Raw genomic sequence first — 115,343 nt, forward strand, 5'->3', positions numbered from 1 at the left:
AATTTCGCAAATGGGAGGTGAAATTGATTCTAAATAAACAAGCTTTTATTATTGCTTTTCTTACTAATAAAACTAAATTTTAAAGGATTGTTTTTGCGCAATAAAGAAGTATTTTTTGGTGTATATTCGTAACCAGTAAAAATGCAAAAATAAGGAGCACTATTTTGTGCCGTTTTTCAAAATAGTACAAAATAAAAATTAACAAAATTTAAGCGTCAGATTGTGAAAGAATATCAGGTAAATTCGATAGGGCAAAACGAGCAGATTTCTATTGAAAAATTAGGTTCATTTTTTACAGAAAAAGCAAATGGCCTAACCGATTTTTGTTCTCCATGGCATGATGATTCAATTTCGAAAATTGAATTCAGGGCACTTTATAACCAGGAGAATTTCTATTTTAATTTTAAGGTTTTTGATAGCGACATTTATCTTGATCGAAAAGATGACAGTTTTGATAGCATCGGAAACTCAGACAGGGTAGAACTGTTTTTTAGAACCAATGAAAGCCTTAATCCCTATTACTGTTTAGAAATTGATACATCCGGACGAATCATGGATTTTAAAGCCTATCCGGACAAAGATTTTGATTTTAGCTGGAAATGGCCCAAAAAGGATATAGAAGTAAAAACGTCAAAAGATGAAATTTCCTTTACAGTCTCAGGCAGAATTAGTATTCAGTCCCTAAAAGATTTAAATCTAATTCAAAACAATACAATTGAGGCCGGTGTTTACAGGGCAAAATTTTCTCTGGTTGAAAACCTGCAATACGAACCAACCTGGATTTCGTGGGTAGACCCAAATACAGAAACGCCTAATTTTCATATAGCATCTTCGTTTGGAAGATTTGTTTTTAACCCAACGATTTAGACTGGTTTTTCGACGGGTTTAATTTGAGAAGTTTAAAAATAATCTGTGTTGATCTGTTTAATCCGTTCCACCCGTGGTCAAATCATTACGATACATAAAACGAAGCATTCTCCACATTAATAATATCAATAGGCAGCAAGATCGTTTCCGGAATATCTTTGCGGAATATAAAGTGTTCTGCCAAAGTGCTTACGCCCAAGTATGCTTGTCTTTTTTGATTTTGATGGATTAAAAAATGAACCAGTCCCTGATTAAGGAAGTTTACATTTTTCTCGACTAAATCGTAACCAATAAGGGCAATTTTTTTATCTTTTAAAGGAGCTAAAAGGGAGGCAATCTGATATGCCTTAGATGTTGTGATAAAAATTCCTTTTAAGTTTGGGTTTTCATCTATAAAAGCAGAAAACTTAGTTTCAACATTCGGATGCTTTAATTTTAAAGTGGTTAAAGAAAAACCGGCAATCTTTTTTTCTTCAAAATAATTCCTGAATCCTTTTTCTTTTTCCTGCATGTGAAGGGCATTTTTAAGGCTTTCATCAATATGGATAATCGCGATCTGGCCTTCAGTTAAAATCAGGTTCATTAAACTGGCTGCAACCCGGCCGCTTTTATACAAATCCTGTCCCACGAAACCTTTAATAGATTCGCCTTCAATCTGATTATTAAAAGTATTCACTATAATACCCAATTCATCATATTGTTTGACAATTTCTAAAGTTTCTTTATGAAACAAAGGAGCAATTAAAACAGCGTCTGGTGATTGGCTGATAATGGTTTCATGCGTATTTAAAAATGATTTGGTACTTTCAGGATTAAAATAGTGCGTTTCAATGACTACGCTATAGGCTTTGAATTCGGTCATTGCTTCCTGAATTCCGTTGACACAGGGAAGCCAGTAGGGGTCAATTTTAGGATCAGGCAGTAAAACACAAATGCGATACACTTTTGTGTTTTTTAAATTTCGGGCAATTAAGTTAGGTTCATAATTGATAACGTTCAGGACTTCGTTTATTTTATCGAGTGCTGTTGGAGATACTTTTCCTCTGTTATGCAAAACCCGGTCAACAGTTCCTTTAGAAACTCCCGCCATTTTTGCTATATCCTTAATTGTGTACTTTTTATCCATATGGGCAAATATAGAAACTTTGATTTAATTATTTAAAAATGGTGCAGGAATTATTTAGTGTGCTCGAGAACATTTAATTAGTGTGTTCGAGCACATTTTTGGTTTTTTTCTTGGTTTATAAAAATATAATATATAGTTTCGTAGAATCAAAACCCAAAAAATAAATTAAATTCTTAACCAATTTACATTGTAATATGTTGTTTTGCAGTGTTTTATTATAAAATTTTCAAGTGAGAAAAATTACTTCATTAGCCCCGGGCCGGACATGTCTCTTTGGAGATCATCAGGATTATTTAGGATTGCCGGTTATTGCCTGTGCCATTGATCGGGATATAAAACTAACGGCAGAACAAAATGACACCAAAACTTTTGTTCTGAATATGGTCGATATTAATGAGATTCGTACCATTCCTATCAATGCTACTTTTGAAACTTTAGAACCCCGTGATTATTTTGCTTCGTCATTGCGGGTACTGCGCAGATACGGCTGTGTACCAAAAGTGGGGTATACCATTACCATTACAGGAAATATTCCAATTAATTCAGGAACATCGAGTTCATCTGCTCTATTAATGGCATGGATTCGTTTTTTGATTGCTGCCTTTGGAGTAGATCATGAAGTAACGTCTGAATTTATTTCGAAAATTGGTTATGAATCTGAAGTTCTGGAACACGGAGAGCCAGGCGGAATGATGGATCATTTTAGTATTGGAGTGGGGAATATTGTATACATCAATACCAAACAGCCTTTTACATACGAAATTATCGGAACAGGGTTAAAAGGACTGATTACCGGAGTTTCAGGAGTTCCAAAAGAAACCATTGGTTTGATCGGTGAAATAAAAGGCAATGCTTTGATGTCTATAGGCATTGTGAAACAAAATTTCCCTGATTTTGATCTCAATACATCAGAAATCGAAGACATAGATAAGTATAGAAATTGTTTGCCGGATCGATTGATTCCGTTTTTTGAAGCCGCTTTAAAAAATTACCATTACACCAAGGAAGCTTTAAAAGAATTTGAAAAGCCGGTTTTAGATCTTAAAAAAATTGGAGCATTAATGAACCAGCATCATGAAGTGTTACGCGATTTATTAAAAATCACAGTTCCAAGAATTGATAATATGATCAATGCAGCCCTAAAAGCAGGAGCTTACGGAGCTAAGATTGTAGGTTCCGGAGGTGGCGGAAGCATAGTTGTGATCGCCGATCCTGCAAAAGAAGATCAGGTTATAGCCGCTATTTTAAAAGCAGGTGCCCTGGAAGCTTATGCCGTAAATGTAGATCCGGGCGTGAGAATTATTGAAAACATTGAAATTTAAAAAGCAAAACATGCACAACAATTTAATCATTTTGGCAGGCGGAGCATCATCCCGCATGAAAAAAGAAGCCGTTACAGCTAATTTATCACCGGAAGAAATAACACAGGCAAACGAAAGAAGCAAAGGTTTAATTGGCGTTGGCTCGAGCGGAAGACCTTTATTGGATTACCTTTTATTGAATGCCCAAAAAGCAGGATATAAAAATATTTACATTATTATTGGAGAACAAGGCGGACTGTTTAAAGAATTTTACGGAAACCAAAATACAAACAATAATTTTCACGGACTGAATATCTCCTTTGCAATACAGTATATTCCGGACGGAAGAGTAAAACCTTTTGGTACTGCTGATGCTTTATTTCAGGCAGTTGAACAATTTCCGGAATTAAATTCGCAGCAATACTCTGTTTGCAATAGCGATAATCTATATTCGGCTGCAGCATTGTTGGCATTGAGAGCAACCAATAGTCCAAATGCTTTTATCGCTTATGATCGTGACGCCTTAGAATTTCCTTCAGAAAGGATTTCTCGTTTTGCAATTGCCAAATTAGATCAAAACAATCAATTGCTGGATATTCTGGAAAAACCGTCGCCGGAAGTTTTAGCAGATTACAAAGATGTAGAAGGCAAAATAAGAGTGAGTATGAATGCATTTAAGTTTAACGGAAGTACTTTATACACGCATCTTAAAAATTGTCCTGTTCATCCGGAGAGAGAGGAAAAAGAATTGCCCACAGTACTTTTAAACTCCGTAAAAGAACATCCAAATACGACATTAGGAATTCCATTTTCAGAGCACGTTCCGGATTTAACTGCCAAAGAAGATATCGCTGATGTAAAGCGCTATTTACAACAATATTACCCGGTTTTAGACTGGAATGAATAAGAAAAATTAACAAAAAATTGATATCTAATTTACGGATAAGTACAACTTATTAGACTACTTTTGTTTTAAAATTGCAAAAAAAATGCATTTAATTGTGTTTTAATTGCAATATATTTGCAGAAAAAGTTGATGTTATTTTAGATAGAGAAAATAACGAATCTATTAACCATCAACCAAAAGTATTATGTCAAACATTGAAAGTGCATTACATATAGAGAAAAGGAGTACCATTATTCCGATGATAATCTTAACTGCATTATTTTTTATTCTGGGTTTTGTAACCTGGCTTAACGGACCGCTAATCCCATTTTTTCAATTAGCGTGTGAGTTAACTTCTTCTCAGGCTTATTTTGTGACTTTTGCTTTTTATATTGCCTATTTTGTCATGGCAGTTCCGTCATCCTGGGTAATTGAAAAAGTAGGATATAAAAATGGCATTTCGTTAGGATTACTGATCATTGCCGCAGGTGCTTTTATGTTTTATCCGGCTGCCGAAAGCCGAACTTTTTTGTTGTTTTTAATTGCTTTGTTTGTAATGGGAACCGGCTTGGCAATTTTGCAGACAGCATCAAATCCTTATGTAGTGGTTATTGGTCCAAGAGAAAGTGCTGCCGCCAGAATCAGTGTTTTGGGAATCGCCAATAAACTGGCAGGATTTGTGGCCCCGCTTATCTTAACAGCTTTAGTGTTGTCTAATATGCAGGAGTTTACCGCAGATAAAATTGCACTGTTAGATTCGGTTTCAAAATCAAATGCCTTAAATACCCTTGCATTACAATTACAAAGACCTTACCTTTATATGGGATTGATTATAATGGTTTTGGCACTGCTGGTAAAGCTGTCTCCACTCCCTGAAATTGATCTGGACGAAGACGGAAATGTATCGCATTTAAGTATTTTTAAACAAGTCAGAAATGCTTTCAGACGTCCTCAATTGGTGTTAGGAGTAATCACCTTAATGCTGTATCTGGCAGCCGAAGTTTTAGCAGGGGATTCTATTGGAGCTTTCGGAAAGGAATTGGGAGTATATGGAACAGAAGGAAATTTTTATTTAAAACTGACTTCTTTCACCATGTCGGCAATGGTGGTGGGGTATATTTTAGGAATTACATTGATTCCAAAATACCTTTCGCAGGTAACGGCTTTAAAAGCATCCGGAATTTTAGGCTTAATCCTGGTAGTAGTCATTGTATTGATTTCGCCAAAAATAATGGTTCAGTTGCCCGGAATTCCAAATTTGCCGGTTGTGATACTTTTAGTAGCATTACTAGGATTGGCAAATGCATTGTGCTGGCCGGCAATCTGGCCAATGGCACTCGAAGATTTAGGAGGATATACTAAAATAGGAAGTGCAATTTTAATCATGGGAATCATAGGAGGAGCAATTTTTCCTTTGTTTTATGGTTTGATTACAGAAAATATAAACGCATCAAATATCGCAAACGGAACGGTTGAAACTTCAAAAAGCGGAAATCAGATTGCCTATTTAATGTTGTTGCCATCTTATGTTATGATTCTTTTTTATGCTATAAAAGGTCATAAATACCGAAGTTGGAAAATTGAAGAGAGGAATTAAAAAAAACGATATCATGTTAAAAAGTAAAATAGACAAAGCGACAGGTTTTGAGAAACGATTCGAAAACATCAATACGGTTGTTTTCGAAAATTCCGGCGATGCTTCAAAAGCGGTAGCGCAGGAAATTGCAGCTTTAATTCAATCCAGGCAAAAAGAAAACAAACCCTGTATTTTAGGTTTGGCAACAGGTTCTTCTCCAAAAGGATTATATGCTGAACTGGTTCGTTTGCACAAAGAAGAAGGCCTGAGTTTTAAAAACGTAATCAGTTTTAATTTGGATGAATACTATCCAATGGAACCCAATTCGATCAACAGTTATGTTCGTTTTATGAAAGAATTGTTGTTTGATCATGTGGATATTTTACCTGAAAACGCTCATGTACCGGACGGACTTTTAACCAAGGAACAAATCGCAGATTATTGCCATAATTACGAAGCTAAAATCGAAGCTTTAGGCGGAATCGATTTGCAAATCCTGGGAATTGGGGGTAACGGACATATAGGTTTTAATGAATCCGGATCACTGCAAAATTCAAAAACACGCTTAGTCGCTTTAGATCATATTACAAGAGTTGCGGCAAGTAAAGATTTCTTTGGATTAAGCAATACGCCAAGAACAGCCATTACCCTTGGAGTTAAAAAAATAATGGAAGCCAAACAGGTTATTTTGATGGCCTGGGGTGAAGGAAAAGCAAATATTGTAAGCAAATCGGTTGAGGGTGAAGTGACCAACAGAATTCCTGCTTCATTTTTACAAGAGCACGATAATGCGGTTTTTGTTTTAGATAAAGAAGCTTCTTCAAAACTGACCAGAATTAATAAACCGTGGCTGGTAGAGAAAATTATCTGGACAGATAAATTAATCAGAAAAGCGGTTTTAGGATTGGCACTGGATCTTAAAAAACCAATTTTGATGCTTACTGATGCCGATTATATCGAAAACGGAATGAGCGATTTACTGGCAGATTCCGGTCCGGCTTACGACATTAACATTAAAATATTCAATAAATTACAAAATACCATTACAGGCTGGCCAGGCGGAAAACCAAATGCAGATGATACCAATCGTCCGGAAAGAGCAGAGCCTGCAAAAAAACGGGTTTTAATTTTCAGTCCGCACCCAGATGATGATATTATCAGTATGGGAGGAACTTTCATGCGTTTGCAGGAGCAGGGACATGAAGTTCACGTGGCATACCAAACCTCTGGAAATATTGCCGTTGCCGATGATGAAGCATTGCGTTTTGCAAGATTTGTAATTGACTACAATGAAAAATTCGGAATCAAAAGTGCTGAAGCAGATAACATTTACCAAAAAGCACAGACCTTTTTAGAGAACAAAAAGAACAGCGAAATTGATATTCCTGAAGTTCGTTATATCAAAGGGTTAATCAGAAAAGGCGAGGCAAGGGCAACGAGTCATTTTGTTGGATTAACCGATGATCAGATTCATTTTATGGAATTACCATTTTATGAAACCGGAACAATCGAGAAAAAACCAATCGGACAAGAAGATATTCAATTGACAGTGGATTTAATCGAGAAAATTAAACCACATCAAATCTATGCTGCAGGAGATTTAGCTGATCCGCACGGAACGCATAAGGTGTGCCTGGATGCTATTTTTGAAGCAGTTAAAGCCTTAAAACCAAAATCATTTATGGATGATTGCTGGTTATGGCTGTACCGCGGAGCATGGCAGGAATGGGGAATTGACGAAGTAGAAATGGCCGTGCCTATGAGCCCTGATCAGGTATTGGCAAAACGCCACGGAATTTTCAAACACCAATCACAAAAAGACGGCGTTGTTTTTCAGGGAACAGACGCCAGAGAGTTTTGGCAAAGAGCCGAAGACCGAAATGCCGAAACAGCTGATTTATACCAGCAATTAGGTTTAGCAACTTATGCGGCGATGGAAGCTTTTGTGAGATGGCATTACTAAGTTGATCAGGTGCTGAGTAGCTGCCTTTCTAAGTTTTAATATTCGCCACGAATTCACGAATTAATTTAAATATAATTCGTGGATTCGTGGCGAAAATCATTTAAATTTTTAATCTGTGATAAAAGAATAAAAATAAATAATAGCTTTGTACCAATTAGAAGCAAGAAAAAAGAATGAGTCTGTATTCTTTGATCTTGCTTCTTTTTTCTTTAAAAAAAAATGGAACCAGATAAAAAACTTCTCATAAAATTAGCCCATACCAAAATGCCTTTCGGAAAATACGAAGGCCGATTTTTAATTGATCTTCCTGAATATTATGTAGTTTGGTATCATAACAAAGGATTTCCAAATGGTGAACTGGGGCAGCAATTAGCACTCGTCTACGAACTAAAACTAAATGGATTGGAAGAGTTGATTCGAAACATCAAAAAACAGTATCCGAAGCCTTTAAATAATCAAATCAAATAGGGTATGAAAGAAGAATTACGGTCTTCAAATAAAGGAGAAGGAATGAGTATTGCAGCTTTAGTGCTGGGAATAGTATCTTTTATAGCTGCTTTTATCCCTTGTTTTGATGTATTTGCGTTAATTGGCGGGATTCTTGCCATAATTTTTGGCACCATTGGATTGTCTCAGGCAAAGAAGGCAAAAGCCCCAACGACATTACCACAAATAGGTTTGATCTTAGGTATTGCTGCTTTATTAGTAGCAACGATGATGTTGTTCATCTTTCTGGATATTCTCAAATCATTGGTAAGATAAAATTGAGGATCATAACGATCAAGTTTTGCGTTAATTCATTCTAAGAACCGGAAGAATTAAACATTAAAAAAATAAGATCAAAAACCTTTGAAATAATTAAGATTAGGAAATAGATAAAAAAATTACAACGATCAAATTCAGGCGAAAATATCAGTATTGCAGTATTTGATTTGTCTAAAGCAAAAACACAGATGCTCAAACTATGTTGCCTAAAATAAGTTTGGTTTTAGGAATTGTCGCTTTGTTACTTTCAATTATTCTATCAGTAGTTTTTGGTCTTATTCTAGGAGCGCTATCGTTTTGGAATTAATGAAATTTATTTAATGATTTTTTTGATGGTTGAATCATAATGGTTTCGATAATATAAAAATCAAAAATCCGCGTTTTTGAAATAACAAGAATTCCCTTTTTAATTTATTTGTTAATAACTTTAACATATTCTTTCATCTTCACGTAAGTGTTTTTATATTTTTGTAAAAATTAACACTAAAAGACTTTATGGAAAACGATTTACACACCACACCCAATGCAGGTCAGGGAATGGGTATTGCAGCTTTAGTATTAGGAATAGTAGCTGCTATAGCGGCTTTTATACCTTGCTTCGGTTTAATTGCAATACTTTTTGGAGTTCTTGCAATTATTTTTGGAGCAATAGCTTTGTCTCAGGCAAAAAAAGGAAATGCTTCTACTACAATGCCAAAAGCAGGTTTGATTTTAGGAATCGTTGCAACGGCATTTGTTATTATTTGGATGTTAGTTATTGTAGGTACTATTGGATCAGCAGTGGCAACTCATACAGATGAAATCAAAAAAGCGATAGACTCTGCAAATGTAGAATCAGCAAAAGCACAGGATTCTTCAAAAACTGCGGTTGAAATAGAAACAGATACTATTACGGTTGAAGAAACAAAAAAATAAATCTCTTTTGTGGAAATAAAAACTTCTGACGAAATTGATTCTTATAAAAAGGTAAACATGATTTTTATGGCAATAATCATGTTTATCTTTTTTTATAGCTATATAATGCCTTATTTAAATTTTGGTTTTCGTTCGTCCTGTGAAGGAATGCCATTAAGTTATTGCAAAAGCCGCGGTCTGACCAGAGCGTTTTCTCAAATACTAAGATTCAATTTTGAGCAGGCAACTACTCTTAATCCCTATAGTATAAAAATCTTTTTATTTTTTCTGATTCAATTGATAGCCCGTTTTACTGTCAATAAAATAGTTCGTTTATCTAATTTAAAAACAGTAGTGACTTTAGATATATGCTGTAGTGTATTACTCTTTGTTTTTTCATTTTACAATTTAGTAATAATATGAAAATTTGAAACTTAATAAACAGATTGTTTAAAAAAAAGACTAATTAAAAGTTAAAATTATCGATTACGAAATGATGTAATCATTCTATTTAAAAATTTGCAAATTATCTCATAATCTAATTGACAAATTATCTAATTAAATTTGTACTTTTGCCAAGTTTTTTACACAACTACAATACAAACAACAACAGAATGAATCAAACAAAATATATTTTTGTTACAGGCGGTGTGACTTCTTCATTAGGAAAAGGAATTATCGCGGCATCTTTAGCAAAATTGTTACAAGGAAGAGGATATCGTACAACTATTCAAAAATTTGATCCGTATATAAATGTGGATCCGGGTACGCTGAATCCGTATGAGCATGGAGAGTGTTATGTAACAGATGATGGTGCTGAAACAGATTTAGATTTAGGTCACTATGAGCGTTTCTTAAACGTTCCTACTTCTCAGGCCAATAACGTTACTACAGGAAGAGTATATCTTTCGGTTATTGAAAAAGAAAGAAGAGGGGAGTTTTTAGGAAAAACGGTTCAGGTTGTTCCTCATATTACAAACGAAATCAAAGACAGAATGCAATTGCTGGGAAAATCCGGCGATTATGATATTGTAATTACTGAAATTGGCGGAACCGTTGGAGATATTGAGTCGTTACCTTATATAGAGTCTGTTCGTCAGTTGGTTTGGGAATTGGGTGAAAACAACGGAATCGTTATTCATTTAACGTTGGTTCCTTATTTGGCCGCTGCGGGAGAGTTAAAAACAAAACCTACGCAACACTCTGTAAAAACATTGATGGAAAGTGGTATTAAAGCGGATATCCTGGTTTGTAGAACAGAGCATGAATTGTCTCAGGAACTACGTCAAAAACTGGCTTTGTTTTGTAATGTTAAGAAAGAAGCCGTAATTCAGTCAATCGATGCTTCAACAATATACGAAGTGCCAAATTTAATGCTTGAAGAAGGATTAGATGTTGTGGCTTTGAAAAAATTAGATTTGCCTAAAAAAGCCGCTCCGGATTTAAAAACATGGAACACTTTTTTACGCAGATTAAAAAACCCAAAACATACCGTAAACATTGGTTTGATTGGGAAATATGTAGAAATGCAGGATTGTTACAAGTCTATCTTAGAGGCGTTTATTCATGCAGGTGCTGCAAATGAAACAAAAGTGAATGTAATTTCTATTCACTCGGAACACATTAATATTGACAATGTCGAAGAGAAATTAGGTACTCTTGACGGAGTTTTGGTTGCTCCGGGATTTGGAGAAAGAGGTATTGAAGGAAAAATCGAGGCAGTTCGTTTTGCACGTGAAAATAATATTCCGTTTTTCGGAATTTGTCTGGGAATGCAAATGTCAGTGATTGAATATTCCAGAAATATTTTAGGTTATGCCGATGCGAATTCTACTGAGATGAATGATAAAACCAAACATCCGGTTGTGAATTTAATGGAAGAACAAAAAACAGTTACAGATAAAGGTGGAACAATGCGTCTTGGAGCTTGGAAATGTGATATTAAGCCAAACACTTTAGCGTATAAAATTTACGGACAAAAGACCATTTCAGAGCGTCACCGTCACCGTTATGAGTACAACAATAAATATGCTGATGAACTGCAAAAAGCAGGTTTAAAAGCTTCAGGAGTAAATCCGGATACAGGTTTGGTAGAAATTGTAGAATTAGAAAATCATCCATTTTTCATTGGAGTTCAATACCACCCTGAATACAAAAGTACAGTAGCAAACCCACATCCAATTTTCGTCAACTTTGTGGCTGCTGCAGTTAATACGCATAAAAAATAATAATTAATTCTAAAAGGATGTAACTTTTGAGTCAAACCCATTACTAATATCCTTAATGAATAACTTTTTTTAAATAAATAATGGAAGAAAAAAAATTTGATCTTAATTCAATCATTGGTTTTGTATTGATATTTGGAATTTTGATTTGGATTATGTACCAAAATCAACCTTCTGATAAAGAAATTGCTGCTGAAAAAGCCAAGAAAGAATTAGTTGCCAGACAAGAAGCGCAAGCGAAAGCTGATAAAACTAAAACAGCTGTTTTACCGGTTGCTGCAACAACTCCGGGAGATACAGTTCAGTTAGCACAATTACAAAAAACATTAGGCGGTTTTGCTTATTCAGCTACACTTCCAAGTGCAAAAGAAGGTTTTACAACTATTGAAAACGAAAAGATAAAACTAAAAATCGCTAATAAAGGTGGTTATATAGTGGAAGCTACCCTGAAAGAATTTGAAAAATTTAAAAAAGGTTCAGGACAATTGGTTGAATTGATCAAAGACAATAATTCTCATTTAAACATTCAGTTGCAAACTACGGATAACAGAACTTTAAACTCTAAAGATTTGTTTTTTGAGCCTACATTGACTAAAAATGGTGCAGACCAAATCTTGACAATGCGTTTAAAGGCAGGAGCTAATGAGTTTTTAGAATACAAATATGTGGTAAAAGCAAACGACTATTTAGTTGGTTTTGACATTCGTTCTCAAGGATTAAACAAAGTATTAAATTCTTCTAAACCATTAGATTTAGTTTGGGATTTGAAAACATACAGAAACGAAAAAAGTGTTTCTTACGAAAATCGTTATGCTCAGGTTGAATATGAATATGGAGATGAAAAGTATAGTTCTGTAAGTGCTAACGGATCAGGACTAAAAGAAGAAGCTCCCGAAAAGGTGAGTTATATAGCTTTTAAACAACACTTTTTTACAACTATTTTATCTACTGATAAAGCATTTGATAAATCTAAATTAGAATCTACGAATTTAGTTACTGATGAAGCAATTGATACTGTATACACAAAGCAATTTAAAGCAACAGTTCCTTTAGCTTTTACAAATGGTGAAGTTGATTATAAAATGAGCTGGTATTTTGGGCCATCAGATTATAAAATCTTAAAATCATACGATAAAAACTTCGAAAAAATTATTCCGTTAGGATGGGGAATTTTCGGATGGATCAACAAATGGATTTTTATCCCATTATTCGGATTTTTAGCTTCATTTATTCCTTACGGAATTGCGATTATTATCTTTACCATTATCATCAAATTGGCCATGTCGCCAATTACTTATAAGTCATTCCTGTCTCAGGCTAAAATGAAAGTTTTACGTCCGGAGATTACAGAGTTGGGAGAAAAATTCAAAAAAGACCCAATGAAGAAACAACAGGAAACAATGAAACTGTACAACAAAGCAGGAGTAAACCCAATGGCAGGATGTATCCCGGCATTGATTCAGCTTCCGTTCATGTATGCATCGTTCCAGTTCTTCCCGTCAGCTTTTGAGTTAAGACAAAAAAGTTTCCTTTGGGCAGACGATTTATCATCATTTGATGCCGTTGTAAAATTACCATTCCACATTCCGTTATACGGAGATCATATCAGTTTGTTCCCAATTCTGGCAGCAGTTGCAATTTTCTTCTATATGAAAATGACTTCCGGAGATCAGCAAATGGCAGCTCCTCAGCAAGAAGGTATGCCGGATATGGCAAAGATGATGAAAATCATGATTTATGTTTCGCCATTAATGATGTTGATTTTCTTCAATAGTTATGGTGCCGGTTTGAGTTTGTATAACTTTATTTCGAACTTAATTACAATTGGAATTATGTTTGTAATTAAAAATTATATTGTAGATACAGATAAAATTCACGCTCAGATTCAGGAGAATAAATTAAAAGAGCCTAAAAAACAAAGCAAGTTTCAACAACGTCTTCAGGAAGTAATGGAGCAACAGGAAGCAGCTAAAAAGCAAGACAAAAAGAAATAACATTCAATAAAAAAATCTCGATTCATCGGGATTTTTTTATACCTGTAATATACTTTATAAGAGCCATTTTCGTTTAATCTTAAAATTGAATTATAATGATTTATAAAAAAATAATAATCGGATTACTTTTTTTAAATGCTGTTTTGGTATCAGCGCAGGATTTTAATAAAACAGACGCAGACGGAAAAAAAGACGGGGTATGGAAAGGAACTTATGAAGTTTCGAAACGTCCACGCTACGAAGGAACTTTTAATCACGGCAAAGAAACCGGCGTGTTTAAATTTTTTGATGATACTAAAAAAGGGGATGTAATAGCAACTCGCGATTTTACGGCCAATGATGGAAGTTCATATACCATTTTTTACGATCAGAATAAAAATAAAGTAAGTGAAGGAAAAGAAATTGGAAAATCCCGTGAAGGTGAGTGGAAGTATTACCACAAAGCGTCAAAAGTTGTAATGACGCTTGAAAACTATAAAAACGGCAAATTGCAAGGAGTAAGAACCGTCTATTATCCAAATGCTAAAATTGCAGAAGAAATGACTTATGTAAATGGTTTAAAAGAAGGAGTCTATAAAAAATACGGCCAAAACGGAACTCTTTTAGAGCAGACGACTTATAAAAATAACGAATACAATGGCGATGCTGTTTTTTATGATGCGGATGGAGTTGTAGCATCAAAAGGAAAATTTGTTAACGGAAAGAAAGCCAATATGTGGCAGTTTTACCTAAAAGGCAAATTAACCAAAGAAGTCAATATGAGCGACCCAAAAAGCAGTTACCAGGTTGACTCAAAACCTAAAATGAATTAGATTTTTTAGTCATAATCCGGGTAGTGGTGAGCAGGATTTCACAGATTATGGTTTGGAAACCATTATGGGAGGAAAAATACTAAAAATTAGTAAAATTTGTGTCAAACTATTTTTTACATTTGATTTGGTAATATTTGGATCAAATGAATTTAAACGAACTTGTCGGAAGGTTTTTGTTGTTGTTTTTCTCAATTTTGGTTTTGTATTTTTTCTCTAACAGAAAAGATAATGAAACCATAAATCCGTTGATGGTTATTGTTGGACTCTGTACTTTTTCGCTTTGTTACTTATTTACAAAGATTGAAATTGGCATTGGAATTGGGTTTGGTTTATTTGCTATTTTTTCTATTCTACGATTCAGGACGCAATCTTTTACTGTAAATGCGATTATTTTTCTGTTTGCAACCATAACACTTTCGATTTTAGACATTATGTATCCGTACGAAAAGATCGAAGTGTTACTGTTTTTTCAAATGATTATTATCGGATTTTATATAATAGCTTCTGTTATTGTTAATAAAAAAGCTTCTAAATATCTGAATAGTATTGATGTTAAAATTGGCTTATACGAAGGTTTTTCTCTAGATCATCAAAGCATTAGAAAATCTATTCAGCAGAAAATAAATATTGAAGATTTTGATTTTAAAATTATACTGATAAACTCAGTTTCAAATGAAATTGATTTATTGGTTTTCTATTGACTAATCGTTAAAAGGCCTGACCTGTTTGATGTATAACTCTCTATTTTCTCCCACAATTTTAAATTCAATATCAACAGGATGAAAGCGGTTTTTTTTCCAGTAGCGATACATTTTTGCTTCAATTCTTTGACTGACCGTAAAAAGCCTGCTCATTTCTTTTAGGCTCAATAAGGGCTCATTATTATTCAAATTCGAATTTGAAGTATAATCAACATCAAAATCCTTATCATCTTTTCCGAGATTAAAATGATAGGCGATAAATTGCTCGCAAATTTCTCCTTTTTGAGGTTTTACAACTGAATTTTCTCCTTTTTGAATGTTTACGGTAATTCCAGGAAAGTTTTTTCTGAAGATGTTTTTTGTAATAATAACACCGTTTGCCAATTCATCAGGAAAAGAACGATGTACTAAAACGCCCATTGCAATACTTTGCTGATCAATACCAAAGAGTGCTCTTTCATTGTAAGAAGCTTCATTCCAAACGCTGGCCCAGACTTGCTTAATTGCTTTTTCAAATATTTTTATACTGTCTCCTAAAATCCCCGTTTTTGAATCGTACAATCCTGCTCCATTAAAATCATCTAAGTCTTCAGCATTCGTTGAAGATCTGAACCTGAAATTTTTGAAAGGTGCATTTTTAAAAGTTTCGTTTAAAATGGCTATTAAGTGAGAATCAACAGGTTCTTTTTTAATGGCATCCCTTATTTTCTTTAATTGGTGATGGATCCAAATTGTAGAATCTTTACTTTGATAAGCTAAAAGTTCAGTAATTAGAGGAGCAATAGACTTTTGCTGAATGTGTTTTGTATAATAGTAAAATGGAATTGCATGCGCATCCTCGGGAGTTTTAAATGGAATTTCTTTTGAAATAGCGATCAAATACGCCATATTCTGAGCTTTAGATCCAATGTAATTGACTCCATTCTTCGGAATTTTAGCTAAATCAATTAAATTGGTAATGCTATTATCAACGATTAGGCTTTTCTTCTTTGAAATAGATTTTGTTATGATCTTTTTAGTAGTTTCTTTGATGGAAAAAGTGTCCGTTTCAATCTTTAATTCTACTTTTTTAGAGAGTAATCTTTTTATATTAGGGTCTTTAAAAACTGTTGTGTATGCCATAATTCGTATTTTTCGGTTTTTCCCTAAAAGAACCAAATGGCTTAATGGTGTCTGGAGTTCATTGACAATAATTCCTCTTACATTTGGTAAAATATCAGGAGTTCCGTCAATAATTATAATTTCATTCGGATTTGGTTTTATGCTTTCGAGATCCTTTAACTGATATTGTTTCAGGATTCCAATTGTACTTCCGGCAACAACTCCCTGATATTTGAGTTCATTAAATATATAATCTGATTTAACACACGGAATTCTAAATTTATTCTGTTGGTACCATTCCATTTTTTCAGGATTGTTTAGGTAAAAATTCAAACGTTTCCCAATAAAAGCAGATTCTGAAATTAGTTTGTAAAATTGCTCAATTTGAGAAATGGGCATATAATCTGAGGCTGCTAATTCAAAAAACCATTTTTCTGTTCCCTTAATGTGGTTTAGATTTCCCAATAAATAATCTCTGTCTTTTATAGTATTGCTGTAATTCTCATTATTAAAAACTTCAATCCCTTTATCATAACCTAAATAATTAGTGACAAAATCATAATGTAATGGAATCAATGTGCTGTTGAAATAATACATTTTTTGTCTTTTCAAATCGTAAATGATTTTTACCGATTCAATATTTGAAAACTTGTCTGATAAAGGTTTGCCTTTGAATGCCTTATATGCTTCATAATTAGATAGTGAAGAGCTGAAACTTTGTGAACTTAAAGAGGTTATAATAAAGAAAAAAACAAAACCGTAAAGAATTTTTTGCATGACATTTTTATTGAAGATTAAAAGTAATTAAATAAACAATAAGTTTTATCTACCACAGTATTATATAAACTAATCAAAACTACCTAAATAATCTATAATTTGAGTTATCTTTGCACCCTTGTAAAAATATAAACGATTTAGAATGAAACGTGTAGTTGTTGGACTTTCCGGTGGAGTAGATTCGAGTGTTGCGGCTTATTTATTGCAACAACAAGGATACGAAGTTATTGGCCTTTTTATGAAAAACTGGCATGATGATTCGGTTACTATTTCTAATGAATGTCCGTGGTTAGAGGATAGTAATGATGCTTTATTGGTAGCTGAAAAACTTGGCATACCGTTTCAGACTGTTGATTTAAGCGAAGAATACAAAGAAAAAATCGTGGACTATATGTTCAATGAATATGAAAAAGGGAGAACTCCAAATCCTGATGTACTTTGTAACCGCGAAATCAAATTTGATGTTTTCATGAAAATTGCTTTAAGTCTTGGTGCCGATTTTGTGGCAACAGGTCATTATTGTCAAAAAAGTGAAATTGAAGTAGACGGAAAAACGGTTTATCAATTGATCGCAGGGGCTGATAATAACAAAGATCAGTCATATTTTCTATGCCAATTATCACAAGAACAATTATCAAAATCGTTATTTCCAATAGGAGCCTTAACCAAACCGGAAGTGCGTGAAATCGCTGCTGAAATGGATTTGGTAACAGCCGAAAAGAAAGATTCGCAGGGATTGTGTTTTATTGGAAAAGTTCGTTTACCGGAATTTTTGCAACAAAAACTACAGCCCAAAGACGGTAAAATTGTTCAGATCGATAAAAATGACCCGGTTTACACTATCGAAAAACCGGCTGGTTTATCATTCGAAGAGGAATTAAAATTAGAATCAAAAAAACGTCCCTATCTTCCAACAATGGGAAAAGTAGTTGGAAAACATCAAGGTGCACATTATTTCACAGTAGGGCAACGAAAAGGATTGAATGTAGGCGGAACAAAAGATCCGTTATTTATCATTGCTACAGACGTTGAAACCAATACCATTTATACGGGTTTAACAAGTCAGCATCCGGGTTTATTTAAAAAAGCTTTGTTTATTGAAAAGTCTGAGGTACACTGGATTCGTACTGATTTAACTCTAAAAGTGGGTGAAACGATGGAGGTAATAGCGAGAATTCGTTACCGTCAGCCTTTGCAAAAAGCAATTTTACACCAATTTGAAGACGGAATGTATGTTCAGTTTGAAGAAGCACAATCAGCCATTACTGAAGGTCAGTTTGTAGCCTGGTATTTCGATAATGAATTAGTTGGTTCGGGAGTAATTTCTTAGCTTTATACTTTTTTACAGAGGTTTTGCCTTTTAAAAAAGTAGACTATGAAGTACTATTTTACATTTGTTTTATTCGTTTTCTCTTTTGCGGCGTTTTCGCAGGAAGATGCGTGGGTTTATTTTAAAGATAAGCCAAATGCACAGCTTTATTTTGATACTCCTTCAAAAATGCTTTCGGCACGTGCTTTAGAGCGCAGGACCAATCAAAATATACCTGTAGATCTTACAGATGTTCCTGTAGAAGAAACCTACCTAAGTCAGATAAAGTTAAGTACAGGAATTACCGTAATGGCACAATCAAAGTGGCTCAATGCACTCCATATTCGCGGAACTCAGGCTAATATCCTATTGTTAAAATCCTTTTCATTTGTAGATAAAGTGGTTTTTGCCAATAAAATTTTAAACACTACTTCTAAAAAAGTCGGAGAGAATCAAATTTCCCAAACGCAAAATAAGCTAAAAACGACGGTTGATTATGCCTATGGAACTTCGGCTACTCAGATTCAAATGCTTAATGGGCAGGTTTTACATCAACAAAATAAAACCGGATCGGGTAAAATAATTGCTGTTTTAGATGCCGGCTTTCCAGGTGTAAATACAGCCCAGCCTTTTAAAAGGCTGATGGATAATAATCAGATTTTGGGCGGTTATGATTTTGTTAATAGAAGTGAAGATTTCTTTACAGGTGATGACCACGGAACCATGGTGCTTTCGACCATGGGGGGCTATAAAGAAAATGCTTTGGTAGGTACTGCTCCTGACGCTTCATATTATTTGTTTATCACGGAATATGATCCTACTGAAAATCCTGTCGAAGAATCTTACTGGGTTGAAGCAGCCGAAAAAGCAGATGCTTTAGGTGTAGATATCATTACAACTTCTTTGGGGTATTTTAAGTTTGATAATCCGAATTATTCTCATAGTTATAGTGATATGAATGGCGTTACGAATTTTATTTCCCGTGGTGCCGAAATTGCTTTTAGTAAAGGAATTATTGTAGTAGCATCAGCAGGAAATGAAGGAAGTACTTCTGAACCTCATATTGGCGGACCAGCTGATGCGGTTTCGGTCATTACGGTTGGAGCAGTTACGGCTTCAAAAAACAAATCAGGCTTTAGTTCTGTAGGACCAAGTTTTGACGGAAGAATAAAACCTGATGTTATGGCTTTGGGGAGTTCTGCTGTAGTTTCAGATACTGCCGGAAATATCGTCACTATAAATGGTACATCATTTTCATGTCCTGTTATGGCAGGAATGATTGCTTGTTTATGGCAGGCTTTTCCATCAAAGACAAACAAAGAAATTAAGGAAATGGTGCTTCGGTCTTCAGATCGATATAGTACTCCGGATAATAATTATGGTTATGGAATTCCAAATTTCGGATCGACTTTAGGAGTAGAAACTTTTGATTCCTCATCTTCACTTTTTTCAGTATTCCCTAATCCGGCTCAGACAACCGTTTCGTTTTTGTTCGAAAATAATACTGCGGCAGTCTCTGTTTATTCTGTTTTAGGACAAAAAGTAATAGAGAAACAAATTACAAATCAAAACCCGGTTCTTTCTGTTGAAAATCTAAAAAGCGGACTTTATTTTTATACTTTTGATTCTGATGATTTGCACAAAACAGGAAAGATAATCAAACAATAACAGTATTTTTTAATGAATAAAATTACCCGTCTTTTTAATATAAAATATCCAATTATTCAGGGAGGAATGATTTGGAACAGTGGTTATAAACTGGCCTCGGCAGTAAGTAATGCCGGAGGTTTAGGTTTAATTGGTGCAGGCTCAATGTATCCCGAAGTTTTGCGTGAACACATTCAGAAATGTAAAAAAGCAACCCACAAGCCGTTTGGGGTTAATATTCCGATGCTGTATCCCAATATCGAGGAGATCATGAATATTGTGATCGAAGAAGGCGTGAAGATCGTTTTTACATCAGCAGGAAATCCAAAAACCTGGACTTCTTTTTTAAAAGAAAAAGGAATTACAGTTGTGCATGTTGTGAGTAGTAGTGTTTTTGCGTTAAAAGCGCAAGAAGCCGGAGTAGATGCCATTGTTGCCGAAGGTTTTGAGGCAGGCGGACATAACGGTCGTGATGAAACCACTACCTTGACGCTGATTCCGATGGTAAAAGAGAAAATTCAAATCCCCATTATTGCGGCTGGTGGGATAGCAACCGGAAGAGGCATGCTTGCTGCTATGATCTTAGGGGCAGATGGTGTTCAGGTTGGAAGCCGTTTTGCAGCATCGACAGAATCTTCGTCGCATACTAATTTTAAGGAAACAATAGTTAAGATTAAAGAAGGTGATACCCAATTGACATTGAAAGAACTAGCTCCAGTACGTCTGATTAAAAATAAGTTTTATAATGATGTTCAGGAATTATATCAAAAATGCCCGTCTAAAGAAGATTTAGTGCAGCTTTTAGGAAGAGCAAGAGCCAAAAAAGGAATGTTTGAGGGGGATCTTGAAGAAGGCGAACTCGAAATTGGACAAATCGCCGGACTAATTCATGAAATATTGCCAGCGGAACAAATTGTTCAGGAAATGATTAGGGAATTCGGGATTGCTTGCCAGGAAAAGGCTAAATTTGAGTTTTAATTACCTGCTAGAAATATACTATGAATTTTATACGCACTTTTATACTATTGCTTTTTTTGGGACTAGGTTTGCAGCAAACTTATAGTCAGTCTTATCAATTTAAAACTTCTGGTTTTAGTGTTTTAGAAAAAAACGAAAGAGGAAAATGGGGGCAATGGTCCAATCTTGATTTGGTTAATCTGTCAGTAATTCTGGATACTAATAAACACAGAATTGTTGTATATTCTCAGGAAATTCAGCTTTTTAGTATTATGGATTATATCGAACGCGAAGAAAATGATACTGATATTGTATATTCTTTTATGTGCAAAGACAATGATGGCCGCGAATGTAAGCTTTCAATTATTACCCGTAAAAAGCAGGATTACCGTAAACAGCTTTATATTAATTACGACGATCATATTATTGTTTATAATATTTTTAGTGTGTAAACGAACAAACCTAACAGGTTTTTAAAACCTGTTAGGTTTGTTATATATAAAAAACTTAGCATCTCAGAAGTTTAGCAACTTTTAAGAATCAATATCTTTAATAAACTCATCATATTCTAAATAGAACATTTCCAGGGCATGCATTTTTTCGTTGAAGAAATCAAAAATAGCATCCCAATTGTTGCGGTTGCTAAAACCTACACCTTCTTTTTCGGTCCAGATACGACTGATTGTTTTTCCGCTTTCAAGCGTGTAGTTTTGTTCGAAAACCAGGTCTTTAATAAATTCTTCTTCGAGAATGTTTTTTAAAGCTACAATTTTTTCAAAATAAGCATTTCGTTTATCATCGCTTCTTTGTTCGATATCAATTAGAACCTGTGCTTTTTTATTGTCTACAAAAAACTTAAAAGAGAAATCTTTTATTTTGGTATCATAAAGCACCCATTTGCGTGGATATTTTTCGGCGAAAGCCACCCAAAATTCTCTTTTTAATTTCTGTGATTCTTCTCTGCTGTACATTTTTATGGGCTTTGGTTTTAGAAAACTTGTAGAACCGCGTTTTCTGGACTATATTTATATTTTATTTGAAGTTACAAAAATAAACTTTGATTATGGATTTTCAAGATTTTTTACAATATGTTCCTAATTTAATTCCGGTTGCACTACCGGCAGTTTCGGCGCACATAAAAATGGCACCAAAGGAACGGATCGAAGCCTTGAAAAATCCCGATTTAAAAATAGAAAACGCCAGAATTGCGGCCGTAATGATGCTGCTTTATCCAAAAAATGAACAAACTCATTTGGTCTTAATTGTTCGGAATGCTTATAATGGGGTTCATTCGTCGCAAATTGCTTTTCCCGGAGGAAAATATGAAAGTACAGATGCAGATTATAAAGAAACAGCCCTAAGAGAAACACATGAAGAAGTAGGAGTGAGTCCGGAGAAAATAAAAGTAATAAAGGGGTTTACCCCAATGTATATTCCGCCAAGCAATTTTTTAGTACATCCGTTTTTAGGAATTTCAAATGAAGAACTTTTGTTTTATCCGGATATTAGAGAAGTTGCTGATATTATAGAGTTGCCGCTTTCTGTATTTTTAAATGATGAAATTATTATCGATGCCACATTATCAACTTCTTATGGTAATAATATTTTAGTTCCGGCATTTAATATTCAAAATCATATTGTTTGGGGAGCGACAGCTATGATTTTAAGTGAATTAAGAGATGTTTTGAAAATAACTTTTGAAGGGAATTTGTAGAAACTGAGAATTAACAATTTGATATTCATTAGAATAACAATTTCTTTCTGAAATTGTTTATTAGTATTGCTCAAAGAATAATTTTTGTATGTTTGCGTCCTAACAAAAAAATACAACAGACAGCTATGGGATTGTTTAAGCGAAATCCTTTTGGACATATATTATTCATCAAGAAATGGTTAATCCGAATTTTGGGAGCCATGACCCACCGAAGATACAGAGGGTTTAATGATTTACAGATTGAAGGATCTGAAATTATTAAAGCGCTTCCAGATACAAATGTTTTGTTTATATCCAATCACCAGACTTATTTTGCTGATGTTGTGGCTATGTTTCATGTGTTTAACGCAAGTTTAAGCGGACGTGAGGATAACATTAAGAATATTGGCTATTTGTGGCAGCCCAAAATGAATTTATATTATGTTGCTGCCAAAGAAACCATGCAAGCTGGCTTACTACCCAGAATTTTAGCCTATGTTGGCGCTATTACTGTCGAGAGAACCTGGCGTGCAAAAGGTGTTGATGTTACGGAAAAAAGAGAAGTAAACCCAAATGATACAGAAAACATCAGAATTGCTCTTGAAGATGGCTGGGTAATTACATTTCCGCAAGGAACAACAAAGTCATTTAAACCTGTTCGTAAAGGAACTGCACATATCATCAAGCAACACAAACCCATTGTAATTCCTATTGTAATTGACGGCTTCCGTCGTTCGTTTGATAAAAAAGGATTGCGAATGAAGAAAAAAGGAATTTTACAATCTTTCATCATCAAAGAACCACTTGATATTGATTATGAAAATGATACAATTGATGAAATCGTTGAAAAAGTAGAATACGCAATCGAACAACATCCATCATTTTTAAAAGTTATTCCGGCCGAAGAAATCAAAGTACAGGAAGAACTGAACCAATTAAGAAGATGGGATTACTAGTAATTTAAGATTAATAAACGTTTCAGGTTTCAGGTTTTAAAAAACGTACTAATGTTGCTCAGTCAGGATAGTGATTGGGACAGTACCTTTTAAAAAGCCTTTGAACCTTTGTTTCTCTGTACCTTATATTTAAAAATCGATTTTCTTTAACTCTTTATAGTTTACATATAACCTGCGTAAAAGTGTTCCGTAAAGCAATCTGTAAATACACCAAAAGATACCCAATAAGCCTAATATAATCAGAATTAAAATTCCGACAGTAAAAAATACTGCTTTACCGTCTGCGGCTAATTTATCTCTTAAAAAGTCCATATCAGGATTGTAAACAAAAGCGATGAAATAACTAAAGATCGAGATAATCACAATCATTCCCAAATTATACCACACATAATACTGAACCGTTTTTCGGGTTTTTAAAATGGCACTCATCAGCGTTTTTGTTGCAACGGTTGTTGAAATTGTTTTGTAGTTTTTATAAAAACTGATCACAAAAAATAGCACGACGATATAATTGAAATACGTTAAAATATCGAGGGCCAGTACGATTTCAGGATGATTCATTTTTCGTAACAAGTCATCAGTATTGATAAATAAGTTTGAAAAAGTCCAAAATGAAAATTCCAAAATACTGATAATCAAAATCCATTTTACGATAGACGATGATTTTTTATGAATCATTTTGTAGATTTCATTTTCAGAAATTTGTTGAAAAGAAGCCGAGTTCTTTTTCCAGTCTTTTTTTAATAAATCCAGTTCTTTCATAATAATTTTTAAGGATTTAATATTTTTTTAAGTTTCCCTTTAATTCTGTTCATTTTCACACGTGCATTCACTTCGCTGATCCCTAAGGTTTCTGCTATTTCCTGATAATCTTTGTCTTCTAAATACATAAAAACTAATGCTTTTTCAATGTCATTAAGCTGATAAACGGCTTTGTACATCAATTTAATCTGTTCTTCCTCTTCATAATTATAATCCACATCTTTTACAAAATGCTGGTGGCTTTCGTATTCTACAGTAGATACGGTACGTTTTGTTTTTCGGTATAAGGTAATGGCGGTATTCAAAGCAACGCGATACGTCCAGGTCGAAAATTTACTGTCGCCCCTAAATTTAGGATAAGCTTTCCAGAGCTGAATGGTAATCTCCTGAAACAAGTCTTTGTGAGCATCTTCGCCGGCAGTATACAATCGACAAATCTTGTGGATTATATTCTGATTTGCCTGCAATTGCGCAACAAATGACTGTTCTAGATTTTCGCTCATATTTTATTAGTAGTATTGCAACCGATTTTGTTACAGTTTTAAAATTAAAAAAAAACAGGATCAATCAAAAAGACAATTCAACTTTTTTTTAACTGTCCCAACCTTTTATCAAAAATAATACTCTATAAATATAAAGTACCAAATATGAAAAAACTATTACTATTTCTTTTTATATCAACTGTTGGTTTTTCGCAAACTATTTATAGAGGTAATGTAAGCGATGACACAGGGCCTATTCCCGGTGCTACTATATGTGTTATAAATACCGTACGATGTACAACGTCTGATTTTGACGGGAATTATTCCATCGAAGTTAAAAAAGGCGAACAATTAAAAATCTCCTTTCTGGGAATGAAATCTAAAATTATTAAAATTGGCAATGGCAATTTGCTGGTCAATGATGGCAGGGTTAATCCGATTATAAGTAGTGATTATACGGATAAATTAAAAAAACCGGAAGATCCGGTCATTGAAGGTATACCCTCAGGTGATTATGAGTTTGATATAAGAGAGAATATACCAAATAGCAGTCTAATGAAAATAGTCAGGGAAAAGGATGGTTTTTATCATTTAAAATACGAGAGTCAATATCATAAAATTTCGTTTGAAGTCAATCAGGATTTTACCTTTTCGACACCAATGCGCTTGCCAAAATATCAAAATTCCTATTCGCAGGGCCGAAGCTTAAATGGCAACCAGACCTACCAATCTCCGGAAACCGGCGAAATTTTTAGCTGGGGACCAAACATTAATTCTTTAGAATATTCTGCCAATCCTTCTGAATATTATCCGCAAGGCAATATTGTAAATAAAGGATCAGGTAACGGAAAGGAATTACAGCTGTTCAATCCAAATCATTTTTATCAAAATACTCAGGATAACAAATTATCCTTTATTACTCAGATTGAAAGTCCAAAAGGGAATTTTCTTAAAATTAATTTCGGCTATAAAACAGGAAATATTGTAATTCCAACAAGTCGCAATAATGAAATTACAACTTCCTTAAAATATTTCAGGCAAGTATCTGCAAACGGTAAAATTGATGCACTTTTATCCTATAATGATTTTGAAAATAATCTTTCCAATGCAAATTTTGGTGTAAATAAAATAATTTTTGCCAATGTTATAACTCCTGTTCACTTTGATAATCATTTTGCTTCGACATTATCAGGCGGCCTGCAGCGAAGTTATTCCGTTAAGGAGAATAATCCTTACTATTTAATTCAGCATAATTTAGATAAGAATAAAAGCAAAACGATTTCTTTTAATTTGAATCATATTTATTCGAATGACGGGAACTTGAATACGGTTAATACCAATTTTCAATCATCAGATATTAGAAATGAAAGTGGACAAAATTATTATTTCGCCGGTATCAATACACCTAATTTCGATAAAAGAACAGAAGGGTTTAAAAGCATTTCAGTTTCAGATGTTTTCAGGCACACATTTGGTTATCTGAAATTTATAGAGTCGAAAATAGATTTTAGGTTTCAGGAAAGAAATTTAGAACGTAATTATTTTAAGGGCTATACCCCGCAGAATGATATTACACAATATGGTTTGTTCCAGAATAAAATGGATGTGTTACAAAAAAGATTTGAAGTTTTTTACCATTTAAATGGTTCCTTCGTGTTTCAAAATCTGTTTAATACCTATAGTGAGGTTGTTCTAAAAGCAAATTCAAATTTAAATTATTCTTCAACAGTTCAGGGGGATTTTCTTTTAAATTATTTTGCTTCCGCAGAGATTAGAAGAATTTTTGATGAACAAATTTCCTTAACCATAAGTCACGGCCTTACACAAGTAGAACCGTCTTTACAAAATAATAATTTGAATTTTAATTCATTGCCCTATCAGGTAAGCCAGTTTGCATCACTTAAAAATACTTTAGAACTCCTTACACCAAATAATGCAATTGCGACAAAAGAAGATATTACAGATCTTTCACTGGCCTATAGATTCCATTATTACTGGAATGTTAATCTGAATTACTATTATAAAAACGTTCAGAATTTATATGCACCGGTTTTTAGCCTGAATGCTGTTAATTGGTCTCCGGATGTCAACTATAAACAAAATGGGGTAGAACTTGAAATTGAAAAAATGAATTACTCCAGCAATTATTTTAGTTATGGTTTCAATCTGAATTTCACGTATTATAAAAATGAAGTAACAAGTCTTAATAACAACCAAAGCAGCATTTCCTTTGCCGGTTTCGCAGATGTCAACAAAAATTATATGACAGGGCAGCCCCTTGGCGTCATTGTTGGAAAAGGATATTTGAGAGATAACAATCAGAATGTCGTGATCGGTAATGATGGTTTTCCGATGATAGATTCACAGCCCAAAATATTAGGAGATCCAAATCCGGATTTTGTAGTTGGTTTTTTTAATTCCTTCCGTTATAAAAATTTTACGCTGAATCTTTCTTTCGACTGGAGTCAGGGAGGGAAAATCTGGAACGGAACCCAACAAACTTTAAATTATTATGGCAAATCAGAACTGACCGGAGATCAGCGAAATGTTACGAATTATGTGTTCAATGGTGTAACCCAATCAGGTTTGATAAATACTAAAGCGGTTTCTTTTTATGATGCGAACCTTCCGGTGGAGCAAAATCGTTGGATACGATACGGAGTTGGCGGAATTACAGAAGATGCTATTGAAGATGCTTCTTATTTTAGACTAAACAGCATTAATTTAGGGTATTCAAGTCAATATGGGGCTTTTAATAAAAAGTTAAGTTTTACCATTTCTGTTTTTATGAACAATGCTTTTATTATAGCCAAAAGCAAATCGGCATTTAGCAATAATTCAATGTTTAATTCAACAGATACCAGCGGATTAGATTATTTCAATTCCCCCATGATGAAAAGCTTCGGTTCTTCCTTAACCATTAAATTTTAAGACGATGAAAAATATACTATGCCTTTTGTTTTTAATGCTGTTCAAGACCGGAATAGCTCAAAACACCGAAGCCGATTGGAATACGGTTTATCAAAAGTCTTATACTGAGAAAGCGTATTTACAATTGAATAATGTGCTTTATGCACCTGGTGAAACGGTTTATTTTAAAGCATTTGTTACAGAAAGTGATAATAGTCCCACAACATTAAGTGACTATTTGTATGTAGATTTATTTCAGGGTGCTAAAAAGGCAGACACTCAAAGTTATCTTGTCCAAAACGGAAATGCAGTTGGTTCTTATAAAATTCCCGAAAATAGCGTTTCAGGTATCTATACTATAAAAGCATATACCAAAATTCAGAGTGAGTTGTCTGAACATCTTTTTGAAAAAACCTTTTTTGTACAAAAAGTAGTTTCACCAAGAATCTTGATGACATTGGATTTTAGAAAAAAAGCATACGGAAAAGGAGAAACCTGTGAGGCTGATTTTGAACTTAAAAATTTAGAAAGCCAGCCGATTAAAAATTATGCCTTTAAGTACGATGTTTTTATTGCTGGTAAAAAAATCGATTCACTTCAGGCAAAAACAGATGATCTGGGCAAAGCAGTTATTCAATTCAAACTTCCGGATGATTTAAGTTCCAAAGACGGAATTTTGAATGTAATGCTCGATTACGATAATTTTAAAGAATCAGTAACACGCCCGATTCCTGTTAATTTGAATTTTGCCGATTTGCAGTTTCTGCCCGAAAGCGGAAATACTGTTTTAAACGAAGCTTCTTCCTTGTTTTTTATTGCAAAAAATGAATTTGGATTACCAATGGATATTGGAGGATTTATCGAAGATGAAAAAGGAAATAAGATCAGCGATTTTAAAAGTATTCACGACGGAATGGGAAGTGTGATGCTAAATACAAAAGAAAATAAAAGCTATTTTGCCGTAATAACTTCGCCTTTTAAATCTCAAGAAAAAATAGCTTTGCCACAGGCTTTAAAAAATGTTTTTGTAATAAATGCGAAAAAGATACCCGAAGCTGTAGCTTTAAATATTTATGCCCCTTTAGCGATTGAAGCGAAAATTTTAGTTCGAAACACCGTTAAAATTCAGAAAACTGTCGTTTTAAGTTTAAAACAGGGCTGGAATTTAGTTGATTTGAATACCAAAGAGCTTCCGGTTGGGATTATGTCCTTTTCATTATTAGTTGAAAACAGGATTGTAGCAGAAAGACTGATTTTTTTAAATTATCAGGATGGATTAAAAGTAGAAATTAAGACAGATAAAGAAAATTATTTGCCCAGAGAAAAAGTAAAAGTTTCAATTGTAACCAAAGATAAAAATAATGCGCCAATTGCATCAGGTCTTTCGGTTTCTGTCGTCGACTCAAAATTACTTACTTATATCGATGACAAACAGGATAATATTTTATCCTGGCTGCTTCTTGGTTTTGAGTTAAAAGGTAAAATTCATGAACCGGGATTTTATTTTGATGACGACAAAAAACAGGAAGTAAGAGAAGAAGCTATTGATTTGCTTTTAAACACACAGGGATGGAGAAAATACGATCAAAAAAACCTGCAAAAGTTAATAGCAGAAACGAAAGGCAGTAAGCCTGAAAGAATTCCTTTAATTGAAGGTTTTGTCACCGATCATAAAAATAAGGCAGTCTCAAAAAAGGTTTTACTTTTTACAGACAATGGTAAAGTCTATGAAACAAAAAGTAATTCAAGTGGCTACTTTAAGTTTAACAGAGCAGTTTTTTCTGATTTAGCCTGTCTGGTAGCCGAAGGTCAAAGCAAAAAGACCTATAGAATCACAAATTCATTTTCAAATCAGGCTCAATTTCTGAGAATGAAAGATACACTTTCTAATACCACCACTTTAGAGGTAAATTATAAACCTGTAGAAAAAAAAGAAACTTTGACGGAAGGACCTTCAGGAGAGCGATACATTAAAGGAAATTTAGTTTTATTAAATGAAGATTCAGCTTCACTGCAAGAAGTTGTTGTAACAGCAGGTTATGGCATATACAATAAAAAGACGCTTACAGGTTCAGTTGTTAATATAGCATCGAGAGAAATCACAAATTCATTAAGTGGCAGAATTGCGGGTATTCAAATTTTATCATCGTCAGGACAATCCGGTGCTGCAGATAAAATTAAAATTAGAGGTATGGGGTCTGTTTTTGGAAGCAGATCAGGAGGACAGCCCCTAATTTTAGTTGATGGGATACCATGTGCAAACAATGAAAATGCTTCAGTATTTGGTAATTTGTCTTTAAATTCAATTGAATCGATTGCATTTTTTAAAGATCCGTCAGTAACTGCTCTATACGGTTCAAGCGGAGCGTATGGCGTAATTGTGGTCACCACAAAAAATAAAAAACCTCAGGAGAGTAATATATTGGGAACAAGATATAACTATGCTTTTGAGTACATTAAAAAAAATGAAGCAAGATTACTAAATACAGCGGATAATTTTTATGCACCACAATACCAAACCACGATTGTAGAAGAAAAAACAGATTTTAGAACATGTATCTACTGGAATTCCATTGTTCAGACAGATAATAAAGGCGAGGCCAATTTTGAGTTTTATACTTCAGATGACAATACCTCGTTCAAAATTCTGGCAGAAGGAACCTCCTACAAAGGAGACCTGGGAAAAACAGAAACTGTTTTTTCTGTAAAAGAATTAATTCAGGCAGATGTTAAGATTCCGCTTTTTGCTTCGCAGGAAGATGTTATTCTAATCCCGCTCTGGCTAAAAAATAATACTGAAAACAGCCAGAAATTTGAATGTAAAGTTGATTTTCATAACAATCAAACCCATACAATCGAAAATTCATTTATCGAGCTGCAGCCAAATGAGTCAAGAATAATCACCATTAAAGTAATTGCAGATAAGGTTGGATTAAAACTTCCGTTCGAAATAAAATTACAAGGCGAAAATTTTAAAACCGTACTCAAAAAAACGATTGATATATACTCAAAAGGTTTTCCTGCGAATATTGATATTTCAGGAACCAGCTCCCAAACAAAAGAATTTGCAATTGCGGATGTGCTTCCCCACTCGATTGATGCCGGATTCCAAATATATTATAATCCATTTTCTTCTATTTTTGACGGATTAGAAAGCATGATGCATCAGCCCAACGGATGTTTTGAGCAGGTATCATCAACCAATTACCCTAATATCATGGCAATGCAGTTGTTGGCGTATAAAAAAACAACACCTGAATTTAAAGAACGCGCTTTGAAATATTTAGAAATTGGGTACCAAAAGCTAAAAAACTACGAATCAAAAGGCGGAGGTTTTGAATGGTATGGAGGAAACCCGGGTAATGAAGCTTTGACAGCTTATGGTTTATTGCAGTTTAATGAAATGAAGGAATTCATCAATATCGATCAAAAATTAATCCAGAGAACAATTGCCTGGATAAATTCCAGAAAAGATGATAAAGGAGGTTTTATGCAAAACCCTGCAAAATATGGTTTTTCCGGAATAAAAAATGTAGTCAACAATGCGTATATCGTTTATGTTTTATCAGAAATCGGGCAAAATGATCTGGAGAAGCAATATCAGACCGCCTTACAGGAAGCCTTAAAATCGAAAGATTTATATCGAATGAATTTGATGGCCCTGGCGTCCTTTAATTTGCAAAAAACAGATCAATACAAGAATTTATTAGTATTGATTAAAAACGAAATTAAAAAACAAGGATCTAAAGACTGGAGTGCAGAACAATCGGTTATTAATAGTTCCGGAAAATCTTTAAGTGCCGAGATTGCTTCGCTGTATGCCCTGGCTTTGTTGAAAGAAAAACAAATTACAGTAGAAGTCTCAAATGTTATGGGATATATACAGGCTTGTAAAACTTCGTACGGATTCGGATCAACACAAGCTACGGCTTTAGCTTTAAAAGCAATTACAGAGTTTAGCAAAATTAAAGTTACTCCTTTTGTAGAAAATGCGAAAATGACTTTAAATAATCAGCCAATTGATGTAACGCAAAAAGATAAAAATGGAAATATAATCTTAAATAAACTGGAAGTGAAAGCAGGAAACAACAATTTCGCTATCCAGATTCCAACAGAAAACTTTATTCCTTACTTATTTTATGTCCAATATTACACCTATGTACCCAATAATTCGACAGAATGTAAGTTGGTCTTGACGACAAAATCACTGACAAATAAATTAAAAATCAGTGAAACAGCGCGAGTAGAAGTTGAACTTCAGAACACCAGCGAAAAAGAGGTATCAAACCCAATTGCCAGAATTGGAATCCCGGGCGGATTAACTCCTGAACCCTGGCAGCTAAAAGAACTCGTAGAGAAAAACAGGGTTGATTATTACGAAATATTTAATAATGAACTTGTATTCTATTTCAGAAAATTAAACGGAAAAGAAAGCCGAAAAATCAATATAGATTTTAAAGCCATTGTTCCCGGAACTTATAAAGGGGGAGCTTCATCGGCTTATTTATATTATGAAAATGAATATAAAAACTGGAACAAAGGTTTAGAGATTGAAGTGCTCCCGTAATTTTTTTATCCTAACAGGTTTTTTAAAACCTGTTAGGTATTTTTGTTAAGAATCTGAGTAAAAGAAAGCATCAAAAATCTTTGCCTGTATAATAATTCACCATTAAACCGACAAATTTACTATAACCTTCCATGCCATCTTTCTGATTATTTGTCTTTAGGAAATTGTCATAAAAAATATGAAAGCCCTCATCTATAAAAGTGTCATATTGTTTCCAGAAATCCTGACTTTCCTGATAGTTTTTTAAGATTCCAATATGAGTTTGTTTTTTTAATTGCTGAAATATTTTTTCGTTTTTTGCCTGCCAGATTCCCAGGCAATAACGTAAAGCAAAACTATACCCTGAATATTGATAATATAAGTTATCGTTTTTTACAGCAGCTAAAACGCCAATAAAATTGCATTCGCTTTCACTGGCATAACCCATTTGATGTGCCATTTCATGACAAGTTGTAGCAGGAAAATTATACATAGGCATTAAATCATTTACCTGAGCTTCGTTTGTAAAGGGATTTAAATAACCTCCAAAACCCATGTAAGTTAATGGCAGGCTAAAAAGTGATTTTTTTACGCTGAGAATTTCATATTTAAAATAAGGATGTTGTTTGGCCAGATTTTCATATCCGTTCAGATTCATCAGAAAAGCTTGCTTTTGCATGTACGGAAAAACAACTTTAGCGCTATCGTTTTTAGTAATCTGAAATTGAATTTCGTTTGTTTTGGCAATAAGTTTTTTTGTAAAAGTCAATAATTCGGCGTCTGTATATTCTGTTTCAATTTTCATTTTTTCGAAAAGAGGTTCGCGGTAATAATTGAATGCCCAGAGAAGATGAAAGAAAAAATAAAATACAGATAAGTAACTTGCGGCCTTCAAAAGGTTGTCTTTCCATTGTGTTTTCCAGGTTCTTCTGGTTTTCCAAATCGATCGGATCAAAAGTAATATCAAGACAGAGTAAATACAGTCTCCAGCCGAAAATGGAATTTTGCCTAAAACGATTCTTGAAAAGTGAGAGATTTTCAAATACAATCCGTTGCTGTAAAATTGTTCTGTAAATTCCGGAAAGAAACGCAGAATTTTTAAAAGAATAATTTGAATTAATAGAAATAAGGGGAGGATATACTTTCTTCTCACGATTTTACTTTTGGGTTAAAAATAATAATAAAATGGTAGTTGATTTTCTTTTTTGTTAATTTGTTATTCAATAAAAGGAAAAAATGACACAAATTACTTTAAATATTCCGGATAACGAATTGTCTTTCTTTATGCAATTAATAGAAAAGTTTAATTATGAAACTGTAATTAATGAGTTTTCTGTTACAGAAGAAATGAAAAATTAGCTTGACGAAAGAAGGTCTACTTCGAAAGTTGATGATTTTCTTCCGTGGAAAGAAGCAAAAAAAACAATTACGTTTTAAATCTGAAAAATGATTTTTGAAGTTGTAATTGAGCCAAGAGCACTTCTGGATATACAAGATGTAATTGATTACTAGGAATCTAAGCAAAGTGGGTTGGGCGAGTATTTCTACCAAGTAATTAATGATCATATCGAAACGTTATCTTACAAATCCTTTCTTTCAAATTAGATATAAAGATTACCACGCTTTATCTACTAAAAAATTTCCCTTTATTATTTTTTATTTTATTGATGAAAAGTTGTGTATAATTTACATTTTATCTGTTTTTAATACTTTATTAAGTCCGTCAAAATACCCTAAATAAAATTTTGAATTATTTACGTAATTCAGTTTTACTGGCATATAATTGGTGCTAATTCGTGAAATTTGTGACAGAAAAAATTAAATACTTTTGCCTGCGAAAAGAGTTTAAACTTTGTAACTTTGGGACTCTTAATTGTTAAACTTCAAACAAAATATAATGAGTCAGGAAATAAGAAATCTGGAACCAAAAGCGCTATGGAATAAGTTTGCTGATCTGAACGCTGTTCCGCGTCCGTCAAAGAAAGAAGAACGTGTGATCGAGTTTATGAAAAACTTTGGAAACAGCTTAGGTTTAGAAACCTTTGAAGACGAAATTCGAAATGTAATTATCAGAAAACCGGCAACACCGGGAATGGAAAACCGTAAAGCAATTGTAATGCAGGGGCATCTTGATATGGTACACCAAAAAAATGCAGATACTGTTTTTGATTTCGATAAGCAAGGAATCGACATGTATGTTGATGGTGACTGGGTTCGTGCGCGTGGTACCACTTTAGGAGCTGACAATGGATTAGGAGTAGCAACAATTATGGCTATTTTAGAAAGTAAAGACATTCCGCATCCGGCAATCGAAGCTTTGTTTACCATTGACGAAGAAACCGGAATGACCGGAGCCTTAAACTTAAAAGGCGGAATTCTTCAGGGCCAGATTTTATTGAATCTGGATACGGAAGAAGATGATGAAATTGATATTGGGTGTGCTGGTGGAATTGATGTAACCGCTACAAGAACTTATAACGAAGAAGAAGTTCCCGAAGGGTCTGTTGGACATATTATTACCGTAAAAGGGCTTAATGGAGGTCATTCAGGAATGGATATCCATAAAGGTTTAGGAAATGCGAACAAAATCATGAACCGTTTGTTGTTTGATGCTTTTGAAAACTTTGGATTGCAGGTTGTTGAAATTAATGGCGGAAGTTTGAGAAATGCAATTCCGAGGGAAAGTGTTGCCAAAGTGATTATTTCAGAAATGTTTGATGAAGCCTATATTTTTGATATGCAGGAAATCATCAACGATATTAAAACAGAATATAAAACAACCGAACCAAACCTTACTATTGAAATCGTAAAATGCGATTTGCCTGAAAAAGTAATGGATTTAGGTGTTCAGGAAGGAATTATCAGAGCAATTTATGCAGCTCATAACGGAGTTTACAGAATGAGTGCCGACATGGAGGATTTGGTTGAAACTTCAAATAATATCGCCAGGGTTATTGTAAAAGACGGAGAAATCTCAATTGGATGTTTAACACGTTCATCAGTCGAAACTTCAAAATTTGATTTGGCAAATGCATTGCGTTCTGCTTTTGAGCTGGTAGGCTGCGAAGTGGAGCTTTCGGGTTCTTATCCGGGCTGGACACCAAATGTAAATTCTGAAATACTAGATACTTTGGTTGGGATCTATGAAAAACAAAATGGTGAAAAGCCAAAAGTCGTAGCTTGTCACGCTGGTTTAGAATGCGGAATTTTAGGAACTCATTATCCTGATATGGATATGATTTCGTTTGGACCAACGATTCACGGTGCACACTCTCCGGATGAAAGAGCGAGTATTTCCTCGGCACAAAAATATTGGAAATTTGTATTAGAGATTCTTTCAAATATTCCGGTTAAATAAAGTAATCAGTTTTCAGTCGCAGTTTTCAGTTCTAATAGAATTGGAAACTGCGACTGTGACTGAAAACTATAAACTAGTCTCTTTTAGGAGCATTTTTCTTCTCTCTTTTTTCTTCTTTCTTTTCTTTAGCCGTTTTTAACGGTTCTTTTTTTGCTGTTTTTTTAGCATCCTGACTCTTAGCCATAATATATTTATTTTGTTTGTTTTATTCTTTATTAGAGTAAATGTAGGTTTTTTTAAATCCTAAATGGCAAAAAAAATCCCCAATTTTTAAAATTGAGGATTTGAAGAGGTATTTTAAGTGTAAAACTAATTTCGTTTCAATACTTTATATTGTTCATAACATCCATTAATAGCATCCATAATTTGCAAATCATTTGCCGATTGTATAAAAGAATCGGAATAGTTGCAACGTTGTAAAATTTCAGGAATTTCATCTTTACTAATGCCTAAAAGTACGGATACTGTTTCTCGGTCATATTTAGATTCAAGTAGATTTCGAACGGTATCGTCCTTTCTCATTTCTTTTAGTTTCTTGAGTTCTTTTGCATTTTTTCCGAAAAAGCCATACAGTACATCGGCAGGATTAAAAATAGATCCTAATACTTTTCCAAAAGCATTTGGAGAATATTCACCTGCTTCATAACCTTGTGTAAGTCCGGAAATACTGTAACGGTAATTTTCTTTAGTAGGGATTAATTTTGAATCAACTTCAAGATATCCGGTTAAATTAAAAGGGGCTATAATTACTTCTTCAAGAGCAATTGCTTTTTCAGTAAGCTGAATTCGGGTAACTTTATTTTTGATCCAGTCATTTGTTACTCTGATTCTTAAAGACTGAAAGCCCAAAATCGAAAAGTGAATGGTATCATTAAGCTGAACATCTATCTCAAAATATCCTTTTTCATCAGACTTTGCACCGCGTACTTTGTTGGTGTTAATGACATTTACATTAGCAAGAGGTTGTTTGCTGTTATCATTAATAATGTAGCCCGATACTCTTTGTGGTACTGTAGATTCGGCATCTTGTGCAAAACCGATAGCGGTAGACAGTAAAGTAAAAAAGAAAACTGCGAAATATTTCATATCCTGATTTAAAGCTCTAAAAGTAGTAAATCGGGATTAAATATTTCGCAGTCTTCGAATATAATTATCAGAAAATTAACAAAGAGAATTAATCTCTTCTTGGTCTTCTTGGTCTTGGTGAATCACCAAAGCTTTCAGAACGTCTTGGAGCTCTGTCTGAACTTCCTTCGCTTCTTGGAGCAGAACTTCTAAAACCACCTTCTCTTTTTGGAGCAGATGAGTTTCTGTCGCTTCTGAAACCACCTTCTCTTGGAGCAGCGTTTCTGTCGCTTCTGAATCCACCGCCAGAACCTTCACGTCTTGGAGCAAAGCTTCCTTCACGTCTTGGACCTCCGGAAGAACGTCCGCCACCGCTACGTCCATTATGGTCACGTCTTCCGCCACCATCATTTTTAGAAATTTCAACATTAATACGACGTCCTTCTAACTGTACGTTGTTTAATACTTCCATTACTTTATCAGTGTGTTCAGGATCCGTGTTAAAGAAAGAGAAACCTTCTTTTACATCTACTTTGAAAACGTCATCACGACCTAAGTCTAATGTTTCTTTCAAATAATCTTTAAGAGACATCCAGTCGAAATTATCTCTTGAACCGATGTTTACAAAATAACGAACTGCTCCGTTATTATTGAATTCTCTTGGCTCAGCGTCACTTCTTTCACGTCTTTCTCCGGATTGAGTAGAAATATCTCTGTTCTTTTTGTAGTAAGCAATAAAACGGTTGAATTCTACAGATACCATTTTCTTAATCAATTCCTCTTTAGATAAACCTTCAAGAACATTGTTAATAGCCGGTAAGTAGTTGTCAATTTCGTGATCAACTTCAGTATCCTTAATTTTAGTTGCTAAGTGCAACAATTGAATCTCGCAAATTTCGATTCCTGATGGAATAGTTTTTTCTTCAAATTTTTGTTTGATGATTCTTTCGATAGAAGAAATTTTACGCAACTCACTTTTTGTAACAATTACAATAGAAGTTCCTAATTTTCCAGCTCTACCAGTACGTCCTGAACGGTGATTGTAAGTTTCAATTTCGTCAGGAAGTTGGTAATTTACTACGTGAGTAATATTATCAACGTCAATACCACGTGCAGCAACGTCAGTAGCAACAAGCATCTGAATTTGTCTTCCACGGAAGGATTTCATTACACCATCACGTTGTGCCTGAGATAAATCTCCGTGCAATGCAGCAGCGCTGTATCCATCTTCAATTAATTTTTCGGCTACGGCTTGTGTATCTCTTTTAGTACGACAGAAAACCACAGAAAAAATATCCGGATTAGCATCGGCTAAACGTTTCAAAGCTTCATAACGATCACGTGCATTTACTAAGTAAAATTCGTGAGAAACTGTTGCAGAACCTGAGTTCTTAGCTCCAACAGTAATTTCAACCGGGTCGCTCATAAATTGTTTTGCAATTCTGGCAACCTCTTGTGGCATAGTTGCAGAGAACAACCATGTACTTTTTTGATCTGGAGTATCGGATAAAATAGATACGATATCCTCATAAAATCCCATGTTCAGCATTTCGTCAGCCTCATCAAGAATACAGTAATCTATATTTTTAATGTTAACCAAACCTCTGTTGATCATGTCTTGCATTCTCCCCGGAGTAGCCACAATAATTTGTGCTCCTCTTTTAATGTCCCTAGCTTGCTCTGTAATACTAGCCCCGCCGTAAACTGCTACCACATTAATACCTTTCTCGTATTTTGCGTAGTTTTTAAGTTCGTTGGTAATCTGTAAACAAAGTTCTCGTGTTGGCGATAAAACTAATGCTTGTGTATTTTTGTTGTCAGCATCAATTTTTTGAATTAGCGGAAAACCGAAAGCTGCCGTTTTCCCTGTCCCTGTCTGAGCCAACGCAACCATATCCGTGTCTTTTTCCAATAATAGGGGAATCGCTTTTTCCTGTACTTCTGACGGATTCTCAAATCCTAGATCTAAAATCGCCTTCAGTAACGATTCATTCAATCCTAATTGTTCAAATTTATTCATATATGTATTTAAAATAGGGTGCAAAATTACTGTTAATTATTCAGATAAACTAATGCTAATTTAAGAATTATGCATTTCTTATGATTTGATTATCAAAAAGTTATACACATCGTAAAATCATTTTTAAAAGAATTTGATGAATTTGAATAAAAAAAACGTCGTGATTTGTAAATTTTGAGCTTTAAAATGTTGTATTTGAAACAATTATTTTGTGGAGTTCAGGAAATCAATCAGTTGCTCAGTTGCTTTTGCACGATGGCTGATTTTATTTTTAATGGCAGAGGATAATTCGGCAAATGTTTCGCTATAATTTTCAGGCTTAAAGACAGGGTCATATCCAAAACCATGATTTCCGGTTTTGTCCATGGTAATTTCTCCTTTTGCAATTCCGGTAAAAAGATGTTGTTCTCCTTTTAGGTTTAAGGCAATAACGGTCTTGAACTGTGCGCTGCGATCTTGTTTTCCTGACAAGGCATCTAAAAGTTTGTTCATATTATCATCGGCATTTCTTTGTTCTCCCGCATATCTGGCAGAATAAACACCCGGTTCCCCATTTAGTGCCTGAACTTCTAAACCTGTGTCATCTGCAAAACAATCGTAGCCAAATTTTTCGGTTACATAGTTTGCTTTCAAAATCGCATTTCCTTCAATGGTATCTGCTGTCTCAGGAATATCTTCGTGGCAGCCAATATCCTCAAGGCTTAATAATTGTATAGATCCGTTTAGGATACTTTGGATTTCTTTTATTTTATTGAGATTGTTAGAAGCGAAAACAAGTTGCATAATATATTAGATTTAGAATGTACATAATACTAAAACACAAATTTAGAATTCTTATATTTGATATGTGACCAAAAATAAAATAAATGCAATTATCAGTTCTCTATAAAAAAATAACTCCTTTTGTTAAGCCTTACAGAAAAATGGTAATTGCGACATTGTTACTCACCTTTTTAGGCTCGTTTGCCGCACAGGTAAATGCTTTAATTATAAAGTACACAGTCGATTCTATTAGCAGTTTAATGGTGGCGCATGAACCTTTATCAAAAGGGTTTCATTTATTAGGTATCATTAGTATTGTTTTGCTTTCGAAAGAGCTGGTATATGCTGTGGTGCAATTTGGACAGAAATTTTATGGAGAAAAGCTGCGTATTTTTATAACGCGTGATATTTCTCAGGCGATAGTCGAAAAAATTCTGAGTTACAGAATGGAGTTTTATACTTCAAATGAAAATGAAAGCGGAAAGTTACAAACGAGAATTGATTTGGGAATTAGCAGTTTAACCCGACTGGTTCAGAATTTTTTTATTGACATCCTGCCTTTGTTTGCTAATGCTTTTGTAGCCTTGATTTTGATGTTTTATGCCAATATTTACGTGGGATTAGTAAGTTTGTGCATTATCCCGGTTTACTTTTATGTAAGTCAGTTACAGGCTACTAAATTAAGTGGCTTTAGAAGAAGAATGCGTAATTACCGTGAAACAAAAAATAACGGAATTATTAGTTTGATTGAATCTATAACAGTAATTAAATCTTTTGTCAGAGAACCAATGGAGGCAGAACGCCATCAGGATATTCAATATGAAATGACCGAAAATCAATTGGCGACCAGAAAAACCAGTTTTATTTTTGAAAGTATAAAAGGTTTTATTGAACAAATAGGTGTGGTTATTATCATTATTCTTACGGCTTATTTTGTTTTGAATAATACGATGACTATTGGTGCGATCATGTTTCATATCATGTTGTTTAATAATGTTTCGTCGCCTATCAGACAGTTACATCGTATTTATGATGAAGTAAATGATGCTTTGATCTATTCTGAGGGGTTTTTCGATATTTTGGAATCTGATCATGAAAAAGAGACCAGTGGAGATTATATCCCTGAAAAAATAACTGGACTTATTGAAGTTAAACATGTCGATTTTGTTTATCCAAACGGAACAAAGGCGCTTCATGATATTAATTTTACCATAAAACCAAACGAAACAAGTGCATTAGTTGGTTTAAGCGGAGCCGGAAAAAGTACTATTATTAATCTGCTGGATAAATTTTATCTGCCATCATCAGGGCAAATTCTTTTAGACGGAGTCGATTTGAATGCTTATAATACGGACTTCCTGCGCAAAAATATTGGATTAGTTTTGCAGAAAAACCATATTTTTAAAGGGACAATCGCTGAAAATATTCTTTATGGAAAACCGGAAGCTTCACAAACCGAAATTGTAGAAGCTGCTAAGCAGGCTTATATTCATGATCAAATAATGCAATTGCCTAAAAATTATGATTCTGATGCGCATTTGCTCTCGGGAGGACAACAGCAACGAATTGCAATTGCCCGGTTATTTTTGAAAAACCCACCCATTATTTTTTTAGATGAACCGACTGCCAGCCTGGATGCAATCGCTACTGAACAAATAAAAAAATCACTGGATGCTATAAAGAAAGACAGGACCGTCATTATTATCTCGCATAGTATTTCTCAGATTATTGATGCATCAAACATAATTGTATTGGAGCAGGGAAGATGTGTTGAAAAAGGAACTCATGATGAATTGTATGATAATAAATCAGTTTATTATCAGATATTCACCGCCATGGCGAACAGTTTAAATATCGATAAAATTACGCAGACCCTCGACTGACGCAGTAAATGAAAATAATTTTTTCAATGCTAAAAGCAACAGTAACTCCAATAGTATACGCTAAAATGTCAGACCATAAAAAGCCTTGCCCTAAAACATATCTTCCAAAAAGCGTTTGTCTTAACTCAATAATCCATTCCGCCTGATAAAGCTGCAAAAATTCAATACCATAACAGGTAATTAAAGATAATATTGAAATTTGCCAGGATTTTTTGCTGATTAATACCATCCTGAATAAAATATATAGCATCACTGCATAAAGAAAATCACCTGTACACAATGGAATTTGTGAAATTTTTCTGGAGAGAATTCCGAGAAGAATAACGCAGACGAATGTGATGGAATAATAGATTCTGGATTTATTCACGTTTGATTTTATGGGTAATCTTCAGTACTTTTTTAGGTAAACAAAAATACAAAGATTCGGATAGGTTGTTCTTATTTTATAAATTTATCGGTTCTATAAACTATCGATCAAAAACAACCACATGAATGCAAGATTTTTTACACTGATTTTGGCTTTATCACTTTTAGGAAGTAAAAGTTATTCTCAAAAAGACAACCCGTTTAATATCAAAAAGCAATTGAATTATTGTGCAGAACAGGCTTCAAAAACATTACAGGTAATTCCAAATGACGGAACTTTACCAAGAACGGTTCCGGCAGGAAGTAAAGATTGGAAATTTGTAAACTACAAAGATTGGACAAGCGGATTCTGGCCGGGAGAATTATGGTATTTGTATGAAGCAACGGGCGATAAAAAATGGGAAACAGCAGCAGATAGATTCAGTCGTTTCTTAACGCCTTTGTCTGTAAGCAAGGCTGCTGATCATGACTTGGGTTTTCAGATTTTTAATAGTTTTGGAAACGGGTACCGTTTAACAAAGAATCCCGCGTATAAAGAAATCATTTTAAAAACGGCCGATACTCTGGCTACTCTTTTTAATCCAAAAGTGGGAACAATTTTGTCCTGGCCACACAATAAATACGGTGGACATAATACGATTATTGATAACATGATGAATTTAGAATTGCTTTTTTGGGCGTCTAAAAACGGAGGGAACAAAAAGTGGTATGACATTGCGGTTAAACATGCCCAGACTACAATGCATAATCATTTCAGACCAGATAACTCTTCGTACCATGTAGTGATTTATGATTATGAAACAGGCAAAAAAATAAAAGGGATAACGGCACAAGGATACAGTGACGATAGTATGTGGGCAAGGGGACAAGCCTGGGCAATTTACGGTTTTACGATGGTTTATCGCGAAACAAAAGATCCTGAATTTTTGAATTTTGCCCACAAACTGGCACGTGTTTATTTAGACCGGCTGACTACCGAAGATTTAATTCCGTATTGGGATTTTAATGCGCCGGGAATTCCAAACGAGCCCAGAGATGCTTCTGCAGCGGCAATTGTATCTTCGGCACTTTTAGAGTTAAGTTCTTATACAAAAGATGTAAATTTGAAAAAGGAATATTTGCAAAAGTCTAAAAAGATGATCGTTTCACTTTCAGAACAGTATCAGAGCCGTGATGTGAATTCTGCTTTTTTGCTGCATTCGACCGGACATAAACCAGCAGGAAGCGAAATAGATTGTTCTATAAATTATGCCGATTATTACTATTTAGAAGCACTTTTAAGACTTCAGAAACTAAAATAAATAAATGATGATTAAAAAAATAAGCCAAATTTCGTTTGCAGTTATTATGGTATTGATGTTGGCAAGCTGTAAAAACGCTAAACAGAAACTTCAGGAATATGTTGTTTCTTATAATGCTACCGCCAAAAGTTTTAAAAGCGACAATGTAACGCTTACAACAGCGAGAGGGTATATTAATGATGATAAAATCGAATTACGATTTGAAACTAATTTATCTCAAAATGAACCTAATAAAACGGCAGCCAATACAATATTCTCTAAAATGTTAAAGGATATGATTGATAAAAATCAGATCCCTAAAGAATTAGTAGAAGAAGGGGTGCAGTTTGATGCTTACTTTTTAGCCGATGATAATACTGTTCTGGTAAAACAGGTCATAGACAAAGAATCTATATCTGAATTATTGAAACAATAAGTTTGAAAAATAAGATCATGTATGTGGGCAGAAAGCCTCTTTAATTATTTTTAAAGAGGCTTTTTCAGGTTATATAAACCCGTTTGTCTTTTTGAAGAAGGGGTTTTGTTTTTGTTCTTTTTTGCATTTCATTTTTGCATAACCAAGTTGTAGTCAAATAATTACATTTTGCGTTTTTGTTAATTTAAATTGTTTTTGTCTTTTAAGTTTGTTATGTTTGAGTTAAAAATTAACTAAAAACAAAAAAAATTATGAAAAAAATTACCCAAATCGCATTTGCTTTTGCCGTTTTAATGTTGTTGGTAAGTTGTAAAAATACCAAGCAAAAAATTCAGGAACATGTAAGTACTTATAACAATTCGTCTTCGATAAAGGGACACGGAATTACAAGTACATCGGCTAAAGCATTTTTAAATGATAATAAAATTGAAATAAGGATCGAAACTAATTTAGAAGAAAACGATTCAAACAAATTAGCTTATAAAGAATCATTTCCTGATTTGCTGAAAGAAATGATTAAAAATGACCAGATTTCTACAGCATTAATTGAAGAAGGAGTAACATTTGATGTGTACTTTTTAGCCTATAATAATGCTATTTTGGCTCAGCAATTAGTGAATAAAGAAGAATTAGCTGTTTTAGAAAAGGCAGATGGTGCTGTAGCGCAAAAAGAAACGGCTAAACTTTAAGCAAAAGAAAAAAACGGAATATAAATTAAAAGAAAAAGCCTCTTTTACGATATGTAAAGAGGCTTTGTTGTTTTTTAATGTTTGTTGACATTGGTTAAGATGTCGGGGAAATAATTATCCGATAAATTAGCAAATTCATCACCACGCATGAAAATATTAATATCTACATCGCTAAAACTTTTCTTGCCTGCAGCAGCTAAAAGTTCATTGGCAGAATGTAAAGTGTTTTTATGAAAATGGTAAACACGATCCGATTTATCAGTAACCACTAAACCTTTCATCAGCATTTTGTTTTGAGTGGCTACTCCGGTTGGACATTCGTTGTTATGGCAGCGTAATGCCTGAATACAGCCTAAAGAAAACATAAAACCTCTTGCGCTGTTACACATATCTGCACCCAGGGCTACAGCGTGCAGGATAGAATAACCGGAAATAATTTTTCCGCTTCCAATAATGCGCATTTTATCACGAATGTTCAGGCTAATTAATGTTTTATTGACAAAAATTAAGGCAGGTTCAAAAGGCATTCCAACACCATCAGCAAATTCTAAAGGAGCTGCGCCGGTTCCGCCTTCAGCACCATCAACGGTTATGAAATCTGGATAAGTATCTTCTGCAATCATTTCGTGGCAAATGGCTTCAAATTCTGCTGTGTTGCCAATGCAAAGTTTAAATCCAATTGGTTTTCCATTCGATAATTGACGCAATTGTGCAATAAAACGAATTAGTCCTTTACTGTCTGAAAAAGCATGATGGCCGGGAGGAGAAAGAATCATAGTATGCGGTTCAACACCTCTGATCTTTGCAATTTGTTCGGTATTTTTAGCTGCGGGAAGTACACCGCCATGACCCGGTTTTGCACCTTGAGAAAGCTTAATTTCAATCATTTTAACGTTTGGAAGATTGGCCTTTTCTGAGAATTTTTCAGGGCTGAAATTGCCTTCCGCATCACGGCATCCAAAATAACCTGTACCAATTTGCCAGGTAATATCGCCGCCGGCAGCGAGATGAAATTCAGTTAGACCGCCTTCTCCTGTATTTTGATAGAAGTTTCCTTTTTTAGCACCAATATTAATGGCGCGAACGGCATTTTCGCTTAATGAACCAAAACTCATGGCTGAAACATTAAATAAAGAAGCTAAGTAGGGTTGTTTGCAATCTTTTCCGCCCACTAGTACACGAGGTAATTCTTCGTTAACTTTTGCCGGGAAAATAGAATGCTTTATCCCTTCGTAGCTATCGTGATTTAAGTTTTGTTGGGTTCCGAAAGGTGTACTCGAATCGATATTTTTTGCTCTTTGGTACACCATGGAGCGCTGGTTTCTTGAAAAGGGTCTCCCGTCTGTAGACCTTTCGATAAAATATTGCTGAATTTCAGGTGCAATCATTTCAAATAAATACCTGAAATAACCCAGAACAGGAAAGTTTCTAAGGATAGCATGCTTTTTTTGAAGAGTATTATAAATACCAACAACTAGTAAAATTGGAATAATAATAACAAGTAAAAAACCGCGCTTAGTGTAAAAATAAATTGTAACAACAATTAGCAACATTAAGAATCCGTAAATAAAGAATTTTTTTCTCATGTTTTTAATCTTAAATAAATAATAATAATTAGTTGAATCGTAGTCTGACGTATACGTGTTTGATTCCTTTTTTGTCTGATTCTCTTTCGTCAATTTCAAGAATATCTGTCAATGATTTTAGCATTGGTGTAAGCTTGGAAAACCCATAATTTCGGGGATCAAATTCAGGTTTTTTCTTCACAATAAGATTTCCGACATCACCAAGAAATGCCCAGCCATCGTCGTCTTCAATGTCTTCAATGGTAGCTTCGATAAGTTCTATCGTTGGTGCGTCAATTTTGTGTAGTGCTTTCTCGGCAGGTTTTTCAACGGGTTTCTTAGTGTCTGCAGTATTGACTGTTTTGGGTTTTTTCTTCTGGATGGCTCCGTCTAAAACTTCAATATAAATAAACCTGTCACAGGCAACGATAAACGAATTTGGTGTTTTCTTTTCTCCAATACCAATCACTTTCATTCCTGATTCGCGCAATCGAATTGCCAGACGCGTAAAATCACTATCGCTTGAAACGATGCAAAAACCGTCTAATTTTCCGGAATATAGCAAATCCATAGCATCGATAATCAAAGCAGAATCGGATGAATTTTTTCCAACTGTGTAGCTGTATTGTTGTATAGGGGTAATGGCATGTTCAAGTAAAACAGCTTTCCATCCGTTCGAATTTGGTTTAGTCCAGTCAGCATAGATTCGCTTGGTTGTGGGAGTTCCAAATTTGGTTATTTCCTCCATCATACCTTTTACATTACTATAGGGTACATTGTCGGCATCAATAAGGACAGCTAATTTTAAATCTTTTGAGGTGCTTAAGGCCATTATTTAGGTGTTAAAAAATTAGTACTTTCAAAGGTAAAACTAAAATTGGTTTTATTAAGAACTTGATGCCAATAAGTAATGGCTCCTCTATAAATTATTTTGGTTATAAATAACAGTTTCAATAAAAAAAGATACAATTAATTTTATATTATATTGCAACAAACCTGAAAATTAGGTTTGGCTTTTGGTCGTTGAATATTGATTTTGATATTTTATCCTGATAAATGGTCTTTCGCACAGAGAGAAATTTCTTGTGAAGATTGATATTCAGAATATTTTTCAATAAAAATAAATGGCTCACCCAATTTTAGAATAATAATCATTATTTTTGCACCCTGTATAAAATAAAATTATTACTACACTATATATTATGGTAAAAGATTTATTCGAAAGAATTCAGAACAATAAAGGACCATTAGGAAAATGGGCTTCGCAAGCTGAGGGATATTTTGTATTCCCAAAATTAGAAGGTGAACTTGGTCCAAGAATGAAATTTGGTGGAAAAGATATTTTAAACTGGAGTTTGAATGACTATTTAGGTCTTGCAAATCATCCGGAAGTTCGTCAGGCTGATATTGACGCAGCAACTCAATTTGGAGCAGCATACCCTATGGGAGCACGTATGATGTCAGGTCATACTAAATACCACGAACAATTAGAAAACGAATTGGCTGATTTTGTAATGAAACCAGCAGCTTATTTGTTAAACTTTGGTTATCAGGGAATGGTGTCTATTATTGATGCTTTAGTTACTAAAAATGACATTATTGTATACGATGTAGATTCACACGCTTGTATTATCGATGGTGTTCGTTTGCACATGGGTAAACGTTTTACCTATAAGCACAATGATCTTGAAAGTATGGAAAAAAACCTGCAGCGTGCTACTAAAATGGCTACTGAAACAGGTGGAGGGATTTTATTTATTACCGAAGGTGTTTTTGGAATGAGAGGACAACAAGGTAAATTGAAAGAAATTGTAGCTTTAAAAGAAAAATACAATTTCCGTTTACTAGTTGATGATGCACACGGTTTTGGAACCCTGGGTAAAACAGGAGCCGGAGCAGGTGAGGAGCAGGGAGTTCAGGACGGAATTGATGTTTATTTCTCGACTTTTGCAAAATCAATGGCAAATATTGGGGCATTTGTAGCTGCAGATCAGGATATTATTGATTATTTAAAATATAACTTACGTTCGCAAATGTTTGCAAAAGCATTGCCAATGATCCAGACCATTGGTTCTTTGAAACGCTTAGAATTATTGCGTAATCACCCGGAATTGAAAGATAAACTTTGGGAAAACGTAAATGCTTTACAAAACGGTCTGCGTTCAAGAAATTTTAATATTGGAGATACAAATACTTGTGTTACACCAGTTTATTTAGAAGGAAGTGTACCGGAAGCAATGGTAATGGTAAACGATTTAAGAGAAAACTACGGTATTTTTCTTTCGATTGTAATTTATCCTGTAATTCCAAAAGGAATTATTTTGTTAAGAATGATCCCGACAACTTCACACACATTAGCTGATATCGATGAAACGTTAACCGCTTTTGAAGCAATTCGTGAAAAATTAGAAAACGGAACATATAAAGAAATTGCAAGCAGAACTACGGTTGATTTAGATGCTTAATTTTTCGTAAAAATAGATTCCTGTTAACATGGGAATTATGTAAAAAAAATCCATTCGTTGTACGAGTGGATTTTTTTTATAATGTTAATTTTATAGTTCAAAACCAGTAAAAAAAAAAGAATTATGAAAAAAGTATTAGCAATATCAACCCTTATTTTAACAGTTTTTATTTCCTGTAAAAAAGAAACCACTACAGAGCCGGTACAAATTACCCCGACCCCGCCAAAAGAAGCTGAAATTGTTGAACCGGCAGGAGATCAATGTTATGCCTGGAAAGCAAACGGCAGTATTATTGAGATGAGTTTTAATGTGAATTCGCATCAGGAAGTAAATGGTAAATTAAGCTATAATATATCCGGAAAAGATAAAAACGAAGGAACTTTAATTGGAAATATGAAAGGAGATACTCTGATTGCTGATTATACTTTCATGTCCGAAGGAGTTTCATCAGTAAGAGAAGTTGCTTTTTTACAGAGAGAAGGAACTTTTATTGAAGGATATGGCGATGTAGTAACAGCAAATGATAAAGTAACATTTAAAGATAAAACAAAATTGAAATTTGATCAAAAAAATACATTGATAAAAGTAGACTGTAAAGTAGAATAAGGTAAAGAGAATGCCTATAATGTAAAAATCCATTCGTTTGGGACGAATGGATTTTTTTTATGTATGTATGCGAAGTAAAAACACTTTTTAACTGAAAATTTTTAAAGGTATTTCAGGTATGTTTTTCTTTGGCAGTGAATTTTGGGGTCAAAATTTTTCCATAATAAGTGAATAGCTGTATTTTCAGCCAGTTCAGGAGTTCTGATACAAGTCTGAATTCCTTTTTCAGAGAAAGTTTTAAAATATTCATCAAAAATAATAGCCGTAACACCTTTGTTTTGATAATCAGGATGAACCCCAATCAGGTAAAAAACAACATCTTTGCTTTTTTTTCTGGCTCTTAAAAGATGGATAAATCCAAACGGAAATAATTTGCCTTTTGCTTTCTGTAATGCTTCAGAAAAACTAGGCATTACAATGCTAAAAGCGACTAAATTATCCTCTTTGTCAACTACAAATTTGATGTATTCAGGATTAATAAAACTGATGTACTTTTTCTTAAAATACTCCTTCTGAACATCAGAAATAGCAACAAATGAAGCTAACTTGGCATAGGAGTCATTAAACAAATCAAACATTTTGTCCACATGTGGCATAATGTCTTTTGTTTTGGTAAAAGTCAACGCCCTCAAACCATATCTTTTCTTTATTAATTCCTGGGCTTTTAAAAAAAACTCAGGTTTAACATTAGAAAAAGGAAAAATACTTTCGATATACTCTTTCTCTACCTGAAAGCCCAATTGCTCAAAATGAGTAACGTAATACGGATTATTATACCAGGTAATCATCGTTCCCATTTGATCGTAACCCTCTGTCAGAACACCAACTTTATCCAGGTTTGAAAACCCCATTGGGCCTTCAACATGTTCCAGATTGTGTTGTTTGCCCAATTCATATACTTTTTCTAATAATGCTTTGGTGACTTCGATATCATCGATAACATCAAACCATCCAAAACGCACTTTTCTTTTGTGCTGATTGTTTACTTCTGCCCAATTGATAATTGCCGTAATTCTGCCTGCAATTTCATTGTCTTTGTAAGCGATATAAAAATAGGCTTCGGCGTTTTCGAAAGCTGGATTTTTTGTTTTATCAAATGACTCTAATTCATCAGCAATGATAGGCGGAACCCAATATGGATTGTCTTTGTATAATGAAAATGGAAATTTGATATAATCAGTTAGTTCCTTCTTGGTTCTGGCTTCTTTAATTGTAATCATTAAAATTCTGTATGTAAATATCTCCTGAGCAGAGAAGTTTATTATTAATTGCTATTCGTATTTAGCTTTACGTTTTCTTTCTTTTGCCTGATAATCGATTTCTCTTTGTTCCATCTCATTATCTTTATTCTTTTTTGCTTTGTCTTTGCTCTTAAATTCCATTTGTTTTTCCTTGTAACTTCCGTCATAACGCCATGAAACGCCCACACCGCCATATAAAACAGAAGGAGTGTTTTTAAAATTAGTACTCACAGATGCATCTACCTGAAGATTTGAATTGATTAAATAAGCTGCTCCGCCACGAACAATAGCATCGCTGTAAAAATCACTTTTGTATCCCTGGTTTTCAATAAACCCGGACCACTTATCGTTAAATCCGTGTGTTAAAGTTAAGACATAGCCATAACTTGGATAATCTGTTGCGATATAATCTGCAATAATATTGGTAACGAAAACCCATTTTCCGCCTCCGAATAAATTTTGTGTAATCAGGGCAACTTTTGGAGAAATGGCAGATTGTGGAGAAAAGTAATATGGATTATCTGCCCCGACAAAATTGGCTCCGGCAAATAAAGAAACAGCAGGAATTAATTCGTGCCAGTTAAAGCTATGATTCGCTTTATAGCTGTAGATGTTTGCTTCTTTTTTATAATTTTTATAAGGGTCATAAATTAAATATTTTGCCCCTAAAACAGTTTGTCTGAAGTTATTCTTTTTATAACTGGTGTAGGGAGTGTCAAAATTTTCCATTTGATATTGTAAATCCAGAATAAATTCCAGTTTTTCTAAAAACGCACCATAACGTAAGGTTAGATCTGTACCAAAACCACTTGCGTCATAATTTAATAAGTCATGTTTTTCTTTGATGCCATAAACGCCAAGTTCTGCCTGAATTACAGATTTTCCAACTGCATACGCCGACATGGTTTCGCCTGGACGGTTAGAATTGATAACATCAGTATACTGAGCGAAGAAAAATTGAGGAATGAAACAAAATGCTGTAAGGAATAAGTTTTTATTTTTTAACATAAACGTGTTTTTGGATTAAAAAGTAATAACGCATTTCAAATGTACTATATTTTATTATTTATTTAAGATTGATATTTTAATTTTAAACAATGGATTTATTAATTTTGGAAAAAAATTATATGATCATGCAAGAAGCATCTTTTACAAATTTGTTTAAAACGATAATGTGGATTATTGCGTTTTATTATATTTTTAAATTTTTAGCCCGAATTTTTTTGCCGGTACTGGTAAAAAAAGCGGTTGAGAAAGCAGGGGAGAATTTTCAGAGACAACAACAATACAGTCAGGACAATACATGGCAACAAACACGTACTAATAATGATGAAATAATTATTAATACAGCCAATGCAAAAAATCCTCGTGAAACCAAAAAGGTTGGCGATTATGTTGATTACGAAGAAATAGATTAAGTTTGTGACCCAGAATTATAGGATCCATCATTTAACCCAAACCAGCCTAAATTGAAAATAGTAAATAAGTTCTATCCGCATGCCCTTGTAATATTGGGCTTTATTCTCGTTTCATTAATTTATTTTTACCCGGTTTTACAAGGAAAACAAATTTTCCAATCAGATATTGCTCAATATACCGGAATGGCAAAAGAGCAAAATGATTTTAGAGCTACAGAACATTCTGAGCCGTATTGGACAAATTCAGCATTTGGTGGTATGCCAACCTATCAGTTAGGAGCAAATTATCCAAACGATTATGTGGGTAAAATAGATGATGCTTTACGTTTTTTACCGCGTCCGGCTGATTATCTATTTCTATATTTCCTGGGTTTTTACGGATTGTTACTCGTATTAAAAACAGATCCTTTAAAAGCTTTTATTGGCGCAATTGCCTTTGGTTTTTCTACCTATTTAATTATTATACTTGGAGTTGGTCATAATGCAAAAGCACATGCTATTGCCTATATGCCGCTCGTTATTGCAGGCTTTATACTGGTTTTTCAGAAAAAATATATTTGGGGAGGTTTGCTCACTATGTTCGCGGTTGCGTTAGAAATTAACGCCAATCACTTTCAAATGACTTATTATTTATTGATTTTCTTGCTCGTTTTGTCTGGTTATTTTGCTTTTAACTTTATAAAAGAGAAAGAATACAAGTCACTTTTAACTGCTATTGGAGTTTTGGCCTTAGCCGGGATTTTTGCTATTGGAGCCAATGCAACGAACTTAATGGCAACAAGCGAGTATGCTAAATTTAGTACCCGTAGTAACAGCGAATTAACGTTTAATCCTGACGGGTCCAAAAAGACAAACGAGAACGCTTTAAGCCGCGAATACATTACCGAATACAGCTATGGAATCGCAGAAAGCTTTAACTTAATTGCTCCAAGACTTTTTGGAGGTTCGAACCATGAAAATTTAGGTAAAGACAGCAGGATGTATGCCCTGGCTATCGAAAAGGGTGCTACAGAATCCCAGGCTCAGGACTTTGCTTCGGCAATGCCAACCTATTGGGGAGATCAGCCTATTGTTGCAGCTCCGGCCTATATTGGAGTTGTTGTTTTCTTTTTGGCGGTTTTAGCATTATTTATTGATGATCGAAAAATAAAATACGTATTTCTTGCAGGAGCATTAATCTCGCTGGTACTTTCTTGGGGAAAAAACTTCTCGTTACTCACAGACTTTTTTATCGATTATGTTCCTATGTATGATAAGTTTAGAGCGGTATCATCGATTCAGGTAATTCTTGAATTGTGTTTCCCTGTTTTGGCTGTCATGGGATTACAATCATTCTTTAAAGCTAAAGAAGATGCTAAACTGCAACAGAAAGCACTAGTACAAACAGGTGTATTTGGTCTGGGAACGATATTGATTTTTGTGTTTGCCAAAAGTATGTTTCATTTTACAGGAGTAAATGATGAATATTATTTACAATCTCAGGGACCGGAATTTGTTGATGCTTTAAAAGAAGACAGAATAAGTTTGTATTATGCAGATTTATTGCGTTCAGGTTTTTTTATCGTATTGACTTTTGGAATTTTATGGTTATTTATCAAAAATAAACTGGCACAGAATACCACTTTAATCATCGTGGGTCTCTTAATGATTTTCGATTTGTTTTTTGTGGACAAAAAATATGTTTCGGCAAAAGATTTCGTAAGTCCTGTTCAAATTGCTGCTCCGTTTCAGGAAACACCTTCTGATGCTAAGATTTTGGAAGATACAACACATTACAGGGTTTTTGAGGTAAATGGTAATATGTCCAGTGCCCGTGCTTCTTATTTTCACCATTCTTTGGGAGGATACCATGCGGCTAAACCAAGAAGAATTCAACAATTATTTGACTACCAGATTGCAAAAAACAATATGGAAGTCCTGGATATGTTAAATGTAAAATATATCATTCAAACCGATAAGGAAGGAAAAGAATTCCCAGCTATAAATCCAAATGCAAACGGAAATGCATGGTTTGTTAGTGCAGTAAAGCTGGTAAATAAACCGGATGATGTAATGAAAGCATTAGATCATATTGATACGAAGAGGGTAGCTGTTTTTAACGTTCATGAGCATGAAGCTAAATTCACAAATGCCCGTATGAAGAAACAATGGGATACTACCGGAACAATTCAAGTAGTACAATACAAACCGAATTATATCAAATATAAATCGGATAATGAAAAAGATGCTCTGGCTGTCTTTTCTGAGATATATTACCCAAAAGGCTGGAATGCCTATATTGATGGTAAATTAACAGATCATTTCCCTGTTGATTATGTTTTAAGAGCAATGGAAATTCCGGGAGGACAACATACAATAGAGTTTAAATTTGAACCTCAGGTTGTAAAAACCGGAAGTTTGATTACTCTGGCCAGTTCAATAGGTATGTTATTGCTTTTGATTGGAGGAGTTTATTTCGAAAGGTTCTTTCGTAAAGATTCACAAAGTCCTTACAAAGAGACTCAAAAAAATAATTAACAATCTTTGCGAAACTTCGTGAATTTTTGTGAGTCTCTGTGAAACTGAATACAACCTAATGGAACAAAAAAAACTCTTAATCATTACCTATTATTTTCCACCAGCTGGAGGGCCTGGTGTACAACGCTGGCTGAAATTTGTAAAATATTTACCTGAATTTGGTATTCAGCCTATTGTGTATGTTCCTGAAAATCCAACTTACCCTATAATTGATGAAGGTTTGGTCAGTCAAATCCCTGAAAATGCAATTGTACTAAAGAATAAAATTTGGGAGCCTTATCAATTGGCTTCCATTTTTTCAAAAAATAAGACAAAGAAAATCAGTTCCGGAATTTTTCCTCATAAGAAAAAACAAACTTTTTTAGATAAAACGTTTCTGTGGGTCCGTGGAAATTTATTTATTCCTGATGCCCGTGTTTTTTGGGTAAAACCATCAGTGGCTTATCTTGAACAGTATATCCAGGAAAACAATATCGATACCATTGTAACTTCAGGACCGCCACACAGTTTGCATTTAATAGGTTTAGAATTAAAAGAAAAACTACATGTAAAGTGGTTTGCTGATTTTCGTGATCCCTGGACAACCATTGGGTATCATAAAGCTTTACGTTTATCCGGTTATGCGGCTAAGAAGCATAAAAATCTGGAACATAAAGTATTAAATTCAGCGGATACAATTATTGTAACCAGTAAAACTACAAAAACGGAATTTGAAGCGATAACCAATAAACCAATATCGGTAATTACAAATGGTTATGATATTGAGAATGTGGGGAAACAAACATTAGATACCAAATTTACCCTGGCTCACATTGGATCATTTCTGTCCGATAGAAATCCGAAGTTTTTATGGGAATCTCTGATAGAATTACTTCAGGAAATCCCCGATTTAAAATCCCATTTGGAAATTAAATTAATTGGAGCAGTAAGCCAGGAAGTGCTGGATTCTATTGCCGAATTTAATCTGAATGACTATTTAAATCTTCTGGGGTATGTTTCGCATCATGAAGCGATTGCACATCAAAAAAAATCTCAGGTTTTACTTCTAATAGAGATTAATTCTGAAGATACTAAAAGTATTATTCCCGGTAAATTGTTCGAATATATGGTATCAAACCGACCAATAATTGCCATTGGACCTGATGGTTCTGATTTTGCTGATATTATAAAAGAAACGAATACAGGTGTATTTTTTGATTATTCTGATAAAGCGAAGTTAAAAAGTGTAATTTTGGACTTTTATAATCAATTTTTGGAAGGGAAATTACAAGCTAATGGCGTTGGATTACAACAATATTCAAGAAAAAATCTTACCAAACAATTGGCAGAATTGATTAGCGAATCATAAGATTGCAATCATCTAAATCATCTAAAATCCAAATAATGGGTATTGTTTTAAACCAGTCTTTCAAAAATACAATTATTACATACATAGGTTTCGCTATTGGAGCCATTAATACACTTTACTTATACCCAATTTATTTAGGTGCAACTTATTATGCATTAACAAACTACATTCTATCTGCGGCTAATGTAATTATGCCTTTGTTTGCAATTGGAATGCAAAATACTTTGGTCAAATTTTATTCGCAATACAAAACAGAGGAGGAGCGGGAGCAATTTTTGTCGTTTACCGCATTGTTTCCTATTTTAATGTGTATTCCTTTAGGCATTATCGGTATTTTTTTCTTTGATGATATAACTGCATTTGTAACCAAGAAAAACCCTGTTGTAAAAGAATTTATGCTCCTGATTCCGTTTATTGGTATTTGTATGGCGTATTTTGAGATTTTTTATGCCTGGGCAAGGGTTCATATGCATTCTGTTTTTGGAAATTTTATCAAGGAAGTTGGTTTACGATTGGTTTCTACAATAGCTTTGATCGGTTTGTATTTTCATTGGATGACTCTAATTCAATTTGTATATGTAACCGCCGCCATCTATTTTATAGCCTTTTTAGTAACGATGTTTTATGCTTTTTACATCAAAAAGCCTAATTTTCAGATCACTATTCCTGAGAACGTAAAAGGTGTGATGGAGTATACTTTTTTCATTATTCTTTCAGGAAGTGTTGCCAATTTACTTTTGGATGGTGATAAACTGATACTGAATCAATATATGGAAATTGAAAATATTGCTTACTATTCTGTGGCAACTTATATTGCTTTGGTAATTTCAGTACCTAGCCGGGCTATGCATCAGATTGTATATCCAATTACGGCTAAGTTAATGCATGAGAACAAACACGATGAACTTAATGTTTTATACAAAAAAACATCTATTAATCTTCAGATAGTGGGTGGGTTTGTAATGCTGTGTATTTTTGTTAATATTAATCAGCTCTATGAAATAGTTCCTAAAGATTACAGGGGAGGTATTCCGGTTGTATTTATGATTGGGTTGTCAAAATATTTCGATTTAATTCTGGGAAACAATAATGCGATCATTTTTAATACTAAATATTACCGCACAGTATTATTTTTAGGATTGGGCTTAGTTGTTTTGACATTTGTTTTAAATATAATTTTTATACCCCATTTTGGTATTATGGGTTCAGCATTTGCTACTTTATTATCTATTACTTTTTATAGTTTAGCCAAACTGCTTTTTGTCGTAAAAAAACTTGATTTGTATCCGTTTACAAAACAAAATTTATATTCTTTGGGGGTTACGACAGCGCTGTTTTTAGTATTCTATTTTTGGGAATTCCCTGTTTATCCATTAATTGGTATTGCTTTAAAATCAATAATTGTAACGGTTGTATACGTGTACTTAAATTACAAGTTTACTATTTCTCCTGATATTAATAAAGTAATTGATACTATTTTGATAAAGTTGAGAATAAAAATTTAGTACGATTTTATTGAGAAAACGATAAGTAATTAAAATTTGGATCTATTTTGTTTTTATATTTGTTAGAAAGGATAACTAACTTATCGCTAACAGAATATGAAAAAGAATGTAATTTGTTTTTTAGCGTTTTTCATTACTTTATTTTCTTCGAATGCAATTGCCCAAAGAGACAGTTTGCTAACGTCAAAAACAATTGTTCCGGAAGTAAAGCAAAAGAGATATCCCGTCGCTCCTTTTAAAGACACACTTTTTTATGTCTACAATAAAGTTGGCTCTTTTTCTGCCGAAAGCAGGGCAAATGCAATCACTGAAAAAGTCAGAAAATTATATGAAGATTCTTTTTTTCAGGAAGATTCAATTGCGGTAGTGCCTTCAGATATTTCGCAGGATATCATCTATAAGAATGATTTTGTCATTATGTCTATTTTAGACGTTGATGCAAAAGCCGAAAATCAAACGACAGGTTATATTGCCAATCGAAATCTGAATTTGATAAAAAGAGCTGTAATCTATCAAAATGAAAATTATTCGATGCTTCCTAAAAGATTAGGATATACAGCATTGCTTATCCTTATTATCGGTGTAGTACTCTATTTTGTCGGAAAGATTTTTAACACATTAAAATATCATCTTTTAAAAAACAGTGATAAATATTTTAAAGGTTTTAGTTATAATAATATAAGTATTCTTTCCCCACAAAAGCAACAATCTCTGTGTATGAGAGTCTATAGCTTTATAAAGGGCATTACGCTGGTTTTAATAGTGTATCTTTCCTTACCCTTACTGTTTAGTATTTTTCCGGCGACAGAAGCGTATACCACAACTTTATTACATTGGATTCTTTCACCGGCAAAACTTGCCGTGATGGGCTTTGTTCATTTTTTGCCAAGTTTCGTTACAATCGTAGTGATCATCTTCATTTTTAAATATACAATAAAAATAATCCGCTTCTTTTTTGATGAGATTAAAAAAGAGAATATTAAAATTGACGGCTTTTACAGCGATTGGGCAATGCCTACCTTTAATATCATTAGATTTTTACTTTTGGCTTTTATGGTAGTTGTTATTTTTCCGTACCTGCCCGGTTCCGATTCTTCCATTTTTAAAGGAGTTTCAGTCTTTGTCGGTATTTTGTTTTCGTTAGGTTCATCAAATGCTATTGCTAATATGGTAGCCGGATTAGTAATTACCTATATGCGTCCGTTTAAAATTGGTGATTTTATAAAAATTGGCGATGTAAGCGGGGAAGTAATCGAAAAAACAGCTTTGGTTACCCGAATCAGAACACCAAAATTTGAAGATATTACAATCCCGAATTCAACAGTTTTATCGAGTACTTCTACCAATTATTCTTCTAATACAAAAGTTATAAATAATGGTTTATTAATTCATACTACCGTTTCAATTGGTTATGATGTTCCCTGGAAAGACATTCATAAAGCATTAATAGAGGCGGCATTAAAGACTGAAATGATTGAGAAAACACCCGCGCCGTTTGTTTTGCAAATAAGCCTTGACGACTTTTATGTTTCCTATCAAATTAATGTTTATACCAAAGAGCCTACAAAGCAACCTCTAATTTATTCATCCTTACATCAAAATATTCAGGATTCTTTTAATGCGGCAGGAATAGAGATCATGTCTCCACATTATAGTGCATTGCGGGACGGAAATACCACGACGATTCCTGAAAATTATCTAAAAGAAGATTACGAAGCACCTTTCTTTAGTATCAAAAATAAAAAGTAAAGTATTGATAATGTGTGATTAATCTTAAAAATTAACACTTCGTAATTTTGTAATTAATTTTATAAAAACTAACTTTAGCTAAGAATCATGTAATACTTTACTGGATAAGACGAAAAATTTCTTATAAAATACAATAAAATAAGGTGTTGTGATGTTTATGTAGATTGAAGTACTTTACCAAAATTAAAAAAGGTAAAATAATTGTAGTATTATTTGGATTAATTTTTAATGGATTATTATGAAAAGAAGCCCCCACAGTCAAGAACAAAGCTTACAAGTATTTTCTAATATGATATCAAACAAAGTTCATAAAGGATTTACACTGGAAGAGCGAAATGACGAATTACTTTTTGCCGTACTGTCAAAAGGCGGTAAAGTAGTTAACCACGGTTTAAATTTTATCATTTTCTGTCTAACATTAGGATTATGGTCATTTGCATGGCTTTATTTGACTATTGAGGCTTCAAAACAAAAAAAAGTATTGGTTGCCATTGACGAAGATGGCTGCCCTTTTGAAGAAAGGTGCCTGGTCGCTTAAACATTTAATCTTACAAACAAAAAGCCATAAATTACAATACTAAACTGTTGTAATTTATGGCTTTTTATTTGTCTTTTATCTGTCAGGCAAAGTAAAGGGGAAGCTTAAGGGGTATATGCTTAAAGTTCGCCTGGTCATAATAGTAGAAAAAAAACACCTGTTTTGTAGCTTAGAACTGCAGCGGCTTAATCTCTTAGTAACTTTATCTAAAGTTTATCCTTCAAATAAATGCCTGTTACAGATTCTTTTACTTTTACAATATCTTCAGGTGTTCCGACTGCCAGTAAATGACCTCCGTTTTCACCACCTTCGGGGCCGAGATCAATTATCCAGTCGGCACATTTTATAAGATCAAGATTGTGTTCAATTACGATTATAGAATGTCCTTTTTCTATTAAAGCTTCAAACGAAGCCAGTAATTTTTTAATGTCATGAAAATGCAAACCTGTAGTAGGCTCATCAAAAACAAACAAAGCTTTATCTTTTGTTGCTCCTTTAACTAAAAAAGAAGCCAGTTTAATACGTTGTGCCTCGCCACCGGAAAGCGTAGAAGAAGATTGTCCTAATTGTACATATCCCAAACCAACATCCTGAAGGGGTTGTAATTTTTGAGTAATTTTGGCCTGCTTGTTTTTATCAAAAAAGGCAATGGCATCATCAATAGTCATGGTTAGGATATCGTTGATGTTTTTATTGTCAAAAGTAATTTCTAAAATTTCCTTTTTGAATCGTTTTCCACCGCAGGTTTCGCAAGGCAATGAAACATCAGCCATAAAGACCATTTCGACATTAATAGAGCCTTCTCCTTTGCATGTTTCACAGCGGCCACCATCAACGTTAAAAGAAAAATGTTTGGCCTGATATCCTCTTATTTTAGACAATTTTTCTTTGGCATATAAATCACGGATATCATCATAAGCTTTAATATACGTGACCGGATTCGATCTTGAACTTCGCCCAATTGGGTTTTGATCCACATATTCGATATGTTTGATTTGAGAAAAAGAACCTTTGATCTCACTGAATTGCCCCGCTTTTTCGGCTGCATTATCCAGTTTTTTTTGCATGGCAGGAAATAATATCTTTTTAATTAAAGTACTTTTTCCACTTCCTGAAACTCCGGTAATAACCGTTAAAACGTCTAATGGAAAAGTAACATTAATATTTTTTAAGTTATTTTCCCTGGCACCAATGATATCAATATGGTTTTTGAATTTTCGTCTCTTTTTAGGAACCGAAATTTCTAAATCACCATTCAGGTATTTCGCCGTTAAGGAATCGGATTGTAAAATTTCGTCATAGGTTCCCTGAGCCACTAAATTTCCGCCAAAAGTTCCGGCTTCCGGACCAATATCAATAATCATATCGGCGGCTTTCATAATATCTTCATCGTGTTCCACCACAATCACAGTATTGCCTAAATCACGAAGCGAAAGCAAAACTTTAATCAGGCGTTCAGAGTCTTTAGGGTGTAAACCAATACTAGGCTCGTCCAGAATATACATCGAACCCACTAAGCTGCTTCCCAGTGAAGTGGCAAGATTGATACGTTGCGATTCCCCTCCTGAAAGGGTGGCGGAATTTCTGTTTAATGTCAGGTAATCCAGACCAACTTCTGTTAAAAATGACAAACGGTTATTGATTTCGATCATCAAACGTTTGGCAATTTGCTGTTCGTAAACATTCAATTCGATGTTTTTGAAAAACGTAACCAAATGTTTAATTGGTAAATCGACTAAATCTGAAACCGTTTTACCATTAATTTTTACGTATGAGGCTTCTTCGCGTAAACGTTTTCCGCGGCAGGCATGGCATTTTGTTTTTCCACGATAGCGGGATAACATTACGCGGTTCTGAATTTTATAATTTTTTTCTTCCAGTTCTTTAAAGAATCCGTTCAGACCCTGAAAATACTGATTCCCTTTCCAAAGTAAATCTTTTTGTTCATCAGAAAGTTCGAAATAGGGTTTATGAATAGGGAAATCGAATTTGTAGGCATGTTTTACCAATTCATCTTTGTACCAGCTCATGCTTTCGCCTCTCCACGGATAAATAGCACTTTCAAACACTGATAAGGAAGTATTTGGAACGACCAGATCGGCATCAATACCAATAATATTTCCATAACCTTCACAAACCGGACAAGCACCGTAAGGATTATTAAAGCTGAATAAATGAACATTAGGTTCTAAAAAGGTAATGCCATCCAATTCAAAATTATTCGAATAGGTAAATCTTTTGTCACCGTTTAATTCCTGTAGATAACAAATTCCCTTACCTTCAAAAAAAGCGGTTTGAACCGCATCGGCAAGACGATTATAAAATTCCTCTTCCTCTTTAACGACGATACGGTCAATAATCAGTAAGATATCTTTATTGTCTAATTGATGAAGATCTGATGGCGTAAAATCGTCTAAACGTATTGTTTCATTGTTCACCAAAACACGGGAAAATCCTTGCTGCAGCAGTACTTTCAGTTTGTCTTCGAGTTGTCTTCCTTCTTCCAGATGAATAGGTGCAAGAAGCAGCCATTTGCTGTCGATTTCTAATGTTTTTACATCAGAGACCACATCAGTAACCGAGTTTTTCTTTACCTCTTGCCCTGAAACTGGAGAATACGTTCTTCCAATTCGGGCAAATAAAAGTTTGATATAATCGTAGATTTCTGTTGAAGTTCCAACTGTCGAACGTGCATTGGTAGTATTCACCTTTTGCTCAATCGCAATTGCCGGCGCAATACCTTTAATGTATTCTACTTTTGGTTTGTCCAGACGCCCTAAAAACTGACGTGCGTATGAAGATAAACTTTCTACATAACGACGTTGTCCTTCGGCATATAAAGTATCAAATGCCAAACTGGATTTACCAGAACCTGAAAGTCCTGTAATGACTACCAGTTTATTTCTTGGAATAGCAACATCTACATTTTTTAAATTATGTACCTGTGCCCCTTTAATTATAATATTATGTTTTGGGTCGAGTGTCGAAAGATCAATTTGCATAAAAAAAGTCAATTTGTACAAAAGTAATCAATTTTGATCGGAGTTTTGTTAATGCCATTGTTCCAAATTCTAACAGAATTACCATGTTTGATATGTAATGTTGTTGACATTGCTAATAATTTAAACGTTGAGGGATACTATATTATCGTAATCCGTGTCGCCAAAGTTGAAACCCCGCGGTAGGATTGAAATAAGACAGAACCAAATTTAACAGGCTAATCTTATTTTTCTGAAAAAATCATTATTTAATTACAAAATAGCTATTTTAGAACTGTTTTTCTACCAAATTAATACCATAACCAAATTTTGAAAACTAAATTTTCACTACTGTTATTTTTGATGGGTTTTCTCCTGTATTCGCAGGAGTTTCCGCCAATTATCAAATATTCATCTGCAGTTTACGGTGCCGGAAACCAAAGCTGGATGATTGCTCAGGACAATCAAAACTTTTTATATTTTGCTAATAATGACGGACTTTTAGAGTATAATGGTACCAATTGGCAATTATATCCGGCGCCGGAGGAAACAATTATTCGTTCTGTAAAAGTAATTGGCAATAAGGTTTTTACAGGTTGTTATATGAATTTTGGTTACTGGACAAGACAATCCAACGGAAAACTAAAGTATACTTCGCTTAGTGATACAATCAAAAATAAAATTTTAGACGACGAACAATTCTGGAATATTCTGCAATACGATCACTGGATTTTATTTCAGTCGCTGAACCGAATTTATATTTATGATACCAAAACCGGACAGTTTAAAATCATTGCCCCTAAAAATGGAGTGGTTAAATCCTTTGCCCATAAAAATGCCATTTATTTTCAAACGCTAAAAGAAGGGCTTTTTGAAATTGAAAGTGGCAGGGCTAAATTGGTTTCCGATAATCCAATTCTTAAAAAGTTTACGATTGTTAATGTATTTGCCTCAGAAGATGGTTTAATGATTCAGACGCAATTGGATGGAATTTATAAATTAGAAGGAAATGCTCTAACCCGATTTGCAACAGATGTGGATGCGGCATTAAAATCAAATTTTGTTTACAGCAGTCAGTTGCTTCAGGACGGGAGTTTTGCTTTGGGAACGGTTTCTAACGGAATTTATATTTTATCGGATACCGGGAAATTAAAATACCACATCTCGCAAAGTAAGGGATTGAGCAACAACACCGCTTTATCGCTTTTTGAAGATAAAGATCAGAATTTATGGGTTGGACTTGATAACGGAATTAATTGTATCAATATTCAATCGCCGGTGCATAGTTTTACTGATGATACGGGAGTTTTAGGAACCGTTTATGCTTCTGCCACTTTTAATGGTTTGTTGTATGTAGGAACCAATCAGGGTTTGTTTTGGAAACCGAATCAGGGTAATGCGGAGTTTAAATTCATTAACGGAACAAAGGGACAGGTTTGGTCACTTTTTGTTTATGATAATACGCTGTTTTGCGGACATGATTCGGGAACTTTTATTATTACAAATGATTCGGCGAGAAGTATATTTTCATCTTCGGGAACCTGGAAATTTGAACCGGTTCCGAATACCAAAAATCAATTGCTTCAGGGAAATTATTATGGGATTTCGGTCCTGGAAAAAGTAAACAATCAATGGGTTTTCAAAAATAAGATAGAAGGTTTTGACTATTCCTCACGTTATTTTGAAATTACGAATACTCTGGATGTTTATGTAAGTCATGAATATAAAGGTATTTTTAGGCTAAAAGTGGATCAGTCATTATTAAAAACGAATGACTTTTACACATACAAATCGCCTCAAAAAGGAAAAAATGCAAGTTTAGTCAAATTCAATAATGCGATCTACTATGCTTACAAAGGCGGTATTTTTAAATTGAATCAAAATACCAAAAGTTTCGAAAAAGACAATTTGTTAAGTTCCATTTTTGAAAAAGACGAATATACATCAGGTAAATTAATTGTAGATCATTCCAACAAAATCTGGCTGTTTTCTAAAAACTATATTCATTATTTCTCTGCCAGTAAATTGAGCAACCAATTAAAGCAAAATGTAATTCCGATCCCGTCATCCTTAACCAATTCGATGCTGGGATATGAAAATATTACCCAAATCTCAAAATCAACTTATTTAATAGGAACCACAGATGGCTATTATACTTTAAATATTGACGATCTAAGTTTTAAAAATTATTCGGTTCTTATTACAGATATTAGTATAAACAAACAAAATGAAGTTTTAAAAAATGTGGCTATCCAGACTGAGGGCAGCTTTTATTCTGATGAAAACAATATCACATTAAATTATACCGTTCCGGAATACAATAAATACATCAATTCAGAATATCAGTATTTATTAGAAGGCTTTCAAAATGAGTGGAGTGAGTGGAGCACCAAAGCTACGGTTAACTTTAAAAATCTTTCCCCTGGAAAATATACGTTTAAAGTAAGGGCGAAATATGCCAATACAATTTTGCAAAATACCGCTACTTACACCTTTGTTGTTTTAAAGCCCTGGTATTGGACTAATCTGGCTTGTTTCGTTTATTTTCTGCTGATTTTGGTGCTGGCGTATTTTATAAATAAAGCCTACCGTAATTTTTATCAGAAACAAAAAGAAAAACTAATAGAAGAAAACAACCTGTTATTAGAAATTAAAGAGCTGGAAAACGAGCAACAGTTAATGAAGCTGCGAAACGAACAATTATCTCAGGATGTGGATAATAAAAACAGGGAACTGGCAGTTTCTACCATGAGCCTGAATAGCAAAAATGAACTGCTTGCTTTTATAAAAGAAGACTTAAAGAAGACTACACAAAACGATAGTAGTAATATCAAATCGGTTATCAGTACCATCAATAAAAATATTACCGAAGAAGATTCGTGGAATGTTTTTAAAGAAGCCTTTGATAATGCCGATAAAGATTTCTTAAAGCGAATTAAACAATTACACCCTTTACTGACTCCAAATGATTTGCGCCTTTGTGCTTATCTGCGATTGAATCTTTCATCAAAGGAGATTGCCCCTTTATTTAATATTTCAGTTCGAAGCGTAGAGATAAAAAGATATCGTTTGCGCAAAAAAATGGATTTACAGCACGAAATCGGTTTAGTCGAGTATATCCTTGCTGTATAGTACCTCGAAAAACAGGATAAAAAAACTATACATTACCTCAACATTAACGGTTTTTTGTGATTTGAGAGTATTTATGTTAAAGAAATTAACATTCGTAATTAATAGTTAAATAAGGAACTATTTTAGTAAATATTGAATTTACAGCTTGTTTTTTTATGATGTATGTTTTTTGTTGAGGTTAAATTTGTCGTTTTCCTAAACGGATCGAATAAATTTATCTTTCAATAAAAACTAACTAATTATGAAATCCAAATTATTACTAACCGTACTAATGCTGTTTACATCTTTTGCGTTTTCGCAGTCTTTTGATGTAAGCGGAACAGTACTAGATGGCTCGGGCTTATCACTGCCGGGTGTAAATGTAAAAGTTAAAAGTTCGTCACAAAGTACAACCACAGACTTCGACGGATCTTTTAAATTATCAGGAGTTCCAAAAGGGACTATAATTGTTTTCAGTTATATAGGTTACCGTACACAGGAAGTTGCCGTTTCAGGAACCAGAATAACAGTTAAAATGAGCGATGATGCCAAATCACTTGATGAGGTCGTTGTCATTGGTTACGGAACTCAAAAGAAAAGAGAAGTAACCGGAGCCGTTTCTGTAGTAGACAGCAGAACACTTGAAATTTTAAAACCAATCAAGGTTGAACAAGCATTACAAGGAACTGTTTCCGGAGTAAATGTCACGACACAATCCGGAGCGCCGGGAGCCAAACTGGATATTCGTATTCGTGGTATTGCAACGAACGGAGAAAATGGCCCTCAGGCTATTATAGACGGTTATGTAGGCGATCTAAGCTTGCTGAATCCGAATGATATTGAAACTATTACCGTTTTAAAAGATGCACAAGCCGCCATTTACGGAACGATTGGTGCAAACGGAATCATACTGATTACAACTAAAATGGGTAAAAAGAATTCGAAAACAAAAGTTTCGATTAATAGTTACTCCGGATTTCAGGAAGCTTCAAGAAAATTGCCCATGCTTAATGCTACCGAATATGCACTGTTATTAAATGAAAGTTATGCCAATGGCGGAAAACCACTTCCTTATCCAAATGCAAGCGGTTTAGGAAGCGGAACCAACTGGCAAAAAGAAGTTTTAGGAACAGGTGTACCTATTTTAAATACCGACATTACAATTTCAGGAGGTTCTGATAAAATTACCTATGCGGTAAGTGGGTCACATTTAGATCAGGAAGGAATTGTAGGACAGGATAAATCAGGTTTTTTAAGAAATACGGCCAGACTTGCTTTAGGAGCAGATTTAAGCGATAAATTCAAACTAAAAACAAATGTAATCTATACCTATTTTGATAGAAAAACAATTAATGAAAACGGATTGGGATCTGTATTATTTAATGCTTTAAATGTACCGGCAACTTTTAAACCGTATGATGCCAATGGAGACTTTACTTTAGTACCCAGCACAACAGGACTTGGAACCGAAATTATAAATCCGTTAGCACAAATTGCCAACACTTATAATGATTACAATTATAAAAAGCTAAACGGAAACTTTGGTCTGGATTATAAAATTTTTAAAGGGTTTGTCTTAACAAGTTCAATCGGATTTAATACGTCAAACAGCGAGGGGAAAACATTTGGCAAACAAATTAGTTACGGCGGAAAAGTTTTTGATGTACAAAGAAGTTCCGTAACACAAACGGCAACCAATGATAATGATTATTCATTTGATATTTACGCTACCTACAATACTAAAATAGCCGAAAACCACAACATTACCGCAACATTAGGAAATACTATTTACAAACAATGGGGAAATTCTGCAAATGCAACCGGTTTTGATGTTCCTAATAATTCCTGGGAATATGCAGATCTTTCCTTAACAAAAGGATTGCCAAGTTCTCTAAATACAGGAGGTTATGTTTACGATCAAAGAAGACTTTCTTATTTTGGAAGAGCACAATACGATTATAAGGGGAAATATCTTTTTTCAGCAATGATCAGACGTGATTCTTCTACAAAATTTGGTCCCGGAAATAAAGTAGGATACTTCCCGTCATTTACAGCAGGGTGGGTAGTATCAGATGAACGTTTCTTTGGGGAATCAAAGACATTTAATTTCTTAAAATTCAGGGCCAGTTACGGTACATTAGGTAACGATCAGATCCCAAATAATGGTTATTTAGGACTTTTAACAGGTGAAGCGACTTATGTATTTGATGGAAATTTAGTTAACGGAATAGCAACAGGGCAAATCCCCAATCCTAATTTGAAATGGGAAGAAGCTAAAAAGTTTGATGTTGGTTTAGATCTAAGATTATTCCATGATAAAGTTTCTGTCGTTGCAGATTACTTTATAGATACCAGAAAGGATCTCTTAATTCCAAATATTCCGGTTTCAGGAATTATCGGAATTGGTGCTCCGGGTGCAAGTGCCCCGACTTTAAATGCAGGTTCTGTGAGAAATTCAGGAGTTGAATTTGCGATCGATTACAAAGAAAAACTTTCAGATTCTTTTAGTTTTAGTGTAGGGTATAATGTCACATTTATTAAAAATGAAGTATTAGAAGTAAATAACGGGACCGGAATCATTGAACAAGGTGGTTTTGGAGTAGGGCAGCCTGCAGCATCACGTATGGAAGCCGGAAAACCAATTGGATATTTTTACGGCTATAAAACAGATGGATTATTTCAAAATCAGGCCGAAGTTGAGGCACATCCGTCACAATTAGCCTTAGGGGCAAATGCTGCGCCGGGAGATATTCGTTATGTAGATTTAAATGGAGACGGCGTTATCGATACCAAAGATAAAACCAATATTGGAGATCCAATTCCTGACGCTACAATGGGATTTAATGTACAGTTAAATTATAAAAACCTTGATTTTGCACTTTACAGTTTTGCTTCTATTGGAAATGACATGGTCCGTAATTACGAAAGGGTACTTTCTGATGCCAATAGATTAGATTATGTTTTAGACAGATGGACAGGCGAAGGCACAAGTACAACAGTACCAAGAGTAACTACAGGTGCAACTGCAAACAATGTACTTTCAGATTATTTTGTAGAAGATGCCTCTTATTTCAGAATTCAAAACATACAACTGGGGTATACAATTAATCCAAAAGTAAGTCAAAAAGCAGGAATTACTAAATTAAGACTTTATACCGGAGTAAATAATCTATACACCTTTACTAAATACAAAGGTTTTGATCCGGGATCTTCAGCAGGACCAACCAATCAGGATGGAGTTTCTCAATCGCCAATTGGTGCCGGAATTGATTACGGGTTCTACCCGGTTCCAAGAACCTATTTATTGGGTTTAAACATTAATTTTTAATTTCAATAAAAATGAAAAAATATTTATTTACAGCCATAATAACACTAACTCTTTTCTCGACAATAAGCATTTCCTGTTCAGATGAGTTTGTAGATCCAAAACCAAAGTATTCTATAGATTCTGAAAATTATTTCAATTCAAAAGAAGACTATAATGATGCACTCGTTGCCGCCTACGATTTGTTACAATCCTCGTATGCAAATGTTATCCTGGGAGAAATTGCTTCAGACAATACATTGGCAGGAGGAGAAAGCCCAACAGACGTAATTGGCTGGCAGCAAGTAGACGACATGATTCACACGCCCGTAAACAGCAATTTAAGAGACATCTGGAATTGGATGTTTGCAGGAGTTCAAAGAGCCAATTACATTCTTGAATTTAAAGATAAAACCGATTTTGAGGGAAAAAACCAGCTGCTTGCAGAAACACGTTTTCTAAGAGCGTATTACCAGTTTGAGTTAGTGAAATGGTTTGGCGGAATCCCGATGAAAGGAGATGCAAGATTTAAAGTTGGAGATGAAAAAACAGTACCGCGTTCATCAGTTGCAGAAGTTTATGCTTCGATAGAAGCCGATTTGACTTTCGCAGTTGCAAATTTATCTCCAACTGCATCTCAAAAAGGAAGAGTAACAAAAGGTGCCGCACAGGCATTGTTAGGAAAAACATACTTATATCAAAACAAATACGCACAAGCAGCCACAGCACTGGAAGCTGTAATCACTTCAGGGAAATACTCCTTACAAACAGATTACAATGCTATGTTTGAATTAGACGGAGAAAACGGGACAGAATCTGTTTTTGAAGTACAATATACAGATGTTGAAGGAGCAGGCTTTGGTTGTTTACAATGTAGCGAAGGAAATGTTGCAGTAGGTTTTAGCGGAATCAGAAATTATTCCGGACCACTTTTTTCTTCCGGGTTTAGTTTTAATATTCCAACAAAAGAAAGTGCAGATGCCTTTGAAGCAGGCGATAAACGTAAAGATGTTGCCATATTGGATATTGTAGCCTGGGCAGCAGCAAATACAAATTTTGACGGCGGAAAAGGAGTTACGTTTGGAAAAGGAAACGAAGACACCGGATATTTCAACAGGAAATACCTTCCCAGAAAAAGAAGTGCCAACGCTCAGGGAGATTTAAACCTGACCAATCCAAACAATTACAGAGCCATTCGTTATGCAGATGTTTTATTAATGGCTGCAGAAGCCTACAATAAAGGCGGAATAGACGATACAAAAGCAAGAACATACCTAAATCAGGTAAGAAGACGCGCTTTTGGAGATACCAATCATGATATATCAGTTTCAGGAGCCGCGCTTACCGACTTTATTTTGGCAGAAAGAAGAGTAGAACTTTTTGGAGAAGGACATCGTTTCTTTGATTTGGTAAGAACTGGAAAAGCAGTGGGAAAAATACCAGGATTTCAGGCCAATAAAAACGAGTTATTTCCACTACCAATTGAAGAAATTCAATTTGCAAACGGAAACTGGAAACAAAACCCCGGATACTAAAAAAATATTATGAAACCGTCATCATTCCAAATCATAAATCAGAATGACGGTTCATATTTCATTAAAAAGCAAATATTAACTAATATGAAAAAAATACATTTTATTATAAGTCTTTTCGTTTTAACAACATTTATAGGTTGTTCCAGCGATGACAGCAGCCCTATTGACCTAGATGGCATTAGTGCGCCAACAAATGTAACTGCTTTAGTGACAGTGACTCAGGACAATACAGGAAACGTGACGTTTATACCTAAGGGAGAAGGTGTTACCCAATTCAGGATAAACTACGGAGACGGAACTGCGGAGTCAAATTATGTTTCACCCGGAACTACTGTACCACACGTTTATAAAGAAGGGGTTTATAAGGCTAAAATTAAAGCAATGGCCATAAACGGAAAAACAACCGAAGTAGATCAGGACGTAACGGTTTCGTTCAGGGCACCTGAAAATTTGAAAGTAGTAATTACAAATGATCTTTCTGTATCTAAGAAAGTAAATGTAACGGCAACCGCAGATTTTGCCTTGTTTTATGATGTTTATTTTGGAGAAACAGGAAAACCGGAACCGGTTTCGGCAAATATTGGTCAATCGGTTTCGTATGTTTACAAAGATGCCGGTATTTATTCGATACGAATAGTAGCAAAAAGTGCCGCAATAAAAACGACAGAATACAAAGAAGACTTTACGGCCAAACTGGTACTTAACCCAAGTACTTCGGCACCAACACCACCTAACAGAACGGCTGCAAATGTAATCTCAATCTACAGCTCAAAATATACAAATGTTGCGGGAACTAATTTCTATCCAAATTGGGGACAATCAGGAGGTTATTCAGAATTTGATTTAAATGGCGACAAAATACTGAATTATACGAATTTAAATTATCAGGGAATTGCGCTGGCGGATAATGTAACAGTTGATGTTTCAGGAATGGACTTCATTCACCTGGATGTATGGACAGCAGATTTACAGAAACTGGAAACTTCTCTTATCAGTAAAACAAATGGAGAAAGACCGGTTGTAAAAGATCTGACCGCAAACCAGTGGACGAGTATTGATATTCCAATTTCGGCATTTACGAGTCAGACCAACTTTAAAGTAGCTGATATTTTCCAATTGAAATTGGTTGGAACGCCAGCAGGTAAAAACGTTTTTATAGATAATGTTTACTTCTATAAAAATGTAGAATCCCTTACAGTTGCAGCTCCAACGCCTGTAAAAGCCGCCACCGATGTAATTTCATTGTTTAGCGATGCTTACACCAACATTCCAATAGCGACATGGCGTACAGATTGGTCAGCAGCAACATTAGAAGAAACTTCCGTAGCAGGAAATGCAGTAAAAAAATACTCTGATTTGAACTTTGTGGGTATCGAACCTGTTTCGACAATTGATGCGACAGGAATGACACACTTTCATGTAGATGTATGGTCGGCAGATTTTACTGAATTCAGAATAAAGTTAGTTGATTTTGGTGCCAATGGTGTTTATAACGGAGGCGGAGATGACAAAGAACATGAACTTGCCTTTACTGCACCGGCAAAAGGCACCTGGGTAAGTCTGGATATCCCTTTAAGTAATTTTACGGGATTAACCACACGAGGACATATAGCCCAGCTTATTTATTCCGGAAATCCAAGCGGCACACATACTATATATATCGATAACGTTTATTTTCATAAATAAAAAATAACACCTTATTGATCATTTAAAATGAATTTACATTTTATAAAAAACATCAAAATGAAAAAATATAATAAATATTTCGTATTTCTTTTTGCATTGCTCCTGGCAATAAGTTGTCAAAAAGACGATTATGCTTTTGGAGATATAAATGCTCCGGCAAATTTTAAAGTAAACGCTGAAATTATCGGAAAAACAACCGCTGCCCCAGATGGCGACGGATCAGGCACGGTGAAATTTACTGCAACAGCAGATAATGCCATTTCCTATCAATATGTGTTTTCTGATGGATCATCTACAAGTGCCCCAAGCGGAATTTATACCAAGCGTTTTACTAAGACAGGTGTAAATAAGTATGTCGTAACGGTAATTGCCACAGGAAAAGGTGGTGTTGCCACCACTACAACAGTTGAGGTTCAGGTGTTGAGTAATTTTAGAGACGATGAAGCTGTTGCATTCCTGACTGGCGGAACTTCTAAAAAATGGTATTGGTCAGCGTCTGAACCAGGACATCTGGGAGTTGGTCAAAATGATGGGGATGCCACCAAAAACTATTTCCCCAATTACTATTCGGCCGGAGCTTTTGAAAAAGCCGGATCGCCAGCAAGCAGCTGTTTATACGAAAATGTACTAACGTTCTCTGTAGAAGGTGACCAGCTGAAATTTGAACTGGATAATGGAGGAGCTACTTTCTTTAACGCTGCTTTTGCAAATGTAGCAGGAGGAAGCGGACCAGACGATTCTTGTTTAACCTATAATTCTAAAGGAAAGAAGACCGTATTGTTAAGCCCGTCAGAATCGGTTGTAATGAAAAATCCAAATCATGCAACACAAACCAGAGGAACTACAATGAATTTTACTGACGGAGGTTTCATGGGGTATTATATTGGTCAGAGCTCTTATGAGATTCTTTCGATCACAGCCAATAGAATGGTAGTTAGGGCTATAATGGGAGGAAATCCGGCATTAGCATGGTACCACACCTTTACAACAGTTCCGCCAACACAGAATCCACCGGCAGATTTCACAAAATTAGTCTGGTCAGACGAGTTTAATACAGACGGAGCACCAGACGCTGCAAAATGGAATTATGATTTAGGCAAAGGTGACAACGGCTGGGGAAATAACGAAAAGCAAAATTATACCAATTCTGCAACAAATGTAATTGTACAAGGAGGGAATCTTAAAATCACAGCTAAAAAAGAAGCTTCAGGCGGAGCAGATTATTCTTCGGCACGATTAAAAACAGATGCTAAGTTTAGTTTTACATACGGAAAAATTGAGATCAGGGCGAAATTACCAACAGGGGCAGGAACATGGCCGGCAATCTGGATGTTAGGACAAAACTATGCCACCAAACCATGGCCGGCCTGTGGGGAAATTGATATTATGGAACATGTAGGCAACAATCAAAACGTTATTCTGAGTACACTTCATTATCCCGGCCATTCCGGCGGAAACGGGAATACAGGTTCTAAAACAATACCAAATGTGTCAACAGAATTTCATGTTTATAAAGCGGTATGGAGCGCGGCAGCAGTTACAACATTTGTAGATGATGTTCAGATTCATTCCGTTCCAAACGATGGTTCTTTACCTTTTAACAGCGACTTTTTCTTAATTTTAAATGTAGCAATGGGAGGTAATCTGGGCGGAAATATTGACGCTGCTTTTACGCAATCTTCGATGGAGGTCGATTACGTTAGAGTGTATCAATAGATTGCAAATTAATTAGTAATGAGAAGGCCAGTTGCTGCTGGCCTTCTTAATTTTAGGAATTTAAATATCATACTATGCAAAAAGTAATTATACTATTCATGATTACCACGTTTACCTTCGCACAACAAACCAAAAGGAAATTGGTGTGGGAAGAAAATTTTAATAATAAAAATCTAAATGAAACTGCCTGGAATTTTGAAGTCGGGGACGGCTGTCCTGATTTATGTGGATATGGCAATAATGAAAGACAAATTTATACCAAAACAAATCACGTAATTAAAGATGGAAATTTAATCATAGAAGCCCGAAAAGAAGGAAATAAATACACCTCGACGAAAATCACCACAAAAGGAAAAAAAGAGTTTAAATACGGCCGAATCGAAGCCAGAGCGAAGTTGCCTGTAGGACATGGCTTGTGGCCTGCATTCTGGATGTTAGGTGCCAATATCGATGCCGTCAAATGGCCTAAAACAGGAGAAATCGATATTTTAGAATATATCGGCAGAGATCCCCACATGGTATATACCACACTACATACCCAGGCCAGTCACGGCAATACGATTAATACAAAGCGAACAGCTTTTCCTAATATTGAAGAAGGCTATCATGTATATGCTATCGAATGGACAAAAGACAAAATAGATTTTTTTGTAGATAAAACAGTAGTCTATACTTTTAATCCCGAAGATAAAAACGAAGATACATGGCCTTTTGATAAACCATTCTATATTATTGTCAATTTAGCCATAGGAGGAAATTTTGGAGGCCCTGAAGTAGATGATACAATACTTCCTCAAAAGTATTACATTGACTATGTCCGCGTTTATCAATAGAAAAACGTAGTCATTAATAATTGGTGCTTATATCAGATGTAAACAGCTTAATTATTTAGTTTTGAGTTGTTTATATCTGATTTTTTGTATTAAAAACGACCTCTTTTTTACTGAATTAAAGACTGAAATTAAGTTTGTGCTGCAATAATTAACAATTTATTGTTAATTATTCTTCATTTTGTTTGCTTTTTAAAATAATAATTTGTTAAATTTGATCAGAATATTAACATAACCACTTAATCCAAAGATACGCCTATAAAATAAAACTACTTTTTAGAAAATTACTCCAAATTATAGCAACTAAAAAAGTAGTATTATGGCTGATCTGCACACACCAGACGCTCTATTAGTAAAAAGTTATGTCGATGGCAACGAGCTTGCTCTTTCGGCATTAATAAAAAGACACGAATCTAAGATATATGGTTTTATATATTCAAAGATTGCTGATAGAGATATTTCAAACGATATTTTTCAAGACACTTTTATAAAGGTTATCAGAACCCTTAAAAGTAATTCATACAATGAAGAAGGTAAATTCCTGCCTTGGGTTATGCGCATTTCGCACAACTTAATTGTAGACCATTTTCGCAAAACCAAAAAAATGCCAATGTATAGAGAAACCGAAGAGTTTTCGATTTTTTCTATCATGTCTGACGATTCTTTAACCATCGAAAATAAAATGATTTTTGATCAGGTGGAAGTCGATTTGAAAAAACTAATCGAAGAACTTCCTGACGATCAGAAAGAAGTATTGGTTATGCGTATGTATCAGGATATGAGTTTCAAAGAAATCTCTGAAATTACAGGAGTTAGTATCAATACAGCATTAGGCAGAATGCGATATGCACTCATGAATTTAAGAAAAATAATTGATAAACATCAAATTATTTTAACCAACTAATACTATTTCAAGTAATAGTCCGTTATATTATAATAAAACATCTTGATAGTATGGCGAAAATTTACTCTAAAAAAGCATTAGCTTCAAAAAACTTAAAACCAAAAAAAGAAGTCGTTTCTTTTTTATTAAGTTATTCACAAGCCTTAACGGTTGCGAAAATTGAAAACAAAAGTTTTGAAATAATAGCTAATTAAACAGCCCGCTCGTTTAGTCGGATGTTTATTCGAAAGAAAAACCAAATGGTCGTTTTGGTTGAAAGCTCACTATTTGTATGTAAATACAGGTAGTGAGTTTTTTTTTGCAATATGTTTTTTGCTTCTTTTTTGATAATCCACGCTGTGTTTCCGCTAATTTACAATTAATTGTTATTAAGGTTTTTGGGAATGGTTTTGTTAAAATTCTTTATTTTGACTTATTATCAAATATTTATTTTATATTTAGCTTTATTTTAGTTAAAAACAGGTTTTTTATTCAAAGAAAATGCGATATAAAGTTTATTTATGTATTAAAAACCTTTCAATGTAAAGAAAAATTTAATTATTAATAATTTTAAAAAGAAGTATAACCAAAACCAAATAATCTATGACAAAAAATTACTCCAATCTTGTTTTGTTTGTTGTTACTCTTGATATCTTATAACGGATATTAAGAAATCAGGAATGTCTGCTAAGTATTGATAAGAGGATAAGAATAATTTTTTTGCGCCTTTTAAATCAAATTTTTAGCAAGTTCCTTGTAAATACCCTTAATCTATTTAACAACCAAACTTAACTGAAAAATGAAAAAGAGCCTTAAGATCTTATCCCTGTTTCTATTAATAAACATAGGAGCATACGCCCAAAAAGAAGAACTAAAAGAAGCGCAATCGTACTTCGCTAAAGGAAAAATCGAGGAATCATTGGCGATTTTAAAGAAAATAGAATATCTCGTTATAAATGCTCCTGATGATGTAAAAACAGACTATTTTTTTACAAAGGGAAATGTTTACAAAGAACTGGCAACAAAAAATATAGATGCACCCACTAATTTTGCCCTGGCGTCCGGTGCTTATCAGGATGTTTTGTTGTACGAAAATGAATCCCGCAATTACAAATATGCTTTCAAGGCAAGTTCGGCTTTAAAAGAAATGAAGTCTAAACTGGTAGATGGAGCTTATAACGACTATAAAGCAGGAAAATTCAAAGAAAGTGCAGATAAGAGTTACGAAGTTTATTTGTTTGATAAAAAAGATACTTTAAACCTGTATAATGCGGCCTCATCTTCTATAGCGGCCAAAGATTATGTTTCCTCCATTAAATATTTCGAACTGCTTAAAAAAATAAATTATTCCGGAAAAGGAATGATTTGGTATGCAACAAATAAAAAAACAAAAGAAGAGGAATCTTTTATTTCTATGAGTGCGAGAGAATCCAGTATTAATTTAGGTCTTTATGAAAAGCCCAGAAATGTATTTCCGCCTTCTAAAAAAGAAGAAATTCTAACTTCTTTAGGGTTTTCTTATTTAGAAAGAAATGATTACTGTAATGCTGAGAAATATTATGAAGAAGGATTGCAGGTCAATCAAAATTGTATCGACTGTTATATTAATCTTGTGTACGTTAAAATACAGGAGAAAAAGGAAATAGTGGATAAGATGTCAGCATTAGGAAATAGTACCAAGGAAATGCAGCTATATGATAAACTGGATGCTCAAAAAGACGAAATTGTGAGAAGTGCTATTCCATATCTTAAAAAAGCACTAACCATTGAGCCTAAAAATGAAAGTGCCATGAAATCACTATTGGGAATATACAGATCCTTAAATATGACCAGTGAATATAACGCGCTAAAAAGCAGTATGTAAAAAAATAAGAAGCTACTAAGATTTCTTTTTAGTAGCTTCTTCTATTATTGATTTTTTACCAATAGTTTTTGTAATAATATCTTTTTCTAAATCCCATCCTCTGGCAGGTGAATATTCACGTCCGTACCAAATTATTTGCAAATGAAGATCATTCCACAATGCTCTTGGAAATAATCGTTTCGCATCTTTTTCAGTTTGTGTCACGTTTTTTCCATTAGATAAATTCCACCGGTACATCAGTCGGTGAATGTGAGTATCAACCGGAAATGCAGGAACACCAAAGGCCTGAGACATTACAACACTCGCTGTTTTATGTCCAACAGCAGGTAATTCCTCAAGAGCTTCAAAACTCTCCGGAACTTTTCCGTCGTGTTTGTCAATTAAAATATGCGACAAACCATAAATTCCTTTTGATTTCATGGGAGATAATCCACAAGGGCGAATAATTTCCTTGATTTCTTCTACCGACATTTTAATCATATCATACGGATTATCAGCCTTTGCAAAAAGCAATGGTGTAATCTGGTTCACACGCACATCTGTACATTGGGCAGAAAGCAAAACGGCAATCAGCAACGTATAAGGGTCTTTATGATCTAAGGGAACAGGTATCGTAGGGTAGAGTTCTTTTAACGTATTTATAACAAATTGTACGCGAGCTTCTTTATTCATTTCCGTAATTTTAATGCCGTAAAAATAGCATTATTTTAATTGTGAATTGTAGATTCTGAGTGATGAAATATTTTTAAGTTGTAATCTAATAATCTAAGTCAGTCTAAAAAAAGCCTAACAATCAAAGTAAGTTTAACAATCTAAAAATCTAAATAAATGATAACATTGCAAAAAGGTGATAAAGCCCCAAATTTTTCAGGAGTAGACCAAGAAGGAAAAACACATCAACTGGCAGATTATGCCGGAAAGAAATTAGTAGTTTTCTTTTACCCAAAAGCCAGCACGCCAGGTTGTACCGCCGAAGCCTGTGATTTAAGAGATAATTTTGAGCGTTTTAAAGCTAACAATTATGAACTTCTGGGAGTAAGTGCCGACAGTCAAAAAGCACAGCTAAAATTCAAAGACAAATACGAATTTCCTTTTCCGTTATTAGCAGATGAGGATAAATCTGTAATCAACGCATTTGGCGTTTGGGGACCTAAAAAATTCATGGGGAAAGAATACGACGGAATTCACAGAACAACTTTCGTAATCGACGAAAACGGAATTATTGATGAGGTGATCTCACAAGTAAAAACCAAAGAACACGCAGCTCAGATTTTGAAATAAGTTTTTGTTTCAGGTTTCAGGTTTCTTTTGTTTCAGATTCTTATCAGTATTGTAAAGAAAATTTGAAATAAAATTTGAAATAAAATTTTCTCGAATAAATTCTCGTTTAGTTTCTCGAAATTGACAAGATTGACGTAACCTGATACAAAAGAAACCTGAAACCTGAAATTAAAAAAAAGTCCCAAAAAAGAAAAACTTTCTTTTTGGGACTTTTTTTGATATTAAGCATTTTGCTCTAGCTCTTTCTGCGGATGATATCCAAAAAGATGGTGTTCTTTTATAATCTCAGCAACACCTGATGGAAGCATCGGCTCCCAGCCAGATTTGCCCTGACTGATCATTTTTAAGACTTCACGTGAGAATACATTCAATATATCCGGGTTGTAATCTACGATATCAACCACTTTTCCGTTGAATTTAAAGAATTTATACAATTCCTTCATTCTAGGATGTACTTTTAGGTTTTCAGAAGTAATAATCTCTCCGTTATCACCCAGCATAGGATATAAAAAGACTTTCATATCGCGGTAGAATAATTTTCCAAAAGCTTCCAGAATTCCACCACTTAAATGACGGTAATATTTCTCATCAAAAATATCCACTAAGTTATTTACGCCCATAGCTAATCCCATTCTGGCTTTGGTATAATTAGCAAAGTATTCCACTACCTTATAATATTCCTGAAAATTCGAAATCATAACAGTTTGACCTAATGAACAAAGCAATTCGGCCCTGTCCATGAAATCACGTTCGTCAATTTCACCGTCAGAACGTAAATTCGAAAGTGTAATTTCAAAAACGACTAAAGTATTGTCTTTTTCAACCTTATTTTCTTCGAGAAACATCTTAAGGGATTTCTCGTACATATCAAGGTTTACATTCGTAACCGGACGAAAACTTCCTCTAAAAGCAAGAAGGTTCTTTTTGTATAAAACGGCAGCCGGTAGTACGTTTTTCCCTTCAGGATTAAACATTACGGCATCGGTCATTCCGTTTTTAACCAGTTGTAAACTCATTAAGCGATTGTCAACATCTGCAAAACGGGGTCCTGAGAAGTTAATAGTATCAATTTCGAGCTGGTCTTTGTCTAAGTGATCGTATAAGTAACGTAGTAAACGTTTTGGATCGTTGTATTTGTAAAAAGCACCGTAAATTAAGTTTACACCTAAAATACCCAGTGTTTCCTGTTGTAGTCGGGCATCAGTTTCTTTAAAACGAATGTGCAGGATAATCTCGTTGTAAGCTTCGTCAGGTTCAATTTGGTATCGAATTCCAACCCAGCCGTGACCTTTAAATTGTTTGGCAAAATCTATCGTTGCAACCGTATTGGCATAACTAAAGAAAAGTTTGGTAGGATGTTTTTCCCTGCTCAGTCTTTCTTCGATGATCTGACCTTCATGGGTAAGCATTTTTTTTAATCGCTCTTCGGTTACATAGCGACCATCGCGCTCCACTCCATAAACCGCATCACTAAAATCTTTATCGTAGGCAGACATTGCTTTTGCAATCGTACCGGAGGAACCTCCGGATCTGAAAAAATGCCTGACCGTTTCTTGTCCGGCACCAATTTCTGCAAATGTTCCGTAAATATTCTCGTTTAAATTAATGCGTAACGCTTTGTCTTTTATGGAAGGAATCTGTTCGATGACCTTGTCACCTTTGAGTTTTATTTCTGTACCCATTTTATTTTAAATAGATTTGTTACAAAGTTAGCAAATTAGGCTTCTAATGAAAGAGAAATAATCCTATTTTTGTAAAAAAATTAAGTTCAATTGAAGGTATATTTTTTAGGTACTGGTACTTCTCAAGGCATTCCGATAATCGGAGTCGACCATCCTGTTTGTAAAAGCACTGATGCTAAGGACAAAAGGCTACGTGTATCCATCTGGATTACATGGGGCGAACATTCGTATGTGATAGATTGTGGCCCTGATTTCAGGCAGCAAATGCTTTCTTGCGGTTGCAGGCATCTTGATGCCATTTTGTTTACACATGAACATGCTGATCATACAGCCGGTTTAGACGACATTCGTCCGTTTAATTTCAGACAAGGCGAAATTCCTGTTTATGCACATCAACGTGTCATTGATAATCTCAAACGCCGTTTTGACTATGTTTTTGAAACCGTAAACAAATATCCGGGTGCACCAAGTGTTAAAACGATCGAAGTAATCAACGATCAGCCATTTGCTATTGGCGATAAATTGGCGATTCCGGTAAATGTTATGCACGGCGATTTACAGGTTTTTGGTTATCGCATTGATGATTTTGCCTATCTGACCGATGTTAAAACCATTCATGAAACGGAAGTTGAAAAACTAAAAAACCTTAAAGTTTTAGTGGTAAATGCTTTGCGTGTAGAACCTCATGATACACACTTTAATTTACAGGAAGCACTGGACTTTATAAATCTGGTAAAGCCCGAAGTCGCCTATTTAACACATATTAGCCATGTTTTGGGCTTTCATGAGGAAGTGCAAAAACAGCTTCCTGAAAACGTTTTCCTGGCTTATGATAATTTAGAAATTACAATTTAATTATATTACAAAAATGAAAAAATCCTTAATGCTTTATCTTTTTATCCTTGCGATATTAATGAATGTTTTTACTTATATGTTTTACAGCAGAGAAGTGAAATTTGGGGAGGAAAGATATGAAAAAGCAACTAAGAAGCTAAGAGACAGTATTAATTTGGTAAAGACGAAGCTGGCTGATGCAGATTACTTTTCTTTGGAACATAATGAAAATGCACAGAACTATTTTGATAACAGTGCCAGCGGAGGGAAAGTAATTCTATACGAAAAACTGATTCCGGTAGTAACCGAAAAATTATTGGACTTCAATGCAAATCCAAATGGAAATCCTTATACAGGACAAGACAAAATAGGTCCGAATAAATTCATCATCAATAAAGTAAAAATTCTAAACCACCGATGGATTATTGCAGATTACAGTAATGGGGAATTGTGGGGAGAAGTTTTGTTAAAATATTTTGTTGATCAGGATGATAAGATTACTTTTGAAGTTAATCAAAGCTGGTTGTATCAAAAATAGTGGTGAATAATCCTATTTTTGCAATCTAAATTTAATAGGATACATGAAAAAGATATTTTTATTTTCGATTATTATTCTTTCCTTTTCTTGTGGCAAGAAAGTTTCAGAAGAGAACAAAAACCCAAAACAACAAGAAGCAAAACCTGTTGTGGTGGGAGGTGATGCTGATGCGCATGGATGTAAAGGTTCTGCAGGTTATACCTGGTCTGTGCTTAAAAATGAATGCGTGCGTCTTTTCGAAGTTGGTACAAAATTATCCCACGCCGAAGATGGAAAAACATATTCGACAGTAGCCTACGTAATTTTTGACGGAGATAAAGCCGAACTTTTTCTGGATACTCAAAAAGACCCCATCCTTTTAGAACGAAAATCAGAAGGCGATTCCTGGACTAAAGAGGATTATCAATTAATTCCCTGGAAAGGGTATGTTTTGAAAAAGGACGGAAAAATCATTTACACAGGAGAATAATCAGTTTTTAATTATTTTAGGATTATGGAAGAAATTAACAGGCTGATTTCAGTTTCGAAAGATTCAAAATATTATAGTCATAAAATTAAAGAATTCAACGAAAAGGAACTCAAAGAATTTGAGACATTAGCATTAAGGCTTGAAAAAGCAGGCGCAGCTAATCCTTTGAGTTGGGCATTTAGTGAAGTAAAAGAAGGAATTCCTCAATTCGGACGCTTTTTAGTTTTAAAAAATCTTTTTGATATTATAGAATCACCTAAAGAAAATATTTCTTTGGCAGAAGATTTTGATGAGGAAATAGAAACTAAATATTTAGATATTGAAAAGGTAGTCGGAGAAGAGAAATTATCTGATTTTTTAAAGACTTTCTCAAAAGCAATTATTTCTAATGTTGTTAGTTTATTAGATGAAGGTAATTTTAATTCTGATAGGGATAAAATAAGTTGGGCATTGGTAAAAACCGATGAAAATAATAATCTAACGGAACAAGTTATATCCGGGCTTCATGAAGATTTTATTGATTTTGAAGATTAAATTAATGCTAAGAGATAGTGTTTAATAGAAGGGGATTAATGCATAAAAGAGATTATCAACTAATTCCCTAAAAAGGTATGTTTTGAAAAAAGGTGTTAATATTATTTTATAGAAGAATAAATATTAAGTCGCAGTTTTCAGTTTGAAAGCTGCGACTTTTTTTATTGCTTATTAAAAAAATCTTTAATCATGGTTGAACTCTCATCAGGAGTTCTCAGTGACACAAATTCACCATTCTCATCTATCGTAAAATGTCCTTTAAAAGCTTCAGGCATTGTGTTATATTGATCATTTACCTGATTCAAAGTTTCTTTAAAACAATTATAATTGTATTTTTCGACCAAATAAGGCAAAGCATTTTGTCCTCTTAAAAGTTCGTATTCCTGATAATTATAAGGTGTTGTTTCTTGTCTTTTTAGCAATGTCAGATTAAATTTATGCAGTAGTTTTTCTATTTCTTTTTCGCTGATAAACTTAGAAAGACCACGCAGTGCATAGATTTTCATGTCAAGATAACGTTCTTTCTTATACGCATTATCAAAGAAATCCCTTAATTCAGGAAAGTCAAAATCGTATAATAACCTCAAAATCTTATTTCTAAGATCAAGTTGCTTTGTAGCAGAATATATCCTCGTTAAGTGAAAGAAATTATCTTTATCAATACTATTTTTATCCAGAGAAAATAACGCATTTCTAAAGTCTGAATTACTATCTTTAATTTTTTCGTCAGTTAACAGAGCTGGAAAATTACTCATTATTAGGATTTAAAATGACTGTAAACGGAGAGGGGATACTAAAAACTATTCTGCCAGCCAGTTTTTAAAATCAAAGAAATTTTGCGGAGCAACTCCATGACCCACGGGATATTCTTTATATGTAACCGGAATATTTAGTTTCTCAAGAATAGCAGGTGTTTTTCTAGCCCAATCGATCGGGATTACCTGATCTACAGTTCCGTGAGATGCGAATATTTTAAGGTTCGTAAAGTCGTTTTTCTCGTAACCTTCCTTAATGATCTCTTCGTTGAAGTATCCACTCATCGCCACAACTCTCTGAATTTTTTCAGGATAAGAAAGTGCGACAGCATAACTTAAGATAGAACCCTGACTGAAACCAACCAAGGTCACATTGTTTGCATCAATAGGATAATTGGCAACCAGTTCATCTACAAAATTAGCAATTACATCACGTGATGTTTTGGCTTGTTCGTTATCTGAAAATTTATTCTGATCGGCATCAAAATTTATCGCATACCACGCATAAGCGCCATATTGCAAATCGTAAGGTGCACGAGCAGAAATGATGTAATAGTTATCAGGAAGTTCAGTAGCAAACGAAAACAAATCGGCTTCGTTGCTGCCGTAACCGTGTAATAAAAGTAAAACAGGATTTTTGTCTAAGATAACTTTTGGTTCTTGTATTTTATATTCTAAAGATAGATTCATTTTATTTTTTAGTTTGCAGTCGCAGTGTCAGTTTTCAGTTGAATTGCGAACTTATTGGATTTTATTGTTGAAATATAATTACTAAAAATCTGTTTTTGTCTGCGTTTTTGCTTGCAAATCAGCGTTATCTTTGTTCTGGATTATACGCTGATAATACAGATTCGCTAAAGCGAAAACGCGGATTTTAACGGATTCTTTTTAATTTTTTTTAATTGGAATTTGGACTCGAGCGATAGCGAACAGGTGCAGCAATTTAAAAATTTGGAATTTACTTTTAGATTACCCTATCGATTTAAACCATTTTTGAAATAAATTCCCAACCAGCGGAATTGGTCTTGTTTGTCCCTGAATCGCGCTAAAAATTCCATACGTCCATAATATTGAAATACAGATCCACATAGGAAAAGTGATCATAAAGCTGTCGAAATTGCTGATGATAGCTCCAAAAGAGATAAAAGCAAGCGATAATCCCAACGCCTGACGGATATGAAAAGAAGCAAAACTATTTTTATTTTCAGAGTTCATAGACATTGCAATCAAAACTCCAATAATTAGAATATAACTGGTAATGGCAATTGATTTTCCTTCTTCGACTGAATTATTCATTTTATTATTTTGTAACAAGTTGATTTTGATTTAGAATTCCGTAAACAGCACCTTTTATTTCGGTTCCTAAAAAAGCAGAATTTTTAGATTTCGAAAGAATATTTTCTTTGGTAAAAGTTGATTTTCCTTCAGGTGTGAAGAAAGTAAAGTTGGCTTTCGAACCTTCGGCGATTGTATGGTTTTCAATTCCAAAAACCGATTTTCCCAAAGTTAGTTTATCAATTACAGTTTCAAGAGGTAAAACCGTTAACAACGCTCCAAAAGCACTCTCAAGACCAATAGTTCCGTTTTTAGCGGTATCAAATTCCATTTTTTTGAATTCAATATCAATCGGGTTGTGGTCTGAAGTAATAAGATCAATAGTTCCGTCTGTAACTCCGTTTAATAAAGCTTGTCTGTCTGTTTCACTTCTCAAAGGAGGTGTAACTTTAAAGCGGGTGTCAAAACCTTCTAATTTCTCATCAGTCAAAACCAAATGATGTACAGCTACACTGGTTGTTACCTGTAGTCCTTTTGCTTTTGCCTCTTTGATCAGTTCAACCGATTTTGCCGTAGAAATTGTTGGAATATGAAGCTTTCCGCCTGTATACTCTAATAAGTATAAGTTTCGTGCTACATGTAATTCTTCCGCTAAAGTTGGAATTCCTTTTAATCCTAATCTGGTAGAAACAATGCCTTCGTTTGCAACACCATTTCCTTTTAGAGTAGCATCTTGTGCATAAGTAATGACCAAACCATCAAAATCCTGTACATATTGTAAAGCGATTTTTAAGAGGTTGGCATTATCGATACTTTTATTATAATCTCCAAAAGCAATGGCTCCGGATTTTTTCATATCAAACAATTCCGCCATATCTTTTCCTTCGCTGGCTTTGGTTAAAGCCCCTATTGGAAAAAGTTCTGTAGCAAAACCATTTGCTTTGTTTTTTACAAAATTTACCTGTGACTGGTTGTCAATAACCGGGAAGGAGTTGGGTTGTAAAGCAATGGCAGTAAAACCGCTTTTTGCAGCGACATTTAATCCGTTTGTGATGGTTTCCCTGTCTTCGTATCCTGGTTCTCCCAATGAAACACTGCTGTCGAACCAACCTTGGGAAAGATGTAAATTGTCAAATTTAACTTCGATTGTATCGTCGATATCCAGAATTGAAGTTCCTATTTTTTCGATTAAACCATCTGCAATTAAAAGATCAACGGTCTGGTTATGAAACGGACTTTTTGAATCGATAATTTTGGCGCTTCTGATGATTATTTTCATATGTAGAGAAATTTATTTAATTGAAACAGTAATCATTTTAAAACATTAAAACATAATTTTCCTGAACCATTAAGAAATTAAGTTAATAAAGGAAAAACTTAATATTCTTAATTTCTTAATGGTAAAAAATCATTTTACAAACTTAATAATTGCCATTTCTAATGCTAAAAATAACAGTGCAAAGATAACAAACCATTTCCAAATTTGGCTGTCAGTTCGTTCAGTTTGTAACGTATTAAAAATGGTCGAAATGGTATCAGCAGTTTTAAAATCTGAAACGATACCGGTATTTACCTGACTCAAATCGCTTTCGGTTCTTTTATAATTGAAACTCAGGTTTTCAACCCATTCTTTTTTATCAAAAATGCTATAATTTCCGGCTGTTTCAGGAAAATCATTAAAAGTCAGTTTTACTTTATTGTTTAGTATTTGCTGAATCGGAATAAAAGAATCTTCATTTCCTTTTACTTCCAGAATGGCATCTTTGGTCAATAGGACATCTGCAAAATAGGGTTGGTTGTTGCCAATTGTCAAGGCATTAACTCCGGTTTTCTGATTGTTTTGCCCCATTTTATAAAACAACGGGACAATAAGCGGTGATTGCTGAAAGTTTGAATTTGATACATTTATAGGTGCCGAAAAAACAGTGATTCCGGAAATAGGATTCTGAATGGCAGTTACAAACACACTTTGATCTTCATAAGATAAAACCGCCGGATATGGGCTTGAAATGTCAAATGAACTATTTGTTTTTGGATATTGAAAATTCGTGATTTTATTTTCGAAAACACCTGAGAACAAGGGGTGATCAAAATTGATTTTGGTAATTAATTTGCTATTGTTTTCCAGGTTCTTAAACTGAATTTTTCCAAAATTCGCTAAGAAGGAATTCAGATTTGAAACAGAGCTTTTTTCAGATGGAATTACAACCAGATTTCCTCCTTTAGAGATGAACGCTTTTAATGTAGTTTGCAAAGCCTGCGGAACTTCGGTTAATTCATTTAGAATAATCGTATTTTGTTTGTCTAAACTATTGTAATCCAAACTACTAATGGAGTAGTTGTTGTAATTGAATTCAGCAGCAGTATAAATTCGGGATAAGAAATTACTTTTTTCAGGTTCCCCAATACTAATTACGTTGGTTTTTTTAGCTTTCGAAATGCTGAAATAAAGTTTATTATCATAGGCTAAACCATTATCTTCAATAGAAACATACCCATGAAAAGCTTCTTTTGGAATGGTAAAGTTGATTTTCTTTTTCTTCGAATCAAATTTAACGATGGTTTTGGCAATCAGTTTGTTTTGATTGTACAAAGCCATCGAAACAGGTTTAAAGTCTTCGCCGTAAGCGGATAGATTTACGCTTAGTTCATAGAAGTTTTCTAAAGTCTGATTGATAAAAACGCTGTCAATCGCAATATTGTTTTTCTGTTCAGCTTCCGGAACGATAAAGTACGGTTGCTCTTCTGTATCAATATTTTTAATATCTTTTTCAGTTAAACCAACGGCATCAGTAATAATAACAATATCTTTTTTATAAGCTGATTTATGGGCTTTTATTTTTGCCATAATCGACGGAAGCTCAAAAGGTGTTGCGCTATATTGCAGATTCTGCAATGCACTTTTTGATGACTTTATATCTGTATTCCAATAATTTTCGGTGTTGGTTAACAATGAAAACTGGGTGTTTTCTGGTGTGTTTTCTAATAATTCCTGCACAGCACGTTTTAACAATTCGCCTTTTTTACCTTTTGCCTGCATACTAAACGAATTGTCCAGAATGATGTACATCTCGTTAGTCGCATTTTTGCTGTCCCTGGCTTCAAAAAAAGGTTGCGCAAATGCCAGAATAATACAAGTTAACAATAATAAACGAGTGGCTAATAATAATCGTTTTTTGATTTTTGAACTCTTTCTGGTTTGAATAGAAAGTTCTTTTAAAAAACGGACATTCGTAAAAAAAGAGGTTTTAAAACGTCGTAATTGAAATAAGTGAACCAAAACTGGAACAATCAATAAAAACAGAAAGTATAGAATTTCGGGATGTTTAAAATGCATTCTGGCTTAGATTTATTTCACTACGTTTTGTAGATACTGGTCAAAAATACAAATTTTTAGTCAAAACTTAGAAGTAATATTATTTAAACCCTATAAGTAATAGAAGAGATATAGGTTAGGTTCTGTTTAAGCAAAAGTCAAATGAATTTATATCCCTTATGGGGTTTAAAATGGCAAACCTGAATTTGAATAATGTAACTTTTGTAATTTCTTTTGTAACAAAAAATGGGCTTAGAAAAGATATTATTGCCTATTTTAGCCTATTCAAAAAACAAATAAAAAACTATGAAAAGATTATATATACTACTTTTTTCGGCTTTAGCTATCCATACTTTGCAAGCACAAAATAAATTTAATTTACTGGTAGGGACTTATACCAATACTTGTGACAGTAAAGGGATATATGTTTATGAATTTGATGCTGTTTCCGGTGATTTTAAATTAAAAAATACTACAGAAAAGGTAATTAGCCCAAGTTATGTATCGGTTTCGGCAAATAATAAATTTGTCTATGCTGTAAACGAAAACGGAACTCAAAGTGCTGTAAGTGCCTTTAGTTATGATTCACCAACCGGTAAACTTAAATTATTAAATACAAATGCTTCTCTGGGAGCAGATCCGTGTCATTTAATTAATGATGATAAAAATGTAATCATTGCTAATTATTCCGGTGGAAGCATTGCAGTATTTAAGAAAAATGCTGACGGAAGTATCACCGAAGGACAGCAATTAATCCAGCATGAAGGAAAAGGGCCAAATGCAGCGCGTCAGGAAAAAGCGCATGTACACCAGGTTGTTTTTTCTCCGGACAAAAAATTTGTTTTATCGAATGATCTGGGACAGGATAAAGTTTTTATTTATAAGTACAATTCCGGGTCTAAACATGAAATCCTTACTTTAAAAGGAACTGTTGATGTAAAAGCAGGAAGCGGGCCAAGACATTTGACGTTTAGTAAAGATGGTAAATTTGTTTACCTGATTCAGGAACTTGATGCTACCTTAACGACTTTTAGTTATGATAAATCAGGAAGTTTGAAGTTAATCGCGCAAACCAGTATTTTACCAAAAGGATTTACCGGAGGAACAGGTGCCGCCGCTATTAAAATTTCACCTGATGGAAACTTTTTATATGTAACAGATCGTGTTGATGCAAACTCAATTTCAGTTTATCACATTCAGAAAGACGGAAGCATTAAATTTGTAGAGCAGGAAAGTACTTTAGGAAAAGGCCCAAGGGATTTTGCTATTGATCCTACAGGAAATTACCTTTTGGTTGGTCATCAATATACCAATGATATCATTATTTTTAAAAGAGATAAAACTACAGGAAAGCTTACAAATACCGGAAAAAAGATAGAATTGTGTTCTCCGGTTGGATTAGTTTTTACTAAGATTTAGTTAAGAAGGTGTAAAGGTTCAAAGGCTCAAAGGTTCTGAGGTTCAGAGGTTCAGAGGTTCAAAGGTTTAAAATGAAAAGGCTCAAAGAAGTACAATTAACTTTTACTTCTTTGAGCCTTTTGGTATGTTTTGCTTTGAACCTCTGTCCCTCTGAACCTTTGTCCCTAAAAAAAAACTATTTGTTTTTGTCTTTTCTCTTCTTGTCTCTCGTCTTCAGCATGTTTCGATTGACAGATCCGTGGGTTTTCTTTTTGGTTTTAGAAGGGCCTCCCAGATTGACTTTTTTATTCTTTTTATCTTTTTCGTGAAAAGCACCATCACCGGAAAGTTTTTGTTTTTTCATTAAAAACTTAATTGGCTGTTTGTCTTTTTCCGGCTCAATTAATTTAGACGAAATTTCAACTTCTTCAGGAAAATCGGCTATTGCAAGTTCCTGATTCATTAAAACTTCCACTTCCACTTTAAATTCTTCTTCACGGGGCGTGATAAAGCTAATGGCTGTTCCTGTGGCATCTGCACGACCGGTACGACCAATTCTGTGCATGTACAATTCAGGAAATTCAGGAAGTTCAAAGTTAATAACGTGAGAGATATTCGAAATATCAAGACCTCTTGCCATAATGTCTGTTGTTATCAGTCCGCGAAGATTGCCTTCCTGGAATTCTGCCATCGTACTCAAACGGTAATTTTGAGATTTATTAGAGTGAATTACCCCAAACTGACCTTCAAAATCTTCTTCGATTCGGGTATGAAGCATGTCTGAAATCTTTTTATTGTTCACAAATACCAAAACACGTTCCATGCTTTCGTTTGTTTCTAATAAATGTTTTAACAGGTTTACTTTTGTATTGAAATTAGGGACGTTGTACGTAATTTGAGTAATGTTTTCAAGCGGAGTCCCGGAGGCTGCCAATGTAACTTCTTCAGGGAAATCAAAAAAGTCATTCAAAACAGCATCAACTTCATCCGTCATGGTAGCAGAGAAAAGAATGTTCTGACGCTTGGTTTTCATCATCGCCAAAAGGGCTGTCAATTGTGTACGGAATCCCAAATTCAGCATTTCGTCAAACTCATCAATTACCAGTTTTTGAGTTTCGTCAAAACGGATTACAGCATCAAGAGCCAAATCCATGGTACGGCCAGGTGTTCCGACTAAAATGTCAACTCCTTCGTAAACGGCTTTTTTTTGTGTGTTGATATTAACCCCTCCAAAGATACCAAGTGTACTAACCGACATGTATTTGGTTAATTTCTCGACTTCTTCTACAACCTGAACTACTAATTCACGGGTTGGAACCAGAATTACGATTTTAGGCGTATTGGTTGGTGTAAATTTGTATAATTTTAAAAGAGGTAATAAGTAAGCAAATGTTTTACCGGTACCGGTTTGCGCAATTCCCATCATATCGCGGCCAGACATAATCACAGCAAAGGATTTTTCCTGAATAGGAGTAGGCGTAACAAAGCCTAATTCGTCGATTGCTTTTTGTACTGATTTTGGAAGATTGAATTTTTCGAAAGTGCTCATTTACATTAAATTTTGTGCAAATGTACGTTAAAATGACGGTTAGATCGCTAAAATTTTCGAATCATCTGGTAATTAACTTATTTAAAATGTTGATTTTGAGTGTTTAAACGCCTCTAAAACTCAATTTATTAGAGTAGTTATCAGGATTTCAGTCTTTAAGAAACAAGAAAAGCAGTCCTGGATTGGTAATTAAATAATAAGTTATTTGAATCATTTACAATTCTTTTTCAATATTTTTGGAAAAAGGAAGAAAAGGCAAAATTCTACAATCAAAATACAATGGGAACATTTTCGCAGACAAATATTTTTTGAAAAGTCTTTTTACGAAATTCTTGTTGAAAATGATGTGCGAACTGAAAAAAGCAACTATGTAGCAGACAATTTTGGAGTTGCTAATTCAGATATTGAATTACTTAAAAATTCAAAATTAGGACAGGAATCTTTATTGATTGATCACGATTTTATATACAAATATTATAAATCAGAAGGCTGGATTATTGATTTGGAAAAAGAGTATGCGAAGTGGGATTATTTGCCTGTTGAACAATTTAAATGAAAGTACTGACTTATGAGAATAAGAAGTCTTGGCAGTCAATTTTAAAACTCAAAATCCTTCAAAAACGCCTAAACCAAATAAGGCAAAATCATATTTTACAGGATCCAGAGGATCCATTTTTCTAAGTTTAAGGTCTAATTCGGTTAAAGCTTTTCCGTCATTTTGTTTTCGGGTAAGGATTCCAAGTTTTCTGGCAACATTACCGGAATGCACATCAAGCGGACAAGATAATGCAGCTGGTGAAATGGTTTTCCAGATTCCCAGATCAACACCTTTTGTATCCTGGCGAACCATCCATCGCAAATACATGTTGATTCTTTTTGCTGCCGAATTATTCAAAGGATCTGATATATGCTTCTGGGTTCTTGGTAAATGATCGATTTCGAAGAATATCTTTTTAAACTCGTGAATGCTTTTTTGTAAACTGTCTTTTTCCTGATGTTGGGCAAAAACAGCTTCTAAGCCATTATGGTTTTTATAAATGTGCTGCAATCCTTTTATGAAGCCTGAAAAGTCTTTTCCGTTAAAAGTCCGATGTACAAAATTTTCTAAACGGGACAAATCTTCCTCAGAATGTGACATCACGAAATCATAAGGCGTATTGCCCATTAATTCCATCATGTGATGCGAATTTTTGATGATCATTTTACGATTTCCCCAGGCAATTGTAGCACTCAAAAAGCCGGCAATTTCAATGTCTTCTTTTTGTGTAAATAAATGCGGAATTTGTACCGGGTCACTATCGATAAAATCCTGATTGTTATATTGAATGACTTTTTCGTCAAGAAATTCTTTGAGTTCTTTTTGGGTCATGATTTAAATTAAAGTTCTTGTTATTCGAGTGCCCTGGCCCTGATGGAAACGGCATCCTTTTGTGGCGGGGTTCGCCACAAAAGATATAGTGAACAGCAGGAAACAGCTCCTAATTACTAATCTGGCCATCGACCATAACTAATTTCCTATCGGCCATATTAGCCAGTTCTTCGTTATGCGTTACAATGACAAAAGTTTGCCCAAATTCATCACGAAGCCGGAAGAATAACTGATGTAGATTTTCGGCAGAATGGGTATCTAAATTTCCTGAAGGTTCATCGGCAAAAATAACATCCGGTTTGTTAATTAAGGCACGTGCCACGGCAACTCTTTGTTGTTCTCCTCCTGAAAGTTCACCTGGTTTGTGATTGATCCGGTGGGATAAACCTAAATATTCTAAAATTCGTTTGGCTTCTTTTTCTGTTTCGGCTTTTGGTTTATTGGCCATAAAAGCAGGAATGCATACATTTTCTAAAGCGGTAAATTCAGGAAGCAATTGGTGAAATTGAAATATAAATCCCAGATTTAAATTTCGAAAATTGGATAATATTTTATCTTGTTTGCTTTTCTTTTTAAAATACCGATTGATGTAAATCGCCAGAGCTACAAGAGGTAAAAATAAAAGGGTAATGGTAATATTCCGAACCAGGTCTTCCATTATGATGTGTTTGAAGAAAAACACAAAAACGATCAGGCCAAGTAGATAAACAGAACCCATCCAGGAAACCCATTTAAATATTTTTTCCTGTTTTGAATTGTCTTTTTCAACGTCTTGTAATTTTAAAACGTTTTCTCCATTAATGGTCAAAGAAGATTCCGCTTTTATTTCGGGTTTGTCTAAGGTACCCAGAATCTGTAAAAGTGTTGTTTTTCCGGCACCTGAAGCGCCAACTATTGAAACAATTTCTCCTTTTTTTATATGTAAGTCTACTCCTTTTAGAACTTCTAATTTATCGTAAAACTTATGTATATTTTTTGCGTGTATCATCGGGAAACTGTTTTTACAAAGAAACAAAGATTCTGCCGATATAAAAATGCCATCTAACAGAATTTTAAGAAGTAATCTGTAATAACTTTTTTATTTTATATTTATAGGAAAGTAATACAGGATAAAATGAAATTAAAAATAGCGCTTTTAGGATTCTTATTGGTTGTTATAACTCTTTTTATTGGTGCAAAAAGCTTTTATGAAAGTCCTTTTCTGACTTATAAAGCGGATCTTAGAAAACAGGATTTAAAATTGTTTTACAAAGATGAAAAAGGGAAACGTTTTGGCAGTATCGAAAATCTTAAATTTTGGATTGAGAAAAAGAATTTGCAGGTAGACTTTGCCATGAATGCCGGAATGTACAAAACAGACAATTCTCCGCAGGGACTTTATATTGAAAAGCAGAAAACGCTATCGCCTTTGGATACTGCAAAAGCTGCCGGAAATTTTTATTTAAAGCCAAACGGGGTTTTTTATATCACCACATCGCATGTTGCAAAAATCTGTACCACTGAAGCGTTCCGGGCTAATGAAAAAATTGAATACGCCACGCAATCCGGGCCAATGCTGGTGATTAACGGACAGATTCATCCCGATTTTAAGGAAGGATCTGCAAATTTAAATATCAGAAACGGAGTGGGGATTTTGCCGGACGGAAAAGTAGTTTTTGTATTGTCAAAAAGGGAAATCAATTTTTATGATTTCGCGGATTATTTCAAGGGTTTAGGATGCAAAAATGCTTTGTATCTCGATGGTTTTGTATCTCGTGCTTATCTTCCTTCAGAAAATTGGATTCAGACTGACGGAAATTTTGGTGCGTTATTTGCAGTAACAAGAAAATAAAAAATGGATTGTATGGGAATTAAAGAATAAATTCCGATTTGTACATAAGTCAGTTTTTATGATTTTTTTTAATTTTAAGTAACATCTAAATCAAAGAGAAATGCAGGAAATAAATGTAGCAAGTGATGACAGGGTTAGAAAACTTTTATTAGGAATCCTTTTGGATGGCGTTGGAATGATTTCATTTACAATTCCGCTTTTGGGCGAATTCTCAGATGTAATCTGGGCTCCGGTCGCAGCTTTTATTATGACCAGAATGTACAAAGGCAGGGTAGGAAGGGTTGCCAGTGTTTTGACTTTTATTGAAGAGGCATTGCCTTTTACGGATATTGTTCCGTCATTTACACTTACATGGATTTACACTTATTATTTTCAAAGAAGAGAATAATTAAAAATTTATCAAGCTTTATAAAAAAAAAGGCAACTTTTAAAGTTGCCATTTTTTTTGAATTTTAGTGCACGATGATCTTTTTAATGTGCAGTACTTTTTTGGTATTCGGATTTGAAACTTTTACGATAAATACACCTTTTGATTGCAGGTGAATATTTTCCTGAGTTTGCCCGTTAATAGTTCGTTTCATGATTTCCTTACCTAAAATGTCATATATTTTAAGGTCGGCTTTTTCTATATCATTTTCTAATAAAACAGAGAAGTACCCATTATTTGGAACCGGCCAGACTTTCAGGCCGTCTTTTGTTTCTTTAGTGACTTCGTCTATTCCTAAAGTTGAATAACCGCTTACAATATTTACTTTTCTTGTCATTGTCCCGCCTTCAGCATCTGTAACCGTAAAATTAAAAGAACCCAAACCGGCTCCTGTTGGTGTAAATTCTACAGTATTTGAAGAAAGAACAGTACTTCCGTTTGCCACATTAGACAAACTATAGGAAACTCCACTGGTAAAACCTCTTGAAAGTTTCTGAATATTAATGTTTATTTTATTTCCTGTTGGCGATTCATAATGAGGTTGTGACATCCATTGTAAATAATGATCAAGATTGGTGTAACCGTCCTGATTAACATCGGCATTGGCATCTGAAAAATCACCTGTTCCTGAGTTAACATTTGTTCCAATAATCGCTTCCCACCAATTTGGAAGTCCATCCTGATCTGTATCCCAATTGGCATCCCGGTTTATGACAGGATAAGTTTCGAAACCACCCACATCAGATTCGTTATCCGGAAATCCGGGTTTATTCGTCACACTTCCGGTTATAGAATATGTTCCGTTTAGGGTTTCGGTGATAATTCTCTGGTCGTGCTCGTCAAATTCAGGTTGAGTGCAGCCCACATCCGATAATACGATTTTATAGGCATTTTTGGCAGATTGTGTCGTTACATAAGAAGGAAAAAAGGGGGTGTTGACAAAGTTCTGAAATGAAACGGTTATTCCTGAAGCTTTTCTTCCGGCGGTCTGATTGCTTTCGTCAAAATAACCCGGCATTACATTTCCGCTAAAAAAGCATTGCTGCATTCCTGTTCCGGCCCCTTCGTTTTGCTGATTGAACGCTACAAAAATTTTAGAACCGGCTCCGGGTTTGTAATAATTGTTTACAAAATTAACTTCTTTTGTTCCGCCATCAGTAGTTCTTGAACCCCAGTTGTAGACCACATTATTAGTAATGTCCATTCTTCCGGAATAAGCGCCGCTTCCGTCTAATCCGCCGCCTAAACTCCAGTTACGGCCATAACAATGTGCTAAAAGATTGTGGTGGAAACTCCCAATGTCACCACCAATAGTTGCGGCATAACCATGCTCTGTTCCTGCGGGATAATTTTGATGTCCGGCAGCATTTAAAGCTTCTGATATAAGTGTTTTTTGAAGCGTAATATTTTTTCCGGAACGGGAACTGAAAGATTCATCAATTGTCCAGCTAATAGAACAATGATCAATAATGCTGTAATCGGCTCCGGTTAAACCCATTCCGTCATAAGTAGGACCGCCGCCCACACGAACACGAACATTTTGAACAACAGCATCATTTCCTGTAACGCCAAATGGCGCGGAGCGAATACAAATTCCTTTTCCAGGTGCAGTTTGTCCCGCTACTGTTACATATGGCTGACTTAAAACCAGACGGGAATTAAGCTGAATGATTCCGGAAGTATTAAAAACAATGGTTCTCGGGCCTATATCATTTGTTACGGCGTCGCGAAAACTTCCCGGGCCGCTGTCGTTTAAATTCGTTACAGCCACTACTTTTCCGCCTCGTCCGCCACGGGCAAAACGGCCGTAGCCTTCGGCATCCGGGAACGCAAGCTGAGCAGGACGAAAACGCCATATATTTCCTTTTTCTACAGCATTACCGGCTAGTACTTCATCAATGCGCCAGTAATAAGTTGTGCCCGTATACAAACCATTTATTTGATAAGATGCATTGGCTTTAATTTGGTTTCCTTTAAATTCCGGCGATGTTGTTGTGGCAGCTTCTACAGCTGCAGCATCAGTTCCAAAATAGATATTATGCGATAATGCGTTTGTAGCTGTGGTCCATGCCAGTAATTTACCTCCGGAGGATAATTCTACATGTTCGTCATTGTGCTTTGGAAAGGGATTTGTTGCCTGATGAAAGATATTAGGCGTATTTAATTCAAAACCGTTTAGGATAAAGTTTTTTATATTTTCAGTGCCGGATGTTTCGGCGGCAAATAATAAAACAACATCAGTATTTTCAACGGCCTGAAACTTTAAATAAGTTGATTTAGCCTCTGCATTTGTTGTAGCCCTGATACTCGGAATTAAATTGTCAACGACTAAATTTCCATTGATAGAAATATCAATTGGGCTAAAATTATTCCCAACAGGACTGTCTACAGCATTAAAAAAGGCTAACAAAGTATGCTCTCCCGCGGCTAATCCTTTTATTCTAAGTTCTATTTGCGCACCAAGATTTGCAGTTGTGCCTTTTACGGTAAGTCCGTCACAAACCAATCTGGCATAATAGGGAGACTGTATTCCGGCTTTGTACCAGTTTGTTCCTAATGCGTCTCCTTTATCTCCCATGCGGGTCATGGTAAAGGTGACTCCGTTTTCAGAATAAGTGCTGGTGTTTACTGATGCGATTACCCAAGAGGTATAATCGGGATCATTTACTTCGGCTTTGGGTCTTCCGGATTGGTCAAAATCAATTTTTACTACAGGGTTTTGGGCAAAAAGGGCAGTAACTGACATTGTAAAGCAGACTAGTGCTATTACAAATCGTAATTTAAGGGTAATGTTCGACATTTTGATACTTTTTTGGTTAGTTAGTTAAGTAAAATCGGAATGCTGTAATTACTCGTAAAGCCTTCATTTAAAATAAAACAAACAGCAGTAGGTCTTACTATTTGTGTTGTTAGAAAATTCAACTTTGTGGTTATGAGTAATGTAAAGATTGAGAATACTCAAAATAAAACTATCCTGCACCATCCTGCAAAAATGAGTATTAGATAAAAAATTAAGGATATTTTGTTTGTAAATATAATTTATATCTTAAAATTTTAAGATTTTTCTGTAAGGCAGATTTTCTTCTAGAGACCAGATGATTCCGGTATAAAAAGGAGGTATAAAAACTGAAGGATAAAAACAGCTTTATTGTTCTGATGCAAAATCAAAAAAAGTAGAGAAATACCAGAAAAGAAAAAGTATTTTTTAAGTAAAAGACGGACTAGCGGGTTGTTTGGTCTTTTTTGAATAAAAATCCAAGTCCCATATTTTTAAGCATTTTTTTTTCGAAATTCCAAAAGAAACGGAATTGCCCGAAAATGGTTCCAATAACAACCAGTAAAACCTGGTAAATAGGGAAGATAATCAATAACCGAATTAAAGTAAACCAACCACCAAAGTCTTCTTTGGTAATGCCCAGCCATACACAAAAGGGCTTAGACAACCATGCAGATGCCGATCCTGTGATGGCAAAAACAATAAGTATGATAATGGCTTGTACATTTGAGGTAATTCCCCAACGTTTCTTTAATCTGTTCATTCTTTATTTGTAACGATTACAAATATAAGAACATTATCTTATAGGAACATACCCTCCGAGCTTTTGTTTGTATGTATTTTGAAAATAAATCATATAATTGTAAATCAAATAATTTACTTCATATCCGTAATGAATGTCAGGACGATAATCGATTGTCATTTCATATAAATTCGGACTATAACGCTGTGGTTGCAAAACGCGGTTATTCCATTCTGTGACATATAAATAATTCTTGTTTTCAAGATAAGATAAGGAATAATAATTTCGCGGAAGTGACATTGAGGCCAGCCAAGTGCTGAAACCATTATCAATAATAATAACTTCATATTCTAAAGAATCATTTGCAATCCTTACCGTGTCGTTTACGGCTACTTTTGGGGTAGGTACAGCATTTGGTGCTATGCTGTTTTTGGAAGCAGTAGAGCAGGCTATAATCGTTAGCAAAAGAATTAATAGGCAGAAATATTTTTTCATTACTTTAGTTTCAGGCTTAAATTTACAAATAAATGAGAGAAGAATTTTTTTATTTAACTTTTGTATAAGAGGTTCTAAGTTGCTAAGATCCTGAGTGGCTAAGTTTTTTTAGTTTCTATTGATAAAAACAAAGCTGTTTACTTGCGGTAAACAGCTTTTAATGCCTTTATGTTTTGGCTTAGTTTCTTAGAATCTTAGCGACTCAGAAACTTTACTTACTTCCAAATAACTTCCCGATAAATCCGGCAATTCCGCCTTTACTTTTGGTTACTACCAGAACATCGGTTACATCTACTTTGCCATCATTATTTTGGTCTAAACCAAATTGCATTCCGTATTTATTTATGGTTTCCATTATTCCGGAAGCCTGTCCGCTGTTTCCTGAAATGGAAGAGATAATATCTGAAATTTGAAAACTACTGTCATTAGGATCTTTAGCTTTATTTACTAAAGAATTTAAAACTTGCGGAATCATACTGGAAGCCACACCGGAAGAATCCGAACTGCTTAATCCGAATTTTTCACCAAGATTTCCGGATAGTTGCTGGGTTAATTGTTGTACAACAGGGTTAGAGCTGTCAATAGGAGTAGTTCCGTTAAATAAACCGGCTAATTGTTCTCCGTTGCCTTCTGAAACTAATTTTTGTAATCCTGCAAAGATAGAACTACTGGTTTCGTTAATTACGCCATCATTATGCTCATTCGGGACGGCACTATTATTTACAATAGCGTCTCCTCCGTATTGCTTTACTAATTGTGTTAATTGTTCAAACATAATTTAAAGAATTTAGATTAGAACTCAAATTTAATCAAAAAAATAAAGGGATTTATTAAACAATGTTAATAAATCCCTTTTAAATGATTTAGTTATAATTAATTAGCTCAACAAAGTAATAATTTGCGATGCCAATTCAGTACCAATTCTGTCTTGTGCTTCTCCTGTTGCAGCTCCAATATGCGGAGTCAATGAGATTTTAGTGTGCATTAAGATCGCCATTTCCGGTTTTGGTTCACTTTCGAAAACGTCTAAACCTGCAAAAGCAACTTTTCCTGAATCTAAAGCTTTTACCAATGCTACTTCGTCAATAACACCGCCACGTGCACAGTTTACGATTCCAACACCATCTTTCATGATTGCTAATTCTTTTTCTCCAATGATGTAGCCATCCTGAGCAGGAACGTGCAAAGTAATGAAATCGGCTTCTTTAAACAATGATTCTAAAGATTGAGAAACAATAGTTGTAGTGATAGACTGACCATCAAAAAATTCCACTTTAATATCTACTTGCGGAATAAAACTATCAGCAGCGATAACTTTCATACCTAAACCAAGCGCCATTTTTGCAGTAGCTTGTCCGATACGTCCAATACCCACAATTCCTAAAGTTTTTCCTCTTAATTCAACACCGTTTGCGTATGCTTTTTTCAAGCCGTCAAAATTTGAATCTCCTTCAAGAGGCATGTTTCTGTTAGAATCATGTAAAAAACGAACACCGGAAAACAAGTGTCCAAATACCAGTTCAGCAACAGATTCTGATGATGAAGCCGGAGTATTAATTACATGTATTCCTTTGCTTTTGGCATAGTCAACATCAATATTATCCATACCAACACCACCACGACCAATAATTTTAAGTCCTGGACAGGCATCAATAATATCTTTACGAACTTTAGTCGCGCTGCGTACTAAAACTACATCTACATTATTTTCGTTCACAAAATTAGCAACTTGTTCCTGAGCTACTTTTGTAGTGATAACTTCAAATCCACCTTTTTCTAAGGCTAGAATTCCACTTTTTGAAATTCCGTCATTGGCTAATACTTTCATTGTTATATTGTTTATTTGGTTAATCGTTAATTTGTTTAATCGATGAACCAGCTATTATGATTTTTTCTTTTTTGATTTAGGAGCTAATCCCGCTATCCGTTACAAACGAAGTTCACTGAACTCCGATAAAAATAAAAGGATTTACACTTCTGTCGGGGCTGGGAATCCGGTATTCAATTGATATTTTGTCTAAACAGATTTTTCGATTAAACGATTAACCGAAAGAACTATTAAACTTTAGACTCCAATGCCTTCATTACATCTACTAAAACCTGAACACTTTCGATAGGCATGGCGTTGTAAATAGAAGCTCTGTAGCCACCAACTGAACGGTGTCCCGGCAATCCTGAAATTCCTGCTTCTTTCCATAAAGCATCAAAAGCTGCTGTATGATCAGCGTTGTTTAATAAGAAAGTAACATTCATTTTAGAACGATCTTCAACAGCCGCTGCACCTTTGAATAACGGGTTTCTGTCGATTTCGGCATATAGTAAATCTGCTTTTGCATCGTTTAATTTTTCAACAGCAGCAACTCCGCCTTTTTCTTTAATCCATTGTAAAGTCAGTAACGACACATAAACAGCAAAAACAGGAGGAGTATTGTACATACTTTCTGCTTTGATATGTTTTGCATAGTCTAACATACTTGGTATAGTTCTGCCGCTTTTCTCTAAGATCTCTTCTTTAACCACTACCAGGGTAGTTCCTGCAGGACCCATATTTTTTTGAGCTCCGGCGTAGATTAAATCAAATTTAGAAAAATCTAAATTGCGGGAAAAAATATCAGAACTCATATCGCAAACAACAGGAATGTTAGTTGCAGGGAATTCTTTCATTTGAGTTCCAAAGATGGTATTGTTACTGGTACAGTGAAAATAATCGGCATCACTTGGTATTGTATATCCTTTTGGAATATGGTTGTAATTTTCTTCTTTTGAAGAAGCTACAACAATAGTTTCTCCAAAATTCTTAGCTTCTTTTATAGCAGCAGTTGCCCATGTTCCGGAATCTAAATAAGCAGCTTTTCCGCCTTCTTTCAATAAATTATATGGAGCCATTAAGAATGCTGTACTTGCACCACCTTGTAAAAATAGTGCCTGATATCCTTTTCCTGTAAGTCCTAGTAACTCTAAAGCAAGGGAACGGGCTTCATCCATAACAGCAACGAAATCTTTGCTTCGGTGCGAAATTTCAAGAATAGAAAGTCCTGAATCATTAAAATTTAATATAGCTTTTGATGCTTTTTCAAAAACCTCTTGAGGTAAGATACTTGGTCCTGCGCTGTAGTTGTGTTTTTTCATGGTTGTTGTTAAAAGTCGAAAATTTTAAAGACGCAAATTTCGGCAATAGGAGCTGAAAAAGCGATAAATTATTCGAAATAATTAAACATATTTTTACTTTGTTGTTAACAAAAACGTTATAGTATCTACGTTATCTGCATAATCCCACAATTGAGGATTTTGGGTTTGTCCGAACGGGATGCTATTTTGGATTAAATCATGGCTTACGATGCACTGAATTTGTTCAGCATCAGCTTTAAGGCGCGTTTGCAGATCTTCTATATTTTCGTAGAATTCATAAAAAACGCTTGAAATAGGAGAGGCATAGCTTGGGTCTTCTTTTAAGGTTAAAAATCCATTATCCAGTAATTTAAAATTACTCATTAAAAATACGGCCTTGTTGTAATCGTAATTGTTAGCGTATTTTTCGTAATGAATTACATCCTGATATTTAAAGATAGCCTGAAAAAAAGCATCAAAAGAGTAGCCTTTTGGAACAAATAGCTTGGAAACATTGCGACAACCTAAACCAAAATACCTGAAAATATCTTCGCCCAATGCTTCTAATTCTTCATGACTTTCTTTTCCGTTTAAAACGGCAACAGAATTTCTGTTTTTTCGGATAATTGAAGGTTTATCTTTAAAATAATATTCAAAATATCGTGCCGTATTATTGCTTCCGGTGGCAATTACGGTATCAAAATTTTCCAGTTTGCCTTCCACGAAATTGACATTGTCTTTTAAACTTTCATCAACGGCAATTAAATATTTGGCTAAAAATGGCAACAAATGCTGATCATTAGAAGAAGTTTTTATGAGGGCTTTATTTCCTGTAATTAAAACCGATAAAAAATCGTGAAAACCAACCAAAGGAATATTTCCGGCTAAAATTAAGGCCACTGTTTTTTCCTTTTCCGTAGTGGAATTGGCAGCATATTGAGAAAGCCATTTTTCAATATTTTCTTCAGTTAAAGCCTCTGCCCATGATTGTATGGCAAAATAAACCTGTTCTGGTGTATACCATCCGTTATGTGATTGTGATAAATGTATTAGCTTTTCAAAATCATCAAAAAAGGCTTCATTGTGTAAAACGCCCGCTTTTTTCACGGATTTGCCTTCGGAAAACTGACTTAAAAATTTTCCTAATTCAACAAAAACACTTTTTTTTGTTTCTAATGTCATAATGTTTGTTTATGAATTGTTTTGATTGTAATTTTGCACAAAAATAAGCTATATTACGTTATAAGGCAAAGCAGAATGAAATCTTTGGCATTTTAAGCGCAAAGCCTGTAACTTTTAACACATAACTAAGAACAAGATGGCAATAATTATAACTGACGAATGTATAAACTGTGGGGCTTGTGAACCAGAGTGCCCAAATACAGCAATTTATGAAGGAGCTGACGATTGGAGATATAAAGACGGAACCAGCCTTTCAGGAAAAGTAATTTTACCTGACGGAACCGAAGTGGATGCAGATGATGCTCAAACGCCAATTTCTGATGAAGTCTATTATATCGTTCCTGGAAAATGTACAGAGTGTAAAGGTTTTCATGATGAGCCTCAATGTGCTGCTGTATGTCCTGTTGATTGTTGTGTGCCAGATGATAATCATGTGGAAGATGAAGAAACCTTGTTGAACAGACAAGCGTTTTTGCATGGTGATGAATAATTTTTTTAATTCAACATATATAAATCCTGGGTTAGCGCTCAGGATTTTTTTTTCTCAGATTTTAATTACAATATGCTTTTAGAGTGCTGATTTTTAATGTTTTATTTTATAAGTATTTATTTATTAATAAAAAATTAATACTTTAGGTGAAAATTTAATAAAGCCTATGAAGAAATTTATACTTTTATTTATAGTATTATTTAAAACTTGTCTTTTTGCTCAAAATACAGAATATTCTATAATTGTAAAAGATATAGAGACGCAATTGCCTATCGAAAATGCAATGGTCGTTATACTCAAAACTAAACAGGTTTTGCTGAGTAATGAAGAAGGTAAGGTAACTTTTATCCTGAATGGAGCTTCGAATGTTCAGGTTTCCGAAATGAACTATGATAATCTTACACTTCGTTGGGCGACTTTAAAAGAAGATCAGTTTGTAGTGTACCTTAAAAATAAAGACAACAAACTGGATGAAATTGTTTTGTCTAAGGATAATCCCCAGAAAATCCTTCAAAAAGTGGTCGCTAATTCGATACAAAAGCTAAGTATGCCGTATCGCCTGAAAGTATATGTAAGGGAATTTTTTATGCTGGATAATAAATATTCCTATTATAATGATGGTCTTGTGAATTTTCAGTTTTCCGGAAGTAAAAAAGCAACCACAACATTACTGGTTGAACAAAACAGGTCGTATGGCCTCTTAGAAACAGATGTAAGTACCGATTTAAGAGGGTATAACCTGAATAATATTATGGAGAATTATTCGAATTTGAATTATTTTCAGCCTGTCCTGGATGCAAAAGCGAAAAAAGAATATGACTTTATTATAAAAGCACATCCCAATAATAGTAGATATTATGTGATGAATATTACCCCGCTCGATAAATTAAAAAAAGGATTAGACAGTTTTGAGGTTATTTATGATCCTGAAAAAAAGATTATTGTAGAATTTAGCTGTAGTTTAAATCCCGTAAACAATGCTGAAATAACAGAGAAACCCGCTATAGGTTCTAAAACTATTACCAAATCGTTTGTAAAGGTCAATTACAGATTAGACGGGGCAGATTATTATGTATTAAGTTCGAATGAAGAAATTGCTTATGATCTGATTCTAAAGGAACAAGTTAAAAACATTCAGGTTCGGAATAATTTTGTAACGACCAGTTTTAACAGACAAAAATTTACGTATAAAGAAAGTGATGTTTTTAAGGAAAAAACACTCTTTAACAAACAAAACAAAATTCTTACTAAGTATTGGGATATTTCCGGCTTTACTGCGACCGATGAAGAAAAAGCAATTGTAAGTTCGTTGGAATTTAAATTATAAATTTATTTAAAAGATATAAAAAATCCTGAGTATACTCAGGATTTTTTGTTTTATAGACGTTGCATCTCAACTTTATGAAGTGAAGAAAAAATAAGGATTAAAAATTAAATCCAAGTCTTGCATAATAGTACGCTCCGCTGAAACCCATTTGTACGGCATCCCAATATCCGCCGGCTTCGGTATTCCCTTGCTCGTCTTGTTTGCTTGGGTAAACATTGAATAAGTTATTGCTTCCAATGCTTAATTTAAAATTTTTGCTCAGTTTGTAACCAAGCGTTAAGTCTGTGATCAATCTGGCATTGTAAACATCATCTTCGTCTGCATAATCTACTAAAACTACTTTGCTAAAGCGAGTAAAAGCTAAACCTGCATCAAATTTATTTCTGGAATAATTTAAATTTAAACCAAACTTGTTTTTTGGTGCAGATGCCAGTAAAAATGCTTTTTCACGTTTTCCAAAGAAAGTATCAGCATCTAAAGATCCATTTTTTACCTGATCGATTTTCATGTCGTTGATGTTGCCAACCAAAGTTGCACCGAATTGGCCAAAGTCAAATTTTTTCTTCCAGGAGAAAACCAAATCCAAACCGTGAGTACTGGTATCAACACCATTAGCAAAAAACTGAGCTTCAGAAACGCCAAGGTTTAAAGCACTTGCATCAAAATAGCCTGTTAAGACAATACGGTCTTTTACTTTAATATAATAACCGTCAACAGTTGCAGTGAAATCTCCAAATGTTGCCGTTAATCCTAAAGAGGCATTTACTGCTTTTTCTTCATTTAATTTGTCAATTCCAAAAGCCTTTGTAACAGGGCTGTCATTTGGTGCCAGTAAAACTTCGGTTGCACCACTCGCATTGAAATTGGTGAAACGCAAATTGTAGTAAACTTGAGCCAGTGATGGTGCGCGGAAACCAGTGCTTACAGATCCTCTTAAATTAATGTGGTCAGTAAGTTTTAACCTGGATGCTAATTTTCCGTTTACGGTACTGCCAAAATCGCTGTAGTTTTCAAAACGAACCGCTCCGCTTACCATTAAAGCCTCGGTAATATCCAGTTCGGCATCTGTGTAAAGAGAAAAATTGGTACGACTTTTATTGACTACGTTTGCAGGGCTATATCCCGGAAAACCCTGAGAACTTCCCGGTCTTGGAATAGTAGGAGAGGAAGTAGGGTCTGAGGGATCATAATCAGGATTAGGAACCGTAGGTGCGCTTTGAGTTGTAGGGTCTGTAATAGGTTTTCCATTTGTGTCGTAAGTCGTATAAGAACCTTCTTCACCGGCAAAAATTTCAAATTTCTCTACTCTGAATTCAGTTCCAAAAGCAACGTTTAACCCTTTTAAAACTTCACCATAATTTTTGGAAACATCAAAATTAGTGGTGTTTTGCAATAAGCTGTGTCCACCTGCGTCAAATTCAGTTGGAGATTTATCTTCAAGCGAAGCGTTAATAGTTCCTTTTATATCATAATGAAATTTATTTTTACCAAAAGTATTGCTTAAATCCATTTTCCAGCCACCAGAAGTTTCAGTTCTAATTCCGGCAGCGATAGAATTATCATTGATCTTGGATGTAATTCTTGGAGTATAGCCGCCAGGATAAACAGATTCTACTACTCTTTCGCCATCATTTCTGGTAAAAGCATACGCATCAGTGTTTCTGTAACTACTTCCTCCAAAAGCATAAAATTCCGTTTTATCCGCGATTGGAATCGCCAGGTTTCCAAAGAAGTTTAAGCCTTTAATTTGTGCATCACCAAAGCCTTTTCTAAAATCATAAGAAGGCCTTAATGTTTTGTCTTTATTGATAAACTCACCTGTAAAATTGGCGTAACCGCCTTTTTCACCTAGTGCAATTCCGTAATTGGCCGCGACTTTTACAGATTGTCCGTCAAAAGATTTGTCTTTTCCATAGGAGTTTCCGTTTCCTTTTTGGTCTAATCTAAATCCTTTTGTGTTAGGGGTGCCGGGTAAAAAGTCTCCTTTGGCATCCGTATTAAAAAAACCATACGTTACAGCTCCGGTTAGTTCATTAACGTTGTCATTGGTAACAATATTGATAACTCCGGCAATGGCATCAGAACCATATTGGGCAGCGGCACCATCACGTAAAATTTCAATTCTTTTAATAGAGGCGGCAGGAATAGCATTTAAATCGGTTCCCGTATTTCCACGTCCACGGGTTCCAAATAAATTAATTAGTGACGACTGGTGTCTTCTTTTTCCGTTAATCAAAACCAGGGTCTGGTCAGGTCCTAAACCCCTTAGGGAGGCAGGATCGACGTGATCAGCCCCGTCAGAACCGGATTGTTTATTGGCATTAAACGAAGGGGCAACATATTGCAGTAATTCATTAATCTCCAATTTTCCACTTTGTGTTGTTACATCTTTTACATTAATAACATCGATAGGAACAGCTGAATTTACAACGGTTCTTTTTGCATTTCTCGAACCTACCACCACAACATCATTCAAAACCTGACCACCACTTTCGTCTAAAGTAACGTCGACTTTGTCACCTGTAACCTTTTTTTCGATAGTAGAATATCCAACATAACTAAAAATTAATGCAGAACCATCCTTTACTTTGATGCGATAACTTCCTTCGAAATCAGTCGAAACGCCATTATTAGTCCCTTTTTCCAGAATATTAACCCCCGGCAAAGGCGCGCCCGACTTGTCTTTTACAACTCCTGTAATTTCTTTTTGAGCAAAAAGAAACATTGAATTTAATAGAAATAAAAATAATGCAATTTTTTTCATGGTTAATGATTTTCTTGGTTTGTTTTTTGTTAGAAACTTTTATAAAATTACCTTTTTTTAACAAAAACTTAATAAAAAGTTTAAAAATTTTTAAGAATAGCCTTAAAATTATATTAATGCACATTTTTACTTCGGTTACGAGCTATTAAATCTTATATTTGCAAAATTTTAAAGCCAAAAAATATCATTTTGGCAGAAACAAAAAATGTACAAGTAAATCATAAGCCATTACATTACAATTGTTAATGACAGGACCTGAACCAAATTCAGAGTCGAACAAAATAAACAGAAACAACAGATGAAAGCAGGAATTGTAGGATTACCAAATGTTGGAAAATCAACATTATTTAATTGTTTATCTAATGCAAAAGCGCAAAGTGCCAACTTTCCGTTTTGTACAATCGAACCTAATATTGGTGTTGTAAACGTTCCGGATCCCAGAATCAACAAATTAGAAGAATTGGTAAAACCTGAGCGTGTACAAATGGCAACGGTTGATATTGTTGATATCGCAGGTTTGGTAAAAGGGGCAAGTAAAGGTGAAGGCCTTGGAAACCAGTTTTTAGGAAACATTAGAGAGTGTAATGCTATTATTCACGTTTTACGTTGTTTTGACAATGATAATATCGTTCACGTTGACGGAAATGTAAATCCGATCCGTGACAAAGAGACGATTGACATCGAACTTCAATTGAAAGATTTAGAAACCGTTGAAAAACGTTTGGAAAAAGTAAATCGTGCCGCTAAAACCGGAAATAAGGAAGCACAAACCGAAAAAGCACTTTTAGACCGAATCAGAGAAGCATTATTACAGGCTAAATCAGCCCGTACTATCATACCTCAGGGGAATGACGAAGAAGTTTTAATGGAATCTTTTCAGTTAATTACTGCAAAACCGGTTTTATACGTTTGTAATGTTGACGAAAATTCAGCAGTAAACGGAAACAAATATGTAGATCAGGTTCGTGAATTGGTAAAAGATGAAGATGCTGAAGTGATTATCCTTTCAGTAGGGGCAGAGGCTGATATTACCGAGTTAGAAAGCTACGAAGAGCGTCAGGTTTTTCTTGAAGATATGGGATTAACGGAGCCTGGAGCATCTGTTTTAATTCGTGCTGCTTACAAATTACTAAAACAGCAAACCTATTTTACTGCTGGTGTAAAAGAAGTTCGTGCCTGGACCATCAATATTGGTTCTACAGCGCCACAAGCAGCCGGAGTGATCCACACTGATTTTGAAAAAGGATTTATTCGTGCAGAAGTAATCTCATACGAAGATTATGTTCAGTATGGTTCTGAAGCAAAAGCAAAAGAAGCAGGAAAATTCAAAGTTGAAGGAAAAGAATATATCGTAAAAGATGGTGATGTAATGCATTTCCGTTTCAACGTGTAATTTTTCTTTTTACAGTATAGAATAAAGAGGATAGACTACTGCTGGAGAGATTCAGCAGTTTTTTTATGCGCAACTGTCAGGGTTGAGTGGGGGCGAAGCACGACAAAGTTTGTTCTTCGGGAAAGAAACAATCTCACGAATATAAAATATGAAGTTTGTATAAATGTGGTTGCTTTATTCCTTGCAATGAAAAAAAAGAGAATAAAATCTGCTCCATCTGCGAGAAACAAAAAAATATAAAAAAATCCCTGTAAATCCGCGCTTTCGCGTAAGCGAATCTGTTTTATCCGTGTAGCATTTTTTTTGGCTCAAAAATTGGTTACAGAAAATTAACCAATAATTAATCTAAAAAACAAACCAATCAAAATGCTAAAAAAAACCTTCAAAATTTTAGGCTGGACGCTCCTCGGAATTGTTACTTTTCTTGTTTTATACCTCATTTCGGTTTATCTCATCTCTAAAATAACCGTCAATTCTGATGTAGCACAAGTAGAGGAGAAAGATGGAATTCCGATCTATATTCTCTCCAACGGAGTTCATACTGATATTGTAGTTCCTATTGTAAATGATATAAAAGACTGGCGGAAAGAAATTCAATTTAGTCAGACAAAATCCAAAGACAGCCTGATGCAATTTGTAGCTTTCGGTTGGGGCGATAAAGGTTTTTATCTGCACACACCGGAATGGTCCGACTTAAAAGCAAGTACGGCTTTAAAAGCTGCTTTCGGAGTAAGTTCATCGGCTATGCATACCACTTTCTTCAAACAATTAAAAGAAGGCGATGATTGCAAACGCATTCTGGTTTCAAAAGAGAACTATCAAAAGTTAGTGTCTTTTATTTCAGAAAGTTTCCTTGACCCAACTCACCCACAATGGATTGAAGGTTATAGCTACGGAAAGAAAGATGCTTTTTACGAAGCCAAAGGAAGTTACAGCTTGTTTTATACCTGCAACACCTGGGCGAATTGCGCCCTGAAAGCTGCCAATCAAAAAGCGAGTTTATGGACGGTTTATGATAAAGGGATTTTTTGTCATTATAAATAAAGCGCGCTATGAAAAAGATATTTTTAATTGTAGTGCTTGGAATCCTTTCTTTTTCCTGTAAAAAAATAAGAATGCGTCCATGTCCGGACTGCTTTATTTTTTATTTTGAAAATCCACAACCGGAAAATGATGCAGAGATGGATCATTTTCCAAATAAATTTAGAGGTCTTTATAAAGATAAAGATTCTGCTTTTTTAAGAATTGAAGAGGATAGGATGATATATCAATATTTCTGGAAATATAAAATCCATAAAATTGAATTTGATTCTATTAAAGAAAAGTTTGAAATCAAAGGGAATCAGGTACTGGATAAAGCTTCAAATGAAAAGTCTCTTATAAAAGTAAAAGGAGATTCGGTCGAATTTACCAAAATTGCTATAGATACTTTTTTTAGATTATCATATTATCAAAAACTGAAACGTGTTGATGGTCAATTGGTATTAAGTACAAAAGATTCTATTTTCTGGAAAACTCAGTTTTTAAGTTTAAAAAATAATACACTAAAAATAAAAGAGATTTATTTACATGATGATTTAAAAAAGCTAGATTCTGTTACGGCAATTAAAGGTAAAATTCTCGATACAATGTCTTATTTGATTAAACCAACGCGTCGCGAATTCAAAAAGATATTAAAAATAAAACATTTGGGGGAAGATCAGGAATATATAAAAATATCAAATTAGAAAAAATCAAGATTTGAAGTTATCTAAACCCGACAGTACAAATTCGCGGACACGGATATTTTTCTATCGACATTTAATTTCTACAAGATATTTTTTGAGATTGTATTTATGTTGTAAGTCTGTTAGGAATTAAATGTTGGCAGAAAAGATACATAAATCCCATATAGATGTACCATTAGGGACTAAACATATAAAATCAAAAAGTCATTTTAACAACATGGGAAAGATGTAAGATTCCTCTAAAAAACAAGAATTTTAATTTTTTAATAATTTCTTAAATTTGAAAGTCTATCTAAAAACAGAAGTATCGTGAAAATTAAAAATATATTCTCCAAGTCATGGTTTCTGCTCAAGAATACCTTTTTAGAATTTAACGATGACAATGCTATTAAGCTTAGTGCAGCGTTATCTTATTATACCATATTTGCATTACCTCCTTTATTAATTATTATCATTACGATTTGCGGGTTTTTCTTTGGCGAAGATGCCGTAACAGGACAATTATACGGACAAATAAATGGCCTGGTTGGTAACGGTGCGGCCAGTCAGATTCAGGAAGCGATAAAAAATGTGCAATTATCGGGAGATAATGTTTTTGCGACAGTATTTGGTATTGCGATGTTATTAATTGGAGCATCGGGAGTTTTTGCAGAAATACAAAGTTCTATTAATTTTATATGGGGCCTGCGTGCAAAACCGGATAAGGGAATTAAAAAATTCATTCAAAATCGCCTGATGTCATTCTCCATGATAGCTTCAGTTGGTTTTCTAATGCTGGTCAGCCTTTTTATAAGTACAACATTAGATTTAGTTAGTGCACGTTTAAAAGTATATTTCCCGGAAAGCACAGTTTACCTGTTTTACGTAGTTAATATCGTTATTGTACTGGCCAGTATCACACTTCTTTTTGCTATTATTTTCAGAACATTACCCGATGGTAAAATTAGATGGAAAGATGCTTTTATAGGATCAACAGTAACGGCAATTTTATTTATGATTGGTAAGTTTGCCATTGGTTTTTATTTAGGCAGTTCTACAGTGGCTTCGGTTTACGGTGCGGCGGGTTCTGTAATAATTATTTTGGTTTGGGTGTATTATTCGGCAATTATTCTGTATTTTGGAGCAGAATTTACCAAAGTATATGCAAAATCTTACGGAGGTAAAATTTATCCTAACGAATACTCAGTAGAGATTCAAAAGGAAATCTATGAAATCAATAACCCAGCTGAAAAAAAAATAACAAATAAACAACATATATGAAAATTATAGCCTTTGGAGGAAGTAACAGCCACCATTCTATCAATAAAAAACTCGCAACGTACGCAGCAGGTTTATTCGAAAATGCCGAAGTTGAAGTTTTGGATTTAAATGATTTTGCAATGCCTTTGTTTAGTGTCGACCTCGAAAAAGAAGTAGGACAGCACGAGATTGCAAAAGCATTTTTGGCGAAACTTACTGCTGCAGATATTTTAGTAGTTTCTCTCGCAGAAAATAATAACAACTATTCTACAGCATTTAAAAATATATTCGATTGGTGTTCCCGAATTACCAAAGAAGTTTTTCAGCAAAAGCCAATGTTGCTGCTCGCAACTTCGCCGGGAACAAGAGGTGGTGCTTCGGTTTTAGAAATAGGACGTAATGCCTTACCAAGATATGGTGCTGAAATTAAAGCTACATTCTCATTACCTGCTTTTAATGCTAATTTTGATTTAGAGCAAAATAAAATCTCCAATGCAGAGTTAGATAAGGAATTAAAAGGCATAATAAAGTCTAGTTTTTAATCGATGACAAAAAAGATTACCGTTATATTTCTTTTGCTTAATTTTATTTTTCTACACTCATCGTACTCTCAAAAGTATAGTAATGTAGATGGAATAGTTGCAAAATATCCAAAACATTTTAGTTCTACAGAAGATTTAGCCGAAAGAATTCAAAAAGATTTTACTTCAGAACATGATAAAGCACGGGCTATTTACACCTGGATTGCTCTTAATATTAAATATGATTATGCTTCTTTTTTAAAACCGCAAAGAACACAGGGTTTTAGCTATTCTACGGAAGCAGAGAAACAGAGAAAGATTAAAGAACTGAATGATAAATTGATTCAGAAAACTTTTGATGCTGAAAAGGCAGTTTGCGAAGGTTTCACGGCTTTGTACCAGCATTTGGCTGAATTGTCTGGGTTAAAATCAGAAATCATCAGAGGGGATTCAAAAACAAGATTGGCAGATATCGGTCGAAAAAATATGTCTTCAAATCATGCCTGGAATATTGTTTTAATTGATAAAAAATGGCGATTGATTGATGTTACCTGGGGTCAGGGCTATTACGACAGCAGTAAAGGCAGAATGGTGAATGATTTTGATCCCGTTTATTTTGATACAGATCCTGGTTATTTTTTTGCCAAACATTTTCCTGATTCCGGTTCTTATTTAGGCAATAAATTAAACAAAGAAGATTTTCTAAACGGACCTTTAATTTACAATAAAACAATTGCAGGGGATTATAGAATTAAGTCGCCTGATTCCGGAATAATAGAAGCTAAATACGGAGATAAAATAACTTTTGAAATCAAAAATGTTTCAAAGTCAGATCTTGTTTTCTATTTAAATAGAAAAAATCAACCCGTTAAAATCCAGAATTCAAAAGAAAAACGCGGAGGACTGGAGTTTCAAATTGCTTACGATAAAAATATAGGCGACTATATTACGATTTATCTCGATACGTTTAGTATTGTTTCTTTTAAAGTAATTCGAAAATAGATAAGACCACATAACATTTTCGTCTTTTATCGAATTGACGTATCTTTATCAATTCAGGATTTGAACCAATACGCTATGGAAACAACTTTTCTGAAATCAATTTTAGACAATGATTTCTATAAATTTACGATGCAGCATGCCGTAATAAAGCTTTTTCCGAAAGCAAAAGTACGTTACGGTTTTATAAATAGAGGGGAACACATTTTTCCTCCCGGTTTTGCTGATTTACTTCGACGGTCAGTAGAGGCTATGGGAGATTTACGACTGACTAAAAACGAAAAGCATTATCTGGCTAAATATTGTCCCTATCTGGATCCCACTTATTTAGATTTTTTGCAAGGATACAATTTTGATCCGTCTGAAGTTGAAATTACTCAGGAAGGATCAGAAATAAAAGTTACAATTGAAGGGTTTTGGTACCGCACTATTTTATGGGAAGTACCTTTAATGGCTTTAATTTCGGAACTATTTTATAAGTCGAATCATTTAATTCGCTTAAACGATGATGCTATAAAAACCTTGACCAAAAGTAAAATTGACAATTATAATACGTTAGGTGTTTCTATTCTCGAATTTGGTACCAGACGCCGCCATTCTTACGATGTACATGTTTTGATCAATGAAACGTTGCAAAGTTTTGGTTCAGAAAGTTTTATCGGTACAAGTAATGTGCATTTTGCAATGGTTAATAATGTACGGCCTTTAGGAACCCATGCACACGAATGGTTTATGTTTCATGCAGCACAGTACGGTTTTAAAATGGCCAATTTAATCAGTCTGGAACATTGGACACAGGTTTATGGCGGTGATCTCGGAATTGCCCTAACCGATACTTATACAACCGATATATTTTTTGCGCAATTTGATAAAAAATATTCCAAACTTTTTGATGGAGTTCGTCACGATAGTGGTGACCCAATTGAGTTTGCACAAAAGGTAATTTCTCATTATGCCCAAATGGGAATTGACCCAAAATCGAAAGTCATTGTTTTTTCAGATTCCCTAAATTATGATAAAGTAAAAGCCATAACAGATTTTTGCAAAGATAAGATCAAAATGTCATTTGGTATAGGAACCAATTTTACTAATGATGTGGGTTTGCCCGCCATGAATATGGTTATAAAACTGACAGAAGTTAAGCTTGATAACACCCATTGGCAAGGTGTTGTAAAACTATCTGACGAAAAAAATAAAAATACAGGAACGCCCGAAATGATTGCTTTGGCAAAAGAAGTACTGGGAATTAAATAGTATTTTTTTGTTCGAAAGCTGTTTTTTTATATTTTTAACGCCCGTATTATTTTAAAATCAATTTAAATAGGATTCAAAGCTGTTATTAATCATAACAAAAAAAAAATACGCTTTCATTTTTTGACTATAAATGGTACATTAGCCAAAAATCCAATTCACTTTATGCTAGAGCAAAATCAATATACCGAAGATAACATTCGATCACTCGACTGGAAAGAACATATCCGTATGCGTCCCGGAATGTATATCGGGAAATTGGGAGACGGATCTTCTCCGGATGACGGTATTTATATTCTTCTAAAAGAGGTTTTAGACAACTGTATCGATGAGTTCGTAATGGGCTCAGGAAAAACTATTGAGGTAACGATAAAAGATAAAACGGTGTCGGTTCGTGATTACGGACGTGGAATTCCGTTAGGAAAAGTAGTTGATGTAGTTTCGAAAATGAATACCGGTGGAAAGTACGATTCTAAAGCTTTCCAGAAATCAGTAGGTTTAAATGGTGTCGGAACAAAAGCAGTAAATGCACTTTCGAGTGCTTTTCGCGTAGAATCTGTTCGTGATGATAAACAAAAAGCAGCAGAATTTTCAGCCGGGAATCTGGTAGTAGAAGAAGACGTAATTGATACTACAAAGCGAAAAGGAACAAAAGTAACTTTTACGCCGGATGAAACGATTTTTAAAAATTATAAATTCCGTTTAGAATATGTGATCAAAATGGTCAAAAACTATTGTTACCTAAACAATGGTTTAACAATTATATTCAACGGCGAAAAATACCTTTCAGAAAATGGTCTTCGTGATTTATTAGAAGAAACAATCAGCGAGGAAGATCTGGAATATCCAATTATTCACCTGAAAGAACATGATATCGAGATCGCTTTAACACACAGTAAAACGCAATACAGCGAAGAATATCACTCTTTTGTCAACGGTCAGAACACAACACAAGGAGGAACCCACTTAGCGGCTTACAGAGAAGCCATTGTAAAAACCATTCGTGAGTTTTACAATAAAAACTTCGAAGCATCTGATGTTCGTAAATCGATAGTGAGTGCGATCAGTATCAAGGTGATGGAACCTGTCTTTGAATCTCAGAC

At 34.4% G+C, this 115,343-nt stretch carries 94 protein-coding genes and 2 pseudogenes (1 of these 96 cut by a window edge); 62 read left to right on the top strand and 34 right to left on the bottom strand.

Annotated features, from left to right (window positions below):
• Positions 1–222: 222 nt before the first annotated feature.
• Positions 223–867, top strand: a complete 645-nt coding sequence (locus ACHRWY_RS08480) for a carbohydrate-binding family 9-like protein (protein WP_395353826.1) — start codon at positions 223–225, stop codon at positions 865–867.
• Positions 868–952: 85 nt separating this feature from the next.
• On the opposite strand, the gene ACHRWY_RS08485 is transcribed toward ACHRWY_RS08480, so the two are convergent.
• Positions 953–1,993 (bottom strand): LacI family DNA-binding transcriptional regulator, encoded by a 1,041-nt coding sequence (locus tag ACHRWY_RS08485; RefSeq protein ID WP_395353827.1) that lies wholly within the window; start codon positions 1,991–1,993, stop codon positions 953–955.
• A 230-nt stretch (positions 1,994–2,223) separates the two neighbouring features.
• Between ACHRWY_RS08485 and ACHRWY_RS08490 the strand changes: the two genes are divergently transcribed.
• The 11 genes from ACHRWY_RS08490 to ACHRWY_RS08540 all read left to right on the top strand — a co-directional run bounded on the left by ACHRWY_RS08490 (position 2,224) and on the right by ACHRWY_RS08540 (position 15,110).
• Positions 2,224–3,315, top strand: coding sequence for a mevalonate kinase (locus ACHRWY_RS08490; RefSeq protein WP_395353828.1), 1,092 nt, complete (start codon positions 2,224–2,226; stop codon positions 3,313–3,315).
• Between the two features lie 10 nt (positions 3,316–3,325).
• Entirely contained in the window at positions 3,326–4,201 is an 876-nt protein-coding gene (locus tag ACHRWY_RS08495) for a sugar phosphate nucleotidyltransferase (RefSeq protein ID WP_395353829.1), read from the top strand.
• 184 nt (positions 4,202–4,385) lie between these two features.
• Positions 4,386–5,777, top strand: coding sequence for a sugar MFS transporter (locus ACHRWY_RS08500; RefSeq protein WP_395353830.1), 1,392 nt, complete (start codon positions 4,386–4,388; stop codon positions 5,775–5,777).
• 13 nt (positions 5,778–5,790) lie between these two features.
• Positions 5,791–7,719 (top strand): glucosamine-6-phosphate deaminase, encoded by a 1,929-nt coding sequence (gene nagB, locus ACHRWY_RS08505; RefSeq protein WP_395353831.1) that lies wholly within the window; start codon positions 5,791–5,793, stop codon positions 7,717–7,719.
• Between the two features lie 219 nt (positions 7,720–7,938).
• The gene (locus ACHRWY_RS08510) at positions 7,939–8,187 is read left to right on the top strand and encodes a DUF3820 family protein (RefSeq protein WP_395353832.1); all 249 of its coding nucleotides are present in this window, start codon (positions 7,939–7,941) and stop codon (positions 8,185–8,187) included.
• 3 nt (positions 8,188–8,190) lie between these two features.
• Positions 8,191–8,481, top strand: a complete 291-nt coding sequence (locus ACHRWY_RS08515; protein WP_395353833.1) for a hypothetical protein — start codon at positions 8,191–8,193, stop codon at positions 8,479–8,481.
• A gap of 498 nt (positions 8,482–8,979) precedes the next feature.
• On the top strand, positions 8,980–9,399 hold the full coding sequence (locus ACHRWY_RS08520) for a DUF4190 domain-containing protein (protein ID WP_395353834.1): 420 nt from the start codon (positions 8,980–8,982) through the stop codon (positions 9,397–9,399).
• A gap of 593 nt (positions 9,400–9,992) precedes the next feature.
• A complete protein-coding gene (locus ACHRWY_RS08525) occupies positions 9,993–11,606 on the top strand; it encodes a CTP synthase (RefSeq protein WP_395353835.1) in 1,614 nt (537 codons plus the stop codon).
• 80 nt (positions 11,607–11,686) lie between these two features.
• Positions 11,687–13,597 (top strand): membrane protein insertase YidC, encoded by a 1,911-nt coding sequence (gene yidC, locus ACHRWY_RS08530; RefSeq protein ID WP_395353836.1) that lies wholly within the window; start codon positions 11,687–11,689, stop codon positions 13,595–13,597.
• A gap of 95 nt (positions 13,598–13,692) precedes the next feature.
• Positions 13,693–14,409: a toxin-antitoxin system YwqK family antitoxin gene (locus ACHRWY_RS08535; protein ID WP_395353837.1), complete on the top strand. Its 717-nt coding sequence runs from the start codon at positions 13,693–13,695 to the stop codon at positions 14,407–14,409.
• A gap of 143 nt (positions 14,410–14,552) precedes the next feature.
• The gene (locus ACHRWY_RS08540; protein ID WP_395353838.1) at positions 14,553–15,110 is read left to right on the top strand and encodes a DUF4956 domain-containing protein; all 558 of its coding nucleotides are present in this window, start codon (positions 14,553–14,555) and stop codon (positions 15,108–15,110) included.
• On the opposite strand, the gene ACHRWY_RS08545 is transcribed toward ACHRWY_RS08540, so the two are convergent.
• Complete coding sequence (locus tag ACHRWY_RS08545; protein ID WP_395353839.1) at positions 15,111–16,988, bottom strand: PEP/pyruvate-binding domain-containing protein; 1,878 nt, start codon at positions 16,986–16,988, stop codon at positions 15,111–15,113.
• A gap of 142 nt (positions 16,989–17,130) precedes the next feature.
• On the opposite strand from ACHRWY_RS08545, the gene mnmA reads away from it, so the two are divergent.
• From mnmA to ACHRWY_RS08565, 4 genes are read left to right on the top strand one after another with little or no spacing between them, the layout of a single operon-like run.
• Positions 17,131–18,318: a tRNA 2-thiouridine(34) synthase MnmA gene (gene mnmA, locus ACHRWY_RS08550; RefSeq protein WP_395353840.1), complete on the top strand. Its 1,188-nt coding sequence runs from the start codon at positions 17,131–17,133 to the stop codon at positions 18,316–18,318.
• Between the two features lie 45 nt (positions 18,319–18,363).
• Positions 18,364–19,965, top strand: coding sequence for a S8 family serine peptidase (locus tag ACHRWY_RS08555; RefSeq protein WP_395353841.1), 1,602 nt, complete (start codon positions 18,364–18,366; stop codon positions 19,963–19,965).
• 12 nt (positions 19,966–19,977) lie between these two features.
• Entirely contained in the window at positions 19,978–20,922 is a 945-nt protein-coding gene (locus ACHRWY_RS08560) for an NAD(P)H-dependent flavin oxidoreductase (RefSeq protein WP_395353842.1), read from the top strand.
• Between the two features lie 20 nt (positions 20,923–20,942).
• Positions 20,943–21,353, top strand: a complete 411-nt coding sequence (locus ACHRWY_RS08565; RefSeq protein WP_395353843.1) for a hypothetical protein — start codon at positions 20,943–20,945, stop codon at positions 21,351–21,353.
• A gap of 81 nt (positions 21,354–21,434) precedes the next feature.
• Here ACHRWY_RS08565 and ACHRWY_RS08570 read toward each other — a convergent pair whose 3' ends face one another.
• Positions 21,435–21,872: a DUF4268 domain-containing protein gene (locus tag ACHRWY_RS08570; protein WP_395353844.1), complete on the bottom strand. Its 438-nt coding sequence runs from the start codon at positions 21,870–21,872 to the stop codon at positions 21,435–21,437.
• Positions 21,873–21,964: 92 nt separating this feature from the next.
• Here ACHRWY_RS08570 and ACHRWY_RS08575 point away from each other — a divergent pair, with 92 nt between their 5' ends.
• On the top strand, positions 21,965–22,615 hold the full coding sequence (locus ACHRWY_RS08575) for an NUDIX hydrolase (RefSeq protein WP_395353845.1): 651 nt from the start codon (positions 21,965–21,967) through the stop codon (positions 22,613–22,615).
• A 125-nt stretch (positions 22,616–22,740) separates the two neighbouring features.
• A complete protein-coding gene (locus ACHRWY_RS08580; RefSeq protein WP_395353846.1) occupies positions 22,741–23,550 on the top strand; it encodes a lysophospholipid acyltransferase family protein in 810 nt (269 codons plus the stop codon).
• Between the two features lie 129 nt (positions 23,551–23,679).
• On the opposite strand, the gene ACHRWY_RS08585 is transcribed toward ACHRWY_RS08580, so the two are convergent.
• The gene (locus tag ACHRWY_RS08585; protein ID WP_395353847.1) at positions 23,680–24,312 is read right to left on the bottom strand and encodes a hypothetical protein; all 633 of its coding nucleotides are present in this window, start codon (positions 24,310–24,312) and stop codon (positions 23,680–23,682) included.
• Positions 24,313–24,320: 8 nt separating this feature from the next.
• A complete protein-coding gene (locus tag ACHRWY_RS08590) occupies positions 24,321–24,815 on the bottom strand; it encodes an RNA polymerase sigma factor (protein ID WP_068843197.1) in 495 nt (164 codons plus the stop codon).
• A gap of 144 nt (positions 24,816–24,959) precedes the next feature.
• Between ACHRWY_RS08590 and ACHRWY_RS08595 the strand changes: the two genes are divergently transcribed.
• On the top strand, positions 24,960–27,725 hold the full coding sequence (locus tag ACHRWY_RS08595; protein WP_395353848.1) for a carboxypeptidase-like regulatory domain-containing protein: 2,766 nt from the start codon (positions 24,960–24,962) through the stop codon (positions 27,723–27,725).
• A gap of 4 nt (positions 27,726–27,729) precedes the next feature.
• Complete coding sequence (locus tag ACHRWY_RS08600; protein ID WP_395353849.1) at positions 27,730–32,271, top strand: TonB-dependent receptor plug domain-containing protein; 4,542 nt, start codon at positions 27,730–27,732, stop codon at positions 32,269–32,271.
• A 70-nt stretch (positions 32,272–32,341) separates the two neighbouring features.
• Here ACHRWY_RS08600 and ACHRWY_RS08605 read toward each other — a convergent pair whose 3' ends face one another.
• Positions 32,342–33,403: a DUF3810 domain-containing protein gene (locus tag ACHRWY_RS08605; RefSeq protein WP_395353850.1), complete on the bottom strand. Its 1,062-nt coding sequence runs from the start codon at positions 33,401–33,403 to the stop codon at positions 32,342–32,344.
• An 83-nt stretch (positions 33,404–33,486) separates the two neighbouring features.
• Here ACHRWY_RS08605 and ACHRWY_RS08610 point away from each other — a divergent pair, with 83 nt between their 5' ends.
• Positions 33,487–33,609 carry a hypothetical protein gene (locus ACHRWY_RS08610; protein WP_395353851.1) on the top strand — a complete coding sequence of 41 codons (123 nt, stop codon included), beginning with the start codon at positions 33,487–33,489 and terminating at the stop codon, positions 33,607–33,609.
• Positions 33,610–34,147: 538 nt separating this feature from the next.
• Positions 34,148–35,608 carry an aminoacyl-histidine dipeptidase gene (locus ACHRWY_RS08615; RefSeq protein WP_395353852.1) on the top strand — a complete coding sequence of 487 codons (1,461 nt, stop codon included), beginning with the start codon at positions 34,148–34,150 and terminating at the stop codon, positions 35,606–35,608.
• 309 nt (positions 35,609–35,917) lie between these two features.
• Here the strand turns inward: ACHRWY_RS08615 and ACHRWY_RS08620 are convergent, their stop codons facing one another.
• From ACHRWY_RS08620 to ACHRWY_RS08630, 3 genes are all read right to left on the bottom strand, one after another.
• The gene (locus ACHRWY_RS08620) at positions 35,918–36,694 is read right to left on the bottom strand and encodes a carboxypeptidase-like regulatory domain-containing protein (protein ID WP_395353853.1); all 777 of its coding nucleotides are present in this window, start codon (positions 36,692–36,694) and stop codon (positions 35,918–35,920) included.
• An 88-nt stretch (positions 36,695–36,782) separates the two neighbouring features.
• A complete protein-coding gene (locus ACHRWY_RS08625) occupies positions 36,783–38,693 on the bottom strand; it encodes a DEAD/DEAH box helicase (protein WP_395353854.1) in 1,911 nt (636 codons plus the stop codon).
• A gap of 204 nt (positions 38,694–38,897) precedes the next feature.
• Positions 38,898–39,476, bottom strand: a complete 579-nt coding sequence (locus ACHRWY_RS08630) for a non-canonical purine NTP diphosphatase (RefSeq protein ID WP_395353855.1) — start codon at positions 39,474–39,476, stop codon at positions 38,898–38,900.
• A gap of 83 nt (positions 39,477–39,559) precedes the next feature.
• Between ACHRWY_RS08630 and ACHRWY_RS08635 the strand changes: the two genes are divergently transcribed.
• Positions 39,560–41,338 carry an ABC transporter ATP-binding protein gene (locus ACHRWY_RS08635; protein ID WP_395353856.1) on the top strand — a complete coding sequence of 593 codons (1,779 nt, stop codon included), beginning with the start codon at positions 39,560–39,562 and terminating at the stop codon, positions 41,336–41,338.
• Here ACHRWY_RS08635 and ACHRWY_RS08640 read toward each other — a convergent pair.
• Positions 41,319–41,705 (bottom strand): DUF2809 domain-containing protein, encoded by a 387-nt coding sequence (locus ACHRWY_RS08640; protein WP_395353857.1) that lies wholly within the window; start codon positions 41,703–41,705, stop codon positions 41,319–41,321. The two genes, ACHRWY_RS08635 and ACHRWY_RS08640, sit on opposite strands and share 20 nt — an antisense overlap.
• Positions 41,706–41,826: 121 nt before the next feature.
• On the opposite strand from ACHRWY_RS08640, the gene ACHRWY_RS08645 reads away from it, so the two are divergent.
• From ACHRWY_RS08645 to ACHRWY_RS08655, 3 genes are all read left to right on the top strand, one after another.
• On the top strand, positions 41,827–43,005 hold the full coding sequence (locus ACHRWY_RS08645; RefSeq protein WP_395353858.1) for a glycoside hydrolase family 88 protein: 1,179 nt from the start codon (positions 41,827–41,829) through the stop codon (positions 43,003–43,005).
• A gap of 4 nt (positions 43,006–43,009) precedes the next feature.
• Positions 43,010–43,420, top strand: a complete 411-nt coding sequence (locus tag ACHRWY_RS08650) for a hypothetical protein (protein WP_395353859.1) — start codon at positions 43,010–43,012, stop codon at positions 43,418–43,420.
• Between the two features lie 251 nt (positions 43,421–43,671).
• The gene (locus ACHRWY_RS08655; RefSeq protein WP_395353860.1) at positions 43,672–44,109 is read left to right on the top strand and encodes a hypothetical protein; all 438 of its coding nucleotides are present in this window, start codon (positions 43,672–43,674) and stop codon (positions 44,107–44,109) included.
• Positions 44,110–44,183: 74 nt separating this feature from the next.
• On the opposite strand, the gene ACHRWY_RS08660 is transcribed toward ACHRWY_RS08655, so the two are convergent.
• Complete coding sequence (locus ACHRWY_RS08660) at positions 44,184–45,695, bottom strand: FMN-binding glutamate synthase family protein (RefSeq protein ID WP_395353861.1); 1,512 nt, start codon at positions 45,693–45,695, stop codon at positions 44,184–44,186.
• Between the two features lie 28 nt (positions 45,696–45,723).
• The gene (locus ACHRWY_RS08665; RefSeq protein ID WP_395353862.1) at positions 45,724–46,506 is read right to left on the bottom strand and encodes an NYN domain-containing protein; all 783 of its coding nucleotides are present in this window, start codon (positions 46,504–46,506) and stop codon (positions 45,724–45,726) included.
• Between the two features lie 370 nt (positions 46,507–46,876).
• Between ACHRWY_RS08665 and ACHRWY_RS08670 the strand changes: the two genes are divergently transcribed.
• Positions 46,877–48,139, top strand: coding sequence for an aminotransferase class I/II-fold pyridoxal phosphate-dependent enzyme (locus ACHRWY_RS08670; protein ID WP_395353863.1), 1,263 nt, complete (start codon positions 46,877–46,879; stop codon positions 48,137–48,139).
• A gap of 123 nt (positions 48,140–48,262) precedes the next feature.
• Entirely contained in the window at positions 48,263–48,745 is a 483-nt protein-coding gene (locus ACHRWY_RS08675) for a hypothetical protein (RefSeq protein ID WP_395353864.1), read from the top strand.
• 101 nt (positions 48,746–48,846) lie between these two features.
• Here the strand turns inward: ACHRWY_RS08675 and ACHRWY_RS08680 are convergent, their stop codons facing one another.
• Entirely contained in the window at positions 48,847–49,965 is a 1,119-nt protein-coding gene (locus ACHRWY_RS08680) for a GNAT family N-acetyltransferase (protein WP_395353865.1), read from the bottom strand.
• Positions 49,966–50,016: 51 nt separating this feature from the next.
• Positions 50,017–50,994 (bottom strand): transporter, encoded by a 978-nt coding sequence (locus ACHRWY_RS08685; protein WP_395353866.1) that lies wholly within the window; start codon positions 50,992–50,994, stop codon positions 50,017–50,019.
• An 89-nt stretch (positions 50,995–51,083) separates the two neighbouring features.
• Between ACHRWY_RS08685 and ACHRWY_RS08690 the strand changes: the two genes are divergently transcribed.
• The 6 genes from ACHRWY_RS08690 (at position 51,084) to ACHRWY_RS08715 (ending at position 59,061) form a co-directional block, all read left to right on the top strand.
• Positions 51,084–51,404, top strand: coding sequence for a DUF4834 family protein (locus ACHRWY_RS08690; RefSeq protein ID WP_395353867.1), 321 nt, complete (start codon positions 51,084–51,086; stop codon positions 51,402–51,404).
• 51 nt (positions 51,405–51,455) lie between these two features.
• Entirely contained in the window at positions 51,456–53,921 is a 2,466-nt protein-coding gene (locus tag ACHRWY_RS08695; protein WP_395353868.1) for a YfhO family protein, read from the top strand.
• A gap of 58 nt (positions 53,922–53,979) precedes the next feature.
• Entirely contained in the window at positions 53,980–55,269 is a 1,290-nt protein-coding gene (locus ACHRWY_RS08700; protein WP_395353869.1) for a glycosyltransferase family 4 protein, read from the top strand.
• Between the two features lie 35 nt (positions 55,270–55,304).
• On the top strand, positions 55,305–56,774 hold the full coding sequence (locus ACHRWY_RS08705; protein ID WP_395353870.1) for a polysaccharide biosynthesis C-terminal domain-containing protein: 1,470 nt from the start codon (positions 55,305–55,307) through the stop codon (positions 56,772–56,774).
• A 96-nt stretch (positions 56,775–56,870) separates the two neighbouring features.
• On the top strand, positions 56,871–58,523 hold the full coding sequence (locus ACHRWY_RS08710; RefSeq protein ID WP_395353872.1) for a mechanosensitive ion channel family protein: 1,653 nt from the start codon (positions 56,871–56,873) through the stop codon (positions 58,521–58,523).
• A 289-nt stretch (positions 58,524–58,812) separates the two neighbouring features.
• The gene (locus ACHRWY_RS08715; RefSeq protein WP_395353874.1) at positions 58,813–59,061 is read left to right on the top strand and encodes a hypothetical protein; all 249 of its coding nucleotides are present in this window, start codon (positions 58,813–58,815) and stop codon (positions 59,059–59,061) included.
• 206 nt (positions 59,062–59,267) lie between these two features.
• Here the strand turns inward: ACHRWY_RS08715 and uvrA are convergent, their stop codons facing one another.
• Complete coding sequence (gene uvrA / locus ACHRWY_RS08720) at positions 59,268–62,063, bottom strand: excinuclease ABC subunit UvrA (RefSeq protein WP_395353876.1); 2,796 nt, start codon at positions 62,061–62,063, stop codon at positions 59,268–59,270.
• A 306-nt stretch (positions 62,064–62,369) separates the two neighbouring features.
• Between uvrA and ACHRWY_RS08725 the strand changes: the two genes are divergently transcribed.
• The 9 genes from ACHRWY_RS08725 to ACHRWY_RS08765 all read left to right on the top strand — a co-directional run bounded on the left by ACHRWY_RS08725 (position 62,370) and on the right by ACHRWY_RS08765 (position 76,968).
• Positions 62,370–65,171 carry a triple tyrosine motif-containing protein gene (locus tag ACHRWY_RS08725; protein WP_395353878.1) on the top strand — a complete coding sequence of 934 codons (2,802 nt, stop codon included), beginning with the start codon at positions 62,370–62,372 and terminating at the stop codon, positions 65,169–65,171.
• Between the two features lie 241 nt (positions 65,172–65,412).
• A complete protein-coding gene (locus ACHRWY_RS08730) occupies positions 65,413–68,478 on the top strand; it encodes a SusC/RagA family TonB-linked outer membrane protein (protein ID WP_395353879.1) in 3,066 nt (1,021 codons plus the stop codon).
• A gap of 11 nt (positions 68,479–68,489) precedes the next feature.
• Complete coding sequence (locus ACHRWY_RS08735) at positions 68,490–69,989, top strand: RagB/SusD family nutrient uptake outer membrane protein (protein ID WP_395353881.1); 1,500 nt, start codon at positions 68,490–68,492, stop codon at positions 69,987–69,989.
• Between the two features lie 84 nt (positions 69,990–70,073).
• The gene (locus ACHRWY_RS08740; RefSeq protein WP_395353883.1) at positions 70,074–71,675 is read left to right on the top strand and encodes a hypothetical protein; all 1,602 of its coding nucleotides are present in this window, start codon (positions 70,074–70,076) and stop codon (positions 71,673–71,675) included.
• 57 nt (positions 71,676–71,732) lie between these two features.
• Complete coding sequence (locus tag ACHRWY_RS08745; protein ID WP_395353884.1) at positions 71,733–73,391, top strand: family 16 glycosylhydrolase; 1,659 nt, start codon at positions 71,733–71,735, stop codon at positions 73,389–73,391.
• A 74-nt stretch (positions 73,392–73,465) separates the two neighbouring features.
• On the top strand, positions 73,466–74,224 hold the full coding sequence (locus ACHRWY_RS08750) for a family 16 glycosylhydrolase (RefSeq protein ID WP_395353886.1): 759 nt from the start codon (positions 73,466–73,468) through the stop codon (positions 74,222–74,224).
• A 316-nt stretch (positions 74,225–74,540) separates the two neighbouring features.
• Positions 74,541–75,125, top strand: a complete 585-nt coding sequence (locus tag ACHRWY_RS08755; RefSeq protein WP_395353888.1) for an RNA polymerase sigma factor — start codon at positions 74,541–74,543, stop codon at positions 75,123–75,125.
• Positions 75,126–75,175: 50 nt separating this feature from the next.
• Positions 75,176–75,319, top strand: a complete 144-nt coding sequence (locus tag ACHRWY_RS08760) for a hypothetical protein (RefSeq protein WP_395353890.1) — start codon at positions 75,176–75,178, stop codon at positions 75,317–75,319.
• Positions 75,320–75,903: 584 nt separating this feature from the next.
• Complete coding sequence (locus ACHRWY_RS08765) at positions 75,904–76,968, top strand: tetratricopeptide repeat protein (RefSeq protein WP_395353891.1); 1,065 nt, start codon at positions 75,904–75,906, stop codon at positions 76,966–76,968.
• Between the two features lie 15 nt (positions 76,969–76,983).
• Here the strand turns inward: ACHRWY_RS08765 and nth are convergent, their stop codons facing one another.
• Positions 76,984–77,640 carry an endonuclease III domain-containing protein gene (nth, locus tag ACHRWY_RS08770; protein WP_395353893.1) on the bottom strand — a complete coding sequence of 219 codons (657 nt, stop codon included), beginning with the start codon at positions 77,638–77,640 and terminating at the stop codon, positions 76,984–76,986.
• Positions 77,641–77,796: 156 nt separating this feature from the next.
• Between nth and bcp the strand changes: the two genes are divergently transcribed.
• Entirely contained in the window at positions 77,797–78,249 is a 453-nt protein-coding gene (gene bcp / locus ACHRWY_RS08775) for a thioredoxin-dependent thiol peroxidase (RefSeq protein ID WP_395353894.1), read from the top strand.
• A 221-nt stretch (positions 78,250–78,470) separates the two neighbouring features.
• Here the strand turns inward: bcp and ACHRWY_RS08780 are convergent, their stop codons facing one another.
• Entirely contained in the window at positions 78,471–79,931 is a 1,461-nt protein-coding gene (locus ACHRWY_RS08780; RefSeq protein WP_395353896.1) for a TonB-dependent receptor, read from the bottom strand.
• A 90-nt stretch (positions 79,932–80,021) separates the two neighbouring features.
• Between ACHRWY_RS08780 and ACHRWY_RS08785 the strand changes: the two genes are divergently transcribed.
• From ACHRWY_RS08785 to ACHRWY_RS08800, 4 genes are read left to right on the top strand one after another with little or no spacing between them, the layout of a single operon-like run.
• Positions 80,022–80,786 carry an MBL fold metallo-hydrolase gene (locus ACHRWY_RS08785; RefSeq protein ID WP_395353897.1) on the top strand — a complete coding sequence of 255 codons (765 nt, stop codon included), beginning with the start codon at positions 80,022–80,024 and terminating at the stop codon, positions 80,784–80,786.
• 13 nt (positions 80,787–80,799) lie between these two features.
• Positions 80,800–81,303: a hypothetical protein gene (locus tag ACHRWY_RS08790; protein ID WP_395353899.1), complete on the top strand. Its 504-nt coding sequence runs from the start codon at positions 80,800–80,802 to the stop codon at positions 81,301–81,303.
• A 43-nt stretch (positions 81,304–81,346) separates the two neighbouring features.
• Positions 81,347–81,772 (top strand): hypothetical protein, encoded by a 426-nt coding sequence (locus ACHRWY_RS08795; RefSeq protein ID WP_395353900.1) that lies wholly within the window; start codon positions 81,347–81,349, stop codon positions 81,770–81,772.
• Between the two features lie 24 nt (positions 81,773–81,796).
• Entirely contained in the window at positions 81,797–82,306 is a 510-nt protein-coding gene (locus ACHRWY_RS08800) for a hypothetical protein (protein WP_395353901.1), read from the top strand.
• A gap of 161 nt (positions 82,307–82,467) precedes the next feature.
• On the opposite strand, the gene ACHRWY_RS08805 is transcribed toward ACHRWY_RS08800, so the two are convergent.
• The 5 genes from ACHRWY_RS08805 to ACHRWY_RS08825 form a co-directional block, all read right to left on the bottom strand.
• Entirely contained in the window at positions 82,468–83,061 is a 594-nt protein-coding gene (locus tag ACHRWY_RS08805) for a hypothetical protein (RefSeq protein ID WP_395353903.1), read from the bottom strand.
• A 45-nt stretch (positions 83,062–83,106) separates the two neighbouring features.
• Positions 83,107–83,751: an alpha/beta hydrolase gene (locus ACHRWY_RS08810; protein ID WP_395353904.1), complete on the bottom strand. Its 645-nt coding sequence runs from the start codon at positions 83,749–83,751 to the stop codon at positions 83,107–83,109.
• Between the two features lie 279 nt (positions 83,752–84,030).
• The gene (locus ACHRWY_RS08815) at positions 84,031–84,357 is read right to left on the bottom strand and encodes a membrane protein (protein ID WP_026982068.1); all 327 of its coding nucleotides are present in this window, start codon (positions 84,355–84,357) and stop codon (positions 84,031–84,033) included.
• Positions 84,358–84,361: 4 nt separating this feature from the next.
• Positions 84,362–85,615 carry a dihydroorotase family protein gene (locus ACHRWY_RS08820; protein WP_395353906.1) on the bottom strand — a complete coding sequence of 418 codons (1,254 nt, stop codon included), beginning with the start codon at positions 85,613–85,615 and terminating at the stop codon, positions 84,362–84,364.
• Positions 85,616–85,744: 129 nt separating this feature from the next.
• Entirely contained in the window at positions 85,745–87,673 is a 1,929-nt protein-coding gene (locus ACHRWY_RS08825; protein ID WP_395353907.1) for a BatA domain-containing protein, read from the bottom strand.
• Between the two features lie 285 nt (positions 87,674–87,958).
• On the opposite strand from ACHRWY_RS08825, the gene ACHRWY_RS08830 reads away from it, so the two are divergent.
• Entirely contained in the window at positions 87,959–89,071 is a 1,113-nt protein-coding gene (locus ACHRWY_RS08830) for a lactonase family protein (RefSeq protein ID WP_395353909.1), read from the top strand.
• Between the two features lie 175 nt (positions 89,072–89,246).
• Here ACHRWY_RS08830 and ACHRWY_RS08835 read toward each other — a convergent pair whose 3' ends face one another.
• Entirely contained in the window at positions 89,247–90,599 is a 1,353-nt protein-coding gene (locus ACHRWY_RS08835; protein ID WP_395353911.1) for a DEAD/DEAH box helicase, read from the bottom strand.
• A 205-nt stretch (positions 90,600–90,804) separates the two neighbouring features.
• Here ACHRWY_RS08835 and ACHRWY_RS08840 point away from each other — a divergent pair, with 205 nt between their 5' ends.
• On the top strand, positions 90,805–91,155 hold the full coding sequence (locus ACHRWY_RS08840) for a hypothetical protein (protein WP_395353912.1): 351 nt from the start codon (positions 90,805–90,807) through the stop codon (positions 91,153–91,155).
• A 48-nt stretch (positions 91,156–91,203) separates the two neighbouring features.
• On the opposite strand, the gene ACHRWY_RS08845 is transcribed toward ACHRWY_RS08840, so the two are convergent.
• From ACHRWY_RS08845 to ACHRWY_RS08855, 3 genes and pseudogenes are all read right to left on the bottom strand, one after another.
• Positions 91,204–91,968 (bottom strand): TIGR02757 family protein, encoded by a 765-nt coding sequence (locus ACHRWY_RS08845; protein WP_395353913.1) that lies wholly within the window; start codon positions 91,966–91,968, stop codon positions 91,204–91,206.
• Between the two features lie 109 nt (positions 91,969–92,077).
• Positions 92,078–92,527: pseudogene (locus tag ACHRWY_RS08850) on the bottom strand (ABC transporter ATP-binding protein); the annotation flags it as partial.
• A 216-nt stretch (positions 92,528–92,743) separates the two neighbouring features.
• Positions 92,744–92,956: pseudogene (locus ACHRWY_RS08855) on the bottom strand (ATP-binding cassette domain-containing protein); the annotation flags it as partial.
• Between the two features lie 126 nt (positions 92,957–93,082).
• Here ACHRWY_RS08855 and ACHRWY_RS08860 point away from each other — a divergent pair.
• Complete coding sequence (locus tag ACHRWY_RS08860) at positions 93,083–93,799, top strand: phosphodiester glycosidase family protein (RefSeq protein WP_395353915.1); 717 nt, start codon at positions 93,083–93,085, stop codon at positions 93,797–93,799.
• A gap of 100 nt (positions 93,800–93,899) precedes the next feature.
• Positions 93,900–94,187, top strand: coding sequence for a hypothetical protein (locus tag ACHRWY_RS08865; protein WP_395353916.1), 288 nt, complete (start codon positions 93,900–93,902; stop codon positions 94,185–94,187).
• A 64-nt stretch (positions 94,188–94,251) separates the two neighbouring features.
• Here ACHRWY_RS08865 and ACHRWY_RS08870 read toward each other — a convergent pair whose 3' ends face one another.
• The 7 genes from ACHRWY_RS08870 to ACHRWY_RS08900 form a co-directional block, all read right to left on the bottom strand.
• Entirely contained in the window at positions 94,252–97,026 is a 2,775-nt protein-coding gene (locus ACHRWY_RS08870; protein WP_395353918.1) for a T9SS type A sorting domain-containing protein, read from the bottom strand.
• 421 nt (positions 97,027–97,447) lie between these two features.
• Positions 97,448–97,765, bottom strand: a complete 318-nt coding sequence (locus ACHRWY_RS08875) for a DUF6787 family protein (RefSeq protein WP_395353920.1) — start codon at positions 97,763–97,765, stop codon at positions 97,448–97,450.
• 33 nt (positions 97,766–97,798) lie between these two features.
• Positions 97,799–98,239 carry a DUF6146 family protein gene (locus tag ACHRWY_RS08880; protein WP_395353921.1) on the bottom strand — a complete coding sequence of 147 codons (441 nt, stop codon included), beginning with the start codon at positions 98,237–98,239 and terminating at the stop codon, positions 97,799–97,801.
• Positions 98,240–98,450: 211 nt separating this feature from the next.
• Positions 98,451–99,014 carry a hypothetical protein gene (locus ACHRWY_RS08885; RefSeq protein ID WP_395353922.1) on the bottom strand — a complete coding sequence of 188 codons (564 nt, stop codon included), beginning with the start codon at positions 99,012–99,014 and terminating at the stop codon, positions 98,451–98,453.
• Positions 99,015–99,116: 102 nt separating this feature from the next.
• Complete coding sequence (locus ACHRWY_RS08890) at positions 99,117–100,067, bottom strand: D-2-hydroxyacid dehydrogenase (RefSeq protein ID WP_395353924.1); 951 nt, start codon at positions 100,065–100,067, stop codon at positions 99,117–99,119.
• A gap of 230 nt (positions 100,068–100,297) precedes the next feature.
• Positions 100,298–101,368 carry a 3-phosphoserine/phosphohydroxythreonine transaminase gene (gene serC, locus ACHRWY_RS08895; protein ID WP_395353926.1) on the bottom strand — a complete coding sequence of 357 codons (1,071 nt, stop codon included), beginning with the start codon at positions 101,366–101,368 and terminating at the stop codon, positions 100,298–100,300.
• Between the two features lie 93 nt (positions 101,369–101,461).
• Positions 101,462–102,529 (bottom strand): acyl-CoA reductase, encoded by a 1,068-nt coding sequence (locus tag ACHRWY_RS08900; protein WP_395353928.1) that lies wholly within the window; start codon positions 102,527–102,529, stop codon positions 101,462–101,464.
• Between the two features lie 136 nt (positions 102,530–102,665).
• On the opposite strand from ACHRWY_RS08900, the gene ACHRWY_RS08905 reads away from it, so the two are divergent.
• Both ACHRWY_RS08905 and ACHRWY_RS08910 read left to right on the top strand, forming a co-directional pair.
• On the top strand, positions 102,666–103,019 hold the full coding sequence (locus ACHRWY_RS08905; protein WP_056250630.1) for a 4Fe-4S dicluster domain-containing protein: 354 nt from the start codon (positions 102,666–102,668) through the stop codon (positions 103,017–103,019).
• Between the two features lie 166 nt (positions 103,020–103,185).
• Entirely contained in the window at positions 103,186–104,346 is a 1,161-nt protein-coding gene (locus tag ACHRWY_RS08910; RefSeq protein ID WP_395353930.1) for a hypothetical protein, read from the top strand.
• 97 nt (positions 104,347–104,443) lie between these two features.
• Here ACHRWY_RS08910 and ACHRWY_RS08915 read toward each other — a convergent pair whose 3' ends face one another.
• Positions 104,444–107,110: a TonB-dependent receptor domain-containing protein gene (locus ACHRWY_RS08915; protein WP_395353932.1), complete on the bottom strand. Its 2,667-nt coding sequence runs from the start codon at positions 107,108–107,110 to the stop codon at positions 104,444–104,446.
• 298 nt (positions 107,111–107,408) lie between these two features.
• Between ACHRWY_RS08915 and ychF the strand changes: the two genes are divergently transcribed.
• The 8 genes from ychF to ACHRWY_RS08955 all read left to right on the top strand — a co-directional run.
• The gene (gene ychF / locus ACHRWY_RS08920; RefSeq protein ID WP_055098221.1) at positions 107,409–108,503 is read left to right on the top strand and encodes a redox-regulated ATPase YchF; all 1,095 of its coding nucleotides are present in this window, start codon (positions 107,409–107,411) and stop codon (positions 108,501–108,503) included.
• A gap of 366 nt (positions 108,504–108,869) precedes the next feature.
• Complete coding sequence (locus ACHRWY_RS08925) at positions 108,870–109,547, top strand: TIGR02117 family protein (RefSeq protein WP_395353934.1); 678 nt, start codon at positions 108,870–108,872, stop codon at positions 109,545–109,547.
• Between the two features lie 8 nt (positions 109,548–109,555).
• Positions 109,556–110,230 (top strand): hypothetical protein, encoded by a 675-nt coding sequence (locus tag ACHRWY_RS08930; protein WP_395353936.1) that lies wholly within the window; start codon positions 109,556–109,558, stop codon positions 110,228–110,230.
• 309 nt (positions 110,231–110,539) lie between these two features.
• Complete coding sequence (locus tag ACHRWY_RS08935; RefSeq protein ID WP_395353938.1) at positions 110,540–111,490, top strand: YihY/virulence factor BrkB family protein; 951 nt, start codon at positions 110,540–110,542, stop codon at positions 111,488–111,490.
• A complete protein-coding gene (locus ACHRWY_RS08940) occupies positions 111,487–112,011 on the top strand; it encodes an NADPH-dependent FMN reductase (RefSeq protein WP_395353939.1) in 525 nt (174 codons plus the stop codon). Before ACHRWY_RS08935 ends, ACHRWY_RS08940 begins: the two co-directional genes overlap by 4 nt.
• Before the next feature lie 3 nt (positions 112,012–112,014).
• A complete protein-coding gene (locus ACHRWY_RS08945; protein ID WP_395353941.1) occupies positions 112,015–112,992 on the top strand; it encodes a transglutaminase domain-containing protein in 978 nt (325 codons plus the stop codon).
• A 75-nt stretch (positions 112,993–113,067) separates the two neighbouring features.
• Positions 113,068–114,243, top strand: coding sequence for a nicotinate phosphoribosyltransferase (gene pncB, locus ACHRWY_RS08950; RefSeq protein ID WP_395353942.1), 1,176 nt, complete (start codon positions 113,068–113,070; stop codon positions 114,241–114,243).
• A 162-nt stretch (positions 114,244–114,405) separates the two neighbouring features.
• Positions 114,406–115,343: the 5' portion of a DNA topoisomerase IV subunit B gene (locus ACHRWY_RS08955; RefSeq protein ID WP_395353943.1), read on the top strand. The gene runs 931 nt beyond the window's last position; only the first 938 of its 1,869 coding nucleotides appear in the window; the start codon lies at positions 114,406–114,408; its stop codon lies beyond the right edge, outside the window.

The sequence above is a fragment of the Flavobacterium sp. FlaQc-48 genome (assembly GCF_044007335.1).
Taxonomy (GTDB): domain Bacteria; phylum Bacteroidota; class Bacteroidia; order Flavobacteriales; family Flavobacteriaceae; genus Flavobacterium.

Coding starts and splice junctions, on each gene's coding strand:
- ACHRWY_RS08485 (WP_395353827.1), bottom strand. CDS start 1,993: ATGGATAAAAAGTACACAATTAAGGATATAGCAAAAATGGCGGGAGTT.
- ACHRWY_RS08495 (WP_395353829.1), top strand. CDS start 3,326: ATGCACAACAATTTAATCATTTTGGCAGGCGGAGCATCATCCCGCATG.
- ACHRWY_RS08500 (WP_395353830.1), top strand. CDS start 4,386: ATGTCAAACATTGAAAGTGCATTACATATAGAGAAAAGGAGTACCATT.
- nagB (WP_395353831.1), top strand. CDS start 5,791: ATGTTAAAAAGTAAAATAGACAAAGCGACAGGTTTTGAGAAACGATTC.
- ACHRWY_RS08510 (WP_395353832.1), top strand. CDS start 7,939: ATGGAACCAGATAAAAAACTTCTCATAAAATTAGCCCATACCAAAATG.
- ACHRWY_RS08515 (WP_395353833.1), top strand. CDS start 8,191: ATGAAAGAAGAATTACGGTCTTCAAATAAAGGAGAAGGAATGAGTATT.
- ACHRWY_RS08520 (WP_395353834.1), top strand. CDS start 8,980: ATGGAAAACGATTTACACACCACACCCAATGCAGGTCAGGGAATGGGT.
- ACHRWY_RS08525 (WP_395353835.1), top strand. CDS start 9,993: ATGAATCAAACAAAATATATTTTTGTTACAGGCGGTGTGACTTCTTCA.
- yidC (WP_395353836.1), top strand. CDS start 11,687: ATGGAAGAAAAAAAATTTGATCTTAATTCAATCATTGGTTTTGTATTG.
- ACHRWY_RS08535 (WP_395353837.1), top strand. CDS start 13,693: ATGATTTATAAAAAAATAATAATCGGATTACTTTTTTTAAATGCTGTT.
- ACHRWY_RS08540 (WP_395353838.1), top strand. CDS start 14,553: ATGAATTTAAACGAACTTGTCGGAAGGTTTTTGTTGTTGTTTTTCTCA.
- ACHRWY_RS08545 (WP_395353839.1), bottom strand. CDS start 16,988: ATGCAAAAAATTCTTTACGGTTTTGTTTTTTTCTTTATTATAACCTCT.
- mnmA (WP_395353840.1), top strand. CDS start 17,131: ATGAAACGTGTAGTTGTTGGACTTTCCGGTGGAGTAGATTCGAGTGTT.
- ACHRWY_RS08555 (WP_395353841.1), top strand. CDS start 18,364: ATGAAGTACTATTTTACATTTGTTTTATTCGTTTTCTCTTTTGCGGCG.
- ACHRWY_RS08560 (WP_395353842.1), top strand. CDS start 19,978: ATGAATAAAATTACCCGTCTTTTTAATATAAAATATCCAATTATTCAG.
- ACHRWY_RS08565 (WP_395353843.1), top strand. CDS start 20,943: ATGAATTTTATACGCACTTTTATACTATTGCTTTTTTTGGGACTAGGT.
- ACHRWY_RS08570 (WP_395353844.1), bottom strand. CDS start 21,872: ATGTACAGCAGAGAAGAATCACAGAAATTAAAAAGAGAATTTTGGGTG.
- ACHRWY_RS08575 (WP_395353845.1), top strand. CDS start 21,965: ATGGATTTTCAAGATTTTTTACAATATGTTCCTAATTTAATTCCGGTT.
- ACHRWY_RS08580 (WP_395353846.1), top strand. CDS start 22,741: ATGGGATTGTTTAAGCGAAATCCTTTTGGACATATATTATTCATCAAG.
- ACHRWY_RS08585 (WP_395353847.1), bottom strand. CDS start 24,312: ATGAAAGAACTGGATTTATTAAAAAAAGACTGGAAAAAGAACTCGGCT.
- ACHRWY_RS08590 (WP_068843197.1), bottom strand. CDS start 24,815: ATGAGCGAAAATCTAGAACAGTCATTTGTTGCGCAATTGCAGGCAAAT.
- ACHRWY_RS08595 (WP_395353848.1), top strand. CDS start 24,960: ATGAAAAAACTATTACTATTTCTTTTTATATCAACTGTTGGTTTTTCG.
- ACHRWY_RS08600 (WP_395353849.1), top strand. CDS start 27,730: ATGAAAAATATACTATGCCTTTTGTTTTTAATGCTGTTCAAGACCGGA.
- ACHRWY_RS08610 (WP_395353851.1), top strand. CDS start 33,487: ATGACACAAATTACTTTAAATATTCCGGATAACGAATTGTCTTTCTTT.
- ACHRWY_RS08615 (WP_395353852.1), top strand. CDS start 34,148: ATGAGTCAGGAAATAAGAAATCTGGAACCAAAAGCGCTATGGAATAAG.
- ACHRWY_RS08620 (WP_395353853.1), bottom strand. CDS start 36,694: ATGAAATATTTCGCAGTTTTCTTTTTTACTTTACTGTCTACCGCTATC.
- ACHRWY_RS08625 (WP_395353854.1), bottom strand. CDS start 38,693: ATGAATAAATTTGAACAATTAGGATTGAATGAATCGTTACTGAAGGCG.
- ACHRWY_RS08630 (WP_395353855.1), bottom strand. CDS start 39,476: ATGCAACTTGTTTTCGCTTCTAACAATCTCAATAAAATAAAAGAAATC.
- ACHRWY_RS08635 (WP_395353856.1), top strand. CDS start 39,560: ATGCAATTATCAGTTCTCTATAAAAAAATAACTCCTTTTGTTAAGCCT.
- ACHRWY_RS08645 (WP_395353858.1), top strand. CDS start 41,827: ATGAATGCAAGATTTTTTACACTGATTTTGGCTTTATCACTTTTAGGA.
- ACHRWY_RS08650 (WP_395353859.1), top strand. CDS start 43,010: ATGATGATTAAAAAAATAAGCCAAATTTCGTTTGCAGTTATTATGGTA.
- ACHRWY_RS08655 (WP_395353860.1), top strand. CDS start 43,672: ATGAAAAAAATTACCCAAATCGCATTTGCTTTTGCCGTTTTAATGTTG.
- ACHRWY_RS08660 (WP_395353861.1), bottom strand. CDS start 45,695: ATGAGAAAAAAATTCTTTATTTACGGATTCTTAATGTTGCTAATTGTT.
- ACHRWY_RS08665 (WP_395353862.1), bottom strand. CDS start 46,506: ATGGCCTTAAGCACCTCAAAAGATTTAAAATTAGCTGTCCTTATTGAT.
- ACHRWY_RS08670 (WP_395353863.1), top strand. CDS start 46,877: ATGGTAAAAGATTTATTCGAAAGAATTCAGAACAATAAAGGACCATTA.
- ACHRWY_RS08675 (WP_395353864.1), top strand. CDS start 48,263: ATGAAAAAAGTATTAGCAATATCAACCCTTATTTTAACAGTTTTTATT.
- ACHRWY_RS08680 (WP_395353865.1), bottom strand. CDS start 49,965: ATGATTACAATTAAAGAAGCCAGAACCAAGAAGGAACTAACTGATTAT.
- ACHRWY_RS08685 (WP_395353866.1), bottom strand. CDS start 50,994: ATGTTAAAAAATAAAAACTTATTCCTTACAGCATTTTGTTTCATTCCT.
- ACHRWY_RS08690 (WP_395353867.1), top strand. CDS start 51,084: ATGGATTTATTAATTTTGGAAAAAAATTATATGATCATGCAAGAAGCA.
- ACHRWY_RS08700 (WP_395353869.1), top strand. CDS start 53,980: ATGGAACAAAAAAAACTCTTAATCATTACCTATTATTTTCCACCAGCT.
- ACHRWY_RS08705 (WP_395353870.1), top strand. CDS start 55,305: ATGGGTATTGTTTTAAACCAGTCTTTCAAAAATACAATTATTACATAC.
- ACHRWY_RS08710 (WP_395353872.1), top strand. CDS start 56,871: ATGAAAAAGAATGTAATTTGTTTTTTAGCGTTTTTCATTACTTTATTT.
- ACHRWY_RS08715 (WP_395353874.1), top strand. CDS start 58,813: ATGATATCAAACAAAGTTCATAAAGGATTTACACTGGAAGAGCGAAAT.
- uvrA (WP_395353876.1), bottom strand. CDS start 62,063: ATGCAAATTGATCTTTCGACACTCGACCCAAAACATAATATTATAATT.
- ACHRWY_RS08730 (WP_395353879.1), top strand. CDS start 65,413: ATGAAATCCAAATTATTACTAACCGTACTAATGCTGTTTACATCTTTT.
- ACHRWY_RS08735 (WP_395353881.1), top strand. CDS start 68,490: ATGAAAAAATATTTATTTACAGCCATAATAACACTAACTCTTTTCTCG.
- ACHRWY_RS08740 (WP_395353883.1), top strand. CDS start 70,074: ATGAAAAAAATACATTTTATTATAAGTCTTTTCGTTTTAACAACATTT.
- ACHRWY_RS08745 (WP_395353884.1), top strand. CDS start 71,733: ATGAAAAAATATAATAAATATTTCGTATTTCTTTTTGCATTGCTCCTG.
- ACHRWY_RS08750 (WP_395353886.1), top strand. CDS start 73,466: ATGCAAAAAGTAATTATACTATTCATGATTACCACGTTTACCTTCGCA.
- ACHRWY_RS08755 (WP_395353888.1), top strand. CDS start 74,541: ATGGCTGATCTGCACACACCAGACGCTCTATTAGTAAAAAGTTATGTC.
- ACHRWY_RS08760 (WP_395353890.1), top strand. CDS start 75,176: ATGGCGAAAATTTACTCTAAAAAAGCATTAGCTTCAAAAAACTTAAAA.
- ACHRWY_RS08765 (WP_395353891.1), top strand. CDS start 75,904: ATGAAAAAGAGCCTTAAGATCTTATCCCTGTTTCTATTAATAAACATA.
- nth (WP_395353893.1), bottom strand. CDS start 77,640: ATGAATAAAGAAGCTCGCGTACAATTTGTTATAAATACGTTAAAAGAA.
- bcp (WP_395353894.1), top strand. CDS start 77,797: ATGATAACATTGCAAAAAGGTGATAAAGCCCCAAATTTTTCAGGAGTA.
- ACHRWY_RS08780 (WP_395353896.1), bottom strand. CDS start 79,931: ATGGGTACAGAAATAAAACTCAAAGGTGACAAGGTCATCGAACAGATT.
- ACHRWY_RS08790 (WP_395353899.1), top strand. CDS start 80,800: ATGAAAAAATCCTTAATGCTTTATCTTTTTATCCTTGCGATATTAATG.
- ACHRWY_RS08795 (WP_395353900.1), top strand. CDS start 81,347: ATGAAAAAGATATTTTTATTTTCGATTATTATTCTTTCCTTTTCTTGT.
- ACHRWY_RS08800 (WP_395353901.1), top strand. CDS start 81,797: ATGGAAGAAATTAACAGGCTGATTTCAGTTTCGAAAGATTCAAAATAT.
- ACHRWY_RS08805 (WP_395353903.1), bottom strand. CDS start 83,061: ATGAGTAATTTTCCAGCTCTGTTAACTGACGAAAAAATTAAAGATAGT.
- ACHRWY_RS08810 (WP_395353904.1), bottom strand. CDS start 83,751: ATGAATCTATCTTTAGAATATAAAATACAAGAACCAAAAGTTATCTTA.
- ACHRWY_RS08815 (WP_026982068.1), bottom strand. CDS start 84,357: ATGAATAATTCAGTCGAAGAAGGAAAATCAATTGCCATTACCAGTTAT.
- ACHRWY_RS08820 (WP_395353906.1), bottom strand. CDS start 85,615: ATGAAAATAATCATCAGAAGCGCCAAAATTATCGATTCAAAAAGTCCG.
- ACHRWY_RS08825 (WP_395353907.1), bottom strand. CDS start 87,673: ATGCATTTTAAACATCCCGAAATTCTATACTTTCTGTTTTTATTGATT.
- ACHRWY_RS08830 (WP_395353909.1), top strand. CDS start 87,959: ATGAAAAGATTATATATACTACTTTTTTCGGCTTTAGCTATCCATACT.
- ACHRWY_RS08835 (WP_395353911.1), bottom strand. CDS start 90,599: ATGAGCACTTTCGAAAAATTCAATCTTCCAAAATCAGTACAAAAAGCA.
- ACHRWY_RS08845 (WP_395353913.1), bottom strand. CDS start 91,968: ATGACCCAAAAAGAACTCAAAGAATTTCTTGACGAAAAAGTCATTCAA.
- ACHRWY_RS08860 (WP_395353915.1), top strand. CDS start 93,083: ATGAAATTAAAAATAGCGCTTTTAGGATTCTTATTGGTTGTTATAACT.
- ACHRWY_RS08865 (WP_395353916.1), top strand. CDS start 93,900: ATGCAGGAAATAAATGTAGCAAGTGATGACAGGGTTAGAAAACTTTTA.
- ACHRWY_RS08870 (WP_395353918.1), bottom strand. CDS start 97,026: ATGTCGAACATTACCCTTAAATTACGATTTGTAATAGCACTAGTCTGC.
- ACHRWY_RS08875 (WP_395353920.1), bottom strand. CDS start 97,765: ATGAACAGATTAAAGAAACGTTGGGGAATTACCTCAAATGTACAAGCC.
- ACHRWY_RS08880 (WP_395353921.1), bottom strand. CDS start 98,239: ATGAAAAAATATTTCTGCCTATTAATTCTTTTGCTAACGATTATAGCC.
- ACHRWY_RS08885 (WP_395353922.1), bottom strand. CDS start 99,014: ATGTTTGAACAATTAACACAATTAGTAAAGCAATACGGAGGAGACGCT.
- ACHRWY_RS08890 (WP_395353924.1), bottom strand. CDS start 100,067: ATGAAAGTATTAGCCAATGACGGAATTTCAAAAAGTGGAATTCTAGCC.
- serC (WP_395353926.1), bottom strand. CDS start 101,368: ATGAAAAAACACAACTACAGCGCAGGACCAAGTATCTTACCTCAAGAG.
- ACHRWY_RS08900 (WP_395353928.1), bottom strand. CDS start 102,529: ATGACATTAGAAACAAAAAAAAGTGTTTTTGTTGAATTAGGAAAATTT.
- ACHRWY_RS08905 (WP_056250630.1), top strand. CDS start 102,666: ATGGCAATAATTATAACTGACGAATGTATAAACTGTGGGGCTTGTGAA.
- ACHRWY_RS08910 (WP_395353930.1), top strand. CDS start 103,186: ATGAAGAAATTTATACTTTTATTTATAGTATTATTTAAAACTTGTCTT.
- ACHRWY_RS08915 (WP_395353932.1), bottom strand. CDS start 107,110: ATGAAAAAAATTGCATTATTTTTATTTCTATTAAATTCAATGTTTCTT.
- ychF (WP_055098221.1), top strand. CDS start 107,409: ATGAAAGCAGGAATTGTAGGATTACCAAATGTTGGAAAATCAACATTA.
- ACHRWY_RS08925 (WP_395353934.1), top strand. CDS start 108,870: ATGCTAAAAAAAACCTTCAAAATTTTAGGCTGGACGCTCCTCGGAATT.
- ACHRWY_RS08930 (WP_395353936.1), top strand. CDS start 109,556: ATGAAAAAGATATTTTTAATTGTAGTGCTTGGAATCCTTTCTTTTTCC.
- ACHRWY_RS08940 (WP_395353939.1), top strand. CDS start 111,487: ATGAAAATTATAGCCTTTGGAGGAAGTAACAGCCACCATTCTATCAAT.
- ACHRWY_RS08945 (WP_395353941.1), top strand. CDS start 112,015: ATGACAAAAAAGATTACCGTTATATTTCTTTTGCTTAATTTTATTTTT.
- pncB (WP_395353942.1), top strand. CDS start 113,068: ATGGAAACAACTTTTCTGAAATCAATTTTAGACAATGATTTCTATAAA.